Below are 115,343 nucleotides of genomic sequence, written 5' to 3'. Positions count from 1 at the left end.
CTGGGCGAGGTCGAGAGCGTGCGCCGCTCGATCGACCAGGGGCTCATCGACCGCGCGGAGACGCTGGGCAGGTACACGGCGTTCATCGACCGGGCCGCCGAGATCTACGAGGAGCCCCGCTCCGCCGACGAGCGCATCGTCCGCGACACGCGGCTGCTCATCGGCCTGGAACGCGCTCGCGAGAATCTCTCCCGGGAGGACGCGCTGGTCACCGGCGCACTCGCGGCCCGCAAGATCAGCGATGCCGAACATCTGCGGCTGGTGCAGTTCGCCGGGGCGCGCACCTTCCTGTACGACGACTCGATCCGCTCCCTGTCGGGAGCCGACCGTGTCCAGTACGACGCGATCGTCGCCAGTCCCGAGTTCACCCTGTTCCGGAGGCTGGAGGAACGCCTTATGCAGGCGGGCGCCACCGAGGGGCGTCCCCTGGTGGACATCGGCGCCTGGCACACCTCCACCGAGAGTGTGAACGCGCAGTTCGCGAGCCTCTCCTCCACTATCCGCTCGGCCACCGCCGAGCGCGGCGCGCAGCAGGCGGACTCGGTCCTGCTGCGGCTCTTCCTCGCGGGCGGTGTCGGGCTGCTCGCCGTCGTGGCCGCCGTCGTCGTCGCCGTCCAGATGGGGCGGCGGCTGATCAGCGAGAGCCGCGACATGGCCGAGACCGTCACCGTGTTCACCCGCGACCGGCTGCCGCTGATCAGCGAGCTGGTGCGACGAGGGCAGCCTCTCCCCGCGGGCGAGGCCCCGCCTGCCATCGCTCCCGCGCCGGCGGACGGGCTGATGGACGACGCCACGCCCCCGGACGGGACCGCGATCAGCGGCGCGCGCAGGGACGCGCGAGAGGGGCCGGTGTTCACCGTCACCGAGATCAGGCGGATCGACGAGGCGTTCGCCGAGGCCCGGCGCGCCGTCATCCGCGCGTCAGCCGGGGAGGCGGCCGCGCACCAGCGCCTCAACGACGTGTTCGTCACCCTCGCCCGCCGCAACCAGTCCCTGTTGCAGCGGCTGCTCGGGCGGCTGGAGGCGATGGAGCGCGGCACCGAGGACCCCGACGCGCTGGCCGCGCTGTTCGAACTCGACCACCTGGCGACGCGGATGCGACGGCACGCGGAGGGCCTGGTCATCCTGTCCGGCCGCCCGTCCGGGCGGACCTGGCGGCATCCCGTCCGGCTGATGGACGTGGCGCGCGCCGCGGCGTCGGAGATCGAGGACTACACGCGGGTGGAGGTCGTCCCGATGGGCCGGGCCGCGTTGCTCGGCCGCGCCGTGGCCGACACCATCCACCTGATCGCCGAGCTCGTCGAGAACGCGGCCGCGTTCTCCCCGCCGAACACGCGGATCCGGGTGACCGGCGGGGAGGTCGCGCACGGCTTCGCGATCGAGATCGAGGACCGCGGGCTTGGACTTGAGCGTGATGAGCTCGCGCGGCTGAACGAGTTGCTGTCCGGCGATCCCGAGCTGAAGCTCGACGATTCGGTCCAGCTCGGACTCTTCGTCGTCGCCCGGCTCGCGGCCCGGCACGGGATGAGGGTCTCCCTGCGCTCCTCGGCGTACGGGGGCGTCGTCGCGATCGTGCTGATCCCGCATGCGCTGGTGGTCGAAGCGGGCCCGGAGGGGGCGGGCGGGTCAGGCGAGTACCGACCGCTGGTCGCGGTGTCCCGCACCCCCGTGGAGCCGGCGGTGGAGCAGGCGCAGCTGACACCGCGGTATGCCTCCACGTCGCCGCTTGCCGTCCCGCCACAGCTCGCGGTCCCGCCACCGCGCCGGGAGGAGGACCGGGCAGGGGACGGCGGGCCGGAGCGGCAGCCCCGAAGCGCACCTGAGATCGGAGCGGACGGGTTGCCCAGGCGCCGGCGGCAGGCGAGCCTGGCACCGCAGCTCAGGGAGGCCCCGCCCGACCCGTCCGGTGAGCAGGAACCGGCCGAGCGGTCGCCGGAGGCCGCGCGCAGCATGCTGTCGAGGATGCAGAGCGGCTGGCAGCGCGGCCGCGAGGACGCCGCCGGCCCTGCCCGGATCGGTCCGGCCGACCCGGGTGCCGAACCGGAGACGCCGCCCGCCGGGCCGGGCGGTGAGTGATGCCCGACGAACCCGGAGAGCCGGAGGAGTTGTGGGTCGACGAGATGGCCGGGCCCGTGCTGCGTCCGTTCGCCGTCGCCCGGGGGCGGACCAGGCAGGCGGACGCCGACCTCGACCTCATCGCGATCGTCCGGACCGCCGAGGTGCCGATACCCGACCCGAGCACGCTGGGCACCGAGGACGAGCTGATCCTCGACCTGTGCCTGCGGCCCCGGTCGGTCGCCGACCTGGCCGTCGACATGGCACTGCCGGTCGGCGTGATCCGCGTGCTGCTGGGCGACCTGTTGCGCCGCGGGCTGGTGACCGTGCGACGGCCCGCCGGAGCCGGCGGCGGGCGGCCCGACCCGCGCCTCCTCAAGGAAGTGATCGATGGGCTCCGTGCGCTGTGAGCTGCCGAGGCTGAGGTCCCTGCTCGCCGGCGCCGTGCTGCTGGCGGCGGTCTCGGCGGCGGGTTGCGGCGGTTCGGACGGTGGAGGCGCCGAGTCGGGCGTGAGCCGCGAGCCCTGCCCGCGCCCGGTGAACAAGGAGCACGGCTGCATCTACCTGGGCATCATCTCGGACCTGTCCACCGGCCCCTTCAAGAGCCTCGGAACGGCGGTGACCAGGGCGCAGCACGCTTTCTGGGACCGCGTCAACCGGCAGGGCGGCATCGGCGGCTACGACATCGACGCGGTGACCTACGTCCGTGACAACCATTACGAGGCGCGCGTGCACGTCGGCGCCTACAACGAGATCAAGGACAAGGTGCTGGCGCTGGCGCAGACGCTCGGGTCGCCCGAGACCGACGCGATCCTGGCCGACCTGCGCGCGCGGAAGATGATCGCGCTGCCCGTCTCCTGGACGTCCCGGTGGGAGTTCGAGGACACCATCGTCGAGTCGGGTTCGTCGTACTGCTTCGAGGCGATGAACGCCGTGGACTACGGCGCGGACGAGTACCAGGCCAGGAGCGTGATGGCGATCCACTACTCGGGCGACTACGGCGAGGACGCGGCGGCCGGTGCGCGCATCGCGGCGGAGGCGCGCGGGCTGTCGTTCACGGACGTGCCGACCGGGCAGGGGACGGCGGCGCAGGAGAACGCGGTCCGTGCCGTCCTGTCCCGCAAACCGGACCTGGTCGTGCTCAGCACGGGTCCCGCGGACGCCGCGGCCATCATGGGCAAGGCGGACGAGGGCGGCTTCGGTGGCCGCTTCATCGGCAACAACCCGACCTGGGCCAGGAACCTGCTGTGGCACCCGGCGGCGAACGCGATCAAGAAGCGTTACCTTCAGGTCGGCCCCTGGAAGCCGTTCGCGACCGACTCGCCCGGCCACACCGCGATGCGGCAGGCGCTCGGGCAGACGCAGGCGGACGACGCACTCGTCTCGGGGTGGGCGCTCTCTTACCCGCTGAAGGCGGCCCTCCAGCAGGCGGTCAAGGACAAGAACCTGTCCCGCGAGGGGCTCCTCCGGGCGGTCCGCGAGATCAGGTTCGTGGACTATGAGGGCATGCTCCCCGCCGAGGCGGGGAACTCCGCGGGGTCCCCGAACACCTCGGCGTTCCGCAAGACGGTGTTCGCCCGGCCGGACCAGCACGAGTTCACCGGAATCAAGGTGATCACCGATTTCACGGCCGGACCGACCGCGGAGAGGTACCGGCTGACCGCGCCCTGCGCGGGATGAGCCGTCACGTCCCGGAGCGGATACGGTTCACCGCGATCTGCGCGACGCGGACGGCGCCGCCGGGACTGAGCCGGACACCTCGCCAGGCGGCCCGGCCGTGCGCGGGCGCGACGATGAGCGCCTGGTTGCGTGCGACGCCGCGCATGACGTCGCGCGCGAGCTTGTCGGCCGTGTAGAGGCGCGGTGACGCCTTGGCGATGTCGCCGGTGGCGTCGCCGCTCATCGGCGTCTCGGGCAGGTCGGGGTTGACGTTGTGCAACAGCGGCGTGTCGACGAAGCTGGGGCAGACCACGCTGACCCGGACGCCGCGTCCGGCGGCTTCGGCGCGCAGCCCGAGGGACAGGCCGACCACCGCGTGCTTGGTGGCGGTGTAGGGGATACCGACCGGCATCGGGACGAGCCCGGCGAGCGAGGCGGTGTTGACGATGTGCCCCCCGCGCTGCTCCAGCATGATCGGGTAGGCGGCGTGGACGCCGTGCACGACGCCCTTGAGGTTGATGTCGATGGCACGGTTCCAGTGGTCGAGGGTGAGTTCCTCGGCCAGACCGCCGATCGCGATGCCGGCGTTGTTGAAGACGAGGTCGAGCCGTCCGTGCTCGTCCCGCACGCCCGCGTACAGTTCGGCGACGGCCTCGGCGTCGGTGACGTCCAGGCGGGCGGCGGCCGCCTTGCCGCGGCCGAGGGAGTTCAGCCGGTCGGCGACCGTGCCGGCGCCCTCGTCGTTGATGTCGGCGACCACGACGGTGTCGCCGCGTGCCACCAGGGACGTGGCGATGGCCCGGCCGATGCCGGAGGCGCCTCCGGTCACGATCGCGATGCTCATCTGCGCGCTCCGCTCGGTGCTCGATGCTGGGTGTCTGCGCCGGCCATGCTCAGGCGGCCCGGCCGTTGGACGACGACGTCTCGACCGAGCGACGCGTCCTCGGCTCGTCCCAGATCCCGAACGCCTTCCAGACCTGCCGGCCGACCGGGCTGATCACGCCGAGCTCGGCCATCAGGTCGCGGATCTTGCCGACCGAGTTGGAGATCTCCGCCTGGGACGCCTCGCTCTTGTACGCCGCGCGGACGACGTCCTTCGGGATGCCGAAGTGCCGGACCATCGGCCCGGGCGGGGACAGCATGATCCGCGCCATCACGCCGAGTACCACCGGGGTCGCGACGCCGAGGATCCGGCGGCGCAGCGGGTTCATGCCCGGCACCCGGTGTTTGAGGTAGTGCCGGGCGAAGGAGATGTGCCGGGCCTCCTCCGCGATGTGAATCTTCATGATGGTCTCTTCGAGCGGGTGCTTGATGTGCCCGCCCTTGAGTGACTTGCGCTGGACGTAGTCGATCGGGTCCTCGCCGCCGAGCACGAACACGAAGAACATCTCCGTGTTGATCAGCGGGATCCACGGGGCCGCCTGCGCGATCAGGCTGAGCGAGCGCGGCATCCCGCGGATCGGCATCTTCGTCCGGTTCACGAACTCCTGGAACATCATCCCGTGATGACATTCCTCGGTCGTCTCGTGGTAGACGTAGCGGAACTCCGGCCGGCCGTTCGGCAGCCGGTAGGCGTAGTTGAGCAGCCCCCGCTTCAGCAGGTTCTCGAACTGCAGTCCGATCTTCATCGCGGTGGCCACCCGCCACAGCCCGATCTGCGACTGGACCTCCGGCGGCTGCGACTGGTACCAGGCCGTCTCGCCGAGACGATCGAACGGCGGCAGCACCCAGCGCGGGTCGTTCTTGTCGACCGTGAACTCGGGGTCGTCCCAGGGGATGTCGGCGTAGGCCTCCCAGTGCTTGTCCACCGACGCCTTGTTCAGGCGGTCGATGACGGCGAGGTAGGACTTCTCGTCCTTGACCTGCTCGCGGACCTCGTCGGCGAGTTCGGTGGGGGCTTTCGGCATGTCGGACTCCCTCGGGGGTGGTGCCGGCGGCGTCGCCGCCCGTCTTCTCGATGTAGGGGATGGGGGCAGGGATCTCGTCGCGTCGTCGGTGTCAGGCCGTGGCCCGGGCTTCAGCGTCCTCGCTCGCCCGGGCCGCGGGAGGTGTCTCCTCCGCGGGCTGGCCGGGCTCGGGGACGACCAGCCGTGCGATGTCCTTGATCTGGCGGAGCACGGCCGTCTGGTGACCGCTTGCGTCATCGTCCAGCGCGTTCTGCACCGACAGCCCGACGAACATCGCGAACACGCCGCGCAGCATGGTGTCGGTGAAGTCGGGTGTCAGTGTGTTCGCGGGGAACAGCCGCTCGAACGTTTCCAGGATCACCTGAAGGATCCGCTCGTTCAGGTCGCGGCAGAGCGGACGTAGTTCCTCGTCGGTGCGCGCTGCCACGGCCAGTTCCACCAGCGCCTTGGCCGGAGGCTCGCGGAACACCTCCCAGAGCAGGTCGAGTGCTCCCGCCACGTTGCGCCGCTCCTCCGGCAGCACTGCGAAGGCCGTCTCGTACGCCAGCCGCTGCGCCTCCAGGAGGTGTTCCAGGGCCGCGGCGACCAGGACCATCTTGGTCGGGTAGTGGTGTTGCTGCGCGCCACGCGAGACGCCCGCGCGGCGGGCCACCTCGGTGGTGGACGTCCCGGACCAGCCGAGGTCCACCAGGCACTCCATGGTGGCCTCCAGGAGCCTGGCCTGCGTGCGGGACCGGCGTTCCTCCTGCGTACGACGGCCGCCGTCGTGGCGGCGACGTCGGCGGCTGCTGACTGACACCCCTCGACGGTACGAGCGACACATACAAGCAAGCAAGCCTGCATGTATGTTGGCCACATCACAATTGGACAACGCGTCTGACTGCTGGTCTATGCGGATCCATGCCGGTCCATGCGGGTTCGTTTCGGCCACTCAACGCCATGCTCCGTTCATGCGGTCTATACGGGTCCACCGCCGTCTGGTCGGACCCGGTCGCATCGCCCTACGCCCCGATGGATGCGGGCCCGACACCTCGCCCGCCTGGAAGCCTGGCGTGCCGCCGGCGGCAACCGCGCCCGCTACTGGGAGCTGGTGACGGACTGGCTCCGCGAGAAGCGGTGCACCCGATCGCCGCGCCGTGACAACACGGGAGGCGGGCGGCGCAGGACCCCGTCCGCCTCACCGTTCAGTTCCCTATCAACGCACTAGGGATATGGTCGTCCAAGTCCGCGACAAACGACTCACCATGCCAAGGCCGCAGCTCCATCCAGGCCTGCGCAAACGCTGAGCCGGAACCCGCCCCCGAGTCACCGCAGTGAGATCCACACACTCGTGGTGTTGCTCGGCCGCTGCTTCAGGAGCACCTGGCTGATCCGTGCGCAGACGCGCCACGGCGCGATCGGTCAAAACGATGCCCCGTTGCACGCTCTCGCGTGAACTCCCCAACGCTCGGGCCGCTCTAGCCAATTGCCGCTCGGCCTCCTCGGCCTCCCCTAGATTGATCCCGCAGACCCCCTCAAAGCCACGCAGCCGATCCCTGCTGAAAGCCTCACCCATCGGATCCCCGGTGGTGTCGGCGTCCAAGTCCCGCCACGCCAGATGCAACGCCGCCTGAGCATGCTTTTTCAGGCGAGTCTCCGCGTGCGGCCATCTTCGCCTCAAGAGCGCGCGCCCGTGCCCGCATCAGGACGCTCTCGCCACGCCGCGCATCCTGCACAGCAGCGCGTCCGCGAGCCGCCGTGCCCGCTCGATATCGCCGGTGGAGTAGAACGCCACCATCGTCTGGCTCGAACGGATCAGCGCACGCTGAGAAAGCCCGTTCTCGCCCCACCGCCGCGACCGCCTCGTCATACAGCGCGAGCGCAGCGGCGTCGTCACGGGTCTCAAACACCAACCGCGCGGCCAACGCGAACGCCCGACCGGCGACCAACTGCAGACGAGCCCGCACCAGAGCAGCCTGCTCGCCCAGCAACAGCTGCCGACAGGCATCCACGACCGCAGCCTGAACCAGGTGCAGCCGGACGAACGACACGCTCCCGATCTGCTCGTTCACCGAATCGGTGCTGGCCTGTAGCCCCTCGACCACAGCAAAGTCCAGGTCACCGGGGCGCGCGAGCGCTCCGGCCAGATCGGCGCGCCGAGGCGCGCCGAGAAGCGCCAGCAGGCTCGTGCCGGAATCCATGACTGCCCTGGCGACGGTAGTGCTCAGTTCACGAATCCGATCCTGATCCACGCCGAAACACGCCGACGCTTCCAGGAGCTGGCGAAAGTCCGAGCCGGGCCCTAGCTAGTGGGCAGCGTGTGCGCGTACCGCGGTGACGAGACCTTGGACGGCACGTGGATGCCTGCGGACTGCCAGGGGCCGCAGGAGGAGATCGACGCGCTGTACAGGAAGGAGCTGACCGGGCGGCTGCACCGGATGGAGCAGCGGCGCATGGCCGAGCTGCTGTTGGTCGTGGGCACGGACGAGCACGACTGGGCTCAGGCGCAGGTGTACGCCACCTTGGCCGGGCACCCGCTGGTGGAGGAGCGGAGGCTCCGGCGGTCGGCCGGTTGTTGAAGGAGCGACTGCTGCAGGCGTTCCGGCGGGCGGCCGACGACTGCACCGGCTTCCACGCGGACGACCTGGCGGACATCGCGATACGTGCGCTCACCGCGAACGGCGCGAACGGGGGCAGGCGTGATCGTCGAGGACGAGTACGGCAACCAGTGGGACCTACATGAGGTGCCCGGCCTCGACCGGAGGACTACCTCATCCAGCAGGCCAAGGACGAGGCGGAAGAGCACCGCCAGGAGCAGCACGGCGGCGGTCAGTGCGACTGCCCGGGGCCGGTGAGCCTGGCCAAGGCCGACGGGTGGTGTGACGAGCCGCCGTTCTAGGAGATGACGAGGCGCCCGCACCTCCGGTGGGGTTCGGGCCCTCTCGGGTGCCTTGGCTGGCTCGGCGGCAAAGGCGAGGCCCTGATCCATTATTGGGAGGCACTGGGCGTGTGGTGGACAGCCTTGACGTCAGCAGGGTGGCCGGATGCGGCCTGTGGATAACTGGTCTAGTTCTGGAACTGGGCTGATTCGCTGAACCTGGCTGCCCCTAGTTGGGAAATGACGTGATTCTCCTGCGGTAAGTGAACTATTGCTGTTTGACTGCATAGTCGCCCTACGTGACTTAGTGTCCATAAGGGCTTTGCTTACTCTGCGTGATTCTTTTACTCTCTAGTCAACTAAATTAGTATTGCGATTTTCGCAACTCCTGCATATACTCACTGCATGAGTACCCTGGAAGAGATCGTGCGCAACAGGGTGCGGCAGGTACTCGCCAAGTCGAGGATGTCCCACGCTGAGTTCGCGCAGAAGATGGACCTCGATCCAACCAAGCTCTCCAAGTCGCTGGCCGGCGCAAGGCGCTTCACCTCCTTCGAGTTGGTCTCCATAGCGGACCTGGGTAACACCACCATCGACTGGCTACTAGGCGGAAAAGAAGACACGGAGGCTGTGGCGGCCCGCCACGTCGACGGCGCAGTCGACGTCGAGCCTGCGATCGAAAACGCCCTGCTCCGGGCCAGGACGTACGCCGAGGTGGACAGCACACTCAGGCGCCTTGTCGAGATGCCGCCCCTGCCGCCTCTGCCGGATCCGCCGCTCGACAGCGAACCCGCCATCGCTGCCGGACCCCTCCTGGCTGGACGGGCCTTCAAGATGCTGTTCGAAGCAGACTTGGAACCTGAGGAAGTGCGCAAAGACCCGGCCACCGCAGTTGAGAAGGTCTTCGGAATTCACGTCGCCTTCGAGCCGTTCGATGATGCACTCGACGGTCTCGCGTTTGTTGCTGACGACTTCCGACTCGTACTGGTCAACAGCAAGCGATCGTGGAGTCGGCAGCGCTTCACCCTCGCCCATGAGTGCGGGCACATCTTCAGCAGGGACGGCGTCGATGCTGAAGGCGCCAGAATCGACCGTGATGTCATGCAGACGTGGGAAGGCCCTCGCCACAGGATCGAGGTACGGGCCAACGCCTTCGCTGCTGCTGTGCTGATGCCTGAGCAGAGCGTCCGGGAGCGCTTCGCCAACCACGACGTCGACGAGGAGAGCTTTGCTCGCGCGGTCGGGGCCTACCTGGTTTCCCCATCAGCGCTGGCCTGGAGGTTGGTCAAACTCGGGCTCCTGAACAAGGGTGACGCGCGTCGATACCTGAGGATGACCACAGTTCGCGCGGCAGACCTCGGAGGTTGGATCGACGAGTACTATGCGATGACTGTGCTACACAGCAGTGCCCGTAGACCCAGCGCCCTGACTCTGCACGCTGTGCAGGCATTCAACGCGGGGACGATCAGCGGGAGACCCCTGGCTGCTTTGTTCAACGTCCCAGTCGAGACCATCCTGACGCCGCCTTGTGCTGACCTGGCTGGAGAGGAGCCGGTGTTCGCACCGTGACCCCCTACGTCCTGGACACTTCTACCCTCGTCAATTTCGCGGTCGTCGGCCGATCCTCGCTGCTCATGCAGGCGCTGAAGTTTCGTGGCTGCTGGACGGCCGGAGTTGCGTGGGAAACGAGGGCGCTGTCGGACGATCTGCCGTGTGGTCAGCTTCGAATTTTGGAGGAGGGCCTGGGTGAGCCGTACTCCTTTGATATGGCTGACGCCAAGGGGATTGAGGACACTAGGCGAGCCTTGGGGGGGACGAAGCGGCTCGGAAGGCAGCACTACGGCGAAGCAGAAACGATCTACGGTGTCCGTAATCACCAGCATCTTTGCAGGGCGACGATCGTCATCGATGACATCAGCGCCGGGCATTACGCGCGTGCCCAGGGACTCAGTGTCGTCAATACCCCCTGGATCTTGAAAGCGGCCTTTTACCGACAGCTACTCGTATGCCCTGAGCCGTTTGAATTACTGCAAAAGATGCGAGCTTGCGGCAGGGGCGTATGGGCGCCAACTGATCACACTGACATCTGCCCTCCTTGACTGCCAGGACCACCGGCTCGGCTGGCTGGTCTCTCGTGCGCCGTGAGGGGCCAGGGCGTGTCGGGGTGTCCTTGCGGCTATTCGCCCCCGTCGATCACCCAGGTGTCATCCATCGGCCGGCGCCTTCGCGGTGGCCTGCCGGTTGATCGCATTCGTCCACGGCTATCACGCAGGACCTGTCCACCCATGTGCGGAAGGTGGTGCACAGGGAGGCCGCGGCGAGGGTGGTGCGGATTCTGCCGGAGCGGGCGGCTGAGCAGGTGTCAGGAACATGATCGCTACCGGGTGGTCACAGTCTGGTCGCATCCGGCGGCCCAAGAGCCCTTGTGAGGCGGATTGGAGATCGCGGTCGTGAATGAGGTATCGCCAGGTGAAGCGGGCAGTGACGATGAGGAAAAGGCTGTCGATCCTGCGGATCCTGAGCGGACAACGCGTCTGATTGATCGTCGGGACGGCAGGACGGCACTGTTCGTGTTCCGGGGCGTACCGCCCGGGCCTTAGCGGCGTACCGCACCGGGTGTAGGCGGGAGGCCCGCCGTGCCGCGCGGGGAGCAGCGCGGGTGCATCTCCTGGCCCGACGACGGACGGCACGTCCCGGCGCAACGATCCCGAACATGGGAAACGCAGCAGAGGCAAGACGGTCGATCAATGACGAGGCAGGCCCGGCCACGGCCGGTGCTTCCGCGCGGGTGAGGATGCCCAGCGGCGCCCGGACGGTGCACCTCAGCAAGGTGTACGGCTCGGGGAACATGGCGGTGCGCGCGCTCGACGAGGTGAGTGTCGAGTTCCCGGCCGGGCGGTTCACGGCCATCATGGGCCCGTCCGGCGCCGGGAAGTCCACGCTGATGCATTGCGTCGCGGGGCTGGAGGGCGCCACGTCCGGCAAGGTCTACGTGGGCGACCAAGAGCTCGGCGTGTTGTCGGACCGGCGGCTCACCAGGTTGCGGCGCGAGCGGATCGGGTTCGTGTTCCAGGCGTTCAACCTGCTGCCGACGCTCACCGCGCGCGACAACATCACGCTACCGATGACCCTGGCGGGGACGGCCCCCGACCAGGAATGGTTCACCACGGTCGTCCGCGTGCTGCACCTGGGCGAGCGGCTCTCGCACAGGCCGTCCGAACTGTCGGGCGGGCAGCAGCAGAGAGTGGCACTGGCGCGCGCGCTGGTCACCCGTCCGCAGATCGTGTTCGCGGACGAGCCGACCGGCAACCTGGACTCCCGTACCGGTGCCGAAGTACTGGACCTCCTGCGCGGAGCGGTGGACGACCTGGGGCAGACGGTCGCGATGGTCACCCACGACCCGGTCGCCGCGGGGCACGCCGACGCGGTGGTCTTCCTCGCCGACGGGCGGATCGTCGACATCATGCAGGCGCCCACGCCCGACCGGGTGCTGGACCGGATGCGCGGGCTGGGAGACCAGTCATGATCGGCCTCGTCTTCAAGGAACTCTGGGGACGCAAGCGGCGCCTGGCCGGCTCGCTGATCGCGGTCTTTCTCGGCGTCACGTTCCTGACGGGAACGCTCGTCCTCGGCGACACGCTCGCGGCCAGCATCGGCGGATACTTCTCGCGCGCCTATGGCGACACCGACGTCAGCATCCGCAACTCCACCACCGTCAGCGACGAGCCGTGGGGCGCGCGGGGGCAGATTGACGCGTCCGTCTTGGAGCGGGTGCAGAAGGTGAACGGCGTCGCCAATGCGGAGCCGTTCATCCAGGGTTCGGGTCAGCTGCTGGCGAAGGACGGGACGACGATCCAGTCGCGCGGCCCCCGGACGGCCGGCAACTGGCTCAACGACCCCAAGCTCAACCCGTACCGGCTTGCCGAGGGACGCGCCCCCCGCGCACCCGACGAGGTCGTCATCAACAAGATGTTCGCCGACGAGGGCAAGCTGAAAGTCGGCGACCGGACGGCGGTCCTCACCCCCGACCGGGTCCCCGTCACCGTCGTCGGGATCAGCAGGTTCGGCGACGAGGACGCGTTCGGCGAGACGTCCTTCACGGCGTTCAACCTCGAAGGCGCCCAGAAGTACGTCGCGCGGACTTCGGACCGCGTCACCGGTGTGTGGATCCGCGCCGCCGACGGCGTGAGCCAGGACGCGCTGGCCGCCCGGATCACACCCGTCCTCGCGCCCGGGACCGAGGCCGTCACCGGCGAGGCGCAGGTCGAGGAGGGCATAGACCTCGTCGAGAGCGGCTTCCTGCGCGTTTTCCGGATCGTGCTCGGCGCGTTCGGCGGCGTGGCGCTGCTCGTCGCGGCGTTCAGCATCCACAACACGTTCGCGATCACGATGGCGCAGCGCACCCGCGAGTCGGCGCTGCTGCGCGCGCTCGGCGCCGGCCGCCGGCAGGTCGTCACGATCGTCGGCTTCGAGGCGCTGGTGGTCGGCGCCGCCGCCACCCTCGCCGGGCTCGCGGGCGGCTACGGCTTCGCGGCGCTGCTGCGGCGACTGTTCACCCAATTCAAGATCGGGATCGCGATGGAGGGGCTCACGGTCGCGACCTCCTCGATCCTGATCGCCGTGCCGGTCGGGATGGTGGTGACGCTCGTCGCCGCGCTCGGCCCGGCGCTGCGGGCCTCGCGGGTGCCGCCGCTGGCCGCGCTGCGCGAGGTCGCGGCCGAGTCGTCCCGCCCGACCGACACGCGTGTCATCGTGGGTGGGGTGCTCGCCGCCGTGGCGGTCGGGACGGTCGTGCTGGGCGCAGTCAACGAGCAGATGGCGATGGCCGCCGCGGGCGCGGTGCTGACCGTCGTCGCGATGGTCGTGCTCGGCCCGGTCGTGGCGCGCCCGGTCGCCGCGCTCACCGGCGGCCCCGCCGCGCGGCTGCGCGGCGTCTCCGGCAGACTCGCCCGCGACAACGCGGGCCGCAGTCCCGCCCGTACCGCCGGGGCGGCCACCGCGCTGATGATCGGCGTCGGCGTGGTCACCCTGCTGACGGTGTTCATCGGCTCGCTGCGCGCGTCCCTCGAAGACGGCGTCGCCGGGTCCTTCACGGGTCCGATCGTGGTGGACAGCGGCAGCAACGAGACCGCGGGGTTCAGCACCGCCCTCGCCGGCGAGGCGGCGAAGCTGCCACAGATCGGCGGCGTCGCCGGAATCGGCGACGGCAACATGCGAGTGGACGGGCGCACCGCCAGCGTCCGCGTCGCCGACCCGTCCGCGCTGGGACGCGTCCTCGCCCTGGACGTGACGCAGGGCAGCCTGTCCGACCCGGGCACCTTCGCCGTCTCGAAGAAGGTCGCGGACGACCGTGGCTGGCGCGCGGGCTCCAGCGTCGGCGTCCAGTTCGCCGACGGCGCCCGGCAGACCCTCACCGTCGGCGCCGTCTACGAGAACGCCGACCTGACCGGCGACTACCTGGTGCCCCGCACCGTCTGGGACGCCCATACCCGGCAGCCGCTCGACGTCATGGCGTTCGTGACCCTGAAACCGGGTGCCTCGGCCGCCGACGCACGGCAGGCCCTGACCGCCCTGGCCGTACGGTACGGCGCCCCGGAGGTGGAATCGCGGGACGAGTTCGTCTCCCGCCAGACCGAGGACATGAACGGCTTCATCGCCGTCGTGTACGGGATGCTGGTCCTCGCGATCGTCATCGCGCTGCTCGGCATCGCCAACACCCTCTCGCTGTCGGTCCACGAACGGACCCGCGAACTCGGCCTGCTCCGCGCGGTCGGCGCGACCCGTCCGCAGATCAGATCGATGATCCGCTGGGAGTCGGTGATCGTCGCGCTGTTCGGCACGGCCGGCGGCCTCGGCCTCGGCCTGTTCCTCGGCTGGGGCCTCGGCACCGCCATCGGCAACCCGTTCGCGCCCCAGCCCGTCCAGGTGACGGTGATCGCGCTGGTCGGGGCGGTGGCGGGCGCGCTCGCCGCGATCCGCCCGGCCCGCCGTGCCGCGCGCCTGCCGATCCTGTCCGCCATCGCCGTGTAGCCCCCGGCCCGCGCAATCCACCCGAAGGCCGCACTTGTCACGCGAGCGCGCTACCAGTCCGCGTGAGGCGAAGCCGGAGACGAGCCTCACGCGGACTGGTCGCGATGCGATGTCGCGCTCGCCCAGCACGGTGACGGGGTGAGCAGCCAGGGGAGCACCTCGGGCCGGGATTGCGATAAATACCGCAGGGCCGTGGATATGGTATGTCCATGCAGGTCAACCAGTCGGGCAAGCTGACCAACGTCTGTTACGACATCCGCGGGCCGGTGCTCAAGCGCGCCAAGCAGTTGGAGGCCGAGGGGAACAAGATCCTCAAGCTGCACATCGGCAACCCGGCCCCGTTCGGTTTCGAGGCTCCGCCCGAACTCCTCCAGGACATGATCCGCAACCTGCCGGACGCGCACGGCTACAGTGACTCCAAGGGGATCCTGCCCGCCCGCCGGGCGGTCGTGCAGCGCTTCGAAGAGCACGGCGTGTCCGGCGTGGACGTCGAGGACGTCTACCTCGGCAACGGCGTGTCCGAGCTGATCGTCATGACGCTTCAGGCGCTGCTCAACGACGGCGACGAGGTCCTCATCCCCGCTCCCGACTACCCGCTCTGGACGGCGGCGGTCTCCCTCTGCGGCGGCACGCCCGTCCACTACCTGTGCGACGAGGACGCCGGATGGGAGCCGAGCCTGGACGACATCGAGTCCAAGATCGGCGATCGCACCCGCGCCATCGTGATCATCAACCCGAACAACCCGACCGGCGCCGTCTACTCCCGCGAGGTCCTCACCCGCGTCGTCGAGGTCGCCCGCCGCCGCAACCTCATCGTCTTCGCCGACGAGATCTACGACCGCATCCTTTACGGCGACGCCGAGCACGTCCCGATCGCGTCCCTCGCGCCGGATCTGCTGTGTCTCACCTTCGGAGGTCTCTCCAAGAACTATCGCGTGGCCGGGTTCCGCTCGGGCTGGGTGGTGCTGTCCGGCCCGAAGGAACACGCCGAGTCCTACATCGAGGGTCTGGACATACTGGCAAACATGCGGCTGTGCCCGAACGTCCCGGGCCAGCACGCGATCCAGGCCGCCCTGGGCGGCTACCAGAGCATCGAGGACCTCGTCCTGCCGACGGGCCGACTCGGCGAGCAGCGCGACCGCGCCTGGAAACTGCTGAACGACCTGCCCGGCGTCAGCTGCGTCAAGCCCGATGGCGCCCTGTACGTCTTCCCCCGTCTGGACCCCGAGATGTACCCGATCGAGGACGACATGCGCTTCGCCCTCGACCTCCTGGAGCAGCAGAAGCTCCTCATCGTCCAGGGCACCGGCTTCAACTGGCCCGCCACCGACCACTTCCGCGTCGTGACCCTCCAGTACGCCGACGACCTGGAGGACGCGGTCAGCCGCATAGGCGAATTCCTCGCGACCCGACGTGCCTGAACGTGCCGGCCATCTAGTCGCTGGTGGCGGCCTGGTCGAGGCGGCGGAGGGCGCCGCGCACGATGTCCGGGTCCGTGGTGGCCCAGAACGGCGGTAGGGAGCCTTTGAGGAAGCTCCCGTAGCGGGCGGTGGCCAGTCGCGGGTCGAGGACGGCGACGACGCCGCGGTCTTCCATCGACCGCAGGAGGCGGCCGGCGCCCTGCGCGAGGAGCAGCGCGGCGTGCGTTGCCGCGACCGCCATGAAGCCGTTGCCGCCGCGGGCGGCGACCGCGCGGGAGCGGGCCGAGGAGACCGGGTCGTCCGGGCGGGGGAACGGGATGCGGTCCATGATGACGAGCTGGAGCGACGGACCGGGCACGTCCACGCCCTGCCAGAGCGACAGGGTGCCGAACAGGCAGGTTCGCTCGTCCTCGGCGAACTGCTTGACCAACTGGGACGTGGAGTCCTCGCCCTGGCACAGCAGCGGATGGGACAGATGGTCCTTCAGTTCGTCGGCGGCCTGCCGGGCCGCCCGCATCGAGGAGAACAGCCCGAGCGTGCGGCCGCCCGCCGCCTCGATCAGCTCCGTGATCTCGGTGAGGTAGGCGTCGGCGAGCCCGTCGCGTCCTGGCTGGGGTAGGTGGCGGGCGACATACAGGATGCCGGACTTCGGGTGATCGAACGGAGAGCCGACATCGAGTCCGGACCAGACGATCTCCGTGGCGTCCTTATCGTCCTTTGTCGCGGTGTGGGCGAGGCCCTCGGCGGCCGTTCGGGCGTCCTTGGAGGTGTTCTCGGCGAGTGGCGGCAGCCCCCACTGGCGGGCCAGCGGCTCGAACGACCCGCCGAGTGTGAGCGTGGCCGAGGTGAGGACGGCGGTGCGACGCTCGAACAGGGTGGTCCGCAGCAGGCCCCCGACACCGATCGGCGCGACGTGCAACGCCGGTGGGCGCCTGGGCCGCCCGTCCTGGACGAACGGCTTCTCCAGCCACACGACGTCGAAGCGTTCGGCGATCTCGGGCTGGAACGCCTCCAGTAGCCGGACAGCGGTCTCATGCAGGTCTTCCAGGGACGAACGCGCGGCCTTGCGAGCGGCCATGTCGCCCGGGTCGTTGTCCTTCTTGTCCGGTCCGAAGGCTGAGACGCAGGCGTGTGCCGCGTCCCGCACGACGGTGAGGGTGTGGCCCAGGGCGGGCGACAGGACGTCCATACGACCGGCTGGCAGATCCTCCAGGAGGATCCCGAGGCCCTCCGCGGACTCCTTGAGCCGGTCCGCGGTGGCTTCCTCGATGAGCCGCCCGCACCGGCGGGCAGCCGTCTCGACCGCGGCGGCGCTCAGATCGCCCGTCGCGACGGACGTGACCCGGTCGACCAGTTCGTGCGCCTCGTCCACGATCACCACGTCGTGCTCGGGCAGGACCTGGAACTCCTCCAGCGCGTCGATCGCCAGCAACGCGTGGTTGGTGACGACGATGTGCGCCTCGCCCGCCTCGGCGCGGGCCAGCTCGGCGAAGCACTCGGTGCCCTGCGGGCAGCGCTGCGCGCCCAGGCACTCCTTGGCGGTCACGGCCACCTGCCGCCACGCCTGCTCGCCCACCCCGGGGACGAGCTCGTCACGGTCGCCCGTTCTGGTCTCCTCGGCCCACTCGTTCAGCCGCTTGACCTGACGTCCCAGTAGGGAGATCTGCTGAGGGTCGAACAGGCTCTGACCGGGCTCGTCCTCCTCCGGCACGCCGGTCTGCACCCGGTGCAAGCACAGGTAGTTGCGCCGGCCCTTGAGGATCGCGAACTTCAACTCGGTGCCGAGCATCGCGCCGAGCGCGTCGGCCAGCCGCGGCAGATCACGGTCGACGAGCTGGCGCTGCAACGCGATCGTCGCCGTGGACACCACCACCGTGGTCTCCTTCTCGACCGCGTACCGGATCGCTGGGACGAGGTAGGCCAGCGACTTGCCGGTGCCGGTCCCCGCCTGCGCGGCGACATGCTCACCCGACCCGATCGCCTTCTCCACCGCCCGGGCCATATCCACCTGGCCGGGGCGCTCCGCGCCTCCGATGGCCTCGACTGCGGCGGACAGCAGGGTCGCCATGTCCGGAATCTGGGTCTCGCTGCCGGTCAGCAGATCAGGGGCGGGCACGTCGGCCAACGCTACCGTCCTGCGCGGACATCCGTGCCGGCCCCTCGCGAAAGCGATGCCTGCTCGGGGCGGACAAGATGGGAGCGTGTCTGCCGAAAGAGAAGTCCTGACCTGGGAGTTGTTCGGCGCCGCGGGCCGGGCCCCGGCACAGGAGATCGCTGACAGCGGCCACCGTCCTGACCTGATCTGTCGATCGCCAGCGGCGGGCTGTTCTGCGGACCAGCTTCCCCTGGTCCACCGAACCCCCGTGGTCGCCTGCCCCAGCAGGTCCTCGACGGCTGAGTTATCCACAGGATGAGCTTTCGGTGTCGTCCGCCTCCGTGCACTGCCAGGGTGAAAGGCATGAAGCCACTGGTCATCCGCTCGGCCCTGGACGCCATCGCTACCGTCCCCTACCTGCTGGGGTTCCACCCGTCCCGCAGCCTCGTCGTGATCGGTTTCGACGGCCCGGACGGCACGTGCGCGGTTCGCGTCGACTTACCGTCGTCCCACAGCGCACGCGTGTCGGCCCTGCTCGCGGGCAACGGTTTCCGCCGCGCGCTCCTTCTGGCCTACGGCACACCGGACGAGGTCACGGAATCCACCGACGCCATGCGCGCGGCCCTGGCAGTCGCGGGCATCGAGGTCGCCGAGGCGATCCGAGTCGCGGACCACCGCTGGTGGTCGCTCACCTGCGCAGACGCCTGCTGCCCACCCGAGGGCACCCCGTACGACATCAGCGGCAGCGTCCTTGCGGCCGAAGCCATCTTCGCCGGTCACGTCGCCCTCGCCGACCGCTCCGAACTCACCGACTCCATCCGTCCGCTGGAGGGCCTCGCCCGCCGGTCGATGCGCGAGGCCACGCGTCGTGCAGAGAGACGTTTCCTCGCCTGGGCACGCGATGGCACGACCTCGTTCCAGTACCGGTCTCGCACGGTGGAGGAGGGCCTGACCGTCCTTCCCCGCCTGCTGTCCGCGGCCCGTACGGGAAGCCACCCGACCGACGACGAAGTCGCCTGGCTGGGCTTCCTCCTCACCGAACTCCGTGTCCGCGACGAGGCATGGGTTCGCATCGACGAAGAGTCCCCCACAGCCGATATCGCGTTCTGGCGCGACATCCTCCGCCGCATCGAGGAACCCTATGCAGCCGCCCCCGCGTCCCTTCTGGCCTTCGCTGCCTACGCCGCCGGAGACGGTGGCCTCGCCAACATCGCCTTGGAACGGGCTTTGGAGGTTGATCCTGCCTATTCCATGGCCGTCATTCTCCGCGAGGTCATGGCCGCCGGCATCCCACCCACCAAGGCCCGCATGCGCATGACGCCTGACCAATTAGCCGATGCCTACCAGGAGAGACAACACCGCCAAGCGAGCTAGTCCAGGTCCTGTCCGGGCGGATCGTGACATCGGTCCCGGCGGTACTCACGAACGGTCGTGCCAAGGTCGTGCGCTCCACGACCCTCGTCGCGCTCTGCGAGGTGCTCAAGTGCTAACCGGGCGACCTACTGCGCTGGGAAGCCGAGGACACCGCGGACGGATGACGTGCGGCCGATGCCGGACGTCCGGTGGACGGGTCTGTGCCTCGGCTCGCGAGGGGGCCCCAGGTCAGGGTGCTACCGCCTGGCCGGGGGTGCCGGGGTCGATCCGGCGGTCGCGGTTGCGGTCGTTCCAAGCGCGCATCCGCGGGGGGTAGCCGACGATCTGGACGTCGTAGACGGGCAGGCCGAGGTCGCGGGCCACCTTGCCGATGACCTTGGGGGAGCCGACGCGGCGGCGGGTCCACTCACCGTCATGGGCCACCGCCACCGCGGTGGTGTCGGTGGCGAAGGTCTCGGGTTCGACGTAGAACTCCACGCCGCGGCGGGCACGGGCGAAGGCGATCAGCGCCTCGATGTCGGAGTCGGTCGCCTCCCGGTCGAGCTTCGTCACCGTCGACCCGCGGTTCTTGCGGATCCCGAATCGGTCCCGGAACCTCATCGCTTGTCCCCGTCGTCTGGTGGTGCCCGGAGCCGTTCCGGGCCTGCTTCGGTGTACGACGATAACGATCGTTCGCCGTCGGCGGGTTCCCGACACAGCGGGGGGATCCCCTGTGGGAAAGGGCCTGAGCCCTAGACTTGCCGGTCGGGGGATCAGCAGCGGGGGTGTTGATGGACGGGCCGGGCCTTGTTCGGCGGGTGGTCGGCGGCGTGCTCGCGGTGACGGTGTGCGGGGCGCTGAGCGGCTTCTCCGGCGGGGCCGGGCGGGTGCGGCCGGCCCAGGTGACGGGCCGGCCCGCGGTCCCGGTGGTGACGAAGATCGTGAAGGGCGCCACCGCTCCGGCGGACGGGAGGGTGTCGTGGGGGCAGCGGGTTCTTCAGGGGGTCGGTGCTCCCGGGGTGGTCGGGCCCGCAGGGGTGAGTCCGGCCCGCAAGGCGGTGGTCACCAGGCAAAGGGATCTTTGCGCGCGGGCGAGGTGTGTGGCCCTGACGTTCGACGACGGGCCGATGGGGAGTACGGGCCGGTTGCTGGAGATCCTGGCCGAACACCGGGTGAGGGCGACGTTCTTCCTCGTCGGGCAGAACGTGGTCAAAGATCCGGAGATGGTGCGGCGGGAGTACGCGGCGGGGCACGAGATCGCCAACCACAGCTACACGCACGCCGATCTGGGACGCGCTCCGGAGGCGAAGGCCGTGGAGGAGGTGACCCGGACGCAGGACGCCATCCAGCAGGCGTCGGGCATGACACCGGTGCTGTTGCGGCCGCCGTACGGGTCGACGGGCAAGCGCCTGACAGCGCTCGCGCGGCGGATGGGCATGGCACAGGTGCTGTGGGCGGTCGATCCGCTCGACTGGGAGGACCGCGACACCAAGGCGGTCGAGCGGCGGGTGATGGCATCCGTCCGGCCGGGGGACGTGGTGCTGATGCACGACATCCACGCGACGACGGTGGCGGCCGTACCGCGGATCATCGATCGGCTGGCGGCCAAGGGGTACACCTTCGTCACGGTCACCGAGCTGTTCGGCGGGAAGCTGACGCCCGGCGGGAAGTACGTCCAGCGCGAACCCTGAGGCGGACCCGGCATCTCGGGGGAAGGCCAGGGTCATCCCCGATGGCCCGGAACGGGGGCGGCGCGCACCATGAGGGGCATGGACAGCAGCTACGCGGTGGGGGATCTGCGGGTCTCGGACGCCGAGCGAGAGCCGGTCATCCAGCGGCTTCAGGACGCGTACGCCGAGGGACGGATCGACCACGACGAGTTCGACATGCGTGTGCAACTGGCGATGACGGCCAAGACACGGCACGATCTGGAAACGGTGACGCGGGACCTCGTGCCCGTGCAGGACCAGGCCATGCTGGCGCAGGCCTCGGCGGAGCAGCCGACGGGGGAGGACCGGATGCTCGCGGCGGCCGCGCATGCCGTCGCGGTGCCGACGTTGTTCGTCGGGCCGCTGGTGCTGATGCTGGTCAGTGGGAAGCGGTCGGAGTATGTGCGGCGGCAGGCGAAGGAGGCGGTGAACTTCCAGGTCACGCTGCTGATGATCACCATCGTGACGTTCGGTGTCGGAGGCATCCTGTACGGTCTGGCGTGGATTCTGTCGGCGATCGCCGCGGTGTTCGCACTGACGGGCCAAACGTTCCGCTACCCCTGGATTCTCCGGCTGGTGAAGTAACGATTCGCCCCTGACCGCCGGCGCGGCGAACGGGTTTGTCGCCGTATGCCTTCGGGGAAAGGTTGACGTGGCCGCCCTCTCGCGGCACCGTCCGCCACCGAAGGGGCTGCCCGGAGATGAACCAGTCAGTTAAGGCTTTATTCCCCTCTCGACCTGTGATGACCCTAACGTCCGAGTTACATGGACCGTACATGGGATGATCGATTAACTGTGTCCGGGAGGGGTAGATGACGGAGCTTGCGGTCAAGGGCGATCACCAGCGGGCGGTGGAGGCGCTCAGGAGGTCCTACGACGCGATCCCGACGGGGACGCCCGTACGGCTGGCGAAACGGACCTCGAACCTGTTCCGGTGGCGCGACCCCTCGGAAGCGCCCGGGCTGGACGTGTCCGGCTTCGACAGGGTGCTGAGCGTCGCCGCCGAGGAGCGGACCGCGCAGGTCCAGGGCATGACGACGTACGAGGCGCTGGTGGACGCCACGTTGCCGCACGGACTGATGCCGACGGTCGTCCCGCAGTTGAAGACGATCACGCTGGGCGGCGCGGTGACCGGGCTCGGCATCGAGTCGACGTCCTTCCGGGACGGGCTGCCTCACGAGTCGGTGCTGGAGATGGAGGTGCTGACCGGTGACGGCCAGATCGTCACCGCGACGCGCGACAACGAGCACGCCGACCTGTTCTACGGCTTCCCCAACTCCTACGGGACGCTGGGGTACAGCCTGCGGCTGAAGATCGAGCTCAGGCAGGTGCGTCCGTACGTGCGGTTGCGGCACCTTCGGTTCCAGGACGCGGTCGAGCTGGCACGGGTGATGGGGGAGATCACCGAATCCGGGCGATACGACGGCGAGGACGTCGACTTCCTGGACGGGACGGTCTTTGGCAAGGACGAGCAGTACATCACGCTCGGCTTCTTCGCCGACGAGGCGCCGTACACCTCCGACTACACCGGCCAGAAGATCTACTACAAGTCGATCAAAGAGCGGTCGGTCGACTTCCTGACGATCCGCGACTACATCTGGCGCTGGGACACCGACTGGTTCTGGTGCTCTGGCGCGTTCGGCGTGCAGAACCCGACCGTCCGGCGGCTGTGGCCCGACAAGTACAAGCGTTCGGACGTGTACCGCAAGCTCGTGGCCTACGACCGGCGGTACCACGTCGTCGCGCGCGCGGAGCGCTGGCGCGGCCTACGCCCACGCGAGGACGTCATCCAGGACATCGAGGTGCCGGTCGAGCGGCTGGCGGAGTTCCTGGAGTTCTTCCACGACAAGGTCGGCATGAGCCCCATCTGGCTGTGCCCGCTGCGGGCGAAGGAGCGGTGGCCGCTGTACCCGCTCGAGGTGGGCCGTCCGTACGTGAACGCCGGTTTCTGGGGGACGGTCCGGTTGCCTCCGGGGCAGATCCCCGAGTACCACAACCGGCTCATCGAACGTAAGGTCGCGGCCCTTGACGGGCACAAATCCCTCTACTCGACTGCTTTTTACAGCCGAGACGAGTTCTGGCGGTATTACGACGGGGAGACCTACCGGCGGCTCAAGGGGGCCTACGATCCCGGGGGGCGGCTGCTGGACCTCTACGACAAGTGCGTGCGCGGACGCTGACCAGGCGTCCGCCGATCGGGGGAGGCCCGGAAGGGGTTGGTGGCCAACCGTCACCGTCCGCCCGGGGCGGAGAGACAGGAGGGATCAAGATGACGCTGGCCAGGGTCTTCGAGCAGCTCGCCGGGGCTGAGGCGCCAGTGGAGTTCACGGCGTACGACGGATCCCGGGCGGGAGTGCCCGGCGCCGACATCCGGTTCGACGTCCGCTCGCCGTACGCGGTGTCGTACCTGGTGCACTCACCGGGGGCGCTGGGGCTGGCCCGCGCCTACGTCAGCGGCATGATCGACGTCAGTGGGGACATGGTCACCGCGCTGACGACGATGCAGCAGGTGCTGGGGGACGTGACGCCCCGCGACAAGGCGGGGATCATCCGCGCGGTCATGGGCGACCCGATGCTGCGTGCCGCGATGTCCCGCCGGTTGGCCCCGCCGCCGCAGGAGGCTCCCTTCAGCCGCATCCCGGCGTGGCTCCGGCACTCGAAACGGCGCGACGCGAAGGCGATCTCGCACCACTACGACGTGTCCAACACCTTCTACGAGTGGGTGCTCGGCCCGTCCATGGCCTACACCTGCGCCTGTTACCCGTCCGAGGACGCGACACTGGAGCAGGCGCAGTTCCACAAGCACGACCTGGTGGCCAAGAAGATCGGCCTGAAGCCGGGGATGCGGCTGCTGGACGTGGGCTGCGGCTGGGGCGGCATGGTGATGCACGCCGCCAAGGAGTACGGCGTGCGGGCGCTCGGGGTGACGCTGTCCAAGCAGCAGGCGGAGTGGGCGCAGAAGGCCATCGCAGACCGCGGCCTGTCCGACATGGCGGAGGTCCGGCACCTGGACTACCGGGACGTGACCGAGACGGGGTTCGACGCGGTGAGCTCGATCGGTCTGACCGAGCACATCGGCAAGAAGAACCTGCCGTCGTATTTCGCGTTCCTGCACGGCAGGCTGAAGGAAGGCGGGCGGATGCTGAACCACACCATCACCCGCCCGGACAACCTGGCCCCGGCCATGAAGCAGAGCGGGTTCATCAACCGGTACGTGTTCCCGGACGGTGAACTGGAGGGCCCCGGCTACGTCCAGATGCAGATGAACGACGCGGGCTTCGAGATCCGTCACCAGGAGAACCTGCGCGAGCACTACGCGCGGACGCTTACCGGCTGGTGCGACAACCTCGACGACCACTGGGAGGAGGCGGTCGCCGAGGTGGGCGAGGGCACCGCCCGCGTATGGCGCGTCTACATGGCGGGCTGCGTGCTCGGCTTCAACCAGAACTGGATCCAGCTGCACCAGACGCTGGGCGTCAAGCTGGATGACAAGGGCGGCAGCCACATGCCGCTGCGTCCTGACTGGGGCGTGTGACCCGGGCATCGTTCCCGCACCGACAGGCATTCCTCGCCCCAGGGCAGGGTGCCGCTCCGCGAGGACAGAGCTTTTCTCCCTTACGGACAGACGACGAGCCGGCCGGCATCCTGGCCGGCTCGCCGTCTGTCATCCCCGCCTCAGAGCAGTTCGAGGGTGTTCGTGATCTGGTCGGCCTCGCCGGGCATCTCACCGTCCTTGGCGGTGACGGTCAGCGAGCAGGCGCGGCCGCCGTCCACGACCTGGACCTGCCGCCCGGTGAGGACGCCGGCGCCGGAGCGGAGCGAGTACGTGGTGCGGATTCCGGGCCGTCCGGCGATGGTGGCCCGGGTGATCTGCACATCCTGGGCGCCGAGCTGGCTCATGCCCTGCCGGGTCCCCATCTCCAGGGCCTCGACGGACGAGGCGGGCGACGGGGTGCAGAGGGCGTTGACGTTGGTGGCGTAGCCGCGCTGCGCCGACCCGGTCTCGACGGCGTACACGGCCTTCTGCTGCTCCAGCATGGCGAAGCTCTGCCGGAGGAGATCCTCGTTCGCGCCCTGGAGGCCCAGGCGCTTCAGGCCCTGCTCGGCTTCGCCGCTGGTCAGGTCGATCTCCATCCAGCCGGCCGGGACGGACATGCGGACACCGTTCTCGGGGCCGCCGATCGTCGTCCAGCCGGCGGGCGCGTTCCCGCCGGTCGTCGGTGGCGTCGTCTGGTCGGGTGTGGTGCCGGCCGGTGCCGTGCCGGCGGGTGCGGCGCTGGCCGGAGGGGTCGGGGCCGGGGGCGTCGCCTCCTTCTTGTCGCCCAGGCAACCGGTGAGGGACAGGGCGGCGGCCGTGCCCGCCATACTGCAGACGATCACCCGGCGGAGCATGTTGGCTTCCTTTCGCAACACAGTGTGTGAAAAGGGATGCTCTGCCAGTTGTCACGGTTCGCATCCCTGAATATGACCTACGTCACATTCAGGGTGATCCGTCATAGACGCAATGCCGCGGCGGTGATATTTCCGAAATGGCGGGTCCGCGCCGGCGGCCCTCAGGCGTCAGGAGCCTCCATGGAGTACGACTACGTGATCGTCGGGGCCGGGTCCGCAGGGTGCGCGCTGGCCGCTCGGCTGTCGGAGGACGCATCGGTCCGGGTCGCCCTGCTGGAGGCGGGCGGCCCGGACGACAAGAGCGAGATCCGTGTCCCGGCGGCGTTCTCCAAGCTCTTCAAGACCGAATGCGACTGGGACTACACCACCGTCAAGCAGCCGGAACTGGGCGGGCGCGAGCTCTACTGGCCGCGCGGCAAGGTCCTCGGCGGCTCGTCCTCGCTGAACGCCATGATGTGGACGCGCGGGCACCGCGACGACTACGACGGCTGGGACGTGCCCGGCTGGGCCTACGACGACGTGGAGCCGTATTTCAGGCGCCTCGAAGGGCGCGTGGGCCGCAACGAGGGCGGCGTGTACGGGACGTCCGGCCCGGTCACGATCTCCGAGCAGCGCAGCCCGAACCAGACGACCCGCGCGTTCCTGGCCGCCTGCGCGGCACGCGGTCTGACGCGGCTGCCCGAGCTGAACGGCCCGTCCAACGAGGGCTATGCGCAGTCGCCGGTGAGTCAGAAGCGGGGCCGGCGGTGGAGCAGCGCGGACGCCTACCTGCATCCCGCGGGCAGGCGGCCGAACCTGGCCGTCGTGACCGGAGCGCACGTGTCCCGCGTCCTGGTCGAGGACGGGCGGGCGGTGGGGGTGGACTACGGCGGCGAGCGTGTCACGGCCCGCCGCGAGGTGGTGCTGTCGGCGGGTGCGGTGGGGTCGCCGCACCTGCTGATGCTCTCCGGCATCGGTGATCCGGACCACCTGCGGGAGGCGGGCGTCGAGCCCGTCCTGGACCTTCCCGAGGTGGGCCGCCACTTACAGGACCACCTGTCGGTCGCCGTCATCCGGCGCTGCCCGAGAAAGGTCACGCTCACCGGCGCGGAGTCGCTGCCGAACATCATCCGCTACCTGGTCCTGCGACGCGGCCCGTTCACCTCGAACCTGGGCGAGGCGGTCATCTTCACCAGGACGGATCCGGCGCTGACCGCCCCCGACATTGAGTTGATCTTCGCGCCTGCGCCGTTCGTCGCGCACGGGCTCACCCCGCCGACCGAGCACGGCGTGACGGTCGGTGTCGTCCTGCTGCGGCCGGGGTCCGCCGGACGGATCACGCTCGCCTCCGCCGATCCCGCCGACCCGCCGGCGATCGACCCCGGCTACCTCACGCACGAGGACGATCTGAACCGCCTGATGTTCGGGGTTCGGTACGCGGAGGAACTCCTCGCCACCGAACCTCTCAAGGCGTACGTGGGTGACTGCATGGAGCCCTACGAGAGCGCCGAGGACGACGAGGCGCTGGCCCGCTACATCCGCGGACACTCCGAGACCCTCTACCATCCGACCGGCACCTGCCGGATGGGCGCCGACGCCGGATCGGTCGTGGATCCGTCCCTGAGGGTGCGCGGGATCGACGGCCTGCGCGTCGCGGACGTCTCGGTCCTGCCGCAGATCACGCGGGGGCACACCAACGCTCCCGCCATCATGATCGGCGAACGGGCCGCCGACCTGATCAGGACCTGAGCGCCCGCGCGGCGGCCGACTTTATCGGATACTTCGGATATCGGGATAGAGGCGCGCAATTGAAGCTGATTCCGTGGTCGCATAGCATGATGACGACGGAATCAATGACGGACATGCGCCGTCCTGAAGGTCTCCCGCGCCTCCCGGATCCGGCAGCGCGTCGGGGCCGCGCGTCCCTTCCGCGTTCGGTTTTACTTTGAGAGGGTGCTTGTAAACCGAATTGAGTTCGGACGGCGAGGTGGGGGCACGTGCTCAAGGTCGAGGACATCAACCTGACGGACTGGGAGTTCTGGCGGCGCACACACGAGTACCGGCACGAGGCGTTCAAGGCGCTGCGGTGGCACGCCGACCTCGTCCACTTCGAGGAGCCGGACGTCGTCATCGTCCCGCAGGGCCCGGGGTACTACGCGCTGACCCGGCACGCGGACGTCGTCGAGGCGTCCCGCAGGCCGCAGGACTTCTGCTCGGGGAAGGGCGCCATCAGCATCCCCGACATGCCGGGCGACCTGCACGAGTACTTCGGCTCGATGATCAGTATGGACGATCCCCGGCACGCCAAGATACGGCGGATCGTGTCGCGCGCGTTCTCGCCCCGCATGATCCGCCGGTTCGAGGACCGGGTCGAGGCGGTCGCCGCCGAGATCGCCCGGGACGTGGCGGCGGGCCGGGGCTCGGGCGACTTCGTCCGGGACGTCGCCGCCCGGCTGCCCCTGAAGATCATCTGCGATCTGATGGGCATCACCGAGGACCGGTACACGACCGTCTTCGAGGCCACGAACGTCATCCTCGCCGGCAACGACGCCGAGTTCCTGCCGTCCGGCGACCCGGAGCAGATCGCGCTGTCGCTGCTGTCGGCCGGCGAGACGCTCAAGGGCCTGGTGGAGGAACTCGGCCGCAAGCGCCGCGCCGAGCCCGTGGACGACCTGACGTCCGCGCTGGTGAACGCCAACATCGACGGCGAGTCGCTCACCGACCAGGAGCTGGGCTCGTTCTTCATCCTGCTGGTGGTGGCCGGAAACGAGACCACGCGCAACGCCATCGCGCACGGCCTGGACCTGTTCACCCGCCACCCCGACCAGCGGGAACTGCTCACCGCCGACTTCGAGGCCCGCGTCCCGGGAGCGGTGGAGGAGATCGTTCGGTACGTGTCGCCGGTGACCTGGATGCGCCGCACCGCGACCCGCGAGACCACCCTGAACGGGCATGAGTTCAAGGAGGGCGACAAACTCGTCCTCTACTACTGGTCGGCGAACCGGGACGAGTCGGTCTTCGTCGCCCCGGAGCGATTCGACATCCTGCGCGACCCGAACCCGCACGTGGGGTTCGGCGGGCCCGGACCGCACTTCTGCCTTGGCGCTCACCTGGCCAGGCGCGAGATCACCGTGATGTTCCGCGAACTGCTGGACCGGCTCCCCGGCATCCGCGCCTCCGGCGAAGCCGACCGGCTGGAGTCCAGCTTCATCAACGGGATCAAGCGTCTGCCCTACACGTTCTGAACACCTTCTGAGGGCAGGAGCGGACGGCCGGCCCTCAGAAGATGGAGGGCCGGTGAACGTTGCGTGGCGACCCGCGCGGATTCCGGAGACCGTGCGGCGGGCACCCCTAGCGTGAACGCAAGGACAGTTGCCGCCGATCCACGCCCGGAGTGCCCGTGCCCGACAACGACCCGACGACCGCCGAGATCACCGGTCTGCGGGAACGGGGCGACCGGCTCGCCGCCGACAACGCGGCCGTCCGGCTGCGGCTCGCCGAACTGGAGCGCGAACGCGACGACCGCGACGACCAGATCAGGCGGCTGATCGGCTCGCTGAACGAGGCCGCGCGCCGCATCGGTGAGCTTGAGCGGGGCCGTGCCGACGAGGCGCACCGGGCGGAGCGGGCGGAGTGGCGCTACGAGGTGCTGCGGCTGCGGCGCTGGTCGCGGCTCGGGCCGGCGCTGTCGGCGTTCCGGCGGCGGCCGTTCACACCCGCCTCCCTGCACGGTGTCGGGGACGCGCTGCGCGATCGCCCGCCGCCGCCCGAGCCGGCCGCGGAGCCCCGCAAGACCCGCCGCCCGGACGTCCGCGTCGCCGACACCGACCCTGTCGACGCGCCCGCGCCCCGGCCGCCGGACGGGCCGGTGAACCGGCCGGACCTCGTCGCGGCCGTCGTGCTCGGCCCCGTCCTGGACGCGGCGCTGCGCTATGAGTGGACCCGGCTGGGCGGTCTCCGGCCGGGCGACTGGTGGGAGATCCTGGAGTCCCGCCGGCCCGACCTGCTGCTCGTCGAGTCCGTCCCGACCGATCTGCCGGTGCGGGAGCTCGCCGCCTGGTGCCGCGAGCGCGGCGTCCCGACCGCGTACTGGGACACCGGCGCGGGCCTCGGCGACGCCGCCGGGTCCTTCGACCGGGTGTTCACCGTCGCCGCGGCCGCCGTGCCCGAGTACCGTCGCAAGCTCGGGCACGACCGCGTCACGCACCTTCCGTTCGCCGCGCAGCCCCGCCTGCACAATCCCGTCCGGGTACAGGATCAGGGCCGGTACTCGCTGCTGTACGAGGGCGAGTACGACCAGGACGCGGAGGCGCTGATCGCCCCCGCGCCCCGGCTCGGCGGCCACTTCGCCGCGACCGGTTTCCCGCACCTGTACCGGCAGCGGGTCGTCCCGCCATGGCCGTACGAGCAGGCGGCCGCCGCGCGCAAGCGCTACAAGGTGATGATCGCCCCGGATGAGCGGCGGGCCTACGAGGCGGCGGCCGCGGGAGTGCCCATCGTCCATCACCGGGCGGATCCCGAGCCCGCGTTCGGGCCCGCCGTGGTGGGCGAAGAGAACGCGCCACGGATTCTGCGGGCCCTTCTGGGCGGACCCGAGCTGCGCGATCGACAGGCCCATCTCGCCTTGCGTCACGTCCATGCCGAACACACGTACAGGCATCGGGTCGACACCGTCCTAGAACAACTTGGGATGGATGCCGCGCGCGCTTCGCGAAACGACCGGCCGGCCGTGTCACTCGTCATGTCCACCTGCCGAGCTGAGCAGATCGCCCCGGCGGTCGAGATGGTGGCCCGGCAGCGCTGGCGGCCATTGCAGCTCGTGATGGTCCTGCACGGCCTCGACCTCGATCCGGTGGACGTGCAGAAGCGGGCCATGACCGCGGGGATCGACGACGTGGTGGTCCTCGCCGCCGACTCCTCGCGCACGCTCGGCGGCTGCCTGAACATGGCGATCGACGCGGCCGACGGCGAGTACATCGGCAAGGTGGACGACGACGAACTGTACGGGCCGCACTACCTGTCCGACCTGCTCCCGGCGTTCTCCTACACCGAGGCGGGCGTCGTCGGGAAGCTCGCCCACTACGCGCACCTGGCGTCCATCGACGCGACCCTGCTGCGCTACCCCGACCTCGAACATCGGTACGTGGACGTGCTGCGCGGTGGCGCGCTCCTCGGCGAGGGCGACCTGATGCGCTCCTACCGGTTCGCCGACGTGGGCCGGGGCGAGGACACCGATCTGTTCCGGCGCCTGCGCTCCGATGGCGTCCGCGTCTACGCCGCCGACCGGTACTCCTTCGTCACGATCCGGCACGCGGACGCCAAGCGCCACACCTGGCGGCCCAGCGACCTGGAGCTTCTGGCCGACAGCCGCGTCGCGTTCTACGGGCTCGCCAAGGAGCACATCCTCTTCTGACCCTTCTGTTTCGGCGGCCGGACCTGCGGCGTCACCACGGCTCGGGACCGGCGTCGGTGATGAACACCCCGGTCGGACCGTCCGCGCCGAGGGTGGCCGCCTCCGCGATCACGGCGGCCCCCTCCGCCGCCGTGCGCGAGCCGGTGTGCCCGTTCAGGTCCGTCGCGCAGTGCCCGGGCGTCGCCGCGTTCACCTTGATCGGGCCGTCCGCGAGTTCCTTCGCGTAGGCGAGGGTCACCGCGTTCAGCGCCGACTTGGAGGTGTTGTAGGGCAGCAGGTTCACGCCGTGGCCGGGTGAGGACGGGTCGCTCTGCCGTCCCAGCGAGCCCAGCTCGCTGGAGACGTTGACGATCCGCGCCGCGGGGGAGCGGCGCAGCAGCGGCAGCATCGCGTTCGTGACCGCGACGACGCCGAGCACGTTGGTCTCGAAGGCGGCCCGGACGAAGGCGACCGTCGTGCGGCTCGGGGGCGCCGCGTCCGCCGGGTCGGAGGCGCCGGTCGCGGCGACGGCGGCGTTGTTGACCAGGATGTCGAGCCGCCCGTGCTCCTCCTCGATCCTCGCGGCGGCGGCGTCGATGGTGGCCGGGTCGGTGACGTCGAGGCGGACGAACCGGGCGTCGATCCCGCCGTCGGCGAGGGCGGTGGTGACCCGCTCGCCCAGCGTCTCCGAACGGGCGCCGACGAGCACGGTCGTGCCGTCCGCCAGGCTCACCGATGACGAGCGCGGCCACCTCCATTACCTGGCCGGTGAGACGCCGGAGCCGCCTGCCGGCCCCTCACGGGACGTGCCACAGGGAATCCTGCACCTGCTCGATCGGCTCGACGACACGCCCGCCTACGTGCTGGACGCCCGCCACGACATCCTCGCCTGGAACGCCCTCGCGGCGGCGCTGATGTGCGACTTCTCTGCCATGCGGCCCGGGGACCGCAACGTGATCCGCTGGCTGTTCACCGGCTCCGCCGCCGAACGGTACGGCACCGAGGAGTACGTGACGGCTCTGGCCCGCGAGTCCGTCGCCGACCTGCGCGCGGCGGCCGGCCGTTACCCCGGCGACCCCGGCATCGCGGCGCTGGTCGCCGAGGTCTCCGAGCGGAGCGCCCTGTTCGCCGGCCTCTGGGCCGAGGGCGAGGTGGGCATCAGGCGCAGCGGCCGCAAGCACATGACGCACAAGGTCGTCGGCCCGCTCGACCTGCACTGTGACGTCCTGTACGTCCCAGAACGCGATCAGCGGGTCGTGCTCTACACCGCCGTGCCCGGCACCCCGTCCCACGAGGCCATGAAGCTGCTCCGCGTCGTCGGAACGCAGGACCTCAGCTCGCGCTGACGTCCGGAGGACGCGCCGCGGTGCCGGTGCCCCGCGCCCGCGCTAGCCGCGCAGCTCGCGTTTGAGGATCTTGCCGGTGGCGGTCATGGGCAACTCGTCCCGGAACTCGACGATCCGGGGGTACTTGTAGTTCGCGAACTGCTCCTTGCCCCAGGCCACCAGCTCGTCCTCGGTGACGGTCGCGTCCGGCGTGCGGATCACGTAGGCCTTGACCTCCTCGCCATGGGACGGGTGCGCGACGCCCACGACCGCGGCCAGCGACACCTGCGGGTGGGTCATGAGGACCTCTTCCAGCTCCCGCGGATACACGTTGTACCCACCCCGGATGATCATGTCCTTGGAGCGGTCGATGATGTAGTAGTAGCCCTCCTCATCGCGGCGGGCCACGTCGCCGGTGCGGAACCAGCCGTCCTTGATCGCCTCGTCGGTCGCCTCGGGCCGGCCGTGGTAGCCCTTCATGATGTTGTGCCCGCGGACGGCGATCTCCCCGGGTCCCTCGCCCTCGATCTCCTTCCAGTCGTCGTCGATGAGCTTCATCTCGACGCCCCAGACGGGCAGGCCGATCGAGCCCGCCTTGGTCGGGCGGTCGGGACGGTTGAAGGAGGCCACCGGGGACGTCTCGGACAGGCCGTAGCCTTCCAGGACGTTCACTCCGAACTTCTCCTGAACGCCCTTGATGACCTCCATCGGCAGCGCCGCGCCGCCCGACACCGCGACCCGCAGGTTGGCGCGGATCGTCTCGACCTCCTCAGGCGCGGTGTCGTCGTTCAGCAGTGCCCAGTACATGGTGGGGACGCCCGCGAAGATGTTCACCTTCTCCCTGACCATCAGCTCGACGGCCTGCCGCGCGTCGAACCGCGGCTGCAGGACGAGGGTCGCGCGCCGGTAGAGGCCGACGTTCATCACGCACGTCTGCCCGAAGATGTGGAACAGCGGCAGCGTCACCAGGGAGGTGTCGTGCAGTGTCCGGTAGAAGAGCGTGTCGTCCACCATCGCGTTCATGAGCAGGTTGCCGTGGCTGAGCTCGGCGCCCTTCGGCTGCCCGGTCGTCCCGCTGGTGTAGATGATCACCGCGGTGTCGGTGGCCTCCGTCCGCGCCGTCTCGAAGGTGCCCGGCTGGCCGGACAACGCCGCCCAGAACAGCTCGGCGCCCTCGATCGGGGACTCGGTGGTCGCGAGGCTCGCCGGCAGCAGGAAGAAGTGCTCGCAGCCCGCGGTCTGCTCGAACCCCGCGTGGCCCATCTCGCCGAGCGGTAGCTCCGGCGTCCCCTCGAAGCAGAACAACGCCTTGGCGTCCGAGTCCGCGAGGTGGTAGGCGATCTCGCGCGGCTTGAGCAGGACGTTCAGCGGGACGATCACCGCGCCCGCCTTCAGCGCCCCGAAGTAGACCATTGGGAAGTAGGGCAGGTTGGGGCTCGACAGCGCCACCTTGTCGCCCGGTCCGATGCCGCGCGACCGCAGCAGGTTCGCCACCTGGTTGGCGATCGAGTCGATGAAGGAGTAGGAGAGCCGGATGTCGCCGAACACGAAGGCGTCCCGGTCCGGCGTCTCCCGGGCCGCGTCCTCCAGCAGCACGGACAGGTTGAGCATGGCACTCCTCGCGCGGGGTGGTCACGAGCCGGTTGTTACCGACGAGTGTATGAACCGTTCCGCACATCCTGCTGCATGGAGTTCCGCGCGCGCCAGCCCCGCCGGGGGGCTGTGACGTGCTGTTCCGCGAGATCGCCGCGCCCTGGGCGCCAGGTGTGACCAGCCGGTCGCTCAACCGGGGTCGGGTGGGGGCGCGGATGCCGGGTGACCGGGAGGGCCGGTGACCGGGCGGAGGCGCGGCCCCGCCCGGTCACCGGCCGCGGGCGGAGAGCGGTGCCCGCGGGGGAGGAGGCTCTAGCCGAAATCGACGTCCGAGCACTGGTAGAAGGCGTTACCGGTGTCGGCGATGTCCCATACGGCGACGATCAGGTGCCGGCCGTGCCGGGTGGGCAGCGTGCCGGGGTGGGAGACCGAGTTGGGCGGCTGCTTGTTCCCGCCGTCGACGCGCAGGAACGGCGTCAGGTCCAGGGCCGCGCGGGTCACCGGCCGCTTGGAGTCCCAGCCGTCCTTGGTGATGAAGTACCGGAAGGACGAGGTGGAGTGCGGCGCGGTCAGCTTCCACGAGAAGGTGAAGGTCTGGCCGCTGGTCAGGGACGTGGCGGGCCATTTCCCGTCGCGCTGGTCGTCCAGCGGGGCCCAGCGCGAGTCGCCGGCGGCGCAGATCTTGCCGTCCGCGGGGCCGGACTTCGGGAACCCCTTCGGTCCCTCGACGCTCTGCGGCTCGAACTTGACCTCGCCGCAGTCCTGCACCGTGCCGTCCTTACAGTGCAGGGCGCGGCTGACGGGGGTGGTGGCATAGCCGTGCGAGAGGGCCGGGGTGGCGACCACCACCGTGAGCCCGGCCGAGGCGACGGTGGCGAGGGCCAGCGACCTCTTGCGCGGTAGGCGGAACTTACTGGGCATACGCGATCCTCCTGGGGGCGGGGGCCTGGCGGGATGACCGGTCGGAGTCGGCAGCCGCTTGCGGGGCGGGACGAGGCGTCGTGGTCGGAACGACCTCCAGTACTAATAGGAAACCTTCCTATTTACTAAGAGCTTCGAGCATGTTCGCCCATTCGTCAAGCCTTCAAACACCTGACCGGATCCGGCCGCGCGAACCCGGCCCGCCGCCCGCGCGCCGGGAGCGCACGCGTCCCCGTTACGATGTGCCGCCTTACCGAGAAAGGGTGCGCGATCTTGATTATCTTCGGCTGGCGGGTGGTCTTCTTCACCCTGACCAGGGGAATCTTCCACTGCCCCGACTGTGGCGGCGACCGCGACTACCGCCGCCGGCAGGGGCGCAACTTCTTCACCCTGTTCTTCATCCCGGTCATCCCGCTGACGAAGGCGGGGGGCGAGTTCGTCGAGTGCGACACCTGCCACGGCCGCTGGAACCCCGGCATCCTGGAGATACCGACCACCGCGCAGCTCGCCCGGATGCCCGCGATGCTGCTGCGCATGGCCATCGCCCAGGTGCTGCGCTCCGGCGACTACACCCACCTGGGCGCCCGTGCCCGTGCCGTCACCGTCGTCCATGAGGCCGGCGAGCCCGGCTACGACGAGGGCGCGCTCAACGCCGATCTCGGCCGCCCCTTCGACGAGGTCCGTGTCGAGATGGGACGGGCGTCCTCCGCACTCGCCCCCGAGGCCAGAGAGAGCATCCTGCGCGCCGCCGCCGAGGTCGCCCTCATCGACGGGCCGCTCAGCGTCTCGGAGGAGGAGACCCTGTCCGCCGTCGGCGCCGACCTCGGCCTCACCCACGTCCAGGTGACCGGCGTCGTCTCCCTCGCCCGCCAGTTCTCCGGTCACTGACGGTCAAACCCCCGACGGGAGGGCTTGCGATTGCGCTACGCTTGATGTATGCCAGCCAGGCTGCTCCTTGAACGACCACGGTGACGAACTGACGTCAGCGTGGTGGCCCCTCCTGTGCGAGGGGCCGTTTCATGTCGGCGGGCGGTCTGGGGACCCTGTTGAGGAGAATGCGGAGTCTGGAAGCGTGAGCAGCGACGAGCACTACGACCCACGGGCGGTTCAGGACAAGTGGCAGGCCCGCTGGGCGGAGCTCGATCCGTTCAAGGCCGCCGAAGAGGACGAGGGCCGGGAGCGGCGCTACGCGCTGGACATGTTCCCCTACCCCAGCGGCGACCTGCACATGGGGCACGCCGAGGCGTTCGCGATCGGCGACGTCGTCGCGCGCTACTGGTTCCAGCGCGGCTACAACGTGCTGCACCCCATCGGCTGGGACTCCTTCGGCCTGCCCGCCGAGAACGCGGCGATCAAGCGCGACTCCCACCCCGCCGAGTGGACGTACGCCAACATCGAGACTCAGGCGGCCTCATTTCACCGGTACGCGCCGTCCTTCGACTGGTCGCGGCGGCTGCACACGTCCGATCCCGAGTACTACAAGTGGACGCAATGGCTGTTCCTGCGCTTCTACGAGCGCGGCCTGGCCTACCGCAAGGGCGGCCACGTCAACTGGTGCCCGAAGGACCAGACCGTCCTGGCCAACGAGCAGGTCGTCGGCGGGCACTGCGAGCGCTGCGGCACGCTGGTCGAAAAGCGCGTGCTGACCCAGTGGTACTTCAAGATCACTGAATACGCCGACCGGCTGCTGGACGACATGGAGCAGCTGGAGGGCAAATGGCCCGAGCGCGTCCTGCTGATGCAGCGCAACTGGATCGGCCGCTCCACCGGCGCCGACGTCGACTTCGTCATCGAGGGCCGGGACGAGCCGGTCACCGTCTACACCACCCGCCCCGACACCCTGTACGGCGCGACCTTCATGGTCGTCGCCGCCGACGCCGCGCTGGCCGAGGAGGTCTGCGCCCCCGCCCAGCGGGCCGCGTTCGAGGCCTACCGCGAGGAGGTCTCCCGGGAGAGCGAGATCGAGCGGCTGTCCGCCGAACGCGAGAAGACCGGCGTGTTCCTGGGCCGCTACGCGGTCAACCCGGTGAACGGTGAGCGGCTGCCGATCTGGGCGTCCGACTACGTGCTGGCCGAGTACGGGCATGGCGCGATCATGGCGGTGCCCGCACACGACCAGCGCGACCTGGACTTCGCGCTGAAGTTCGGGCTGCCCGTGCGGGTCGTCGTCGAGACCGGCCAGGCCGACCCGGCCGAGACCGGCGTCGCCACCCCCGGCGACGGCGCGATCGTCAACTCGGGCCCGATCGACGGGCTGACCAAGACCGACGGCATCACCCGGATCATCGAGATCCTGGAGGAACGCGGCGCCGGTCGAGCCTCGGTCAACTTCCGCCTGCGCGACTGGCTGGTGTCCCGCCAGCGCTTCTGGGGCTGCCCGATCCCGATCGTCCACTGCGAGGCGTGCGGGGAGGTGCCCGTCCCGGACGAGCAGCTGCCGGTGACACTGCCCGAGGGCCTGCGCGGCGCCGACCTGTCGCCCAAGGGCACCTCGCCGCTGGCCGCCGCGACCGACTGGGTGAACACCGAGTGCCCCAAGTGCGGCGGTGCCGCCAAGCGCGACACCGACACCATGGACACCTTCGTCGACTCGTCCTGGTACTACTACCGGTACTGCTCGCCCGGCTACGACGGAGGCCCGTTCGACGTCGAGCAGGTCCGCAGGTGGATGCCGGTCGACCAGTACACCGGCGGCGTCGAGCACGCCATCCTGCACCTGCTGTACAGCCGGTTCTTCACCAAGGTCCTGTACGACATGGGCATGGTGGGCTTCACCGAGCCGTTCAACCGGCTGCTGAACCAGGGACAGGTGATCCTGAACGGCAGCGGCATGTCCAAGTCCACGGGCAACCTGGTCGACCTGAGCGAGCAGATCGGCGAGTTCGGGGTGGACGTCGTCCGGCTGGCGATGCTGTTCTCCGGCCCGCCCGAGGACGACATCGACTGGGCGGACGTGTCCCCGCACGGCATGTCGAAGTTCCTGGCCCGCGTCCACCGGATCGCCGCCGAGGTCGCCTCGCCGCCCGGCACCGACCCCACGTCCGGCTTCACCGCGCTGCGGCGCGCCACCGCCCGTGCCGTCGACGAGGCCACGAAGCTGGTCGAGGCGCAGCGGTTCAACGTCGCCATCGCGCGGATCATGGAGCTGGTCACCGCGACGCGCAAGGCCATCGACTCCGGTCCCGGCGCCGCCGACCCCGCCGTCCGCGAGGCCGCCGAGGCGATGGCGGTGCTGCTGTCGCTGTTCGCCCCCTACACCGCCGACGAGACATGGGAACTGCTGGGACGCACCGCGCCGGTGGTCCGCGGGGGCTGGCCGTCCGTCGACCCGGCCCTGCTGGTGGAGGAGTCGGTCACCTGCGTCGTCCAGGTCGCGGGCAAGGTCCGCGACCGGCTGGACGTCGCGCCCGGCATCGCCGGCGAGGAACTGGAACGGCTGGCCCTGGCCTCCGCCAAGGTCCAGGAGGCCCTGGGCGGCGCCGAGATCGCCAAGATCATCGTGCGTGCGCCCAAGATCGTCAACATCGTGCCCAAGCGCTAGACGCGCGGCGGCGGCCTCCGGGACACCGGCGGCCGCCGTTCCGGCACCAGAGGTCACATCTTGCGGAGGACCGCCACGACCCGTCCGAGCACCGACGCCTCGTCACCGGGGATCGGCTCGTAGGCGGAGTTCTGCGGCATGAGCCAGATATGGCCTTCCTTGCGCTTGAACGTCTTCACCGTCGCCTCGCCATCGATCATGGCGGCGACGATGTCGCCCTGCTCGGCCACCGGCTGCTGCCGGACGACCACCCAGTCACCGTCGGCGATGGCGGCCTCGATCATCGAGTCCCCGGTGACCTTCAGCAGGAAGTGCGTGCCCTCGCCCACGAGTTGCTTGGGCAGGGTGAACACGTCCTCGACGGCCTCCTCGGCCAGAATCGGCCCACCGGCCGCGATCCGGCCGACGAGCGGCACGTAGGCGGGCGCGGGCTGCGTCGCGGACGGCTGGCCACCGACCGCCTCGTAGGAGTCGGTCTCCGTGCGCACCGGGGTCGCGCCCGGCACCCGCACCTCGACGGCACGCGGCCGGTTGGGGTCGCGCCGCAGGAAACCCTTGCGCTGCAGCGCCCGGAGCTGGTGCGACACGCTGGAGGTGCTGGTCAGGCCGACCGCCTCGCCGATCTCGCGCATCGAGGGCGGGTACCCCCGGCGCTGGACCGAATCGCGGATCACCTCCAGCACCATGCGCTGCCGTTGGGTCAGGCCCGTCTCGTCCATGGGCCCGTCGGGCAGCTCCCGGACCTTGCTCATCGCTCGTCGCCTCCCGGGCGCCTCGATCCGTCACTCCTTGTCATGTGACGTTATCGCGTCCGGACGGGATGATCAAACAATTGTTCGAAGATGTCCTCGCGTTTCGTCGGTGGTCTGCGGTAGAACTTCGTACAGGCGTTCGATCGAAAATGCATTCGACGTCGGGAGGCGAGAGATGTCCGGTTCGGCCCATGAACACGCTCCGATACGCCTGACGCGGCGTGGTCGCGCCGTCGTGGTCTCCTTCGTCGCCACCGTCACGCTGTTCGGCCTCTGGCTCACCGTGGGCTCCGGCGCTCTCGCCGGCGGACGGGAAGTCCACCGCGGTCCGTCCGGCCAGGGTGAGATGGTCGTCGTCGAGCCCGGGGAGACCCTCTGGGAGATCGCCGCCGGCTTTGACCCGGGCGCCGACCCCCGCATCATCGTCCAGCGCCTCATCGACCTTAACGGTCTCGGTGGCGACCCCACGGTCCAGCCTGGCCAGCATCTGCGCCTGCCCGCCGGCTGACCTTTCCCGGCCGAATCGACCGGCATCGCCCTCGGTGCGCCCGCTCCGCGCCCCTTCGATGGAGCGATCTGGGGGGTGGACGTCCTGCTGGGCGACGGGTTGCCGGCGGGGCCGCGACACGCCCGACGCAAGATCGTTAAGGCTCCGCGTGACCAGCGCGGACGTGGGCGATGTGACGCGGGTCAACGTTCGAGGTCCCCGATCAGGTTGCGTACGCCTGCGTGTCCCCGTACGGTTGACCACAACATCTAGTAGTCACACCGATGTACTTCACCTATATATGGCACTGTTCATCGGTCAGATGCGATTCTCGTCAGGGAGGGATTACGCGTGCACTGCCCGTTCTGCCGCAACCCTGACACCAAAGTGATCGACAGTCGTTCGACCGATGACGGAGGCGCGATTCGGCGCCGCCGGTCGTGCTCGGAATGCGGCAAGCGATTCACGACGCAGGAGAATGTGCTCGTGATGGTGGCCAAGCGAAGCGGGGTCACCGAGCCGTTCTCCCGGGAAAAGATCATCGCCGGGGTGCGCAGAGCCTGTCAGGGCCGCCCGGTCGACGAGGATGCGCTCGCGAAGTTGGGACAGCGGGTCGAAGAGGCGATCAGATCGTCCGGATCCGCGGAGATCCCCTCGCATGAGATCGGCCTCGCGATCCTGGGGCCGCTCGGCGAACTCGATGAGGTCGCCTATCTGCGATTCGCCTCGGTTTACCGAAGCTTCGAGTCGCTGGACGACTTCGCCAAGGAGATCGAAGCTCTACGCAGGTCCAGTTCTTCGGGGGAGCCCGGCCCGCCCGGTTAGGGCGATTCCGGCAACACACAGCAGCACATGTGCAAGCGCCACCGCGTCGGGCATGCCCCGCGCGGCGGCGGAGTTGTTCCTGAACAGGGCCCGGCGGGAGGGCCCGAGAGGGGGAAGGTCATGACGGAGACGGTGAGCGGCTCGGCGGCGCGGCGCGGCAAGGGGGGCCGCAAAGGGCTGAAGGTAGAGCGCATCTTCACCACACCCGGCGTGCATCCGTACGACGAACTGCGCTGGGAACGTCGTGACGTCGTCATGACCAACTGGCGCGACGGCTCGGTGAACTTCGAACAGCGCGGGGTGGAGTTCCCCGACTTCTGGTCCCTGAACGCGGTCAACATCGTCACGTCCAAGTACTTTCGCGGCGCGGTGGGCACCCCGCAGCGCGAGTGGAGCCTCAAGCAACTCGTCGACCGCGTAGTCCGGATGTACACCGAGACCGGACTGCGGCAGGGCTATTTCGCCTCCGCGGAGGACGCGGAGATCTTCGACCACGAGCTGAAGTACGCGCTGGTCCACCAGCTGTTCAGCTTCAACTCGCCGGTCTGGTTCAACGTCGGCACCAAGTCCCCGCAGCAGGTCTCGGCGTGTTTCATCCTGTCGGTCGACGACACGATGGAGTCGATCCTGGAGTGGTACAAGGAAGAGGGCGTCATCTTCAAGGGCGGCTCCGGTGCCGGCCTCAACCTCTCCCGTATCCGCTCCAGCAAGGAACTGCTGTCCTCCGGCGGCACGGCGAGCGGTCCCGTCTCCTTCATGCGCGGCGCCGATGCGTCCGCCGGGACGATCAAGTCGGGCGGCGCGACGCGGCGGGCCGCGAAGATGGTCGTCCTGGACGTGGACCACCCCGACGTGGCCGAGTTCATCGAGACCAAGGCGCGCGAGGAGAACAAGATCCGCGCGCTGCGGGACGCCGGGTTCGACATGGACCTCGGCGGTAAGGACATCGGCAGCGTCCAGTACCAGAACGCCAACAACTCGGTCCGGGTGTCGGACGAGTTCATGCACGCCGTCGAGGCGGACGGCGACTTCGGGCTGCGCGCCCGGATGACCGGCGAGGTCGTCGAGACCGTCAAGGCCAAGGAGTTGTTCCGGCTGATGGCCAAGGCGGCGTGGGAGTGCGCCGACCCGGGCATCCAGTACGACGACACGATCAACATCTGGCACACCAACCCCGAGACGGGGCGGATCACCGCGTCGAACCCCTGCTCGGAGTACATGTCGCTGGACAACTCGTCCTGCAACCTCGCCAGCATCAACCTGCTGAAGTTCCTCACCGCCGCCGGAACGTTCGATGTCGCCAAGTTCATCAAGCTCACCGAGCTGATCATCACGGCGATGGACGTCTCCATCACCTTCGCCGACTTCCCCACGGAGAAGATCGCCGAGACGACCCGCGACTACCGGCAGCTGGGCATCGGCTACGCGAACCTGGGCGCGCTGCTCATGGCGACCGGGCACGCCTACGACTCCGACGGCGGCCGGTCGCTCGCCGCTGCGATCACCTCGCTGATGACGGGCGTCGCCTACCGCCGCTCCGCCGAGCTCGCCGGGGTCGTCGGCCCGTACGCCGGGTACGCCCGCAACGCCGACGGGCACAAGCGGGTCATGCGCAAGCACGCCGCCGCCAACGACGAGGTGCGCACCCTCGACGAGATGGACAAGGCCCTGCACGTCGCAGCGACCAAGCAGTGGCAGGAGTGCCTGAAGCTCGGCGAGAAGCACGGCTACCGCAACGCCCAGGCGTCCCTGCTCGCGCCGACCGGCACCATCGGCCTGATGATGGACTGCGACACGACCGGCATCGAGCCCGACCTCGCGCTGGTGAAGTTCAAGAAGCTCGTCGGTGGCGGCTCCATGCAGATCGTCAACCAGACGGTGCCGCGTGCCCTGGAGAAGCTCGGCTACCAGCAGGAGCAGATCGAGGCCATCGTCGAGTTCATCGGCGAGCACGGCCACGTCGTCGACGCCCCCGGCCTGCGCCACGAGCACTACGAGGTGTTCGACTGCGCGATGGGCGAGCGGGCGATCAGCCCGATGGGCCACGTCCGGATGATGGCGGCCACCCAGCCGTTCCTGTCCGGGGCGATCTCCAAGACCGTCAACATGCCCGAGCAGGCCACCATCGAGGACATCGAGAAGGTGTACTACGAGGGCTGGCGGCTGGGCCTGAAGGCCCTGGCGATCTACCGCGACAACTGCAAGGTCGGGCAGCCGCTGTCCGCCGCGGGCAAGAAGGAGGAGCCGAAGGCCGAGACGGCGCCGGCGGAGATCCGTCCCGTCCGCAGGCGGCTGCCGAAGCAGCGTCCGGCCACCGTGACCCGCTTCTCCGTCGCGGGCGCCGAGGGCTACATGACCGCCTCGTCCTACCCGGACGACGGCCTCGGCGAGGTCTTCCTCAAGCTCGGCAAGCAGGGCTCCACCCTCGCCGGCGTCATGGACGCCTTCTCCATGGCGATCTCCATCAGCCTGCAGTACGGCGTTCCGCTGGAGACCTGGGTCGAGAAGTTCACCAACATGCGGTTCGAGCCCGCCGGTATGACCGACGACCCCGACATCCGCATGGCCACCTCGGTGATGGACTACATCTTCCGCCGCCTCGCCCTGGACCACCTGCCCTACGACGAGCGCTCCGCCCTCGGGATCTTCACCGCCGACGAGCGTGCCATGCAGGCCAACGGCGAGGACCCGGCCACTCTCCACGTCGAGGACGAGGTCGACCACGAGACCCTCGCCCAGTCCGCCGAGATCACCAGGCCCGCCGCCGCCCCGTCCCGCGAGGCGCACTCCTCCATGGAGGTCATCGAGAGCCGCCAGGGCCGCACCGCGGACGCCCCGCTGTGCCTGACCTGCGGCACCAAGATGCGCCCGGCGGGGAGCTGCTACGTCTGCGAGGGCTGCGGCTCCACCAGCGGCTGCAGCTGACACCGGGCGACGCGGACGTCGCAGAAGTGACGGCGCGCCCGGGGGCAAGGCACCCAGGCGCATCGCAGGCAGTGCCCGGCTTGATCGGCACCGTCATCATGCCTGGTGACGAGGGGGATCCGGAGGCCTTCCGGATCCCCCTCGACCTGTTCTCCATGCCGGAGCGATCGCTGGCGCGCCCGCCGGTATCGATCTACGAGTCTTGCTCGTCGCCCACGGGGTGCCCGGGCGGCCTCAGGCGGTCGCCCAGGAACGTGATGATCTCGTCCCTGGCCCTCAGGGTGGGATGCCCGTCCTCGTCGACGAGATGGGCCGTGACGACGCTGTGCGGAGTCCCGACCACGTCGCGGAAGAACGGGGGAGGATCGGCGTTGGCGGAGTCGTCCGGCAGGACGCGGCCGTCGAAGGCGTCGCCGAGGAGTGCCCGGTAGGCGGCGAAGCGCTGGCCGGTGCACCACCGATCACCCTCGAAGCGGTAGGCGAGGACCTTCAGGCCGTCGCGGGCGAAGCGGTCTCGGATCGCGCGCGCGTCCTCGTCGCTGAGCTCGAGCCCGGCGGCGTCGTCCAGCGGCAGCGACGGATGGTTGACCACGGGCGCGATGACGGCCGGTTCGAGCGTCATGGTGAGGGCGAAGTTGCCGGTGAAACACAGTCCGATCGCGCCGACCCCCGGACCGCCGCACTCGGCGTGGGCCTGGCGCGCGAGACCGCGGAGCCACGCTGTGACCGGGCTGGTGCCGCCGCCGGCGAACGCACGGAACTCGGCGCTCGCACACGCGCGACGGACGACCTCCTCGCCGCCCTCGGCGGTGGGATAGGCGCCGTCGACCCCGAAGAGCGAGGGGACATGGACGGTGAAGCCCGCGTCCCGCGCCCATCGCGCCAGCCGGAGCACATCAGGGCTGATGCCCGGCATCTCCGGCATCAGCACGACGGCAGGCCCCGAACCTCCCGCGTACACCGTCTTCACCACCCCGTCCACGTCGACGGATCGGCGGGAGAAGTCGGTGATCGCGTCGTCAAGGTGCCCGTCGGTGGCGCTCATGACGACAGGGTGGACTGACGCACCCGTCCAGGGCGACAGGCCATATCGCCATGTATGGCGGTAATCTCGCCATCGATCTGGTGGGGGGAGACGAGTGTGAGCGCACTGCGGGTCGGTGTCCTGGCCTATCCGGGCTGCTTCGCTTCCGAGGTATTCGGTGTGCCCGATCTCTTGACGATGGCCGCGCACATCGCCGGCCCACACCAGGCGGGATACGCGGTTTCGGTCGTCTCACCCCGCCGGCGCGTCGCCGCGTCGGGCGGCGCGGCGCTGGCCGTGTCCCCACCGCGCGAGGTCGATGTCCTCGTCGTGCCGGGTTTCGAGTTCGCCGCGGGCCTCGACCTGGACGCGGCGCTCGCGTCCCTCGCCCCCGAGATCGCCGTGATCCGCTCGCACGCCGCCACGGGCAACGTCGTCGTCTCGATCTGCGTCGGCGCGTTCCTGCTCGCCGACGCCGGACTGCTCGATCATCGCCGCGCGACAACGGCATGGCTCCTCGCGGACGAGTTGGCCCGGCGCTGTCCGGACACCGATGTCCGGCCCGAACGTCTGGTCGTCACCGACCGGGGGGTGACGACGACCGCAGCCTTCAGCGCCATGTACGACTTCGCGTTGGATCTGATCCGCGAACACAGCGGCGCCGACGTGGCACGGACGACCGCGCGGGTGGCGCTCGTCGATGATGCCCGCACGTCCCAGACCCCCTACGTCGACCCGCGGCTGCTCCCGCGGCCCGGGAACGACTTCTCCCGCAGGGTCATGCGGAGGCTCGACCAGAACCTCACCGCCCGATACGACCTGGCCGCACTGGCCGGTGCGTTCAACGTCAGCACCCGGACGCTGTTGCGGCGCTTCGCGGACGAGACCGGCCAGAGCCCGCTCGCCTACCTGCAGGCGTCGCGTGTCCGGCGCGCCCGCCATCTCCTGGAGACCACGGACCGGACCGTCGCCGGCATCTCCGCCGCGGTCGGGTACAGCGACGCCGGAACCTTCGCCGCCCTCTTCGCCAAACACACCGGGCGGCGTCCGAGGGACTACCGCGCGACCTTCCGGCGTGGGGCCGGCTGATCGCGGGCGGTCACCCTCCGGCGATGGAGGGTCATGCGTCGGGGTTGGACGGAGAGGGGGTGAGGGCCCTGGCGATCGTCCTGGTGGCGTGTTCCAGCGTGGCGATCCCGTCCGGCAAGGTGGGATGGCGTTCGGAGATGGCGGCGATCAGGCAGGTGCGACCGGCGGCGTGGACGAGGCCGATGCTGTTGACCGTCCAGAGACCGTCGTGGACGCGGCGGGGCAGCCAGCCGTTCTTGACGGCGACGCCGGTACCGGGGTCGGCGGCCGCGCTCACACCCCAGGCCTGTTCGGGCACCACGTCCTCCATCAGGCCGCGAACGTAACGGCGGTTCGCCGGCGAGATCCGGCTGTGCCCGGACGTGAGGGCCGTGAGCAGGCGTATCTGGTCGACGGATGTGGTGGTCGTGGAGCCCCAGGCGTCCCCTGGGCCGGGGACCGTCGCGCGGAGCCCGAGTCGCCGGTTCGCGGTGGCCAGCCCCTCCGAGCCGCCGATCCGGTGCCAGAGCGCGGTGGCCGCGTGGTTGTCGCTGACCGTGATCGCCTCTTCTGCCAAGGTCTTCTCCGTCGCGGTGAGGCGCCGCTTCGCATGCTGCGCCTTGAGCAGCAGCGCGAGGACGATGTCGAGCTTGACGATGCTCGCCGTAGCCGTCCGCACCCCCCGGCCATAGGTGTAGTCGTCCAGCCCGGCGGCGCGGACCGAGATCGACACGGCCCCTGGACGACGCTTCAGGTAGCGATCGAGGGCGCGGGTCAGCGCGGCGCGCTCGGACCGCGTGAATGAGGCCGGTGGATCCGCTGGTTCCATGGTCGGTGGTGCCGTTGTGAGACGCGCGGGGGCCGGAAGTGCGTCCTCCGGGAACCGCGATGGGCCGGTCAGGGACAGAACGATGATCGCAGTTGCGGCCGTCAGCGCGGCGCGGGTCCCTCGCGTCATGCACGCGAGTGTCGTGATCGTGGTGTTGCCCCTGCGTTAACCGTATTGCATGCAATGTATGCTTTGTATGCAATGGAGGTGCCCATGCAGGTCGACACCGTCTACCGGCGGCTACGAGAACTGATCGTCGCGGGCGAGTACCCACCCGGTGAGCGGCTCACGGAGGCGGCGGTGAGCGAGGCGCTCACCGCCGGCCGGACGCCCGTCCGCGAGGCGCTGCGCAGGCTTGAGGGCGATGGCCTGGTGCTGTGCGCGGGGCGGGGCGTCGTCGTGCATGCCCTGCCTCCGGAGCATCTCGACCATGCCTACGAGGTGCGGGCGGCGCTGGAGGCGCTCACCGCGGGGCTCGCCGCCGAACGGCAGCGCATCGGACGCCTCGCGCCGGCCGCGCTGGCCGACCTGGAGCGCGACACGTTGCTCCTGGAAGAGGTGACCGCCTCGGGCGATCTGGACAACGCGATCGTGCTGAACCGGCGATTCCACCGGAGTGTGGCCGAACTGGGCGGCAATCCGATCGCGCTGGAGACCCTCGACCGGCTGTGGGACCAGATCATCGTCTCGACGCGGGAGTCACTCACCCATCCGGCACGCCCGGAACGCGGAGAGGCGGTCGCGGCCGAGCACCGCGACCTCGTACGGGCGATCGTCCAGGGCGACCGGCCGCGGGCGGAGCGGGTCGCCGGTGATCATGTGCGTGCCACCAGGGCGACCTTGACCTGATCGGAGGGATGGAATGTCGAGGACCCATCGCTATGAAGTGTCCGTCACCTGGACCGGCAATCTCGGCACGGGGACGAGTTCCTACCGCGCCTACGAGCGGTCCCACGAGGTGGCGGCACAGGCCAAACCGCCGATCGCAGGCAGCTCCGACCCCGGTTTCCGTGGTGACCCGGAACGGTGGAACCCTGAGGAACTGCTGGTCGCCTCGTTGTCGCAGTGCCACATGCTGTGGTTCCTGCATTTGTGCGCCGTGGAGAAACTGGTCGTCACCTCCTATACCGACCATCCCTACGGAACCATGATCGAGACCCCCGACGGCGGCGGGCGATTCGACGAGGTCATGCTGCGCCCCCACGTCGAACTGGCGGACCCGGAGCAGGCCGACCAGGTCGCCAACCTGCACGAACGTGCCCACAAGCTCTGCTTCATCGCGAACTCGGTGAACTTTCCCGTCCGACACCAGCCAGTGATCGACGGGTGACCCGTCCTTCCAGCCTGCGGTACAACGCAGCCGGTGACGCGCAGGCCGTTCGCGAGGGTCGCCGCGCCCGGCCCATCAGAGTCCGCCGCAAGGCGGCCGTTTACGTGCCTGTGCGTTATGACCTTCTCGATCGCTGGGTGTCGGAATGGGCGACGGTTCAGGAGCGGCGGGCCCGCCGCCGCCTCCGCCATGAGATCCGGGTCGTGCTCCAGCGAGCTGTCCCGTCCGACTTCGCCATGACCCCGGCACGCCCTCGCCGCAGCGGAATCTGGCTGGCGTAGGTGATTCGCGGTGGGCACCCTTCGGCGATGGTCCGACATGTCCGGCGGTTCAGAGGGTGCGATGCGCGCCAGGGGAGACTTTTCTGGTGCTTCGATTCCAGAAGCGACACCGCTTCTGGAATCGAAGCACCAGGAGTTCACATGGTCGGTCGCATGGTCGCCGCCCAGCGACTGGACCACGCGGACAGTGGGTCAAGGGCCTCGCGCGCGTCCTGGCCGAGTTCCGTCAGGGTGTAACGGCCGTCCGGCGTCTGTTGCGCGAGCCCTGCCTCGATCAGTTCGAGAAGCCGCTGGCGCAAAACGCTGGACGACATGCCGTCACAGCGCTGCTGGAGCGGGCGGAACCCCAGCGGCTCCTCGTGCAGTTCCCAGATGATGTGCAGTGTCCAACGTCGGGCGAGGAGATCGAGTGCCGCCATGAGAGGCCGGCCGGTGGACAAGCCGCGGGCGGGTCTTCCAGGGATCACCATGCCTCTCATCTTCGGGCTCTGATTCGTTTTCCGGAAACCGCCGTGAGACAGAGCCCGGGTCCACCGGTATGGCCGACGGGTCGCCAGGACCGACTCGTCAGTTCGGCGTTTGCCGGCGTGCTCAGCGGACGACCGCTTGCCGTGGCTCTGCCAGCCTCTGCCGTGGATGGACCGATTCCGGTTTTGCAGGCTTCGACGAACCCCCGGGCGGATGGCGGAATCCGGGAAGGGCGGGTGGGGTTTGGTAATACGTGATGCACGGTGAGTACAAGGTGCCCGGCGGCAAGCTGGTGGTCGCCGATGTGGACGTCGTGGACGGGGTGCTGCGCGGTCCGAGGATCAGCGGTGACTTCTTCCTCGAGCCGGACGAGGCGCTGGATGTCATCAACGCGGTGCTGGACGGCTTGCCCGCCGGTCTTGAGGCCAGGGAGATCGGGGCCCGCGTTCAGGCAGGTCTGCCGCGCGAGACGGTGATGCTGGGAGTCACGGCGGAAGCCGTGGGGATCGCGGTGCGGCGAGCGATCGCGCGGGCGTCGGACTGGCGGGACCATGGTTGGCGGCTCGTGCACGAGGAGCCCCAGGGGCCGGCTCTGCACATGGCGCTCGACCAGGTACTCGCGGAGGAGGTGGGGGCGGGGCGGCGGCCTCCGACCTTGCGGGTGTGGGAGTGGGCGTCGCCGGCGGTGGTCATCGGCAGCTTCCAGTCTTTGCGCAACGAGGTGGATGCCGAAGCCGCGGTGCGGTACGGGGTGGAGGTGGTCCGGCGGATCAGTGGCGGCGGTGCGATGTTCATCGAGCCGGGCAATACGATCACCTATTCGTTGTACGCGCCGGAGACGCTGGTGGCGGGCATGTCGTTCGCCGAGAGCTATGCCTTCTTCGATGACTGGGTGCTGGGGGCGCTCGGCGAGCTGGGCATCAGAGCCTGGTACCAGCCTCTGAACGACATCACCTCGGAACAAGGGAAGATCGCGGGGGCGGCGCAGAAGCGGCTGGCAGCGGGAACCGTCCTGCACCACGTGACCATGGCGTACGACATCGACGCCGGGAAGATGCTGCAGGTGCTGCGGATCGGTAGGGAGAAGCTGTCGGACAAGGGCATCGCCAGCGCGAACAAGCGCGTCGATCCGTTGCGCCGTCAGACCGGGCTGCCTCGGGAGAAGATCATCGAGCGGATGATCGGGCACTTCCGGGGGCGGTACGGGTTGGTCGGCGACGGTCTGAGCGAGGATGAACTGCGCCTCGCCGACAAGTACGTCACGGACAAGTTCGGTACCCCGGAATGGACGGCTCGCGTGCCGTGAATCAGGGATGCACGGATTGTCGCCTTCCTGTCTCCGCCGAAAGCCGGACGGCGTCGAGGAGCCGGTGGACGCGCAGGCCGTCGTGAAAATCCGGCACGTGGTGGGAGCCGGTATGGATGTCGTCCGCGAGCTTGGCGTAGAAGCGAGCCACGTTGATGACCTCCGTGTTGGCAGGCGGCCCCAGGTAGTGCCGGGGAATGGGAAGCTCTTCGAGCGGGGAGCCAGGGCCTGGGGAACCGTGGACGGCCAAGGCGCCGATCTGGACGCCTTCCTCCGCGGCGGGGCCGCTGGAAAGGATCGCCAGGTCGCCCTCGGTGCCGGCGATCTCGATGCGGGTGCGGGGGCCGGAGAGCTTGGCGTCGTGGATGTGGACGGCGGCCGTGGCGCCGCCATCCAGGGTGGCGTTGATCACGATCTGGTCGGGGGTGGTGACCTTGATCGCCTCGTGGCCGGTGTCGACTGTGTACTCGGTGCGCTGGATGGCCAGCGACGAGGAGAGTTCGGTGACGTTTCCGGCCACGAAGGCCATGGCGTCGAGGGTGTGGCCGGCGCCCACTTCGAGTGTTCCCGCGGCGTTGACGCGGTCGAACGTGTAGGCCATCCAGCCGGGGATCTCCGCGGCGGCGCCCTTGCCTCGTGCCGAGTAGACGTTGACTGAGGTCACCCGTCCCACACGGCCATCGGCCACCAGATCGCGTGCGTACTGGACGGCGGGGGAGAAGCGGGCTTGCAGGCCCACCGCGTGACGGACGCCGGCGCGTTGGGCCAGGTGGAGGAGTTGTTCGGCTTCGGTGGTGGTCTGGGTGAGCGGCCACTCGCAGTACACGTGCTTGCCCGCGTCCAGTGCGGCCTGTACGAGGTCGAAGTGCGTGGGCACCTTCACGGTGATGACCACCAGGTCGACCTCGGGATGGGAGGCGAGTTCCCGGGCGTCGGTGAACGCGTGTGGAACGCCGAACCGGCGGGCGGCCTCCTCGGCGGAGGCGCGTTTGCTGGTGCCGACGGCGGTGACGTCGTAGCCGGGCAGGATGCGGAGTGCGGGGACGTGCGCCCGCAGGCCCCAGCCCCGGTGGGGGCTGGCGCCGACGATGCCTACCCGGATCTTTTCGCTGGTCATGGGAGCCCTCCATCGCTAAGCGGACTTGATCTGTCCGCTTCGATCGAGGTTAGCCTAAGCGGACGCGACCTGTCCACTTGAAGCGGAGGGTAAGCGTCCGCTTATCGCTAGGATGGGATCATGACCACCACCCCGAGCGCCGTCGACCGGCTGCTGGACGACGGCTCGGGCCGCCGGCCGCGTGCCGATGCCAGGCGCAACGTGGAACGCCTGGTCCGCGCGGCGCGTGAAGCGGCCGGTGAGATCGGCGGGGAGATCACCGCGCACGAGATCGCTCGCCGCGCGGGGGTCGGGGTCGGGACGTTCTACCGGCGCGTCAGCACTCTCGAACTGTTGCTGGAGGCCGTCCTGGCCGAGGTGCTCGGCGAGATCGTCGCCAAGGGCGATGAAGGGCTCGCCGATCCCGACCCGTGGGAGGGCTTCACCGCCTTCGCATCGGCCTACATCCGCCTGCGCAACGAGTTGTGCGACATCAACGAGGCGCTCGGCGGACCGCTGGACCATGCGCGCGCCGACCTGCGTGATCGCATCCGCCAACTCGTCGGGCGGGCCCAGGACGCCGGGATCATGCGTACCGACATCACCTGGCAGGACGTCGCCTTCCTGCTGGTGTCGGTCTCCACGAGCGACCACACCCTGGGTCTGCGGGCGGGCCAGGCGCAGTGGGACCGGAACCTTCAGGTCGTCCTGGACGGTCTGCGCACGCCTGAGCCGGGAGGACTTCCCGGGACGCCGCCTGTCGACACGACCGCTTCCGGCTGACGCGCGCCGACCGGCGGGTCGCCCTGGCGTGGTGGGTTGTGCAGGGGCATCATCAGGCCGGTCTGTTCATGCCCCTTGGCCGCGCCACTCGCGATGATGGAGCGGGACACCGGAACTCCGTGGCCGCGCTGTCCGTCCTCCCCTCGTGGCAGGTCGCGGGGCCGCGCGACTGCCCGTAGGTTGGTGACGTCGGCTGATGATGAGGAGCGTTCATGTCCATGCAGAAGGGCGCCAACACCGCGGTGCCGGTTCCCTCGGTCCGGGTCGAGCTCGGCTGGCAGGGGGGTCCGGGCGTACCGGACGCGGATGCGTCCGCCCTGTTGCTCGCCGGAACGGGCCGCGTGCGCTCGGACGATGACTTCGTCTTCTACAACCAGCCCGCGCATGGCTCCGGCGCTGTCCGGCACGAAGGCAAGCAGCAGGGGCCGACCATTTTGGACGTTCTGGCGGTCGAGCTGAGTCGCGTGGAGCCCGACATCGAGAAGATTGTGATCGCGGCTTCCTCGGACGGTGGGACGTTCGGCCAGCTCCAGGGTTTGTACGTGCGTGTGGTGGACGCCTCGGGTGGGGCTGAGGTCGCCCGTTTCGACAGCCAGGGGGCCACTACGGAGACCGCCTTCGTGTTGGGTGAGCTATACCGGCGCCAAGGCGCGTGGAAGTTCCGTGCTGTCGGCCAGGGATACGATTCCGGACTCGCAGGGTTGGCCACCGATTTCGGCATCTCGGTCGACGAGCCTGGTCAGGCGGCTGCCCCGCCGCCTCCGGCCCCCCAAGCCGAGGCCACGCCTCCAGCGGCTCCGGTCCCCCCGGCGCCCCCACAGTCGCAAGCTCCGCCGCCTCCGCCTGGCGGCCAGTACATGCCACCACCGCCCGGCCAGTACGCGCCTCCTCCTCCGCCCGCGCCGGGCCAGTACGCGCCTCCTCAGCCTCCGCCCGGCCAGTACGCACCTCCGCCCGGCGGTCAGTACAGCCCGCCGCCTCCGCCTGGTGGTCAGTACCCGCCTCCGCCCGCTGATCAGTACGCGCCCGCGCCGGGCCAGTACGCTCCACCTCCGCCTGCCCCGGCGTACGGTCAGCCGCCGCAGAGCCCGCCCCCACAGCAGCAGCCTCAGGCGCAGGGCGGAAAGATCTCCCTGACGAAGAACTCGCCGTCGGTGTCGCTCACCAAGCAGGGCGCGACGTCCGGCCACATGCGCGTCAACCTCAACTGGAGCGCGCGGGAGGGTGTCGCCAAGGGGCGGCTCGGCAAGCGCCGCCGTGGCGTCGACCTCGACCTGGACCTGTGCTGCCTGTGGGAGCTCAAGGACGGCCGTAAGGGCATCATCCATGCACTCGGGGACATGGGCGCCCTCGACCGTCCACCGTTTATCAAGCTCGACAAGGACGACCGCACCGGCGCGGTGGAGGCGGGAGAGAACCTCACGATCAACCTCGACCACACCGCCGACTTCAAGCGGATCCTGGTGTTCGCGGAGATCTACGACGGCGCCGACGACTTCCGTGGCCTGGACGCGGTCGCCACGCTGTACCCGCTTGGTTCGCCGCCCATCGAGATGCAGATGAACGACTGCATGGACGCCTCCCGGGACGCGGTTCTCGCGCTCATCGAGAACGTGGGAGGGGAACTGGTCGTGCGGCGGGAGGGCCGGTACGTGCTGCCGCCGCCGGGACGTCCGCGCTGGGGCAAGATGACCGTGGACCAGGCGTACGGATGGAACCTGGACTGGGTGGCCTCACGCGGTAAGGACTGAACGCCTGCCCGTGTGCTGGAACGGCCCCGGAATCTTGGCTGGTCTTGCCGATTGTCCGGGGCCGGAGGCGCACGGTAGGAACGGTTCCATGAGCACTCAGCGGCAGTATCCCGTCGTCCCCGCCCCCCATTTCGATGTACCGGGCGAGGCGGCGATAGATCGTGTCCAGGCGTTCGCGGACTCGATGACGTTGCGCCGCACCGTGCGTGATTTCTCCAGCCGTCCAGTGCCGCAGGAGATCCTCGAACATGCGATCCGGGCCGCGGCGACCGCGCCCAGTGGCGCGAACCTGCAGCCGTGGAGGTTCGTGGTGGTCACCGATCCCGAACGGAAGAGGCGGCTGCGCGAGGCAGCCGAGGAGGAGGAACGCGAGTTCTACGAGCGGCGCGCCTCGCAGGAGTGGCTGGACGCGCTGGCGCCGCTGGGAACCGACTGGCGCAAACCGTTCCTGGAGGACGCCCCGGCCGTCATCATCGTCTTCGAGGTCCACAAGGGGCCCGAGACTCCCCGTCCGTACTACGTGAAAGAGTCTGTGGGCATCGCTGTGGGATTCCTCCTGGCGGGGTTGCACCAGGCGGGTTTGGCCACGCTCACGCACACTCCGAGTCCCATGCGCTTCTTGAACGAGGTGTGCGACCGGCCTCAGGAGGAGCGGGCGTACGTGGTGGTTCCCGTCGGCTATCCGGCGGACGACGCGATGGTGCCCGACATCACCCGCAAGCCGATCGATGAGGTCATCGTCAGGTTGTGACGGATCGTCAGCTGCCTCAGGCGCACAATGTCAGGCCGCCTTCACCGTGTCGGCCAGCTTCTTGTCGCGGGCCACCCTGACCAGGGCGGCGGTCAAGCGGGCCAGGTCCTTGTCCGGTACCTGTGCGGCCAGCTTCCTGGGGTCGCCGGGCAGGCCGAGCCGTTCGGCGCCCTTCTTGACCTGGGGGTCGACGTAGGGGCGCAGCCATGGCCATACCGCCTGCGCCTCCCGGCAGAAGATATCCACGCCCGTCGGCCCGATTCCGGGAAACTCCCGGAGCAACTCGGCGGCCTTCTTCGGGTTGTCATTCGCCTCGGTGGCCAGCCTGCGCAGATCGCCCTTGTACTTGTCCTGCACTATCTCCGCGGTCTCGCCGAGCCGTGTCGCGGTACCCTCGTCGTAGCGGACGTAGTGGCCCCTGCCTAGCGCGTCGACCCGCTCCTGCCACGTCAAATCGCTCATGCCGCGCGGTGTGCCGCCACCGGCCTCGAACAGCTCCCGAGCAGCGGCCAGGGCGATATCCGCGGTGATGCGAGCGCTGAGCAGGTTGGCCAGGACAAGCAGTTTGAAAAGTGCAGCGGGCTGGTCCTTCAGCGGCACCCCGGCTTCTTCGGAGAGCGTCTGACCGGACTCCCGCAGCAACCTCTTCACGACAGCGTCCATGACATGTACCTCCCGTTGCACGCCGCCCTACCCCTGCGTGGAGGGATGACTCCTACGGGACGGACGGGCGCGCCTCACAGGAAACTGAGCTGACCTTCCCCGACGAGCGGGTCACGGTGCTTCTTCAGATGGCGCCAGCGCGGCAGGTCGTCCAAGTAGGACCAGGACAGTCTGTGATGCGGTGTGGGACCGAACTCCTCAAGGGCCCGCTGGTGGACCGGTGACGGGTAGCCGGCGCTTTCGGCGAATCCGTACCCGGGGAACTCTTCGCCCAGATCGGTCATGAGCCGGTCACGGTGGACCTTCGCCAAGACGGAGGCGGCGGCGACGGTGACCGACCGTTGGTCGGCTTTGATCTCGCAGCGCACCCGCCAGGGGTTGCGCAAGAAGTCGTGCTTACCGTCCAGGATCACGATGTCGGGCGGGGCGGGCAACGCCTCCAGTGCGCGCACCGCGGCCCGGCGGAGGGCTTCCGTCATCCCCAGTTCATCGATCTCCTCGGGCGTGGACGCGCCGACGGCGTACGCATCCAGCCATCCGGGCAGCACGTCGGCGAACGACTCGCGATGTGCCTCGGTGAGCAGTTTGGAGTCGGTCAGCCCGATCGCCTTCTTGCCGCGGCCCTCCAGGACGGGCGGTGGGCTCAGATCGGTGACCGCCGCGCACACCACGACGGGACCTGCCCAGGCGCCCCTACCGACCTCGTCGACCCCGGCGATCCGTATGGGACTCTCCACGGCCAGCGCGGCGCGCAACTCGTCCTCGATCTCGTAGCCGGCAACGCGCGAGGACGTGGCGGTGGCGGTCGTGGCGAGTTCCACGCCGGGCAGGGCGCCGGTCGGATTGGTCAAGGAGTCCCCCTCATTAGGTGTGCGGCGACAGCGCAGTCCACGTCCACCGTGCAGTGCGTACTCCTGGACGTGCCGAGTGTTGGGCGCCTTCGATCGTAGGGGGCTCGACACGCGTGCGCCCGGATCCGCCACCCGCAGATTCGTGCGTCGGTTCCATAAGAGGGGCACCTACTTCTGGACACTACAAAAGTCCTGGTGTGGGGGTGCTTAGCAGGCGTGCGCAGCCGCATGGGACGACTGGCAGGAGTCAACGAACCGCGTGTGAGGAGTCCCGTTCTGGCACGTCCTGCGCTTTACTCGGTATGGAGATGGCTTTGTTTGGCTGGTTCCGCTCCCGCCGGGCGAATGGCGCCGCGGCACGGGATCTATTCGAGCGCCTGCGGTGGCGCTACTTCCAGATCACTCCTGGGCTGCGCTTCCTGGGGGGCCTGTTGCTCGTCGCCTTGGTGATCTCAACCATGGTCGTGCTGAACGGTCCCATCCTCGGCAGCGCGACCTTCGCGGTCATCCTGCTCATCGTCGTCCACCTGACACTGCGCTCGCCCAGCGGCATGGCGGTCATCGCGGTGATGACGACCTGGCTGGCACTGTCGATTCCGCTGGGCAGGCTCTACCCGGACGAAGGGCGCCCCTCCTACCTGAGCCCCGCGCTGCTCCTCGCGTTGCTCGCCCTCCCCGTCGCGTTCATCGCGTTTCGCCTACGTGGGTACGTGCCATGGCGCACCGCGGTGCTCTCCTTGGGCGTGGCGGGTGTCGTGACGGCCGCCGTCGTGCATCCCCTGCCGGAGGCGAGCGTCGCGCCGGGGTGGATCGCGGCATTGGCCGCTCTGGCCTACCGGTGGGATCAGGCCCGGCGTTCAGTGCCCGCCGAGGCGTACGAGACGGGCTGGGTTCAAGAGCAGTCCAGCCCCAACGGTGATGGCACACCTGCACCACGTAAGACCCCGCCTGTAGCTGACAAGAGCGACCGTTCTGACCGGCGCACTGGGGGAACTGGCTTCAACGACAGATCGGGCAACACTGCATACAGTGACGCACCTGTTCCTGCGGTCGTCCCAGAGCAACGTACAGCCGCGCAGGTGGCCGACATGTCTCCCGTGCCCGAGCAGGCGGCTTCCCCCGAGGAAGTCCCGTCCCTCTCGGTGGCCGAGGCCCTGGACGAGTTGGAGAGCATGATCGGCCTTGAGCCCGTCAAACGCCAGGTCCGTTCCATCGCCGCGTCGATCGAGGCCGCGCACATGCGTGCCGCCGCGGGAGTGCCGACCGAGAAGCCCATGCGGCATTTCGTGTTCGTCGGGCCGCCCGGGACGGGCAAGACCACCGTCGCGCGCGTCCTGGCGAAGATCTTCTACGCGTTCGGCCTGCTGCCGGAGCCGAGCGTGGTGGAGGCCCAGCGCGCAGACCTGGTCGGCGAGTTCCTCGGCGCCACCGCCATCAAGACCAACCGGCTCATCGATTCCGCGCTCGGTGGGGTCCTGTTCGTCGACGAGGCGTACGGTCTGGTGAACTCCGCGGAAGGCCAACCCGACCGGTTCGGTGACGAGGCGGTGCAGACGCTGCTCAAGCGCGCCGAAGACGACCGAGACAACCTCGTCGTCATCCTCGCCGGGTACGACGCGCAGATGGAGGAATTCCTCGACTCCAACCCTGGGCTGGCCTCACGCTTCGGTACTCGCGTGCACTTCCCGTCCTACAGCCCCGCAGAACTCCTGCAAATCGCCGATTACCACACCGGGCTTCGTGAGGATCGGCTGGACGCTGAGGCCCGCCAACGGCTCGCGGTCCGTTTCGAAGAGGTCGAACGGCGGGGCATCGTCGACGAACTGGGCAACGGCCGGTTCGTCCGGGCACTGACGGAGGCCGCGGCGCGCGCGCGGGACGTGCGCGTAGTCGAGGCCGTCTCGTCGTCCGGCGAACCCGCCAGGCCCACCGCCGATGATCTGGTCACCCTACGCGCCGAGGATGTGGAGACCGCCTTCGCCGAGGTCACCGAGCGGTACCGCGGCTACACGGAGACCCCCACCCTGGACGAGGCGCTCAGCTCACTCGATGCGATGATCGGCCTCGAACCGGTGAAGCGACAGGTCCGTGAGATCGCCGCGCAGATCCAGGTCGCCCAGATGCGTCATGAGCAGGGGCTGGTCACGCGTCCGCCCACCCGGCATCTCGTCTTCGCGGGACCGCCGGGCACCGGCAAGACCACTGTCGCGCGCGTGCTCGGCCGCATCTTCGCCGCGTTCGGGCTCCTCGCCCGCCCGGAGGTGGTCGAGGCCCAGCGCGCCGATCTCGTGGGTGAGCACCTCGGCGCGACCGCGCTGAAGACGAACAAGGTGATCGACTCGGCGCTCGGGGGCGTCCTTTTCGTTGACGAGGCGTATGCGCTGAGCAACCCGGGATATTCGGGAGGCGACCCGTTCGGTGCCGAGGCGGTGCAGACGCTGCTCAAACGCGCCGAGGATGACCGTGACCGCCTCGTCGTGGTGCTGGCAGGCTATGAGGCCGACATGGACCGTTTCTTGTCGTCCAACCCGGGGCTGGCTTCCCGCTTCGACGTCCGCGTTGACTTTCCCTCGTACGGACCCGACGAACTCCTCCGGATCGCGCAACTCATCGCCGAGCAAGACGGCGACCAATGGGAGGAACGTGCCCTCGACGATCTCGCCCTGGTGTTCCAGCGCGCCTGCGGAACGGGCCGGATAGACGAACTCGGCAACGGACGTTTCGCCCGCTCCATGTACGAGAAGGCATGTGCGTGCCGCGCGCTGCGCGCCGCCGAACTCGGCTCAGCCGCGACCGCCGCCGACCTCACCCTGCTCACCACCGACGACGTCCGGGACGCGTTCGCCGAGCTGGCACACCGTCTCACCTAGGGCTCTGTCGGTGGCGTGCGATGTAATCGGTGCATGTCTTCGGTGACGTGGGCGCAAGTGCTGGCCTGGCGGATGCGGCGGCAGTACGTGGCGCCGTTGGGGGACGCCTCGGCGCTGGACATCGCGCGGCGGCTGGCCGGTGTTCAGGCACAGGTGGCGTCGGCGGCGGAACTCGCCGTCGCGGTGCGGCAGGCCACACCCGCCCGGGGGGAGGTGTCACGGGCGTTGCTCGATGAACGGACGCTCGTCAAGACCTGGGTGATGCGGGGCACCCTGCACCTGATCCCCGCGGACGAGCTCCCTGCCTACCTCGTCCTCTGCGCGGCGGTACGCAACTGGGAGAAGGGCAGCTGGCAGAAGAACTTCGGCGCCACACCGGCCGATCTGGAGGCCATCGCCGAAGCGGCTACGGGCGCGCTTGCGGAGGGCACCGCGCTCACACGCGAGGAGCTCACCACCGCCGTCGTGGAGGAGACGGGTTCGGGGCACCTGGCCGATGTGCTCGGCTCCGGTTGGGGCATGCTTCTCAAGCCGCTGGCCTGGTGGGGTGTGCTCTGCTACGGGCCGCCCCGGGGCGCCAACGTCACCTTCACCGCCCCAGAACAGTGGCTCCCAGGATGGAAGGGGCTTCCCCCGGTGGACGAGGCGGCTCGGACGGTCGTCCACGCCTACCTCGGTGCGCATGGGCCCGCGACACCCGACATGTTCGACAACTGGCTGATGCGCAAGGGCAACCGGAAAAGAGATGTCAAGGCATGGTTCGCCGCCGCATCCGAGGGGTCGGCCACGATCGACGTCGAGGGTGAATCCATGTACGTGCTGGAGGGCCACAGGGAGGAACTGCTCGACACCCAGCCTGCCTCGTCCGTGCAGTTGCTCGGGGCTTTCGACCAGTACGTTCTGGGGGCGGGCACGAGTGCGACCTACCTGATCCCCGCTGAACGCCGGGGTGAGGTGAGCCGCGCGGCCGGCTGGATCTCCCCGGTCGTTCTGTACGGAGGCAGAGTCGCCGGTGTGTGGGATGCCAAGGACGGAGATGTCGCCGTGACGGCGTTCGAGGACATTCCAGCCGGCTCTCTGGAGGAGGCGAAGGCTCGTCTTCGGTTGCTCCTGCCCTGACCGCACAGCCGCCTCGTAGTCCGGATGAACCGGGTTCTCGCATGTGAAAGGCGCTATTCAGAACGTTCTTGCGCCGCGATCGGCGGAACCACGGGGGGCCAGGCGGAGAGGGCGAGGGCGGCCACCCGGTTCAGGTCGTCGCGGGAGACCCCGCCGGCGGCTTGGACCGACAGCCCGTAGGAGATCGACCAGACGTAGCGGGCCAGGCCGGGGCAGTCGGCGTCCGATGGAAGGTCTCCTTCGGCGCGGGCACGTTCGAAGCGAGCGGCCAGGTCGGCTTCGCCCGCGCGACGACGGGCCGCGATCTCCCGCTGCACACCGGCGTTCTGCTCGGCGGTCGCGAGGGCGCCCTGCACCATGAGGCAACCGTCAGGACCGCCGGTGATGACCCTTATCGCGCCGTACAGCAGACCTTCGACGACCGCCCGGGCGGTGGGTTCGGCGAGGGCTGTGGGCACGTACGAGGCGGGACCTTCCAGATAGCGGTCCAGGGCCTTGCGGAAGAGCGACTCCTTGTTGCCGTAGGCGGCGTAGAGGCTGGGGCGGTTGATGCCCATCGCCTCAGTCAAGTCCGACAGAGCGGTGCCCTCGTAGCCCTGCCGCCAGAACACGTCGAGGGCTCGGTCGAGGCGCTCGTCCACGTCGAACTGGCGGGGCCGTCCAGTGGTCATCCGTCCTCCTCACTTATGTATCGATCGGTATAGTACGCTACCGACTTCAATACCGATCGGTACAAAATGGAGGCGATGGTGGACCTCACGGGCATGGTGGATCTCAAGGGCAGGGTCGCGCTGGTGACCGGCGGTTCACGGGGGATCGGGGCGGCGACGGCGCGCGCACTGGCAGGGCAGGGCGCGGACGTGGCGATCGGGTACACCGCGGCCGCCGACAAGGCGAAGGAGGTCGTCCGAGACATCGAGGAGGCCGGTCGCCGCGGGGCCGCGTACCAGGCAGACCAGGCCGATCCCGTGCAGGTGACGGCACTCGTGGCCAAGGTCGTGGAGGATTTCGGGCGACTTGACGTGCTGGTCAACAATGCGGGTGTCATCACGCACGGCGTTCTCGGCGAGAGGGGGGCGGACCCAGGCGAGTTGGAGCACATGTACGACGTGAACCTGGGCGGCGTGGTCGCGGCGGTCCGTTCGGCGGCGCCGGTCCTGGAAGAGGGCGGACGGATCATTACGATCGGGTCGAACCTCTCGGCGCGGACGGGCTTTCCTGGCATGGCGGACTACGCGGCGACCAAGGCGGCCGTCATCGGGTACAGCAAGGGCGCCGCGCGTGACCTCGCTCCGCGCGGCATCACCGTGAACGTCATCAGGTCGGGCTCGGTGGGGACGGACATGAACCCCGAGGACGGGCCGTCCGCCGACGCGCAGCGGGCGGCGAACGCGATGGGGCGCTTCGGGCGTCCCGAAGAGATCGCAGCCGGAGTGGTCTTCCTGGCGGGACCCGGCGCCTCCTTCGTGACCGGCGCCGTCCTCGATATTGATGGCGGGTATCTGGCCTGAACTGGCCATCCCCTCGCGCGCCGTCCGTGGCCGTCTCATCCATGGCGGTGTGACTTATGGCGGTCGGATCGCACAGGCCCTGGCGTCCGCGACGGTCGCCAGGGCTCCGCTCCGATTCCGTCGGCTCAGGGGAACGGAAGATCAGGTGGACGAACCGCCCCTGTCCCTACAGGCGGAAGCGGATTTCTTGGCCGGGGCGCAGTTGAGCGGCGTCGGACAGCGAGGCGGAGACGAGCACCGCGATGACGGGATAGCCGCCAGTCGTCGGATGGTCGGGCAAGAAGATGATGGGTAGCCCGCTGGGCGGCACCTGCAATGAGCCGATCACCATGCCCTCGCTGCTCAGTTCACCTTCGCGTGTGCGGGGAAGAGGCGGGCCGTCCAGCCGGACGCCCACGCGGTTGCTGTCCTGGGTCACCGTGTAGGGGTTGGACGTGAGCATGGTCAGTGCCTCGGGGCGAAACCAGTCGTCGCGTGGGCCGGGCAGGATGCGCAGAATGGGCGTGTCCGGCAGTGCCGGTGCGGGGGCGATGTCCACGGTGATGTCGTCCAGGTTCTCGGCGGCGCCGATGGGCAGCTGGTCACCGGGCGAGAGGGGCGGTGGTCCCAGGCCCGACAGCAGGTCGCTGGAGCGGCTGCCGAGAACCTCCTCGACCATGAGGCCGCCGCGGATGGCGAGGTAGCTGCGCAGCCCGACCGGAGGTGTGCCCAGTTCGACCACCGCACCGGCCGGAACATGGCACGGAGCGTTCGTTCCGAAGGCGCGGCCATCGATGTGGAGCGGCGCCGGTGCACCCGTTACAGCGACCCAAGCGCGCGCGCAAAAGCGCAACACGCCCCCACCGAGCGTGAACTCCACCCCCGCCGCGCCTTCGGGATTGGCGACGAGCCGGTTCGCCAGCCGGAGGGCCTCTCCGTCCGCGGCCCCGGAACGCGGAACGCCCAGGTGGGCGTGCCCGGGCCTGCCGAGGTCCTGCACGGTCGCCAGCGGCCCGGTCCGCACGACCTCGATCAAAGGGACTCCCGGCGAACGAAACAGACCCGCGTCCCGGGACGCAGCAGGGACGGCGGGTCGCGGGTCACGTCCCACAGCGCGAGGCCGCTGCGGCCGAGAAGGCGCCAACCGCCCGGCGAACGCGAGGGGTAGACCGCGGCGTACGGGCCCGCGATCGCCACCGACCCCGCCGGGACCGCCGTGCGCGGCGACTCGCGACGGGGCACGTGCAGGGCGGGGTCGAGGCCGGTGAGGTAACCGAAGCCGGGAGAGAAGCCCAAGTAGGCGACCGTGTACGTCGCTCCGCAATGCCGCTGGACGACCTCGTCACGGGACAGACCGGTGAGCCGTGCGACCTCGTCCAGGTCCTCGCCGTCGTACACCACGGGGACCTCAACCGGATCCGCGTCCCCTCCGGCGTCCTCGGGGAGCGGGAGGCCGGGCAGCCGGGCGGCGAGCCGGTCGAGGTCGGCGGAGGGGGCTGCGACCACCAGGACGGTCCGCTCGCCCGGCACGACGTCCACGATGCCGGGCAGGGCCGCGTGCCGCAGCGCCGCGTTCAGCCGGTGGGCGGTGGACAGGTCACCTGTCTCCACGAGCAGTGCCGCGTCCCCGGCACGTCGGATCCTCACGCGAACGGGCCCAGCGTGACCCCCGCGCCGGACAGTGCCGACCGGACGGACCGGGCCAGCGCCACCGCGCCCGGTGTGTCGCCGTGTACGCACACCGACCGCGCTCGCAAGGCCACCTCACTTCCGTCCACGGCTACGACCGTGCCGTCCAAAGCCATCCGCACGGCTCTGCGCGTCACAGCCTCCGGCTCGTGGATCACGGCCCCGGGCTCACGCCGGGGTACGAGCGCGCCGGACGGTGTGTAGGCGCGGTCTGCGAAACATTCGGCGACAACGGTCAGCCCGTCGGCGACGTCGTGTACGACTGAGCCCGGCAGTGTCAGCAAGGGCAGGGAGGGGTCGTAGGCACGTACTGCCTCGGTGACAGCCCTCGCCTGGCCGGGGTCGCGCGTTATCCGGTTGTAGAGCGCGCCATGCGGCTTCACGTATGCCACCCGTCCGCCCTCCGCGCGGGCTATGCCGTCCAGTGCCGCGAGCTGGTAGAGGACTTCGGCGGTCAGCTCGGGCGCGGCGACGTCCATCTCCCGCCGCCCGAAACCGGCCAGGTCGCGATAGGACACCTGCGCGCCGATCGTCACCCCGCGTTCGGCGGCCGCCGCGCACACCCGCCGCATGATGAGCGGATCGCCCGCGTGGAATCCGCAGGCCACGTTCGCGCTGGTGATCACATCGAGCAGCGCGAGGTCGTCGCCCAACTCCCAGATGCCGAAACCTTCACCCAGGTCTGCGTTGATGTCGATGACCGCCATGTCCAAGAACTACCATCGCCCCCCGCGCGGGCCGCGCTCGGGCCAGGCGTCTCAGACGGACTTCTCGCGCAGGTCTTCGACCTCGCTCCGCGGTGCCCACGCCTGGTACACGCCCCGGTCGAACAGTTCGAGACCCAGTTGCTCGGCAACGGGCGCCTTACCGCCGGAGTACTCCACGCGCAGCCACTCCTTGTGCTCGCCTAGCACGACGAACGGCTCACCACGCCAGGTGCAGTAGGTGCTGACGTACGACAGCCCGTCCACCTCCGACACCGGCACCACCTGGACGAACCGACCCGGGCCGATCTGGCGGAACCCGTCCGCGAGTTGCGTCACGTACAGCCGCACGTGGTCGCCGTCCGGGCTCGCCTCGTACTCGGCGCCGTGCCAGCCCGCGTAAAAGCCGTGCCTGATGCTCATCCTTGACCTCCCGGCAGCCGGACCAGCCACCTGCGCAGATCGGCGTCGTACCCGGCCACCGGCGTGGCGGCGCCGGACGCGTCGATTCGGACCAGTTCGGCGCCGTGGGGCAGCCGCTGGCTCTCGATCTTGAACTCCGGGACGGCCGGACCCTCGCCTGGCGCGTCCCCCGCTCCCGGGAACGGCGCCTTCTCGATCACCCAGCCGCCCGGGACGATGCCCATGCTCGTCTCATCGGTCCCGCCGAACGGTCGCCGGAAGAGCGGCGGCTTGACCGCCGGCCACCGGACCGCGAAGACGCGCTCGTCCGCGAGTGAGAACGGCGACCCCTCGTACACCAGGCCGAGCCCCCGGATGACGGCCGCCGGGGTGTCGAGGCCCTGCACGTCCGGGAGCCGGTGGACATAACCGGCAACCAGGTCGTAACCACCCTCAAGGTAGTGCTGCACGTGTTCGGGGCGCACCACCTTCTGCATGATCACCACTTCGGTGGCCGACTCGACCGTGAGCCGTTCAGGGGGCGGTGGCGGCGCTGGGACGTCTCGCGGGGCCACCTCTCCGCCGTGCGCGTCACGCGGCGCTCTGAGGTCATCTGACGGCCGCTGGGGCGTGCTGGCCGCCCGCGCAGGCGGTTGCGGCCTGGTCGAGGAGCCGCGCCCGGCCGTCCAAACCGCCTCAGATGGCTGCGGCATGGACGATTCGCCTCCCTGTTCGGGCAGCGTCGAGCGGGTGCTCGGTCGCGGCGAGCGCGGAGGCGGGGGAGCGCGCCGGGGGGCAGGGGAGGGAGCCGCCACACGGACGTCAGGACGGCCCGGGGGTGCCGGAGGCGCGGGGGAATGATCTTCGACGGGGTCGAAGAGAGCGTTGGCGTCCAGGTAGGACGCGCTGGGGAGGCCCGGGTTGACCGCAAGCTGCCACTCCGGGTGCGGCCAGTGCCGCGACAGTTCGGGCAGGGACGCCTGCCGGTGGTGGACGGCCTGCCCCTGCAAAGAGCGGTCCATGGCCTCCGGCGAGGTGAACGCCAGGACGAACGTGCCGTCGCCGAACTGTGCCGTAGCGAACTGGTGGGTGCCCGAGGGTTCGCCTGAGGCGGGCAGGTAGAGCACGGCGCGGGCGAGGAGTTCCAGGTATGCCTGCTGGTCGCCGTGTTCGCGCGCCTCGGCGAGCGCCGCTTCGAGCGTGGAGCCGGCCGGACGCGCCGCACTGTCCGTGGGGACGGCGCGTTCACTCTCATCCTCGGGGATCGCCAAGGCGATGCCCAGACCGGGCAACGCGAGAGGGCCGCCACGGGGGCCGGACCGGCTGGCCTCATAGACCATCTCTATCGGTGAAACGACCTCGTAGACGTCGCGGCACGCCCCGACCATCAGACCGGCGAGAAGGGCGCATGCCTCCAGGTGCTCGGCCGGGGCCTGGGCTCCGCGGCCGCGGAGGGCGAAGTGCTGCCACCAGTTCCACCGCTGATCCTCGTCGGGCTCTTCCCAGCCCAGAGCCTTCAGGCGGCGTTCCTGGTGCGGTGCCAGAGGACGGGGCAGGAAGGCGCTTCCGACGGCCTCCGCATCCAGGGCGTTCTCGGAACGCATCGCCTGAACGTAGGGCAGCCCGCTGGGCCGCTGGACGATGAGAAACGACTTGACGGGCAGCCGCGAGAGTTCGAGCGTCAGCCGTTGGGCGAAATCGTTCCAGTCCACTCGGGATCCACTCTCGCGTGCGTGGTGCAGTACAGCTAGCCGTGCTCGACGGTAGTCGAACGTCGTGTCACTCGGCGTGGGGAGCGGGGACGGGGTCGGTCCGTACCGGCGTCCAGGCTCCGCCGATGGCGTCGTAGACCGCAAGGGGAATCTGGTCCTCTTCGCCACCTGACTCCCAGAGGCGGGCGCCGTGCGGTGGGCGGAGGGGGATGCCGGAAGGCCGTTCCCGAGCGGGTCCATCCTCCGTCGGGGCGCTGAGGGGTGCGACGACCAGCGGTTCGGGTTCTGGCTCCACCATCCGCGGCTCTACCGTCTGAGTCTCTACCGCCCGGGTCTCCAGCGTTCGCGCCTCTAGCGGCTGCGGACCGATCGGCTGCGGCCCAGTCTGCTGCGCCCCGGATGGCTGCGACCCAGTTTTCTGTGGCCCTGTTGGCTGCGGCTCAGTCAGCGATCCGGTCGTCTCCGGCTCGGTGGCCTGCTGGTCCATCGCCTGTGGCTGGACGGCCCGTGGCTCCAGCGCGGGCGGTTCGTCCGATGGGCGGTCGCCTTCGACGTCCGCGCTCTCCGCACCGGCCCTGTCGGCTGGACTGCTCTCCGCGTTCGGCGTTTTCTGGACGCCGCCGGATTCGATCACAGCCTTCAGTTCGGCCAGCGTGTAGGAGTCCACCGCCGTGTGGTCATCGGTGTACGGCGCCCCGTTGGTAGCGGGGACGGACCCGTTCGAGACGGGGATCGGCCCGCCTACAACCGGGTTCGGACCTGACATTGCGTGAGGGTCGACGCTGCCGTACGGGTTGGAGACGTCCGCCTTGGTACGCGGAGTGTTGCTCAGACGGATGAGCGTCGAGGTGTCCAAGAGGACCTCACTCGGCAACCCGGGGTTCACTGCAAGCTGCCAGGAGGGGTCGGGCCATCCGGCGGCGAGCATGGCGAACGTGGTGCGTCGGTAAAGCCCGGCATTCGCGGTGCGTGCCAGCGCACCGGCTGAGGTGAACACGGCCACATACGTGACGGACCCGAGGGTGATGGTCGGCAGTTCGGCGTGGTCAGGGTCCTCCACGGCCGGGCCGGTCGCCGGCAGGACGAGGTCGGCACTCGCCAAGAGGTCGAAGTAGGTGGTGTGGTCGCCGTGCTGCTTCGCTTCAGCGAGGCGGGGTTCGAGCAGGTCGGCCTCTGTGGCGGGCATGCCCTCCGGCGGCAGCGGCATGGGCGTGCCGGCGGGCGGCGTCCCCGCGGGGAGCGGACCGGTGCCGAGAGCCTCGGCGGACGATCGGCTCCTGGCGACGCGGGACGGGTCGGCGGTGTCGATGCCGAAGTCGAGCAGCTCGATCAGCCCCGTGCCGTGCCGGTGGAACGACTCGTACACGAGATCGGAGGGGCGCCGGACGCCTTGGACGTCGCGGAGCGCGGTGACCATGACGTCGGCCAGCCGGAAGTAGGCGCCGGTGGCGACCGTCGGCAGCCCGCCCGCCGATCCGGACTCCGGCAGTTCGGTCCACCAGTTGCGGGGAGAGGGTTCGGCGGGCGGGCGCCAGCCCGCGTCGCTCATGACCTCCTCGTCGGCCAGGGTGAGCAACAGCGGCCCGTCGAGGAAGTTGTTGCTCACTGCCTCCGCATAGAGCCGGTCGGGCTCGCGCATGGCCTGGACGTAGTGGCGGCTCTCCTCGCGTTCACGAACGATGAGGATGGTGTCCCGTTCGAGACCCGCCAGCTCGCGACCCAGCCGCCGGGCGAACTCGGACCACTCCAACAAGATCACTCCCTACGACCGGGGGCCGCCCCCGGGCCCCCGCGAGATCTGCCCGGCACCCGATGATTGTCGCCGCGGACGCCGCGCGCAAACCGGGAGTTCACTCGGGCGGGGGTTCGTGACGCAGCACACGCAGGGCCTCCCGGAGTGCCTCCGGGTCGGCGTGATGGCGGTCGAGGACGTCGATGAGACGGTGCAGGATCTCGTGGCGTTCGTAGCCCACGTCCAGCAGCGCCTGGGCGGTCTCCCACAGTTGGGGCGGATCTCCGTTCCACAACCTTTCTGCGAGGCGTTCGTGAGCGTCCAGGTGCTTCGCGTCCGCGCCAGGGTGCTCGAACTCCAGGATGATGCGGCGGTCGTCGGGATCGGCGGGATCGAGGGTGGACAGGTCGATGGCACCATGCCGTCCGGTCTGGCGGTGGGTGCCGGACAGGAACGGAAGCGCGAAGGCCCGGCGGGGCAGCGCGTCGAGTTCGCCGTCGGGCAGGAGCCGGTCGACGAGGTCACGATCGAGGCCGAAGGCGGACGGGTCGCGGTAGGCCTCGGCGAACTTCGCGGTGGCGTCCCACACGGCGTCCAGTGTCGCCCTGATGCCCTCCTCGGGCAGCCCAATGCGCTTGCCTGCCCAGCGCACCCAGGAGGCCAGCACGTGGGGTACGGCCTCCTGTTCGGTGGGGGAGAGCAGCACCTTGCGGGGCAGCCAGTCGAGCAGGAACATCTCACACTTGATCGGGCTGACCCGGAGCGGACGCCCGAAGTCGTGGGTGCAGCCGTAGTCGATGATGCGGTCGACGCAGCGGCTCGCGGCCGACCGGTCGGACAGGTCCTCCGCCTCGTCCGAGGCCAGGAAGCGGGCCGCGATCGTGGCCCGCCGGTCACGCCCGTACACCGGCGGCTGGGGAAGGCGCCCACCTGGCGGAAGGATGCTCACGCGCGCCCGGACAAAGGCGTGGTAAGAGCCGAAGTTCTCGTTCACCGGCGGGTCGTCGGTGTCGTCGGTGAGGCCCAAGGCGCTTTGCAGGAGCGCCTTGGTGTCGCGCGGGTCGAGCTGCTCGAACCGCATCAGCGGGTTGTCACGCCCCTCCCGGCGGCAGTGGTCGAGGAGCTTGCCGACCTGGGACGAGACCCACGCGTCGCGGACCATCCCGCTCGTCGGTGGCCGGCCGCTACGCGCGGCCGGCACGAACGGGACGCCGGCCTGCTGGACGGCCCCGGCCCGGTTGCGGTCGACCAGGACGACGAGGGCGTGCCTTTCTGCACCGCCGTAGGTGTAGGTACAGACGATGGAGTCCTGGTCGCCGTAGACGTCCCTGGAGACGAAGCACTCCTCGGGCGCGACCATCCCGACGCGATCGGCCCATCCCGGCCTGGCAACGCCGTGCTCCATGAGCTGCAGCGCGGCGCGTTCCGCCTTGGCGGCCTGCCGAGAGGTGCCCAGATAGGCCATACCGGTGAGCAGCGCGAGCGCGGCGGGCGTTCCGGCCCGTCCGGCGTAGCCGACCAGGGCCTCGCCGATGACCTGCTCCACGTCGCCGCCCGGCACATGGTGCCCCCACCAGGACCCGAGGATCTCGCTGACGATGAGCTCGGCGTCCAGCGGGCTGCGCACGGCCAGCAGTTCGCGGGCGTGCTGCAGCATTCCGTCGAATATCGCGGAGACTTCGTCCGGGGGAGGTGGGCCGTCACCTGCCGGATCCCCGGAGGAGCGGTGGCGGCTACGGGGACTCACTCCTCCAGTTTCTCAGATCCTATGCGGGGCGTTGCCCGCGACACCGGCGAAGGCCGCAATGGGACGCGCCCGAGGAGGGCGCGCCGCTCAGCCGTCCCCATCGCCGCCGGAGCCGTTCGCCCGCCCGGAGGGCGGCTCCGATTTGAGCATTCCCAGGAGATGCTCGCGCGCCATTCGCTCGACGCTGTCCGGTGTGGCGTCGAGCCCAAGATGCGTTATGCGCGCGTGGACGTCGCTGACGCAGCGATACACCGCGTCTGCGGAGAAGGTGTCGAACTCGTCGATGAGGCGGCGCGTGAGCGCGTCGCGGGTCTGGCTTCGATGATCGGTGAGTGTAGGCGTCTGTGCAGGCATCTGCGCACACCTCCGCGCACGGGGTACCGGCGGACGGGGGCCGAACCGTCGGGTCGAGACAGAGCACGCGCGAACCGACCCTGGCTGGGAGCTTCCGCCCAAACCCCGCCTCGATGTCTCATTCCAGCGCTTTTGCGGGGAGAGTCAAGACATACCGGGGCGACGTTTCGCAAATTCTGCTCCGTCCTCGCCGGACGACCCGTCCGATTCCGCCTCCGGTGCGCTGACCTGCGTCTTGGCTCGCGCCTCCGGTGCGATGTCGACCCAACCCGCGTGATGCCGCTGCGCCCACTCCCTGTCAACGCGTCCGGTGAGCATGCCGGTGAGCGCGCCGCGATCCCGCAACGCCTCCCACAGGTGCCCGGCTGTCACCACCAGGATCAGCAGGAAGAGCCAGTCGTGGACGAACGTGGCGCCCGTCCGCCACCGGTCTGGCCAGGGGCCGGGAAAGGTGAGCACCTCGCCCGTCCCGAGCATCAGGAGGATGGCTCCGGCGGTAAACGCCGCATTCAGCTTCTGCCCGGCGTTGAACTTGCCTACCGGCAACACTCCGCGGCCGCCTCGCACGGCCCTGCGATCGCTGCGCCTGAGCCACTCCCAGTCGTGTGGCGCGAACCTGTTCAGCCGGCGAAGGTCGGTCCTGAAGGCCCGCGACACAAGGCCGAGGACGATCGGCACGGGCAAGGCGAACCCGCACCACACGTGCACCGTCTTGAGCAGTTCACGGCGCCCCACCACCGTGGACAAGGCAGGGAAGTACAGGAACGCCGCCGTCACAAGACATACCAGCATCAGCAGGGCGGTCACATGGTGGATAGACCTTTCGGCCCGGGTGAACCGCACCAGCCAGAGCGGCGTGCGCGCCTCCTCAACGGGCGAATCATGTGGGGGCATCGTCACGCCCGTTCGACCGTCCGACCCAGGCGTCCACGTCGTATCCGCGGTGTTCCCAGTAGCCGGGCCGGACCTTGTCGGTCAGCTCGATGCCTCCAAGCCACTTGAGGGACTTGTAGCCGTACATGGGCGCCACGTACAGCCGTACCGGCCCTCCGTGATCGTGGGTGACCGGCCCGCCCTCCATCTGTGTTGCGACCAGGACGTCCCTGCGTTGCGCCTGATCCAGCGTGAGTGATTCGGTGTAGGTGCCGTCGAAGGACGTGAATCGCACGGCCTTGGCCCCAGGCGCGACGCCAACCGCCTGGAGTAGGTCGGGCAGCGCCACCCCCACCCAGCGCACGTCTGGCACGCGCCAGCCCGTCACGCACTGGAAGTCCTTGTCGAGCACTGTCTGCGGCAACCGTGCCAGGTCCGCCATCGTGAACGCACGTGGGGCGTTCACCAGCCCGTTCACGTCCATGCGCCAGGTGGCCGGGGTGTACTTTCTCACGCTGCCGGTCACCGTGTAGTAGCGAAACCCCCCTGCCGCCGGTAGGACGTCCCCGATGGGTCCTACCGGCGCCAAGGCGCGGCTCACCTTCTGCTGCACGGACGCTCCCACGGCGACCCCCGCCACGCCGAGGCCGAGCATCCCGAGCACCACCCGTCGGCCGACGGGACTGCCCTCCGCCCGTTCCTCCTCGTTCACCGTTCCATTCGACCACCGCGGCACCCGTGCCGCCACGTTCTGGACAGACCCGTAAGACTTCCGACAGATCTCGGCCCGGCCACCGATTCCGGCGGTTCTAAGCTGGGCGCATGGCCACGAAGGTTCAACTAGCGCAGCGGCCGGAGGCCGACGAACTGCTCGGGCGCAGCCCGCTCGCCGCACTGGTGGGGATGCTCCTCGACCAGCAGGTGTCGATGGAGTGGGCGTTCTCCGGCCCCTACACCATCACCCAGAGGCTCGGGACGGACGACCTGGACGCCCACGAGATCGCGGCGTTCGACCCTGAACGGTTCGCGGCGGTCCTATCGGAGAAGCCGGCCGTGCATCGCTATCCCGGGTCGATGGCAAAGCGGGTGCAGCAGCTGTGCCAGTACCTCGTGGAGAACTATGAGGGTGACGCCCAGAGAGTGTGGATGGGCGTCGACAGCGGCAAGGAGTTGTTCAAGCGTCTGAACGGCCTGCCCGGGTTCGGCAAGCAGAAGGCGCAGATCTTCCTCGCGCTTCTCGGCAAGCAGTACGGCGTGCGCCCCGAAGGCTGGCGTGAGGCGGCGGGCGCGTACGGCGAAGAGGGCTCGCACCGGTCCGTCGCCGACATCACCGGTCCGGAGTCGCTCGCGAAGGTTCGGGCGTTCAAGGCGGAGATGAAGGCGGCGGCCAAGGCCGCAAAGTGACCTTGCCGCACGAACGGGAGGGGGCGGCAGGGGACGGCGACGGGCGACGACGGACGTGAGCCGCTCTCGATCTCGCATTCCGGCAAGGCGAGCTTTGCCATCTTTTTGCCGGATGAAGCGGGCACGGGACGAGGCGTTTCGTCCGTGGCCGGAACTCGCCGAAGGGGCCGAGTTCACTGCCCGTGGCTCTCCGGCGCCGTAACATCTCCTACTCGCCGTCCGATCGAGCCGCCGCTGGCGTCCCGCGGGGACGGCGTCCGAATCCGAGGTCGTCGCAGGGGGCCGCATGGACAAGGTTGTCCATCAGGGGTTCCGTAGGGGGCGAACCATCGGGATGATGAAAACCTGACTCCGACCGGTGTTGTGATGGAGGCGGGAGCGCTAGCCTGCTCCCATTCACTCATAGTGATGAAAAATTGCCGCGCGGTACGGGACCTTCTGGGGCGGAGGTGTTGTCCATGAGCACCGAGACGTCCGTTCCGCATCCCCGCGTCTCAGGGGTGGAGGGCCAGCCCATGGATGCGTCCGACGCCGCGCTGTACGCGACCCTGCTCAGGGAGGCCCCCGGCGGGCTCGCCTTCTTCGACGGTGAGCTCCGCTGCCGCAGGGCCAACGACGCGCTGGCGGCATTGCTGCGCGTCCCCGTTCGCGATCTACAGCAGCGCCGTCCCGCCGAGGTCCTGCCCGGTGACGTGGCGACGGCGTTCGAGACCGCGCTCCGCAAGGTCCTCGACGAGGACCGGTCTCTCAGCGATCTGGATCTCGTCATCCCGGCCGTTGAGCCGCCCGGTCCGCCGGACGACGCCGCCTCGATCGCCACCGCGGTCGACGAGCGGATCCTGGCCTGCACCTGGCTGCCGGCCAGGGGTGCCGAGGGAGAGGCCCTGGGAGTCGTCCTGACCGCCCTGGACGTGACCGAACGGCGCCGTGCAGAAGAGGTCATCCGCCGCAAGGAGCAGCGCTACCGTTCGCTCGTCGAGGCCAGCGCCCAGGTGGTGTGGGTCGCGGCGCCAGGCGGCGGTGTGATCGACGACGCGCCCGAATGGCGCGCGATCACCGGTCAGACACCCGACGACTACGCGGTCGGCGGGTGGCTCTCGGTCGTGCACCCGGAGGACCGCCCCCGCATCGAGGCCACCTGGCGCGAGTGCGTGGAGGAGAACCGGGTCTTCGAGACCAACTACCGGGTGCGCACCAAGAGCGGTACCTACCGGCACTTCGACGTACGGGCCGTTCCTATCTGGCAGGGCGGCGCGGTCATCGAGTGGGTCGGCGCCAACACCGATGTCACCGGGCAGCGCGAGGCCGAGGAGATGCGCGGTCGGCTGACCGAGCAGTTGTCGGCGGCGGCGCTGCGCACGGCTCGGCTCCAGCAGGCCACGTCGATGCTGGCCGAGGCCCTGACCGTCTCCCAGGTCGTCCAGGTGATCACAGAGGTGGGGCGGTCGGCGATCGGCGCCGACTACTCCGCGGTGGCGCTGTTGGACGATGACAAGCTGCGGCTCAGCATCGTGGCGCCGTCCCAGCCGGGTGCCGAGGGCGAGGTCCGGCCGATCTCCCCGGACGCGATCAAGGTCAGTGACCAGACCGTGATGTCGGTGGCGGTGCGCGAGAGCCGGCCGTTCCTGGCCGAGCATCCCGCCAGCCTGCGCCTGCAACTCGGTCGGGACGAGAAGGGTTTGTTCGTTCAGCACACCGAGGAACGCGCCTGGGTGGGGTTGCCGCTACTGGCTGCCGGTGCGCCGATCGGTGCGCTGCGATTCTCCTTCACCCGTCCCCGGGAGATCACCGAGGAGGAGCGGGTCTTCCTGGAGGCCCTGGCCGGGCAGTGCGCGCTGGCCGTGGAGCGGGCCCTGCTGTTCGAGCGCGAGCACAAGACCGCCGAGGAACTCCAGCGCAGCCTGCTGCCCAGCGATCTTCCGCAGCTGCCCGGCATGGTGCTGGCCGCCCGGTACAACCCGGCGACCCGCCACGTCCAGGTCGGCGGCGACTGGTACGACGTGTTCCGCCTTCCGGACGATCGGCTCGCCGTAGCGGTCGGTGACCGTCATGGGCAAGGGCGTTCTCGCCGCGGCCGGAATGGGACGCGTCCGCAACGCCCTGCGGGCCCTCGCGCTGAATGATCCGCGACCCGCCGCGGTCCTGGCCGGGCTCGACCGCCTGTTCAGCGCGACCGAGGACGAGGAGCAGTTCACCACGGTCGCGTACGCGGTCATCGACCCTGAGACCGGCCACGGGGCCTTCAGCAACGCCGGCCACCCGCCACCCCTCCTGATCTCTCCCGACACCCCCGCGCGCGTCAGCACGCGGGAGCCGGGGACCCCCCTCGGCTGGCCCAGCCAGAGACAGCAGACAAGTTTTTCCATCGAGACCGGCAACACTGTGGTGTTCTATTCCGATGGACTTGTGGAGAACCGTAGACGCGGGGTGGACGCCGGGCTGGAGGAGCTCGTCGCCGTGGCGGCGGACGCCCCGCCTGAGGTGGTAGGAGATCCAGAAAGACTCGTCGACTTCCTGGTCGATCGGATGCTTGCGGGGTATGAGCAGGTAGACGATGTGACCGTGCTTGCCCTGCACGTCCCGCCCAAGCCCGCGTGATGCCCGCCGAAGTCGGCGCGAAGAAGGTCTAGTACGTACGAAGGACCGTCTCGCGCCCTCTAAGGTGGAGAGTTACCGGGCAGGACTTCAGAGCGGAATGCGCAGCAGTGCCAGAATGCTTGACCCTAGTAAGAGCGGGTACGCTGCGGTCCCGCACGGGGAGGTCCCGCCCAGTGTGTGGTCCCACCCAGTGTGAGGCCGGGCCCGTCAGGGCACTTGGGTCAACCCAGCCACACGTTCGTTCGAGAGGTATTTGTGTCGCCTGCTAGCTCGACCTCGAAAGCGTCAGATCTGCACGATCACGTCATCGCGCAACTGATCGAGCGTGGACGGTCCCAGGGTTACCTCGAAGCCGACGACGTACGACGTACGTTCGAGGAGGCCGACATCCCCGTGTCGAAGGCCTCCAGCATTTTGCGGAGCCTTAGCAAGGAGGGTGTGACCGTCATGGTGAGCGCTGCCGACTCAGCGGCGCCCAAGCGTCCGCGCAAGCGCGCGGCGCCGCCGGCGCGCAGGCCCAAGACCGCCGCCGCGGCCAAGGAGCAGCCCGACACGGTGACCGCCGTCGTCAGTGACGACGAGGTCGCCGAGGAGACCGTCGCCGAGTCCCGTCCGACGGCGGCCAAGCCCGCCGCCCGGAAGGCCACCCCCGCGAAGGGGGCCAAGCCGAAGAAGGCGGCCCCCGCCAAGAAGGGCGCGGTGCAGGCCGCCGCCCCGAAGGCGGCGGCACCGGCCAAGAAGGCGGGCGAGGACCCCGAGATCGACGACGAGGTCGATGTCGACCTCGACGAGGACCTGACCGACCTTGAGGTCGACCTCGAGGTCGAGGCCGCCGCCGACGAGGCGGAGGAGCCGGCCGAGGCCGAGGAGGACGAGGCCCCCGTGGCCGCGCCCGTCGCCAAGGCACCGCCCGGCAAGCCGGGGGCCGACGGCGCCGCCCCCGCCAGCGAGGAGGAGTCGTTCACCCTCGGTGACGACGACGAGGACGCGCCCGCCCAGCAGATCGCGGCCGCCGGTGCCACCGCCGACCCGGTCAAGGACTACCTCAAGCAGATCGGCAAGGTTCCGCTGCTCAACGCCGAGCAGGAGGTGGAGCTCGCCAAGCGCATCGAGGCCGGGCTGTTCGCCGAGGAGCGCCTCGCCGCCGACGGTCCCGCGATGTCCGAGGAGGACACCGAGGACTTCGAGTGGATCGCCGAGGACGGGCGCCGCGCCAAGAACCACCTGCTGGAGGCCAACCTTCGGCTCGTGGTGTCCCTGGCCAAGCGCTACACCGGACGCGGCATGCTGTTCCTGGACCTGATCCAGGAGGGCAACCTCGGCCTCATCCGCGCGGTCGAGAAGTTCGACTACACCAAGGGCTACAAGTTCTCCACGTACGCCACCTGGTGGATCCGGCAGGCGATCACCCGCGCGATGGCCGACCAGGCCCGCACCATCCGCATCCCGGTGCACATGGTCGAGGTCATCAACAAGCTCGCGCGCGTGCAGCGGCAGATGCTCCAGGACCTGGGCCGCGAGCCCACCCCGGAGGAGCTGGCCAAGGAACTCGACATGACCCCGGAGAAGGTCGTCGAGGTCCAGAAGTACGGTCGCGAGCCGATCTCCCTGCACACCCCGCTCGGCGAGGACGGCGACAGCGAGTTCGGTGACCTCATCGAGGACTCCGAGGCCATCGTCCCGGCCGACGCGGTCAGCTTCACGCTGCTGCAGGAGCAGCTCCACTCCGTGCTGGACACGCTCAGCGAGCGCGAGGCGGGCGTGGTGTCGATGAGGTTCGGCCTCACCGACGGCCAGCCGAAGACCCTCGACGAGATCGGCAAGGTGTACGGGGTGACCCGGGAGCGCATCCGGCAGATCGAGTCCAAGACCATGTCGAAGCTCCGTCACCCGTCGCGCTCGCAGGTGTTGCGCGACTACCTCGACTGAGCCACCGCCCGACTGGTAGCTGTGGTCAGGGCCCTCGTCCGGTCTAGGACGAGGGCCCTGGTTCGTTCGCGCTGAACGCGAGCCCTCAGGTGTTGAGGATGACGTCCAGGTTCGGGCCGTTCAGCTCGACCGTGTGGCCGAGATTGGCGACGGCCTTGAGCAGCTGGTCAGGGGTGCGGGGGTTGACGCCTGCCTTGAGCAGGTCGTGCGCGATCTGCCCGCGCGTCGCCTTGGCCATGTGGCTGACCACCGTCCGTTTGGCCACCCCGCCGAGGATCCGCTCCCGGAACACCCGCACCGCCACGGCGGGCTCCGAAGCCCTCCAGGCGGACGCGTACGGCCCTGAGCGCATGTCGACGACCAGGCCGTCCAATCGCAAGGCGTCCCGCATCGCCGGGCGCCAGAGAGCGCTCAGGCGTCCCTCAGGCGGGAGGGACACCGCCATGGCGAGCCGATAGGGCGGGATGCGGTCGGTGAGCCTCAGCGCCCCCCACAGGCCCGAGAAGACGATGATCTGCTGGGCGGCGGCCCGCGGGTCCAGATTCGGCAGGTCCAGATTGTCGTACAGCACGCCTGTGTACAGCCGGGCAACGGGCAGGGTCGGCGCCGTGTACAGGGCCCTGTTACGGGTCAGAGCCTCGTCCGCTTGACCGGCGGGGAACCCGAGCACCTCTGGCGCGTCTCCGCGCGTGCACGCCTCGCCCAGAGCCGCCAGGACGCGTTCCCGGATGGGATTGAGCTCGGGGAAGCTCAGCGAGGCCAGGTCGAGGGGAGGCCCGTCTCCGGTGGCGGCCTTCTTCTCCGACGGTGGAAGCAGGATGTGCACTATCCCCCCAAAGGCGGAACAGGTCGGTGAGCAGCAGGTGAAGACCGTCACCTTGTCGCCGGCACGTCGGGAGTCTCGTGATCCGGGTCACGGTGGCGGCCATTTCCGCTACATTATGTGATCAATTCATTACGGTGTGTAGTCGTATCCATTTTGGCTTCCCGAGAGGGCGGAACGGGCGGAATGCGAACGGCGGTCACCTTGGTCGGTGACCGCCGTGCGGGGGTGCTTCTATTTCGACGCCTACCGCTCGTCGCTCGAAGCGGTTGCCGGGGTTTCGGTGAGCCTGTCGGTCTCGTCCTGAATGTCGGCCCCGTTGGCGCGCAGGGCCTCTGCGTACCTGCGTCCGTGGTGGGCGCAGAACAGAAGGTCGCCGCCGCCTACAAGGACTGCACGGACGTAGGCCTGGGCGCCGCAGCGGTCGCAACGGTCGGCGACGGTCAACGGCTTGGTTGGGGCAAGGGCTCCAGTCACGGCACCTTCCTCATGCTCGGGGTCGGTACTTAGGAGAACATCTAACCCGACGTGGACGTTCCCAACCTGTTTCTTCGTACGCCCACAGCAGAATGGTCCAATTAGTGACCGAGGTCACATCAGGTGGTGTCCCACCGGAACAGACGCGTGGCGATCAGCGCGCCGACGACCGCAACACCGAGCAGGACGCCGATCTGCGGCAACGCCGATGTGGGACCGAGACCGCGTCCCATCACGTTCAGCATCCCCTCGTTCAGGTAGCGCAGAGGGAAGATGTACGACAGGGCCTTGAGCCACGTGGGCGCGGCGTCGAGAGGGAAGAACGAGCCGCCCAGGAACGCCATCGGCAGGACCACGAGCTGCGTCACCGCCTGGGCGGTCTCCTGCGTCTTCGCCCACGCGCCGATCAGCATCCCGATCGACAGGAACGCAAGGCATCCCGCCATCACCATCGGGATGGCCATCCACCACGCGTGCCCGAGCTTCAGCCCGAACACCGGAAGCTGAGCGACCGTGACGAACAAGGCGAACTGGATGAGCGCGACGGCCAGGCTGACGGCCACGCGAGCACCGAACACGGTGGGGATCGGCGCAGGGGAGAGCTGGAGGCGCCGCAGGATGCCCTTGGTCCGCCACGTGACGAGCGTCTGCGAGGCGCCGAACACGCCCGCGGACGCCAGCGCCCAGCCGAGCAGGCTCGGAGTGAAGAACTGGATCGCGTTGAGGGAGTCGTCCTCCACCTGCTGCGAGCTCATCTTGTACGCCGGGGGCTTCCCGGACGCGGCGAGGTTCGCCGACTGGACCATCGAGTCCATCAGGCCCCGCACCGTCCCCGACTTGACCTGGTCGGCCGCTGAGTAGTGAACGACCAACTCGCCGCCCCGCTGCTCCACGGCCGCGTCCGCGTCGCCCTTCTCCACCTTGCGCAGCGCCGCGGCCCGGTCGGACGACCTGGTGACCTTCATGATCTTGCCCAGCGAGGCGGAGTCGTGCGCCACGGCCTGGTCCAGGACGGCCACCGGGCCGATCTCCAGCACCTTCACCTTGGGCGTCGTCTGGTGCCCGAACACCCCACCGAAGATCACGAGGAACATCAGCGGGAACAGGATCGTGAAGAACAGTGCACCGCGATCACGGCGGAACCCGAGGAACATGGCCCGCGACAGGCTCTTGAAGCTCTCGAAGGTGCTCATGCCCGGTACTCCCGTCCGGTCAGGTCGAGGAAGACGTCCTCCAGGGTCGCGCCGCGGATCTGGACGCCGTCCAGGGCGTCCTCGGCGGCCATCGCCGCGACCACGGCCGACGGGTCGCGGGTGGAGATCGTCAGCGACACGCCGTCGTCGGCCGCCTCGTCGGCGCCGGGCAGCGCTCGCGCCGCATCCAGCGCGAGGACGCCGCTGGCCACGCTGATCCGGGACGGCGCGTCCAGGCCGCGTACCAGCGTCGCCGGGGGACCGAGCCGCAGCACCCGTCCCGCGTCCATGATCGCGACACGGTCACAGAGGATCTCCGCCTCGTCCATGTAGTGCGTGGTGAGCACGATCGTGCGGCCCTCGGTGTTGATCTTCTTGAGGACGTCCCACAGGTTGCGGCGGGCCTGCGGGTCCAGGGCGGCGGTCGGCTCGTCCAGGAACACGAGCTCCGGATCGTGGACGAGCGCGCACGCGATCGACAGCCGCTGCGCCTGCCCGCCCGACAGCTGCTCGACCCGGACGTCGGCCTTGTCGGTCAGCCCGACCGTCTCCAGCATCGTGTCGGCCCGCCTGGCGGGGACACCGTAGAGCGACCCGAAGGTCCGCAACTGCTCCCGCGCGGTCAGCCGCTCGAAGAACGACGACGCCTGCAACTGGACGCCGATCCGGGGCAGCAGCTTCGGATTGCGCGGCCACGGCCGCATCCCGAGCACCGAGACCTCCCCGCCGTCGGCCTCCCGGAGCCCCTCGATGATCTCCAGTGTCGTGGTCTTGCCGGCACCGTTGGGCCCGAGGATCCCGAAGAACTCGCCCTCGTCGACCCCGAAGGTCACCCCGTCCACCGCCCGGACGTCCCCGTATCGCTTGCGCAGTTCGCCGACCTCGATCGTTTGTGCCATGCGGAGGAGGTTAGGGAACGAACGAACCGCCCGGCACCCACCCGGAGGTGGACGTTCGGGACTCCACCCGCAGGCCCCGGGAGGGCCCTGGCGGCGAGCCTGCCGGTGGTTTGTCGGCGGCCGGGGGTACCCTGCTGGCGAATGTCCTACCCCCGAGGAGCACAAGCAGTTGACCGCCGCGACCGCCGAAGCGACCACCGACGACCCGCACGGCTACTCCGCCCGGCACCTATCGGTGCTGGAAGGGCTGGAGGCCGTCCGGAAGCGACCCGGCATGTACATCGGGTCGACCGACAGCCGGGGCCTCGCACACTGCCTGTGGGAGATCGTTGACAACTGCGTCGACGAGGCCCTCGCCGGCTACTGCACCCATATCAGCGTGACGATGCACGCCGACGGGTCGTTCGAGGTGGGCGACAACGGTCGCGGCATCCCGGTCGACCTGGAGCCCAAGACGGGCCTGCCCGGCGTGGAGCTGGTCATGACCCGGCTGCACGCGGGCGGCAAGTTCGGCGGCGTGTCCTACACGGCGTCCGGCGGCCTGCACGGCGTCGGCGCGTCCGTGGTCAACGCCCTGTCCGCCCGGCTGGACGTCGAGGTCGACCGCGAAGGCCACACCCACGCCATCAGCTTCCGGCGCGGCCTGCCCGGCGAGTTCGCCGACGAGGGCCGCCCGAACGCCCGGTTCAAGAAGAGGTCCGGCCTCCGGCAGATCCGCAAGGTCGCCAGGAAGGTCACCGGCACCCGCGTCCGCTTCTGGCCGGATATGCAGATCTTCATCAAGGACGCCACGGTCGAGCAGGCCCTCGTCATGGACCGCATGCGCCAGACCGCGTTCCTGATCCCGGGCCTCACGATCGACGTCCGTGACGAGCGCGGCGAGGAGGCCGTCGAGGCGACGTTCCGCTTCGACGGCGGTATCGGCGAGTTCTGCACCTACCTCGCCAAGGACGCCCCGATCGTCGACGTGCTGCGGCTACAGGGGCGCGGCCACTTCACCGAGACCGTCCCCGTGCTGGACGACCAGGGCCATCTCACGCCCACCGACGTGGAACGCGACCTCGAGGTCGACATCGCGCTGCGCTGGGGCACCGGATACGACACGATCACCAAGTCGTTCGTGAACGTGATCGCCACCCCGAAGGGCGGCACCCACGTGCGGGGCTTCGACCGCGCCGTGCTCAAGGTCCTCAACGAGCAGCTGCGGGCGGTGAAGCTGCTGAAGAACGGCGACGAGGACGTCCTCAAGGAAGACGTCCTGGAAGGCCTCACCAGCGTGGTGACGGTCCGGCTGCCCGAGCCGCAGTTCGAGGGGCAGACCAAGGAGGTCCTCGGCACGTCCGCGGCCACCCGGATCGTCTCCCAGGTCGTGATGCGCGAGCTGCGAGCCGTGTTCGAGAACCCGCCGCGCGGTCAGAAGCAGCCGCTGCGCGCCGTCCTGGAGAAGGTGGTGGGCGCGGCCAGGACCCGCATCGCCGCCCGCACCCAGCGCGACAACCAGCGCCGTAAGAACGCACTGGAGAATTCGGCGCTGCCGGCCAAGCTCGTCGACTGCCGCACCGCCGACGACCGCAGCGAGCTGTTCATCGTCGAGGGCGACTCCGCGCTCGGCACGGCCAAGCTCGCCCGCAACTCCGAGTTCCAGGCACTGCTGCCGATCCGCGGCAAGATCCTCAACGTGCAGAAGGCGTCCGTCGCCGACATGCTCAAGAACACCGAGTGCGCCGCGATCATCCAGGTGCTCGGGGCCGGGTCGGGCCGCACGTTCGACCTCGACTCCGCCCGTTACGGCCGGCTCATCCTGATGGCGGACGCCGACGTCGACGGCTCGCACATCCGCTGCCTGCTGCTCACGCTGCTCTACCGCTACATGCGCCCGATGCTGGAGGCGGGCCGGGTCTTCACGGCCGTCCCGCCGCTGCACCGGATCGAACTGATCAAGCCGAAGAAGGGGCTCGACAAGTACGTCTACTGCTACAGCGACGGCGAGCTGACCCGCAAGCTGGTGGAGTTCGAACGCAAGGGCCAGCGCTGGAAGGAGCCCGTCCAGCGTTACAAGGGCCTCGGTGAGATGGACGCCGACCAGCTGGCCGAGACCACCATGGACCCGCGCCACCGCATCCTGCGGCGTATCCGCATCGAGGACGCCGAGGACGCAGCCAAGATCTTCGAGCTGCTCATGGGCAGCGAGGTGGCCCCCCGCCGCGAGTTCATCACCGCGGGCGCCTCCGAACTGGACGCCGAGCGCATCGACGTGTGAGGTGAGGGAGGGCCCCGTTCGCGGGGCCTCCCTCCGGCTTCCTCGGGCGAGAGGCGCCCATGGGTAGGAGAGCTCCACCCGACGGTGGAGACGTCGATTCCAGCCCTGCTCCGATACCGGGTGCCCGGGATGTCCCGTAGCGTCGACGGCATGACCATGCTCGACGACCTGCGCCTGGACCAGGTCACCGGCCCCGGACGGCGGACACCGGGGGCCTCCGCCGGTACCGGACAGTCCGGTCTCGTGCCGTGAATCCGTGCAAGCGGGCCGTGACCACCCGCAGGGGGCTCATCGGGGAGTGGATCACCAAGATCCTTGTCTTCGGCGCGCTGCCCCTCTGGGGTTTGAGCGCCTACGTGCGCAGCCTGTTCCAGGACACGCCCGCCCCGGCCCTGCACGGGGCGGGGCTGGCCGTCGTCCTCCTCACGGTGAGCATGTTCGCCCTGGTCGGAAGCGGACTGTGGGTGGGGCGCAAGAAGGACTCACCCTGGCGCAGTCAGGGGATCGCCCTGCTGCTGGCAGGGGTGGCGATGTCACTCGCGCTGTACGCGGTCGCGCCTCATTCCGGGGTGTTCTTCGCCATGGTCCCGCTCTGGGCGCTCATGGTGCGCCTGCCCCTGCCCTGGGCCATCGGCACGAGCCTGCTCATCATCGGTGCCGTGGGTGTGCTGGGCGAGCTGTTCCGGGCGGGCGGCGCCGATCTCGGACTGATGGCCGCGTTCGGCGGACTCTCCCTCGGTGCCCTCGCGAGCCGGCAGGCCGTGGCCGCGCAGGAGGCCGCGCGGAGGGCGGAGGCCGCGAACGCCGTGCTGGCCGAGCGGTCCCACATCGCACGGGAGATCCACGACATTCTGGCGCACTCGCTGTCGGCGCAGATCGTCCATCTGGAGGGCGCGCGGTTGCTCCTGTCCCGGGACGGCGACCGGGTTCAAGCCCTGGACCGGGTGGAGCGGGCCAGGGATCTGGCCAAATCCGGCCTGGAGGAGACGCGGCGGTCCCTCGCCACGCTGCGCGGTGAGATCCCGGAGCCGAAAGAGGTCATCGCCGAGCTCGCCGAGGAGTTCCACGCCAGTACCGGCCGCCCCTGTGACGTGCAGGTGGCGGGTACGCCCCGGGAGCTTTCCCCGCAGGCAGGGCTCGCGGTGGTACGTACCGCGCAGGAGGCGCTCACCAACATCCGCAAGCACGCGCCCGGCGCGCGCGCATACGTCGCGTTGCGCTATCTGGCCGGCACGGTGGAACTCGAAGTGACCGACACCGGCGGGACCGAGCCGACGCTGGAGCTGGGCGGCGGCGGGTACGGCCTGGTGGGCATGCGTGAGCGCGCCGAATTGATCGATGGGACCCTGGAGACCGGGCCGGATGGAAAGGGCTTCCGCGTGTCGCTCCAAGTGCCGGCCTGACCAGCGTCGGCCCGGACGTTCGAGACGGGGCACCAGGAGTCGGGGCACCGAGAGACGGGGCGCCGGGAGACAGGACAGCAGGAGACAGGACGCTGTGAGCGACAAGACGAGGATCCTGGTCGTCGACGACCAGACGGTGGTGCGCGAGGGCCTGGTCCTCCTGCTGGAACTGCTGCCCGGCATCGAGGTGGCCGGGTCGGCGGGAGACGGCGAGCAGGCCCTCGCCCTGGTGAACGAGGTGCGGCCCGACGTCGTCCTGATGGATCTGCGGATGCCGAGGGTGGACGGGGTGGAGGCGACCCGGCGGATCAAGCAGGAGCATCCGGGCGTCGAGGTCGTCGTGCTCACCACCTACGCCGACGATGAGTCGATCTTCGCCGCACTGCGGGCGGGGGCGCGCGGCTACCTGACCAAGGACGCCGGCGCGGAGGAGATCGCACGCGCCGTCGCGGCGGTCCGCGGGGGAGCGGCGCAGCTCGACCCCGCCGTCCAGCGCCGCCTGGTCGAGGCGGTGGCGGCCGGTGAGCGGCCCGCCCGCCGCCGGGACGGCGGGGAACTGCCCGACGGGCTGACCCGCCGCGAGGCCGAGGTGCTGGCGCTGATCGCCCAGGGCCGTTCCAACGCCGAGATCGCCGGTGACCTGTTCATCAGCGAGGCGACGGTCAAGACGCACATCAACAACCTGTTCGCCAAGGCGAACCTGCGCGACCGGGCCCAGGCCGTCACCTACGCCTTCAACCACGGCCTCACTTCCTGACCGCGGTCTGTGGTCAACATGCGGTAGCCGGGGGCAAGAGCTCGGTCAAAGCGGGGGCCGACGTGCCGCGACGTTTCCACTATGGGGGGAGGCGACCCCGAGAGGACTGCGGCGTGCTCAAGACGTGGATGATCGCGGAATACCTGCGGCCCTACGCGCAATGGCGGATCAACCGGGCCGACGAGCGCGACGACGGCCGCAACGCCCGCGCCGCGATCGGCCTCATCGACGCGGCGGTCTATGTGACGCAACTGGACGACGACGATCGAGTGATCGCCCGGATGGCCGTCGCCGGCTGCTTCACGCTGGGGCACTTCGACCCGGGTGCCGAAGGCGAGACCCTCGTCCGCCACTGGCACTACGACCGGGCGGAAGGCGGCCCGGCCGAACTGTTCGAGGCCCTCGCCGCGTCCGCCGAACGCGGGCGGTGCGCCCCGGCCCTCCCCCGGGCGAGGGAGGGCGAGGCCGCCTCCGCGTGATCACACCGGGTCGTTTCCCGGCTTCCACTTGATGCCGCAGCCGAGGCTGGGCGTGTGGGGTTCGGGGACGGGTTCGCCCGCGAGTACCAGGTCCAGGGCGGCGCGGAGGGAGGAGCCGTCCACGGGGACGTCGTTCTTCGGGCGGGAGCCGTCGAACTGCCCGCGGTAGGCCAGCCTCCGGTCGCCGCCGTACAGGAAGAAGTCGGGGGTGCACGCCGCCCGGTAGGCGTGCGCGGTCTCCTGCGTCTCGTCAAGGAGGTAGGGGAAGGTGAATCCGGCACGGGCGGCCTGCTCGCGCAGGTGGTCGGCGTCGTCGTCGGGGTAACGCACGGTGTCGTTGCTGCCGATCGCGACGGTGACCACCCCCTTGGCGGCGTACTCGGCGGTGACCGCGCCGATGCCCGCCTCGATGCGGCGCACGTACGGGCAGTGATTGGACAGGAAGGCCACCAGCAGGGCCGGGGCCTCGCGAAAGTCCTCGTCCGAGACGGTACCGCCCGCCACGGACGGGAGACGGAACGCGGGGATCGAGGAGCCGAGCGGAACCATGAACGATGCGATCGCCATGCGCCCATTGTCACCCGGGCGATAGGGCCCGCGGCGCCGGCGTCAGGGCCCTAGGGCCCTGACGCGGAGCCATCCCCGGTCCTACCTTCGGATACCAGGGGCCACTCCGCAGCCCGGTGACCACGCCGCACGTGAACGAAGGGGAACCGCGTCATGCCCGGCAACGAGATCGACGCCTACATCGCCGACAAGCTCGACCCCAGGTACGCCGGGATCGTCGACGTCCTGCGCACGCTGATGGTCGCGCATGCGCCCGGTGCCGAGGAGTGCCTCACCTACGGCTCGCCGGCGTGGCGTGGCGCGAAGCTCCTCGCCGTGATCAGCCAGAGCAAGACCCACCTCACCTTCGCCTTCGAGCGCGGTGCGGCGTTCCAGGACGCGCACGGGCTCCTTGAGGGGGTCGGCAAGAACACCCGGCACGTCAAGATCAAGAGCATCGACGACATCGACGAGGTCGCCCTGCGCGACTACATCGAGCAGGCCGTCGCGCTCGACAAGGGCTGACCGGAGGCGGTGCCCCGGGCCCTTGCCGAGCGCGACCGGCCCGGGACACCGGCGTCTCAGTCCAGTTCCGGTGGGTCGTCCTCGGGGGCCGGCCCGATCGGACCGCCGATCGAGGCGATGGGCTTGTCGAGGCTCTCGCCCGACCCGTCGCGGCGGCCGAGGGCGGCGTTCAGGGTGACCGGCCTGCCGTTCGCCCCCGACGCGCGCAGCGGGGTGGCCGCCGCCCACGCCTGGAGCAGGACGTCCTCGCCCTTGAGGAAGCGGTGCGAGCGGACCCCGCCGGTCGCGCGGCCCTTGGCCGGGAAGTCGGCGAAGTCGGCCAGCTTGATCGCGCCGTTCTGGGTGCCGGGCAGCGCCGAGGACGATCCGGAGATCGTGATGACCCGCGCCTCGCGCGTGGGGTCGAGCGCCCCGAACCACAGCACCCTGGCACCGGCGCCCAGCTTGATGCCCGCCATCCCGCCCGCGGCGCGACCCTGCGGCCGGACGTTGGCGGCGGCGAAGTGCAGGAGCTGGGCGTCGGTCGTGATGAACACGACGTGCTGGTCTTCGTCGAGGAGTTGCACGGCACCGACGACGCGGTCGCCCTCCTTGAGCCCGATCACCTCGAACTCGTCGCGGTTCGCGGGGAAGTCGGGCACGACCCGCTTGACCACACCCTGCTCGGTGCCGAGCGCGAGGCCGCCGCCGGTGTCGTCCAGCGAGGCGATGCCGACGACCGTCTCGTCCGGTTCCAGGTCGACGTACTCGGTGACCGGCGCTCCGCCCGCCAGGGACGGCGGGGTCGCGGACGCCGGCAGCGTCGGCAGGTCGAGGACGTCCACGCGGATCATCCGTCCCTGGGAGGTGACGGCGCCCACCTGCGCCCGCGCCGTCGCCGGCACCACCGAGACCAGCACGTCGTGCGGGGCGCGGGGGCCGCTGTCGGGCAGCGGCCCGGAGCCGTGCGTGCGCGCCATCAGCCCGGTGGCCGACAGCAGGACGGTACAGGGGTCGTCCGCGACCTCCAGCGGCACCGCGGTCGCCGCGGTGTGGCCGGACGACTCCAGCAGGATGGTGCGGCGCGGCGTGGCGAACTCGGCCGCGACCTCGCCGAGCTCCTTGGACACCAGCCCGCGCAGCTTGCGCTCCGACTCCAGGATCGCGGTCAGCTTGGCGATCTCCTTGGCGAGCTGCTCCTTCTCCTTCTCCAGCTCCAGCCGGTCGTAGCGGGTGAGCCGGCGCAGCGGCGTGTCGAGGATGTACTGGGCCTGGATCTCCGACAGCTCGAAGATCTGCATGAGCCGCTGCTTGGCCTGCGCGGCGTCATCGCTCTGCCGGATGACCTGGATGACCTCGTCGATGTTGAGCAGCGCGACCAGCAGTCCGTCGACGAGGTGCAGGCGGTCTTCGCGCTTCTTGCGGCGGTGCAGCGAGCGACGCCGTACGACCTCGATGCGGTGGTCGACGTACACCTGGAGCATGTCGCGCAGCCCGAGGGTGCGGGGCTGGCCGTCGACGAGCGCGACGTTGTTGATGCCGAACGTCTCCTCCATCGGCGTGAGCCGGTAGAGGTCGTTCAGCACGGCCTCGGGATTGAAGCCGTTCTTGATCTCGATGACGAGCCGCAGGCCGACGTTGCGGTCGGTGAGGTCCTTCAGGTCGGCGATGCCCTGGATCTTCTTGGCGTTGACCAGTTCCTTGATCTTGGCCTTGACGCGCTCCGGGCCGACCGCGTACGGCAGCTCGCTGACGACGATGCCCTTGCGGCGGGGCGTGACGTTCTCGATGGACGTGGTGGCCCGGGTGCGGAACGTCCCCCGGCCGCGCTCGTAGGCGTCGCGGACGCCGTCCAGCCCGACGATCTTGCCACCGGTGGGCAGGTCGGGCCCGGGGACGTGGCGCATCAGGTCGTCCAGCGACGCGTCGGGGTGGTCGATCAGGTGCCGTGCGGCGGCGATCACCTCGCCGAGGTTGTGCGGCGCCATGTTGGTGGCCATGCCGACCGCGATGCCGGACGCGCCGTTCACCAGCAGGTTCGGGAACCCCGCGGGCAGGACCTCGGGTTCGGTCTCCTGACCGTCGTAGTTGGGCCGGAAGTCGACGGTGTCCTCGTCGATGGAGGCGACCATGAGCATCGCCTCGCGCGACATCCGCGCCTCGGTGTAGCGCATGGCGGCGGGCAGGTCGTCGCCGCCGAGCGAGCCGAAGTTGCCGTGCCCGTCGACCAGCGGCATCCGCATCGCCCAGGGCTGCGCCATCCGCACCATCGCGTCGTAGATCGCGCTGTCGCCGTGCGGATGCAGCTTGCCCATGACCTCGCCGACGACGCGGGCGCACTTGACGTGCCCCCGGTCGGGGCGCAGGCCCATCTCGTTCATCGAGTACAGGATCCGGCGTTGGACGGGCTTCAGCCCGTCGCGCGCGTCGGGAAGCGCGCGCTGGTAGATCACTGAGTAGGCGTACTCGAGGTAACTGCCGCGCATCTCCTCGGAGACATCGACGTCGACGATGTTCTCTTCGAAGTCCGGCGGCGGGGGAGGGGCTTGGGATCCGCGTCGTGCCATGCCTGACATTGTGGCCGGTCCCGGGGACATCTTTCGCCCGCCCCACCGGGCGCGCCGCTTGATCGACCGGATTGGTGCCGTTCCGTCACCTGCCGCGGACCTGGCAGATTGATGCCGGACACAACGTCACGGCGGCCCCGCGGGGTCGCGTCCCCCGCCGGAGGTACCCGCATGAGCGCGCTCGCCGACTTCCAGAACTCCATCTACCTGCAAGGGCTCGGGGACGTACTCCCGGCGCTGCCCACGGATCTGACGAAGCTGGAGGGGCTCGCCGAGGGCGTCCTGTCGCAGCAGGCGTTCGGCTACGTGGCCGGGGCGGCGGGCAGCGAGGCGACGGCCCGCGCCAACCGCGCCGCGTTCGACCGGTGGCGGATCGTCCCGCGCATGCTGCGCGACGTCGCCGAGCGGGACCTGTCGGTGGAGGTGCTGGGCACGGCGATGCCCGCGCCGGTCGTGCTCGCGCCGATCGGCGTCCAGTCGATCTTTCATCCGGAGGGGGAACGGGCGGTCGCGCGGGCGGCCGCGGCCGAGGGGCTGACGATGGTGCTGAGCACGGCGGCGTCCCACTCGATCGAGGAGGTCGCGGAGGCCGGCGGTGACGGTGCGCCCCGCTGGTACCAGCTGTACTGGCCGAAGGACCGCGACCTCGCGGTCAGCTTCCTGGAGCGTGCGAAGGGCGCGGGCTACACCGCCCTCGTCGTCACCCTCGACACGTTCACGCTGGCCTGGCGTCCACGCGACCTCGACCGCGGCTACCTGCCGTTCCTGCGCGGCGTCGGTGTCGCGAACTACTTCAGCGACCCGGTCTTCCAGAAGGCGGTGGGCGGGCCGGTCACCGACGCCAACCGCGGCGCCGCGCTGCTGCACTGGGCCGCCAACTTCGGCGACCCGAGCCTCACCTGGGACGACCTGATATTCCTGCGGGATCACTGGGAGGGGCCGATCGCCCTCAAGGGCATCCAGCATCCCGACGACGCCCGGCAGGCGGCCGACGCGGGAATGGACGGCGTCATCGTGTCCAACCACGGCGGGCGGCAGGTGGACGGCGCCGTCGCGTCCCTGGACGCGCTGCCGGGGGTGGTGAAGGCGGTCGGCGACCAGGTGACCGTCCTTTTCGACAGCGGTATCCGGACCGGCGCGGACGTCGCCAAGGCGCTCGCGCTCGGCGCCGAGGCGGTCCTGGTCGGGCGCCCGTACACCTACGGGCTGGCGTTGGGCGGTCAGGCGGGCGTCCAGCACGTCCTGCGCTGTCTTCAGGCCGAGCTGGAGCTGACCCTGGCACTGGCCGGGCTCACCCGTCCGGGAAAGCTCTCCCCGGAGATCCTGTCCTGCGCGCCGATGGCGAGGTAGCGCCGGGGAACGACGCCGGCGGCCGGGCAGCGGCGTACCGGTCGGTCAGCGGCGTGCCAGGATGAGGGCGCCCCGCTTGGTGACCGGCAGCGGGGTGCGCAGCCGCCCCGCCGCCTCGGCGGCCTCCGCCCGGGGCACCTGGCGGGCGATGAGGTAGTCCCGGACGGCCGTGCGGTCGGGGAGGGTCATCAGCGGCGCATCCCAGCGTTCCACCTCGACGTCGCCGAACACCTCGCACACCTGCGCGGGCGCGTCCTCGGCGTCGAACGACGTCGGTTCGGGGTGCCACACCGGGGCCAGTTCGGGGCTGTCGGTCCGGCAGATCGCCGTGACGATCAGCAGCCCGCCCGGGACGAGCACCCGTCGCGCCTCGCGGAGGGCGAGCCGCGGTTCCTCCAGGTGCCAGAGCATGTTCACCGCGACGGCGGCGTCGAACGCCTCGTCCCGGAAGGGCAGCCGCGCGGCGTCGGCCAGGACCCGGGGGCCCGGATGTGCGCGGAGCATGGTCGCGGACGCGTCCACTCCGGCCAGGCGGAACGGGGGATTGCCGGGGAGTGCCTCGTTGAGGGCGCCTTCGCCGCAGCCGATGTCCAGGACGTGCGAGAGCCCGGCGTGCAGAAGTTTCGAGGCGATGTGGCCGTGCAGACACCGTGCCCCGATCAGGTATTTCCGTGTCACCCGCGTCGCGAGTCGGAAGCGCTCGGGATCGGCGTCGTAGTCGCGCGTAACGGCCATGGGGGGAGTCTGCCCGACGAGCCGCGGCCGAAAGCGGCGGCGTGCCGTGCGACATGGCGCGAATGGCTTAGAACGGTCCAGCGAAAGGGCGAGCGTGCCCTGCGGATCAGCCCTGTGGTCGGGCCGCGACCGGCGGACGGTCGAGGTCGAGCGCGTCCAGTATCGCCCCGTCCGAGGCGAGGGCCTCCACGACCGGGGCTCGGCGCGCCGACCACACCACCACGACGTGGCCGTGGACGGGGACCTCCAGCAGTCGCTTGCCCACCCGCAGCCGGGCGACCTCCGCCGAGACGCGCAGCCGCGCCTCGTTCACCCATTTCGCGCCCCACGGCAGCAGCCGGTTGGCGTTGCGGACCGTCCGTCCTGACCCGTATTTCTGGAGGTAGCGCCCCATCTCGCCGGACGAGCGGCGCGTCAGCGGCTCCTCGGGGGCCGCTCCGCCCGCGCCGCCGAGCTCCATCCACTCACCGTCGCGGCGATGGAACGTCCAGCCCTCGATGAACGGTGCCGCCCCGGACGCCCCGTCCCACTGCCGCAGGAACGTGACAACCGCGACGTCTCCATCCTTGTCAATACAGAGTGGAAGGAACTCCCGTGCCGCGCCGAGGGCGTCGGGCGCGGGGGCCGGCAGGCCGTCCCGCAGGAGTCGCAGACACTCCTCGTACACCTCGTGGTCGTTCATGTTCGGGGACCTCTGATCGTGCAGGCAGGGCAAGGGGCCCTCCCGGAAGAGGGCCCCGTCGTGGGACTCAACTCTAGAGGTCCGGCTCGTCTGGTTTCACCCGTCTGGCGTACTCCCGTCGATGCTTTGCCATCCGTGCTTCACCTGGGCGTCGACGGTCAGTTCAGGCGTGCCGTCCACTGTCCTGCGCCCGGTGCGGGCGCGGCGCCGCCGCGGCCGCGTTCACGGATCTGACGGCCCGCGCGGCGAGGATGCCGCAGAGGACGGCGGCGGGCACTTCGGCCCCGGCGGCCAGGATCAGCGCCGCCCTTCGGTCGGCGCCGGCCGCGGCGGTCATCACGTCGAACCACGCGTCCGCCAGCAGCAGGGCGCCGGTGGCCGCGGCCACCGGCCCGTACCGCGCGTCCCGCCTGGTGAACAGCGCGCCGGTGCCGAGCATCCCGGTGGCCACCATGAAGTCGAGACCGACCCACGCCGCCGACCAGTTCGACACCTGCGCGGTGGACGGAAGCCGGGTGGCGAGCGCCCACATCCACGGCACCATCGCGACTCCGCCCCCGATCAGTCCCCATCCGAGCCACCGTTCGTGGACGGCCCGCGCTCGCAGCGGCACCCGCGGCGGCGGGGCTGACGGTGAGGTTGGCCTTGACCGGCCAGACGGAGGAACGGGTTGCGATCGAGTGTCCGGCGTGTGGCGTGAGCGGACGCCGCGCCTGCGGACGGGACTGGGACTGAAGGGTGTCGTGCTGGCGACCATGGGGTGAGCTCCTGTGCTGGCGGACGCGGCGCCCGTTCCATCGGGTGCTGTCTCCAGCCTCGCCGCTCCACGGCCCAGTTTCAGTAGCACCGATATCCGATTCGAGGTGGTACCAGGTACACCCTCCAAGCGGAAGTGCACGTCATGGTGGTGCCTCAGTGGGGCCAATACGGTTGCTTCATGGCATCCGTCTCTCCGGCCCGGCGTGCCCTCGCGCACGCTCCGTGGTCGCGGGCGGCCTGGCGCGACACCGCGTTCACTGCCTCGGGGGTGCCCCTCCAGTTCGCAGGTTGGGCAATTCTGGGCGTGTTCTGGATGATCTGGACGCCGTCCAACATCACGTTCATCCTGCTCCTCATATGCGTGTCGCTCGTCCTGGTCCTGCTGGCGCTGCGCTGGCTGACGGCCTGGCAGCGGGAGCGCTGCTGGGCGATGCTCGGCCTGGACATCCCGCGCATGCCCGACTTCGACGACGGCCGACCGTGGGACGCGCTGCGCGACCTCCGCTCGCCCGAGCTGTGGCGGGTCGTGCAGTACCACCTGGTGGTGGGTCCGCTGCTGGCCATCGGTGCGCTCACCGTCATCGCGGCGTGGGCGGCGGGGCTGTCCTTCGCCGTCTACGACGCGTTCGCGTGGGCGTCCAGCCCGCTCGGCTCACCGCCCCGCCCCACCGGAGTGCTGGGGCTGGCCGGCGTCCTGCTGCTCGCGGTGGCACCCTGGATGGCGGTGGCCGTCCGCCGCGCGGATGCCCGCGCCGCCGCGGCGCTGCTCGGCCCGGACCGGGCGCGCGAGCTGGAACGCCGCGTCGAAGACCTGGCGGAGCAGCGCGCCAGCGTCGTCGACGCCGCCGACATCGAGCGCCGCCGCATCGAGCGCGACCTGCACGACGGCGCGCAGCAGCGGCTCGTCTCGCTCGCCCTCAATCTCGGGCTGGCCCGCGAGACCCTCACCGGCGTCCCGCAGGAGGCCATGCAGGTGATCGTGGAGGCGCACGAGGAGGCCAAGGAGGCCCTGGCCGAGCTCCGCGACCTGGTCCGCGGGCTGCACCCGGCCGTCCTGGAGGACCGCGGGCTGGATGCCGCGCTGTCCGGTGTCGCCGCGCGGGTGCCGCTGCCCGTCCGGCTGCGGGTCGAGGTGGAGCCGCGCGCGTCGTCCACCGTCGAGGCCGTGGCCTACTTTGTCGTCTCCGAGGCGCTCACCAACGTGGTCAGGCACGCCCGCGCGTCATCGGTGGAGATCGTGGCGCTGCGCCGGGGCGAGGTGCTGCGCGTGTCCGTGGCCGACGACGGCGTGGGCGGCGCCGACCCGTCCCGCGGGACGGGGCTGACGGGGCTCGCCCGCCGCGTCCGGTCCGTGGACGGTACGTTCCGGATCATCAGCCCCGCCGGGGGACCGACGACCGTCACCGTGGAGTTGCCGTGCGCATTGTGATCGCCGAGGACTCGGTCCTGCTGCGGGCCGGGCTGATCAAGCTGCTGGAGACCTCCGGGTTCGAGGTGGCGGCGGCGGTCGGGGAGGCCGAGGGGCTGCTGGCGGCCGTCCGCCGGCACCGCCCGGACGCGGCGATCGTGGACGTGCGGATGCCGCCGGGCTTCACCGACGAGGGGGTCCGGGCCGCGCTGGTGATGCGGCGGGAGGCACCGGAGGTCGCGGTGCTGCTGCTGTCGCAGTACGTCGAGGAGCGGTACGCCGCCGACCTGCTGTCCTCCAGCACCAGCGGCATCGGCTACCTGCTCAAGGACCGCGTCGCGGACGTCTCGGTGTTCCTGGACGCGCTGCGCCGGGTCGCCGCCGGCGGCACCGCCCTGGACCCCGAGGTCGTCGCCCAGTTGCTGCTGCGCCGGCACCGCGACCCCCTCGACCGGCTCACGCCGCGTGAGAAGGAGGTCCTGTCGCTGATGGCGGAGGGCCGCTCCAACGCGGGCATCGCCGCGGCGATGGTGGTGAGCGAGAGCGCCGTCGCCAAGCACATCAACAGCATCTTCGCCAAGCTCGACCTCCCGCACGCCGAGGGCGACCACCGCCGTGTCCTGGCCGTCCTCCGCTTCCTGCAGGGCGACACATGACCTCCGAACCGTCCGGGGTCGACCCCGAGGGCGTCCGGGGGCGGCCCCGGCGACGTGGTGTGTGGGTCTTCCTGGCCATCGCTACGGCGTTCGTCGCGGTCGCGCCGGCCGGCCTGTGGGTGCTGGGACGCGCCATCCGGCAGACCTCCACGTCCGTGACTCCGTACCGGTACGCGATCAAGGACGTCCGGCTCGACATGGGCGACGCGCAGGTCTCGGTCGGGCCCGGCCCCGAGGGCGAGGCCCGGGTCTTCAAGGATCTGAAGTGGGCGTTGCACAAGCCCACCGTGAGCGAGTCGCTGGTCGACGACGTGCTCTACGTCACCTTCCGGTGCGACGACTCACCGTCTCTCTACACGGGTCTGGAATGCGGCGGGGACATCGACGTCCAGGTGCCCCCGGGAGCGCGCGTCTCGGCCGTCTCGGGCTCGGGGGAGATCAGCGTTCGGGGGCTGACCGGCGACCTGGACCTGCGGACGGGAACGGGTGAGATCACCGTCGCCGACACCCGTGGCCGGCTGCGGCTCCAAGCCGGGTCCGGGACGCTCAAAGGGTCGGGGCTCGCGGCGCCCAAGACCCTGGCCCGCGTGGACTCCGGCGAACTGGACCTGCGCTACGCCGAGCCGCCGGCCTACGTGGAGGCGACCGCCGGTGGCGGGACGGTGAAGCTCATCGTCCCGCCTGGCTCCCACTACCGCGTGCCCGGCTGGAGCGGCGCGGGTTCGTCCCACCTCAACCCCGCGCTGGTGGACGACCGGTCGGCCAACCTGATCGTCGCTCACAGCCGCGAGGGCGCCACCTATGTGGATTACAGGGACGGCTGACGGCGGGCGGGCCGCGGGCCGCGCGCACTCCGGGCGCGAGTTGCGTCATTTGTCACGACCCGGTTAACTGATGACATGACCGCCGTACGCCCGTGCCCCGCGCGCAGCCCGCTGACCCGGCGGGTGGGCGGTATGTGCTGCCGTCGAATGTGTGACCGCTGAGGGCCCCCGCCTGAGCCTCGCGCCCCGAAGCGAGCCGTTCCGAGACCCGAGTCGCGCATGAACCTCCAACGCCACCTGCTGAGCCACACCCCGTACCCGCCCGGCCTGTCCTAGGCCGCCGCGGGCCTTCGGCCACCGCGAAGCCGGTCGGCACCGCGAAAGCCGGTCGGCACCGCGAAAGCCGGTCGGCACCCCCGTCCTGATCCGACGCACCGCCGCTAGTTCCCGGCGGCGCCCGCACGCACGGATGATTCCCTGTGATTCAGATCGAAAAACTTCGAAAGGTCTATCGCGCCCGCGGGCGTGAGGTGACCGCCGTCGACGGTGTCGACCTGACCGTCGCCGAAGGCGAGATCTTCGGCGTGCTCGGACGCAGCGGCGCCGGAAAGAGCACCCTGCTGCGCTGCGTCAACCTGCTCGAACGGCCCGACGCCGGCCGCGTCCGCATCGACGGTCGCGACCTGCTCGCGCTGCGGGGCGCCGACCTGCGCCGCGCCCGCCAGGGCATCGGCATGATCCACCAGCACTTCGGCCTGCTCGGCAGCCGCACCGTCGCCGGCAACGTCGCGTTCCCGCTGGAGGTCATGGGCGTGCCGCGGGCCGAGCGCGCGGCTCGCGTCGCCGAGCTGCTGGAGCTGGTCGGGCTCGCCGAGCACGCGCGCGCCCATCCCGCGCGGATCTCCGGCGGGCAGAAGCAGCGCGTCGGCATCGCCCGCGCGCTCGCCGGGCGCCCGAAGGTGCTGCTGTCGGACGAGGCGACCTCCGCGCTCGACCCCGAGACCACCGCCTCGATCCTGGAGCTGCTGCGCGACCTGAACCGGCGGCTCGGCCTGACCGTCCTGCTGATCACCCACGAGATGGAGGTGGTCAAGCGGATCTGCGACTCGGCCGCGGTGATGCACGACGGCCGGTTCACCGAGTCGGGGCCGGTGACCGAGCTGCTCGCCCGCCCGGGATCGGAGCTGGCGCGGGGGCTGTTCCCGCTCCCGCCCGCCGTGCCCCGCGACGGCACGACGGTCGTCGAGGTGACCTTCGTGGGCGGCACCGCCGACCAGCCGTTCGTGTCGGCGCTGGCCCGCAAGTTCTCGCTGGACGTCAACATCCTCGGCGGTGCCGTCGAGACCGTCGGCGGCGAGCGGGTCGGGCGGCTCCAGCTGGAGCTGCCCGGCGAGCCGTCCGTCAACGCGGCGCAGCTGGCCTTCCTGCGCGACTCCGGCCTGGCCGTGGAGGTCAAGACCTCCGGCGGGGCCCCGACCGGTGAGGAGGACCGGCGATGACCTGGGACGAGGTCACTCCGCTGCTGTGGCCCGCCACGCGCGAGACCCTGTACATGACCGCTGTCTCGACGGTCTTCACCGCCGTGCTCGGGCTGCTGCTCGGTGTGCTGCTGGTGATCACCGAGCGGCGCGGGCTGCTGCCGGCGCCGCCGGCCAACCGGGTGCTGGGCGTCGTGGTGAACATCGGGCGCTCACTGCCGTTCCTGATCCTGATGGTGGCGATCATCCCCTTCACCCGGGTCGTGGTCGGCACCAGCATCGGCAACGCGGCGGCGATCGTCCCGCTGACGGTCGGCGCGATCCCGTTCTACGCGCGGCTCGTGGAGATCGCGCTCCGCGAGGTCGACCCCGGCGTGATCGCCGCAGCGCAGGCGATGGGCGCGAACCGCCGGGAGATCGTCGGGAAGGTCCTGCTGCGCGAGGCGCGACCGGGTCTGGTGTCCGGCCTGACCGTCACCGTCATCGCGCTGATCGGCTACACCGCCATGGCCGGGACGGTCGGTGGCGGAGGCCTCGGCAACCTCGCCATCACCTACGGCTACGAGCGCTTCGAGACCAAGGTCATGGTCGCCACCGTGCTGCTGCTCATCGTGCTCGTCCTGATCATCCAGGCCGTGGGGGACCTCGTCGCCCGCCGCCTGACGCACAAGTAACGCACAGAAAGGGACCTCTCGTGCTCCGCAAGATCACCATCGCGCTGGCCTCGGTGAGCCTTCTCGCCGGACTGACCGCCTGCGGGTCGTCCGAGGCGTCCAACGACGCGGACGCCCCGCTGAAGGTCGCGGTCAACCCCGTCCCGCACGGGGACATCCTGAAGTACGTCAAGGACAACCTGGCGTCCAAGGCCGGCCTCAAACTCGACATCGTCACCTTCGACGACTACCAGCAGCCCAACACCGTGCTCAAGGAGAAGCAGGTCACGGCCAACTACTTCCAGCACGTGCCGTTCATGCAGGAATTCGAGAAGAAGTCCGGCACCAAGCTGGCGTTCGTCGCCCCCGTCCACCTGGAGCCGCTCGGCGTCTACTCCAAGAAGGTCAAGAGCCTGCAGGCCGTCCCGCAGGGCGCGACCGTCGCGGTGCCGAACGACCCGGCGAACGAAGGCCGCTCGCTGAAGCTGCTCGCCGACAACGGCCTGCTCACCCTCAAGCCGGGCGCACCCACCAGCGCCACGGAGCGCGACATCGCGAGCAACCCCAAGGGTCTGAAGTTCAAGCCCCTGAAGGCCGCGCAGTTGCCCCGCTCGCTGGACGACGTGGACCTGTCGGTCATCAACGGCAACTACGCCATCGAGGCGAATCTGGCGCCGAACAAGGACGCGCTCGTCGCTGAGAAGGCCGAGGGAAACCCGTACGCCAACGGCGTCGCCACCCTGCCGGAGAACAAGGACGACCCGCGTGTGAAGAAGCTGGTGGACCTGCTCCGCGGCCCCGAGGTGAAGAGGTTCGTCGAGGACAAGTACAAGGGTTCCGTGCTCATTTCCTCGTGATGCTGCGTCCTGCGTCCAGGACGAACCCTGCGCAGAGCCCCGGACGGACGGTTGCACCCTCCGCCCGGGGCTTTCGCACGTTGTCTAAACCGGTCGCGACCGCGCGCGGGCGCTGCCTAAGCTGGCCCGTGGGCGGCCGGACGAACGGGGGAAACCTGTGACCGATGCCGTGAGGGGCCAGGGAGACGGGGAACTCGACCTGGACACCGCACGTACCCTGGCCAGCGGGCTCCAGCGCCTTCTGCGCACCGCGGGTGAGCGGCTCACCGAGGACAACGCGGCGTCGCCGCTCGTGGCACGGATCAGCGATCACATCGGGATCGCGTTCCATGACCTGGTGACGGTCGGCCACGACTTCAAGAGCTGGGAGCACGCCGGCCTGCAGCGCGGGATCGACGCCTACCTGGCGGACCGCTCGCCCGGCGCCGAGTGGTTCGGCATCGCCGGCGCCGAGCGGCACTTCGACAACATCAGCTCCATGATCAACGCGGCGATCACGATGGGGACGTACCTGCTGGGCCGCCCCGACTACGGCACCGCCGCCGTCGGCCCCGCCGAGTCGATGGAGGTCGTCGAGCTGGGCCTGGTGCCGACGGTGGCCCCCGACGGGTCGCCGGTCGTCGTCGGCGTCGTCACCCGCGAGTCATACGAGGCGCTGTGCGTCCTCACCGTCTTCGCGCGGGACCGGGCGACCGCGGCCGCCGTCCGCGACGAACTGGACCGGCTCCGCCGCGAGCACGATGTGATGCGCGGCCAGGTGCTCGGCTTCAACGCCAGCGAGCACCGCGACAACGCGCTGGTCACCTTCTTGCCCCGGCCGCACCTCGCCGCGTCCGACGTCGTCCTGCCGGACGGCCGGCTGGAGGCGATCGAGGCGCACGTGGTCGGGATCGCCGAGCACGCCGAGCAACTCCTCGCCGCCGGGCAGCACCTCAAACGCGGGCTGCTGCTGCACGGCCCGCCTGGCACGGGCAAGACCCACACGGTCCGCTACCTGATGGGGCGGCTTCTGGACTACACGGTCGTCCAGCTCACCGGCCCCGCCATGCGGTTCCTGGACGATGCCGTGGCGCTGGCGCGCAGTCTCCAGCCCTCCATCGTCATCGTGGAGGACGTGGACCTCGTCGCCGAGGACCGCGACCTCGTCGAGGGTGGCTCCAGCCCCCTGCTGTTCTCCCTGCTGGACGCGATGGACGGGGTCGCGGGCGACGCCGATGTCGTCTTCGTCCTCACCACCAACCGGGTCGGCTCCCTGGAGAGCGCCCTGGCCGAACGCCCCGGACGGGTCGACCTGGCCGTCGAGATACCCCGTCCCGACCTCCAGGGGCGGGTGGCACTGCTGCGGTTGTACGGGCGCGAGCTGCGCCTCGCCGCGGACCTGGAGGAGATCGCCGCCCGCACCGAGGGCGTGACCGCGTCGTTCATCAAGGAGCTCGTCCGCCGCGCCGTGCTGGTCGCACTCCGTGAGGGCGGGGAACCGGACGCTCTGACCGGCGCCCATTTCGGCGCCGCGCTGGCGGAGATGTTCGACCCGGCCCAGTCGCTCACCCGCGGCCTGCTCGGCGCCGCCCCGGAAACCGGTTCAGGGACTGGTGAGGACGCAGAGCCCGGATTCGAGGGATTTGAGAACGAGGACGATTGAAGCGCCCCGGTTTGTCCGCCCGTGCTGATAGGACATGGACCCGACGAACTCGTGAAGGGGACCCATGGGCGTTTATCAGCATCTGGAGGAGTACGCCGGGCTGCCGGTGTGCAGGTTCTTCGGAAAGGAGTCGGGCGCGGAGGCCGGCCCCGACGGCAAGGGATACCCGCCTCCGGCGGAAGCGGCGTGGTACGTCGGGACGATGTTCGAGTCGGAGCCGTTCAACGAGACCTTCGCGCGCTTCCTGGAAGCGGTCGACACCACCCAGATCACGGCTCTTGTCATCGGCTACTGGGGCGCGTCCTACGACGAGAACGTCTCCGACCCTGTCAGCCTGCTCACCGGGGCCGCCTCGTCCTTCCCCAAACTGACGTCGCTGTTTCTCGGCGACATCGTCGGCGAGGAGTCGGAGATCTCCTGGATCGAGCACTCCGACATCTCGCCGCTGTTCACGGCGTTCCCGGCGCTGGAGCGGTTCGACATCCGCGGAGCCGAGAACCTCACCCTCGCCCCGATCAAGAGCACGACGCTGAAGGTGCTGCGGTTCGAGTCGGGCGGGCTGCCCGCGCGGATCGTCCAGGCCGTGGGCGCGAGCGAGCTGCCGAACCTGGAGCACCTCGACCTGTGGCTCGGCGAGGACAACTACGGTGGCGACGCGACCGTCGCCGACCTCGCGCCGCTCCTCGGTGGTGAACGGCTGCCCGCGCTGCGCCACCTCGGCCTGGAGGACAGCGAGATCCAGGACGAGGTGGCCGCCGCCGTCGCCGGAGCGCCGATCGTGGCGCGGCTGGAGTCGCTGAGCCTGGCGATGGGCGTCCTGACCGACCAGGGCGCCGAGGTGCTGCTGTCCGGCCAGCCGCTCACCCACCTGCGCAGGCTCGACCTGCACCACCATTTCCTGTCCGACACCATGATCGAGCGGGTCCGGGCCGCGCTGCCCGGCGTCGAGGTCGATCTGAGCGAGCAGGAGAAGCCGGACGACGACTGGCGCTTCATCGCGGTGTCGGAATGATCGCGGTGTGGGAATGATCGAGGAACACCTTTCCTCATTCGCCGGCCTGCCGGTGGTCACCGTGGACGGCGAACCGGAGCCGGACGGTGATCCGCTGCCGGCGGCCGGGGACGTGGCCTGGGCCGTCCGTCACCGTGAGCGTGACGGACGGTGGGTCGCGAGCTTCTCCGACAGCTTCGACTGGTTCCTGGAGAACGTCGACACCGCGCAGGTCACCCACCTGGTCGTCGGCTGGTGGGACTTCGACTTCGACGTGCGGGACCTGCTCGTCGGGGTGGCCGGCCGGTTCCCGCGCCTGCGCGCCCTGTTCCTGGGCGACGTCCTCGACTGGGAGCAGCACATCTCCTGGATCAAGTACGGCGACATCACGCCGTTGCTCGCGGCCTATCCGGGGCTGGAGCACTTCGAGATCCGTGGCGCGTCGGACCTGCGTTTCGAGCCGCCGCGCAGCGAACGGCTGAGGGTGCTGAGGATCGAGTCCGGCGGGCTGCCCGCCGAGGTGACGCGTGCGGTGGCGGCCGCCGACCTGCCCGCGCTGGAGCACCTCGACCTGTGGATCGGGTCCGAGTGGTACGACGGGACGTCCGCGCTTGAGGACTTCGCGCCCCTCATGACCGGGGAGCGGCTGCCGGCCCTGAAGCATCTCGGCCTGGAGAACGGTGCCTTTCAGGACGAGCTGGCGCAGGCCATCGCGACCGCCCCCATCGCGGCGCGGCTGGAGTCATTGAGCCTGGCCATGGGGATGCTGACCGACCGGGGTGTGGAGGCGCTGCTGGGCGGGCAGCCTCTCACGCACCTGCGCAGGCTCGACCTGCACCATGCCTTCCTGTCCGAGGCAATGGCGAACCGACTCCGCGCTGCTCTGCCCGGTGTCGAGGTTGATCTCGACGGATCGGTCGCAGAGCCGGAGTGGGTGAACGACCAGTCGCCTTCCAGCGCGCTCTACATCGCGGTGTCGGAATGACCACCGTCGTCATCGGCACGCCCGGCGACCGGCGTTCCGTTCTGTTCGCCGCCGCGTGCCGTTCGTCCGGGCTGCCCGAGCCCCGGCTCGTCCCCTGGACGGACGTGCTGCGCGGTTCCCCGCTCGTCCTCGACCCGGGCGACCTGCTCCGCATCGACTCGCCGGGGGAGGACCCGGCGGCCGACGCGCTCCTGCGTGGCCCCGGCCACCCGGCGCGTGTGGGCGGCGGCGCCGTCTGGTACTGGACGTTTACCGCCGCGCTCGCCAGGATCGACGCGTCGGCGGCGCGCGCGGGCGCGCGGCTGTTGGGGGACGTCGAGGACATCGCGGTGATGTTCGACAAGCGACGATCGCACGCCCGGCTGCTGGCCGCCGGGGTCCCGGTCCCCGCCGCGCTCCCACCGGCCCGCAACTACGCGGAACTACGCTCGCTGATGGACGGGGCTGGCGAGCGGAGGGTGTTCGCCAAGCCGGCGCACGGATCGTCCGCGTCGGGGGTGGTGGCGCTGCGGACGGCGCCCGGTGGACGAGTCAGAGCCGTCACGTCCGCGGCCACGACACCGTCCGGTCTGTTCAACTCGCTGCGTCTCCAGACGTACGAGAGCGAGCGGGACGTGGCCGCGCTGATCGACGCTCTGGCACCGGACGGTCTGCATGTGGAGCGATGGCTGCCGAAGGCCACGGTCGACGGGCGCGTGTTCGACCTGCGGGTGGTCGTCATCGGTGGCGAACCCACCCACGCGGTCGTCCGGACGAGCCGCAGCCCGATGACCAACCTGCATCTCGGCGGTGCCAGAGGAGACCTCGGGGCGGTGCAGCGCGCGCTCGGCGAGAACGGTTGGCGCCGAGCGCTCGACGTGTGTGCGCGCGCCGCCGCCTGCTTCCCCGGCAGCCCGATGGTCGGCGTCGATCTGCTCGTCCTCATGGGGTTGAAGCGGTTCGCGGTGTGCGAGGTCAACGCGTTCGGGGATCTGCTCCCGGGCTTGCTCGGCCTCCCCGGCACCTCAGCGGACGGGCTCGACACCTACACTGCCCAGGTCAGAGCCACTCTGCCGGAGTCCGCCCCCGCATGTACGACATGAACGAGGTCATCGGCAGCCACGATGTGCTGCTGGTGACCCTCGACACGCTGCGCTATGACGTGGCCGCCGAACTGGCGGCGTCCGGGGCGACGCCCACGCTCACGGGGCTTCTCCCCAATGGCCGCTGGGAGCGCCGCCACACGCCCGGCAGCTTCACCTATGCGGCGCACGCCGCGATGCTGGCCGGGTTCCTGCCCACCCCAGCGTCTCCCGGCCCGCACCCGCGGCTGTTCGCCGGGGCTTTCCCCGGCAGCGAGACGACCACCCCCGCCACCTGGACGTTCGACGCCGCGGACCTGCCGTCCGGCCTTGCCGCGGCCGGCTACCACACCGTCTGCGTGGGCGGCGTGGGCTTCTTCAACAAGCTCACGCCGCTCGGGTCCGCCCTGCCGTCGCTGTTCGCCGAGAGCCACTGGGAACCGGGATTCGGCGTCACCGACCCGGCGTCGCTGCCGCACCAGATCGACCGCGTCGCCGAGGTGACGGCCCGGCTGCCCGCCCGGCGGCGGCTGTTCCTCCTGCTGAACGTGGCGTCACTGCACCAGCCCAACTGGTTCTACCTGGATGGGGGGACCCGCTCGCACGGCGACACGCGTGCGAGCCACGCCGCCGCCCTGCGGCATGTCGACGCCCATCTGGGCCGGCTTTTCGCCCTGATGCGCCGTCCCTGCTTCGTGATCGTCTGCTCCGACCATGGGACGGCGTACGGGGAGGACGGGCACACCGGGCACCGCATCGGCCACGAGGTCGTGTGGACCGTTCCGTACGGGGAGTTCGTTCTGCCGTGACTTCAACAGACCGGTACCAGCACTACGTCTACGCGTACCCGCACAAGACCGCCTACCGTCCGTTCGAGCCGCCGCCCGCGCTGAGGGAGGTGTGGGCCGGGGAGGCCCTTGACGCGCTGTTCCTCTACCTGCACATCCCCTTCTGCGAGATGCGCTGCGGCTTCTGCAACCTCTTCACTCGGACGGGCGCGCCCGAAGAGCTGACCGGTGCCTACCTCGACGCGCTCGACCGGCAGGCCACCGCCGTCCTGGATGCCCTGGAAGGGGCCGGTTCGTTCGCCACGGCGGCGTTCGGCGGCGGCACCCCGACCTACCTGACCGCGCCCGAACTGGAACGCCTCTGCGATATCGCCGGACGATTCTCCGGATTCGGATCGGCTCCGCTGGGCGTGGAGACGTCCCCGGCGACCGCCACCACCGACCGGCTCACCGTCCTCGCCGAGCGCGGTACCACGCGCGTCTCCATCGGCGTGCAGAGCTTTATCGACGAGGAGGCGCGCGCTGCCGTCCGGCCGCAGAAACGTGCCGAGGTGGAGGCCGCGCTCGACCGCATCCGTGCCGTGGGGTTCCCGACCCTCAACATCGACCTGATCTACGGAATCGACGGTCAGACACCGACGACATGGCTGCACTCCCTGAACGCCGCCCTGGCGTGGCGTCCTGAAGAGATCTACCTCTACCCGCTGTACGTCCGGCCGGGGACGGGCCTCCATCGGCTCGACAAGGAGTCCCGCAGGGAATGGGACGACCTGCGCCTCGCGCTCTACCGGATCGGCCGTGACCACCTTCTGGCCGAAGGGTACGAGCAAGTGTCGATGCGGATGTTCCGACTGCCGGTCGAGAACGCGGGCGGCACCGAGTACTGCTGCCAGACGGACGGCATGGTCGGGTTGGGATGCGGAGCCCGCTCCTACACGACGGGCCTGCACTACTCGTTCGAGTACGCGGTCGAGGCAAGGCACGTTCGCGCCATCATCGACGACTACGTTCGCGAGGACGACTTCAGCACCGCCCGCGTGGGCTTCGTCCTGGACGAGGACGAACGCCGGCGTCGTCACCTCGTCCAGTCTCTTCTGCAAACTACCGGTCTGGACCGGAGCGCCTATCGTGCGCGGTTTGGCACAGACCCTTCCGACGACTTCGCCACCGATCTGGCATCCTTCGACAAGCGAGGATGGCTTGAGACTGCGCCCGCCTCCATCTCCCTGACCTCCGACGGGCTCGCGCACTCGGACGCCATCGGTCCAGCTCTGTTCTCGCCGCACGTGCGGGAACGGATGGCCGCCTACGAGACGCGCTGATGGAAGACCTCACGATCCTCTACCGGGGCCCGCTCGCCAGTTGCGACTACGACTGCCCCTACTGTCCGTTCGCCAAGCGCCGCGATACGCCGGAGCAGCTTCGTGCCGACCGTGCGGCGCTCGAACGCTTCACGGGCTGGGTCGCCGGCCGCGACCATCGCGTCTCGGTCTTGTTCACGCCGTGGGGTGAAGGGCTCGTGCGGTCGTGGTACCGGCGTGCCCTGGTGGACCTCAGCCGTCTTCCGCACGTCGAACGCGTGGCCATCCAGACGAACCTGAGCCACCGGACGTCGTGGACGTCGGAGGCGGATCCGTCCAAGCTGGCGCTGTGGGCCACCTACCATCCCGGCCAGGTGCCGTACGAACGCTTCCTTGGCAAATGCCGCGACCTGACGCGGCGCGGGATCCGGTACAGCGTCGGGATCGTCGGGCAGCCCGAACATCTCGACGCCGCCCGCCGGCTCCGCGCCGACCTGCCCGCCGCGACGTACCTGTGGGTCAACGCGGCCGAGGGGCGCCGCTACGGCGACGCCGAGGCCGACGCCTGGACCGAGATCGACCCGCTGTTCCCCGTCAGCCGCCATCCCCACCCGAGCCGTGGCCTTGCCTGCCGCACCGGCGAGAGCGTCGTCTCGGTGGACGGTGACGGGACGGTGCGCCGCTGCCACTTCGTCCCGACCGTCTTGGGCAACCTGTACGACGGCTCGTATCTCGGCGCCCTCGCGCCGCGTCCCTGCCCGCTGGACACCTGCGACTGCCATATCGGCTACGTGCATCTGGAACCGCTCGGCCTCTACGACACCTTCGCGGGAGGCGTCCTCGAACGCATCCCCGCGTTGCTCGGCCGAACGTAGCCGTCCCGCTTCGCGCTCCCGTCACGCACGGGAGCGCGGCGGGTGTCCCTTGGGGACAGGGGAAGTGCTACCAAGGGACACCCGCCGTGACCGGCGTCGTACCGGCCGTCCGAGGCTCAGGTCTGCTTCTCCGGGTGGTAGTCCGCCTCGTCCACACCGAAAGTCCAGGCGACGCCCGCGCGCGCCGTGCGTGTGCTGGGCGGGACCCGCAGATAGTAGGTGCGGCGCGTGCCGTCGGGTTCGGGCGTGGAGTTGACCACCTCCACCATGACGACGGGCTCGTCACCGGGCAGATCGATGGACCACAGCACCCCCGTCTCGTCGCGGTGCAGCGGGCGGGCACCCGTCTCGGCCAGGTACCGGTCGTAACCGAAGATCTCCAGCATCACCCGGCGTAGCTCGGCGTTCTGCTCGGCGGAGATCCGGCCGGGGGTGAGCCCCGTCAGCGAGTCGACGAAGTCGGGCGGGATCGGCATGCCGCGCCAGGCGTGCAACGAGAAGCCGTCCGGGTAGCCCAGAGCCGGGCCGTCGCCGCGATGCAGCCGGCCGGGTTCGTCGCGATACAGGTCCGAGGGACGCTCGGAGAGGATCACCAGGTTCTCGTACGGCCACCACCAGCCCGCGGACCGGGCGGCCTCCGCCAGCCCGTCCAGCGGGCCGGTGAGCCGCCCGAGCGACTCGAAGAGCGCGAGCCATGGCGCGTCGTGCTGGCCCAGGACCGCGTCGAGGGTGGCGGCGCGCAGGACGACCTCCGCCGCGTCCCGCGCCGGCGAGTCGGCACCGCCTGGGCCCTGGTCGGCGAGTGCGCCGATGGCTGCGCGCACCCGCGTGACCAGCGACTGCACCTGGTTCCAAAGGAGGCCGCCGGTCTCGGCCCATACCCGTGGCCACTGCTCCGGCCCCTGTTCGGAGCAGGCCGCGGTACGTTCCGCCTCCCATGGACGCGTCCTGACCGTATTCAGGACGCTCGCCCCGGCGGGCTCCTCGCCGAGGTCGCCCTGAGCGAGATCGACCAGGTCGCCCAACCCGGCCTTGCGCAGGTCGTCGCCTTGCCCGGCCAAGACGGCCGCCGCGACGGCTCCACGCGCGGGGGAGGGCACCCACACATACCGCGTGGGGACGTCCAGACCGGCGGACGTGTAGGCGGCGGCTACACCGGCCTCGGCTCGCCGACGGTCGGCGGGCCCTGTGCCGAAGGCGACGGACTGCCAGTCGCTTACCACGAAGTGCGCCGCGCGAGGGGTACCAGTAAGTGATGTTCCGGTGACCATGCCGTGCCTCAGTCCGCCACGACCCGGACGGTGCCGGGCACGTACTCGCGCTGGCGGATCACCCGGTACCAGCCCCTGGGCAGCGTGATCGCCGCGTGCTCCTCGTGCATCAGCCGGCCGCCCGACGGCAGGTGCAGGTGGTCGGGCGCGAGCGGGTCGGGCACCCGCAGCAGCGATCCGGGCGCGGTCAGCGCGTGCGCGTGCCCGGTCGCCTCGCCGAGCGCCAGGACCATGCGCCCGCGGCCGTCGCGCGGGGCCGGCGGCAGTTCCCGGACGGACTGCGGGATCGCCTCCTCCGGCACTGGCATGATCAGGATGTCTCCCTGTCGGTACATGCGGCGAACATAACGTCCGCCACCGACAGTTCTCAGAAGCCGCGCGTCCGTCGCGCGGCGGGACGGGCCCAGCGTCCGGAAGCGCTCAAGCCGACGTGCTGGAACGCGCGGACGAGTTCCCCGCCGAGGTTCACTCCGGCGCCCAGTGCCAACGCCACCGAAAGCGCCCCGATGAGGCTCAGCACGCCTGACTGCGGGGCGCCGGCGTTCAGCTCGACCATGCCCCGGTACAGCGCGGTCCCCGGCAGGAGCGGGCCGATGGCCGGGACCAGGAAGGGCATCACCGGCGCCTGGTGCCGTCTGGCGAGCCAGTTCGACATGACGCCCACGATGGTCGCCGCCACGGCCGAGGCCAGGACTGGTGGTACGTCCCAACCCACCTGGAGGACGTACAGCACCCAGATCAGCCCGCCGCCCAGCGCCGAGGCGAGCAGGACGTCCCGCGGTGCCGCCAGCGACACCGCGAAAGTCACCGAGACGGCCGCCGCCGCGATCACCGCGACGGGCTTGAGCGTCGCCGGCGCGCTCGGCAGGTGACTGACGTCGATCGACACGTTCAGCTTGACCGCGATGTAGACGATCGCCCCCAGCCCCGCGACGATCGCCGCGATCATGAAGAAGACCTCCAGCATCCGCGCCCCGGCGCTCACCAGGTCACCGGTGATGCCGTCCTGGATGCTCGCCACCAGCGGACGCCCGGGCAGCAGCGCCAGGATCGCGCCCGTGACGATCGCGGACCCCTGCGCGGGGTTGCCCATGGCCACCACCAGCACCGCACCGCTCGCGCCTATCGCCGCGGCCACCGTCAGCTGGAAGAACTCGGCCACACCACGGCGCGCCAAGGCCGCGGCGGTGCGGTCGCCGAGCAGTGTGGCCACGAACGCCGTCCCCGCCACGAGCGGCCCGCCGCCCGCCAGCACACTGCCGGACGCGGCGATCAGCGCGAGCGAGACCACGATCAGCCACGGCGGATACGGAGCACGGCCCCTCTTCATCTCCGCAAGCTGCCGATGCGCTTCGTCCAGATCCAGCATGCCGATAGACGCCTCTTGGACGAGATTGTGCAGCGCGGTGAGGCGCCAGTACGCGGGCGTACGGCGCCTAATGGACCGCGAGCCCGTCACCGGTTGCGCGTCCTTGCCCGGGTGGGCGCTGACCAAGAGGCTCGTCAGCGTGACCTGCACCTCGCACTGCGGTAGCTCGTAGGCCACCGCGAGGCCGAGCATCGCCTCGTTGACACGCTCGGTGGTCTCGCCACTGGCCAGCAACAGCTCGCCCACACGCAGCACAAGGTCGATCGCCCGCGGGTCGACGATCTCACCAGGCTCGTCCTCGGGGTGCTCCGGCGGCGACGCGTCCATGAGGACGTGCCAAGTCCGCCGCAAGCGTTCCGCCGCGCCCATCCGCCCCCCGGGTCCCTTCCACCAAGAAACTGATCTTGCTGGGCAGGCTACCCAGAGCGCGCACCTCCACCATCACCCGGGGGTTGTCCACAGAACACGATTCTGGTGCGGCCACCGCTCGCCCGCTGATACCAAGGGTGCATGAGCGATTTCGAGGGACTCCGTGACGAGGCCGAGCGGTGCCTGCGCGCCCTCGCCGGCGACCAGGCGCGCCTCCGCGACGACCAGTGGACCGCGATCCACGCGCTCGTCGTCGAGCGCCGCCGCGCCCTGGTCGTCCAGCGCACCGGCTGGGGCAAGTCCGCCGTCTACTTCGTGGCGACGCGGCTGCTGCGCGGGCGCGGCGCCGGCCCGACCGTGATCGTCTCGCCGCTCCTGGCGCTCATGCGCAACCAGATCGACGCCGCCGACCGGGCCGGCATCCACGCCCGCACCATCAACTCCGCCAACACCGACGACTGGGACCAGATCTTCACCGAGGTCGAGGCCGGACGCGTCGACGTCCTCCTGGTCAGTCCCGAACGCCTGAACAATCCCGACTTCCGCGACCTCGTCCTGCCCAAGCTCGCCGCCGGCGCGGGCCTGGTCGTCGTCGACGAGGCGCACTGCATCTCCGACTGGGGCCACGACTTCCGTCCCGACTACCGCCGCCTGCGCACCCTCCTCGCCGACCTGCCGCCCGGCATCCCGGTGCTCGCCACCACCGCCACCGCCAACGCCCGTGTCACCCAGGACGTCGCCGAACAGCTCGCCGGCGACGACGCCCTCGTGCTGCGAGGCCCGCTCGAGCGCGAGTCCCTGCGCCTCGCCGTGGTGCAGGTCCCCACGGCCGAGCAGCGCATCGCCTGGCTCGGCGAGCACCTGGAGAAGCTGCCGGGGTCCGGCATCGTCTACACCCTCACCGTCGCCGCCGCCCACGAGATCGCCGGTTATCTCCGCGAACGCGGCCACGAGGTCACCGCCTACTCCGGCCAGACCGAACAGGCCGAGCGCCTCCAGGCCGAGCAGGACCTCCAGGACAACAAGCTCAAGGCCCTGGTCGCCACCAGCGCCCTCGGCATGGGCTTCGACAAGCCCGACCTCGGCTTCATCGTCCATGTCGGCGCCCCGCAGTCCCCGGTCGCCTACTACCAGCAGATCGGGCGTGCCGGCCGCGGCGTCGACCGCGCGGAGGTCATCCTCCTGCCCGGCTCGGAGGATCGCGACATCTGGGCCTACTTCGCCAGCCTCGCCTTTCCGCCCGAACCGATCGTCCGCGCGACGCTCGACATCCTGGAGTACGCCGACCGTCCGCTGTCCACCAGCGCGCTGGAACCGCAGGTCGACCTCAACCGCGCGCGCCTGGAGATGATGCTCAAGGTCCTCGACGTCGACGGCGCCGCCCGTCGCGTCAAGGGCGGCTGGACCGCCACCGGCCGCCCCTGGACCTACGACCGCGAACGCTATGAACGCGTCACCTCCGAACGCCGCCGCGAGCAGCAGGCGATGCTCGACTACATCGCGGCGACCACCTGCCGGGAGAAGTTCCTGCGCGACCAGCTCGACGACCCGTCCGCCGCGCCCTGCGGGCGCTGCGACAACTGCACCGGAGACCACTGGCCCGCCGACGTCACCCAAGAAGGCGCCACCCGGGCGCGCGACCGTCTTCACCGCCCCGGCGTCGACCTCGCCCCCCGCCGCATGTGGCCCACCGGCGTCAAGGACGACCTGGGCGTCTCCGGCCGCATCAAGCCCGACCAACTGGCCGAGACGGGCCGGGCCCTAGGTCGCCTCACCGACATCGGCTGGGGCAACCGCCTGCGCGATTTGTTCGCCTCCGGCGACACCGACGTCCCTCCCGACATGGTCGACGCCGTCGTCAAGGTGCTGGCCGCTTGGGACTGGCCCGCCCGCCCCACCGGGGTCGTCACGATCGGCTCTCACTCCCGTCCCCGCCTGGTCACGAGCCTCGGCCACCGGATAGCCGACATCGGCCGCCTCCCGTACCTCGGCGAACTGACCCCGACGGGCGCGCCGATCGCTCGCCGCCACAACAGCGCCCAACGTCTCCGTTCCGTCTGGCAGTCCCTGACCGTTCCCGCCGACCTGGCCACGGCGCTCGCCAACACCCCTGGCCCGGTTCTCCTGGTAGACGACCGCGTGGAAACCGGCTGGACCATGACCGTGGCCACCCGTCTCCTCAGAGAATCCGGTGCCCCCGCCGTCCTGCCCCTGACCCTGGCGACCCCCAACTGATCACAACGCACCGGTCACAACGCACCGGTCACAACGCACCGGCCCCGATGGCGTCTGCGGCCCCAGCCCAATGAGAAACGCCCCCGCCTGTCGGCGGGGGCGTGTGCCGGTCGGTGCCGCTCGGCGGCGTCACCGCTTGAGTGCCTTGGCGAGCCGGACCCGCCGAGCCTGACGCGCCTCGGCGCGGAGGGCGGCGACGCGGTCGTTGACGAGGTCCCTGGAGAACTCCGGACGAATCATGTTCTGCTCCTTGGTCCTGCCAGGCCCTTCTCGGCCCGACAAGTACAAGGTTCGCTCTAAGGCCCCGCACCCCACATCGGGACGAAGCCTTACTCCACGGCCTCAGACTGCCTTAGTTCCGTACCGCGGCCTTAGCCAGGTCTTTCAACCTCCGAGCCGACCCTTTGTGGAGTCCGGCCGGTTGGGCGGTAGTTGATTGAGCGTGAGCACCCGAGCATCGAGGCGGCATGGCTGGTCGTATCGTTCACGGAGGGCAGCGTCATCTCGCCCAGTGGTGTCAGCGTGTGCCAGACCGTAGGCGGAGCCGCACGCCGGTGATGGTGCATCGGATCACACGGGGAACTTGAGTAGCTGGTGTGTGGCCCGGCGGTAACAATGAATTCGGGACGGGCGTCCCAGGTCAGCGCGATAATCGCGCTGGAAAGCAGGGGCAGCCCGTTGCTTCTGCCCTCATCTGGCCGAGGTGTATCGCAACATGTCCGCTGAAAGCGCCCGTAGCGGCGCGCGGTTGCGTGCCGAGCGTAAGAAGCGTGGACTGGTCGTCGCTGACCTTGCCCGACTGTTCCGTGAGGTCGCGCCTGAGCGTGTCGCCGCGGGGCTGCCCTCGCGCAGGAACATCGAGCGGCTGATTCGGGGTCATGAGGCAGGCGAGCATGCGGCAGGTCCGCGTTACCGGCTTCTGTACTCCGCTGCGCTGGAGATTCCCGAAGAGGAACTGTTCCCCGATCCTCCACAGGTGCCTGCCGCCGTCCCCAAGAGTACGGTGGAAAGGCCGGTCACCACCCCCAAAGATTGGGACGACATGGAGCGTCGGGCACTGCTGCAACTACTCGCCGTCCTGGGCTCCGGAGCCTCGGTCTCCGCCGCGCACTTGGAGACACTGCGGTCGGGCTTGGATCGCGCTCTGAACCTTCGTGACGACGTCACGGGCGAGGATTGGGAACAGGCCGTAGCCGATCACGCCTACTCCATCCGTGTCATGTCCCCGGCAGCCCTCGTCGGAGTGTTATCGGCCGACATCGCTGACCTCCGCCATATGATCGACCGCCGGCCTGACCTCGACCGGACGAGCATGCAACGGACGTCCGCTCAGCTCGCCGCGCTGATGGCTATGGCCCTTGAGGAACTCGGCGATCCTCTGGGTTCCCGCTGGTGGCGGACCGCCCATAGCGCCGCCGCAAGCGCGGGAGACCGGCACCTTGAGGTCTACACACGCGGTCGGCAAGCCCGTGTCAGCTCTACCCGCCCCGGGGCCTTGCGGCTTGCCAATCAAGCGGTCGAGCTTGCCGGGAAGCGCCCCAGCGCTGGACTCGCCGAAGCGCACGCGACGCGCGCCGTCATCCTCGCCCGGACGGGGGACCGCTCTGGCGCCGAACAGGCACTTCGAGATCTCGATGATCTCTACGCCCAGCTTCCGGTGGAGGTGACCGGCGACGACGCCGCCGTCTGGGGATGGCCCCGGCAACGCTACGTCAGTGAGCGCACCAACGCCCGTCTGCTTCTCGGAGACTCCAGTCTGTACGACGAGCTGCCGAAGAGGCCAAAGAGCGCGATCGGGGCACGGGGGCAGGCGCTCGGCGAGCTCAAGACCGCATGGGCGCGCATCAACGCGGGCAGCGTCAGCGAAGGGGCGAACGATGCCGCTCAGGCTGTGGCGGTTCTTCCCCCAGAACACCGCACGGTCACCGTGAAGATTCTCGCTGGCGCTGTGTGCAGGTCTCTGCCGGACGAGCAGGCTCGGACGCTTCCGGCCGCGCGAGAGCTGCGGGCGTTGGCCACAGCGACCTGATCCCAGGCAACACAGAGGCCCCGCCGATCATCGCGACCGGCGGGGCGTCGCCCGTCCAGGGGTTGTGAGTGAATCGGGAGTCGACAAAGAGACAGCTCCCGAACCTGCGTGCTCGCGTCGGGGCCGGATGCGGTGCCAGGATCGCGGCGGATGTCGTGTACGTCGGGAGACAGATCGCTCGACGCTCTGACCAGCCCGGGCACGAACAGGCCAGAGCGTCGCGGCCGAGTCTGATGCTGCGGTAGGCCGCGCCCCAAGCCGTCTCGTCATCCGTTGGGAGCGTGGACGGATGTGCGCGTTAGGCGCCGGACTTCCTGAGTGAGCACGACCCGGGCAACGACTTCGCAGAGGACGGGGCGATCGTCGGAGTCTGCATTCGGGCCGCGCAGGACGGGCAAGACGCGGCGTTGAGCCCTGCACGCTGGAGTAGGTCGCGCAACGCGGGTTGCGCCTGCACTTGCCGGCAAGGACTGTCTCGTGGGCGCGGCCTTTCAGTATGCCGCTGACCATCTAAAAGCCATTTGCGTCAGGCGTGTGAACGGTCGTAGCGGGTTTGTTGTCCTCCTCTGGTGAATCAATCTCCGTCTTACCGTACGTTTCGCCCGCAAAAGATAGGCTTCCGATCGGTATCTGGAAGGGGTGTGATGACGGGTTCGCCGGACGGAGGACTGGATTCCGGCGCCGTCGGTGAATGGTGCGCGCGTGCCTTCGCCGGGGCGCCGGTGGTGACGGGACGATTGCCTTTCAGCGCGACCGGCGTGCACGGAATGCATACCGAGCGGGCGCTCGCACTGCGGATGTGTGCCCTTGTGCAGCAGGTGCCTCCTTATCGCGCGCTCCGGGCCCTCCAAACGATGGCTCCGGATGGGTGGGCGGACGGCGTGGCGCGGCGGTACCCGTCGCACGCGGCGTTGGTGCCCCCGTTCCGGGACAGGGCCGCCGACCTGCGACCCACCGCTCATGGCTGGGTCGACATCGCCCCGGATCGTGGCACGGGGGGTCTGTCTGTCTCGAACGCCGACGAGTCCGGGCCGGGGGAGGGCGTGCTGTCCGGACTGCTCGGCCGTGTCCGGCGCTATTTCACCGCGCACTCGACCCCCGGCGTGATCGGTGATGCAGAGACCGGGCTGGCTCGAATCTGCCTGATGCTGGCCCGGTTCGAGGCGGGTGTGCTGCCGGAGCCGGGCGTGACCGTCGAGCAGATCCACCGGAGCGTGCCTGAGGACGAGGTGCGCGAGTTGGTCGGCCTCGTCAAGACGCTGCACGGTGCCCTACCGGGGCGGGCGGGCATTCCGCCCGGCGTCGCCGAACCCGTCTTCGTGCGTGGGTGGGCAGAGGGCGACCTGATGGTCGGTGGCACGCTGATCGCGGTGAGCCTCGGTGACCGGGCCGAGGTGGCCAGGCGCTTGAGGCATCTTGTCGCGCATGCGTGGCTCGATGTCGATGAGCTCTATCGCATCCGCCAGCTCGGGGTGTACCTGGCGGTTTCCGGAACCCTCGTCACCTGGCCCGTCGCCGACCTTGCGGCTCGGCTGTTGTCCGGCGCCGACCCGGACGCCGCCCGCGCCGAGTTCCGCGCGCTGGCCGAGCGGGAGATCACCGTGCCCCGGCCGGTGGCGTCGCCAGAGACAACCGTACGACGCAGAGATCCGGCTCAGGCCCAGGCGTCCAGACCGGCGAAGAAGCTCAACCGGGCGACCCCGGAGTGGACCGTGTACGGGCCGGAGGAATGGGACACGGTCGCCGGCGTCGAGTGGTCGTACTGGGATCTGTGGTTCAGCGTCGTGTGCGTGGTGGATTGCGGCGGCGACTGGGACGCCCTCGACGTGAAGGTCAACTCGCGGTCCTACCTTGGCGAGTCCGACGAGCGGATGTGGTCGCATCTGGTCGACCTCAGGGACCGTCTCACCGCCGCCGGGATCACGGGCGGGGACCTTGTCGGTGATCTGGCCGGCCACCGCAAGACGCTCACCAAGGCTCGGTCGAAGGTACTGGAACGGACGGGTGTCCGAGACAAGGACTATTCACCCGCGATGCGCGACGTTCCGAGCGGCCGCTATGCCGTCCGCGCGCATTTCGGGAGCTGGGACCTGTACCCGGTCTCGCCGCGTTCGTTCTACCAGCGATTGGCGGGAGCGACCCCGTTCGATCTGGAGGCGCCGGGCTGGGGCCTGCCGACCTTCGAGAACGTCGACCCCCTGTTCGAGGAGTTGGAGGAGCTGGAGGCGGAACACGCCGATGATCCGCCCACTCTGCTGGCCGTGCGGCGCGCCGGGCTCACCGCCTGTTCGCTGGCCCAGCACCGCTGCAACGATTCCTACGGTGACCTCGGCGAGCACACCCTGGCGGTGGTGCAGCGCTTCAGCCGTACCGACTGGCGTGTCACGGGCATCGATCCCGCCGTGTTCTGGCGCGACGTCCTCGAAGTGTTCGCCATGCTCGGGAACTTCGGCGCGACGTACGAGCACGAGAGCGAGTTGATGACGAACCTGGACGCGGAGCGGGACCGGGACCTGCTCGAACGGATCGTCGACGACCTGCGCGCTTCGTACGCCGCCGAGCGGCTGGACTGGCAGGCGCGTGAGGTCAAGAGCCTTCTGGAATCTGTCTAGCGTGTGTCGGATGGTCGGCGTTGGGCGCCAGTCCAGGTGGGGTCTGGGCTGGTGCCCGGAGCCGCCCCGCCCGCGCGCCCCTGTCGGCGCGGGCGGACGATCTGGCCGACCCGTGCGCGCGGCCCCGCGCACGGGTCGACGAACGGCCCGGGCGCCGCGGCGGAGAAGAACCGCGGCGAACCGGGAGTCTCAGGGGGCGGCCTTTCCGGAGTACACGAGCTTGTCCGCGGGCTCGACCCTGACCTTGGTGGGGACGGACGCGACGATCTTCGCGGGTGCGTCCGGCGGTGGGACGGGGCGGTCGGGGGCGAACGGGCTCACGGGTGCACTTCCTCGGTCGGGGACGGGATGAAAGTGTTCTAGAGGTTAGAAAACTCTGTCCAGTTGTTTCACAGAACATCTTGAGATAAGTTCAGCGGGAAATGTCATCATTTCCCGCCCCAGTGAACGCTCGGCCATTTCGGGAGCTGGTAGTAATGTCCCTCCCCGTGTCCCCTTCTCTCGACGAGTTGCTGGCATGCCC

101 protein-coding genes and 1 pseudogene (2 of these 102 only partly in view) are annotated in these 115,343 nt (G+C 69.9%); 61 read left to right on the top strand and 41 right to left on the bottom strand.

The window, feature by feature from the left end; all coding sequences use genetic code 11:
* The 3 genes in view from AMA02S_RS16630 to AMA02S_RS16620 are tightly spaced (each overlapping or abutting the next) and all read left to right on the top strand, a layout consistent with a single transcriptional unit that may run on beyond the window.
* Positions 1-2,076, top strand: the 3' portion of a protein-coding gene (locus tag AMA02S_RS16630) for a nitrate- and nitrite sensing domain-containing protein (RefSeq protein ID WP_067458852.1). 375 nt of this gene lie to the left of the window's left edge; the window shows 2,076 of its 2,451 coding nt (coding positions 376-2,451); its start codon lies beyond the left edge, outside the window; it ends in the stop codon at positions 2,074-2,076.
* On the top strand, positions 2,076-2,465 hold the full coding sequence (locus AMA02S_RS16625) for a DUF742 domain-containing protein (protein WP_067458849.1): 390 nt from the start codon (positions 2,076-2,078) through the stop codon (positions 2,463-2,465). Before AMA02S_RS16630 ends, AMA02S_RS16625 begins: the two co-directional genes overlap by 1 nt.
* A complete protein-coding gene (locus tag AMA02S_RS16620) occupies positions 2,446-3,735 on the top strand; it encodes an ABC transporter substrate-binding protein (protein ID WP_067458846.1) in 1,290 nt (429 codons plus the stop codon). The genes AMA02S_RS16625 and AMA02S_RS16620 overlap by 20 nt, the downstream gene beginning before the upstream one ends.
* Before the next feature lie 4 nt (positions 3,736-3,739).
* Here AMA02S_RS16620 and AMA02S_RS16615 read toward each other — a convergent pair whose 3' ends face one another.
* The 3 genes from AMA02S_RS16615 to AMA02S_RS16605 form a co-directional block, all read right to left on the bottom strand.
* On the bottom strand, positions 3,740-4,558 hold the full coding sequence (locus AMA02S_RS16615; protein WP_067458843.1) for an SDR family oxidoreductase: 819 nt from the start codon (positions 4,556-4,558) through the stop codon (positions 3,740-3,742).
* A 49-nt stretch (positions 4,559-4,607) separates the two neighbouring features.
* Entirely contained in the window at positions 4,608-5,621 is a 1,014-nt protein-coding gene (locus tag AMA02S_RS16610; RefSeq protein ID WP_067458840.1) for an AurF N-oxygenase family protein, read from the bottom strand.
* A gap of 91 nt (positions 5,622-5,712) precedes the next feature.
* Positions 5,713-6,420, bottom strand: coding sequence for a TetR/AcrR family transcriptional regulator (locus tag AMA02S_RS16605; RefSeq protein ID WP_245667578.1), 708 nt, complete (start codon positions 6,418-6,420; stop codon positions 5,713-5,715).
* A gap of 216 nt (positions 6,421-6,636) precedes the next feature.
* Between AMA02S_RS16605 and AMA02S_RS41800 the strand changes: the two genes are divergently transcribed.
* The gene (locus tag AMA02S_RS41800) at positions 6,637-6,828 is read left to right on the top strand and encodes a hypothetical protein (protein WP_157430618.1); all 192 of its coding nucleotides are present in this window, start codon (positions 6,637-6,639) and stop codon (positions 6,826-6,828) included.
* A gap of 340 nt (positions 6,829-7,168) precedes the next feature.
* On the opposite strand, the gene AMA02S_RS41795 is transcribed toward AMA02S_RS41800, so the two are convergent.
* Positions 7,169-7,852 carry a hypothetical protein gene (locus AMA02S_RS41795; protein WP_157430617.1) on the bottom strand — a complete coding sequence of 228 codons (684 nt, stop codon included), beginning with the start codon at positions 7,850-7,852 and terminating at the stop codon, positions 7,169-7,171.
* A 66-nt stretch (positions 7,853-7,918) separates the two neighbouring features.
* On the opposite strand from AMA02S_RS41795, the gene AMA02S_RS16600 reads away from it, so the two are divergent.
* From AMA02S_RS16600 to AMA02S_RS16575, 6 genes are all read left to right on the top strand, one after another.
* On the top strand, positions 7,919-8,179 hold the full coding sequence (locus AMA02S_RS16600; RefSeq protein WP_157430616.1) for a hypothetical protein: 261 nt from the start codon (positions 7,919-7,921) through the stop codon (positions 8,177-8,179).
* A gap of 704 nt (positions 8,180-8,883) precedes the next feature.
* Complete coding sequence (locus AMA02S_RS16595) at positions 8,884-10,047, top strand: helix-turn-helix domain-containing protein (protein WP_067458831.1); 1,164 nt, start codon at positions 8,884-8,886, stop codon at positions 10,045-10,047.
* Positions 10,044-10,577: a hypothetical protein gene (locus tag AMA02S_RS16590; protein WP_067458828.1), complete on the top strand. Its 534-nt coding sequence runs from the start codon at positions 10,044-10,046 to the stop codon at positions 10,575-10,577. The genes AMA02S_RS16595 and AMA02S_RS16590 overlap by 4 nt, the downstream gene beginning before the upstream one ends.
* 614 nt (positions 10,578-11,191) lie before the next feature.
* Positions 11,192-12,004: an ABC transporter ATP-binding protein gene (locus AMA02S_RS16585; RefSeq protein WP_084265201.1), complete on the top strand. Its 813-nt coding sequence runs from the start codon at positions 11,192-11,194 to the stop codon at positions 12,002-12,004.
* On the top strand, positions 12,001-14,508 hold the full coding sequence (locus tag AMA02S_RS16580; RefSeq protein WP_067458822.1) for an ABC transporter permease: 2,508 nt from the start codon (positions 12,001-12,003) through the stop codon (positions 14,506-14,508). The genes AMA02S_RS16585 and AMA02S_RS16580 overlap by 4 nt, the downstream gene beginning before the upstream one ends.
* Before the next feature lie 209 nt (positions 14,509-14,717).
* Positions 14,718-15,929, top strand: coding sequence for a pyridoxal phosphate-dependent aminotransferase (locus AMA02S_RS16575; protein ID WP_067459172.1), 1,212 nt, complete (start codon positions 14,718-14,720; stop codon positions 15,927-15,929).
* A 13-nt stretch (positions 15,930-15,942) separates the two neighbouring features.
* Here the strand turns inward: AMA02S_RS16575 and AMA02S_RS16570 are convergent, their stop codons facing one another.
* Positions 15,943-17,997: an ATP-dependent DNA helicase gene (locus tag AMA02S_RS16570; RefSeq protein WP_174550969.1), complete on the bottom strand. Its 2,055-nt coding sequence runs from the start codon at positions 17,995-17,997 to the stop codon at positions 15,943-15,945.
* A gap of 390 nt (positions 17,998-18,387) precedes the next feature.
* Here AMA02S_RS16570 and AMA02S_RS16565 point away from each other — a divergent pair, with 390 nt between their 5' ends.
* Positions 18,388-19,398: a DUF4192 domain-containing protein gene (locus tag AMA02S_RS16565; RefSeq protein WP_067458819.1), complete on the top strand. Its 1,011-nt coding sequence runs from the start codon at positions 18,388-18,390 to the stop codon at positions 19,396-19,398.
* A gap of 228 nt (positions 19,399-19,626) precedes the next feature.
* Here AMA02S_RS16565 and AMA02S_RS16560 read toward each other — a convergent pair whose 3' ends face one another.
* Positions 19,627-19,998: a hypothetical protein gene (locus tag AMA02S_RS16560; protein ID WP_067458816.1), complete on the bottom strand. Its 372-nt coding sequence runs from the start codon at positions 19,996-19,998 to the stop codon at positions 19,627-19,629.
* Between the two features lie 170 nt (positions 19,999-20,168).
* Between AMA02S_RS16560 and AMA02S_RS16555 the strand changes: the two genes are divergently transcribed.
* From AMA02S_RS16555 to AMA02S_RS16540, 4 genes are all read left to right on the top strand, one after another.
* A complete protein-coding gene (locus AMA02S_RS16555) occupies positions 20,169-21,068 on the top strand; it encodes a polysaccharide deacetylase family protein (protein ID WP_084265200.1) in 900 nt (299 codons plus the stop codon).
* Between the two features lie 78 nt (positions 21,069-21,146).
* Positions 21,147-21,671: a DUF1707 and DUF4870 domain-containing protein gene (locus AMA02S_RS16550; protein WP_067458814.1), complete on the top strand. Its 525-nt coding sequence runs from the start codon at positions 21,147-21,149 to the stop codon at positions 21,669-21,671.
* A 227-nt stretch (positions 21,672-21,898) separates the two neighbouring features.
* Complete coding sequence (locus AMA02S_RS16545; RefSeq protein WP_067458811.1) at positions 21,899-23,266, top strand: FAD-binding oxidoreductase; 1,368 nt, start codon at positions 21,899-21,901, stop codon at positions 23,264-23,266.
* An 89-nt stretch (positions 23,267-23,355) separates the two neighbouring features.
* Complete coding sequence (locus AMA02S_RS16540; RefSeq protein ID WP_067458808.1) at positions 23,356-24,621, top strand: class I SAM-dependent methyltransferase; 1,266 nt, start codon at positions 23,356-23,358, stop codon at positions 24,619-24,621.
* A 140-nt stretch (positions 24,622-24,761) separates the two neighbouring features.
* Here the strand turns inward: AMA02S_RS16540 and AMA02S_RS16535 are convergent, their stop codons facing one another.
* Positions 24,762-25,478, bottom strand: a complete 717-nt coding sequence (locus AMA02S_RS16535) for a hypothetical protein (protein ID WP_067458805.1) — start codon at positions 25,476-25,478, stop codon at positions 24,762-24,764.
* A gap of 180 nt (positions 25,479-25,658) precedes the next feature.
* On the opposite strand from AMA02S_RS16535, the gene AMA02S_RS16530 reads away from it, so the two are divergent.
* The 3 genes from AMA02S_RS16530 (at position 25,659) to AMA02S_RS16520 (ending at position 30,870) form a co-directional block, all read left to right on the top strand.
* Positions 25,659-27,206: a GMC family oxidoreductase gene (locus AMA02S_RS16530; RefSeq protein WP_067458802.1), complete on the top strand. Its 1,548-nt coding sequence runs from the start codon at positions 25,659-25,661 to the stop codon at positions 27,204-27,206.
* 248 nt (positions 27,207-27,454) lie between these two features.
* Positions 27,455-28,702 (top strand): cytochrome P450, encoded by a 1,248-nt coding sequence (locus AMA02S_RS16525; protein WP_067458799.1) that lies wholly within the window; start codon positions 27,455-27,457, stop codon positions 28,700-28,702.
* A gap of 155 nt (positions 28,703-28,857) precedes the next feature.
* Entirely contained in the window at positions 28,858-30,870 is a 2,013-nt protein-coding gene (locus AMA02S_RS16520) for a glycosyltransferase family protein (protein ID WP_157430615.1), read from the top strand.
* 31 nt (positions 30,871-30,901) lie between these two features.
* On the opposite strand, the gene AMA02S_RS16515 is transcribed toward AMA02S_RS16520, so the two are convergent.
* Positions 30,902-31,582, bottom strand: a complete 681-nt coding sequence (locus AMA02S_RS16515; RefSeq protein WP_067458796.1) for an SDR family NAD(P)-dependent oxidoreductase — start codon at positions 31,580-31,582, stop codon at positions 30,902-30,904.
* On the opposite strand from AMA02S_RS16515, the gene AMA02S_RS16510 reads away from it, so the two are divergent.
* Entirely contained in the window at positions 31,563-32,195 is a 633-nt protein-coding gene (locus AMA02S_RS16510) for an MmyB family transcriptional regulator (protein WP_067458793.1), read from the top strand. The two genes, AMA02S_RS16515 and AMA02S_RS16510, sit on opposite strands and share 20 nt — an antisense overlap.
* A 42-nt stretch (positions 32,196-32,237) precedes the next feature.
* On the opposite strand, the gene AMA02S_RS16505 is transcribed toward AMA02S_RS16510, so the two are convergent.
* Together AMA02S_RS16505 and AMA02S_RS16500 are read right to left on the bottom strand one after the other, a co-directional pair.
* Complete coding sequence (locus AMA02S_RS16505) at positions 32,238-33,785, bottom strand: long-chain-fatty-acid--CoA ligase (protein ID WP_067458790.1); 1,548 nt, start codon at positions 33,783-33,785, stop codon at positions 32,238-32,240.
* A gap of 294 nt (positions 33,786-34,079) precedes the next feature.
* The gene (locus tag AMA02S_RS16500; protein ID WP_067458787.1) at positions 34,080-34,688 is read right to left on the bottom strand and encodes a lytic polysaccharide monooxygenase auxiliary activity family 9 protein; all 609 of its coding nucleotides are present in this window, start codon (positions 34,686-34,688) and stop codon (positions 34,080-34,082) included.
* Positions 34,689-34,961: 273 nt separating this feature from the next.
* On the opposite strand from AMA02S_RS16500, the gene AMA02S_RS16495 reads away from it, so the two are divergent.
* Complete coding sequence (locus AMA02S_RS16495; protein WP_157430614.1) at positions 34,962-35,576, top strand: hypothetical protein; 615 nt, start codon at positions 34,962-34,964, stop codon at positions 35,574-35,576.
* A 184-nt stretch (positions 35,577-35,760) separates the two neighbouring features.
* Positions 35,761-38,229 (top strand): leucine--tRNA ligase, encoded by a 2,469-nt coding sequence (gene leuS, locus AMA02S_RS16490; RefSeq protein WP_067458781.1) that lies wholly within the window; start codon positions 35,761-35,763, stop codon positions 38,227-38,229.
* Between the two features lie 53 nt (positions 38,230-38,282).
* On the opposite strand, the gene lexA is transcribed toward leuS, so the two are convergent.
* Complete coding sequence (gene lexA, locus AMA02S_RS16485; RefSeq protein ID WP_067458778.1) at positions 38,283-38,981, bottom strand: transcriptional repressor LexA; 699 nt, start codon at positions 38,979-38,981, stop codon at positions 38,283-38,285.
* A gap of 175 nt (positions 38,982-39,156) precedes the next feature.
* Between lexA and AMA02S_RS42900 the strand changes: the two genes are divergently transcribed.
* From AMA02S_RS42900 to AMA02S_RS16470, 3 genes are all read left to right on the top strand, one after another.
* The gene (locus AMA02S_RS42900; RefSeq protein ID WP_067458775.1) at positions 39,157-39,489 is read left to right on the top strand and encodes a LysM peptidoglycan-binding domain-containing protein; all 333 of its coding nucleotides are present in this window, start codon (positions 39,157-39,159) and stop codon (positions 39,487-39,489) included.
* A gap of 330 nt (positions 39,490-39,819) precedes the next feature.
* A complete protein-coding gene (gene nrdR, locus AMA02S_RS16475; protein WP_067458772.1) occupies positions 39,820-40,293 on the top strand; it encodes a transcriptional regulator NrdR in 474 nt (157 codons plus the stop codon).
* Positions 40,294-40,413: 120 nt separating this feature from the next.
* The gene (locus AMA02S_RS16470; RefSeq protein WP_067458769.1) at positions 40,414-43,218 is read left to right on the top strand and encodes a vitamin B12-dependent ribonucleotide reductase; all 2,805 of its coding nucleotides are present in this window, start codon (positions 40,414-40,416) and stop codon (positions 43,216-43,218) included.
* 193 nt (positions 43,219-43,411) lie between these two features.
* On the opposite strand, the gene AMA02S_RS16465 is transcribed toward AMA02S_RS16470, so the two are convergent.
* Positions 43,412-44,263, bottom strand: coding sequence for a dienelactone hydrolase family protein (locus AMA02S_RS16465; RefSeq protein WP_067458766.1), 852 nt, complete (start codon positions 44,261-44,263; stop codon positions 43,412-43,414).
* A 96-nt stretch (positions 44,264-44,359) separates the two neighbouring features.
* On the opposite strand from AMA02S_RS16465, the gene AMA02S_RS16460 reads away from it, so the two are divergent.
* On the top strand, positions 44,360-45,331 hold the full coding sequence (locus tag AMA02S_RS16460) for a GlxA family transcriptional regulator (RefSeq protein ID WP_245667577.1): 972 nt from the start codon (positions 44,360-44,362) through the stop codon (positions 45,329-45,331).
* Positions 45,332-45,362: 31 nt separating this feature from the next.
* On the opposite strand, the gene AMA02S_RS16455 is transcribed toward AMA02S_RS16460, so the two are convergent.
* A complete protein-coding gene (locus tag AMA02S_RS16455) occupies positions 45,363-46,043 on the bottom strand; it encodes a serine hydrolase (RefSeq protein ID WP_169806835.1) in 681 nt (226 codons plus the stop codon).
* Between the two features lie 309 nt (positions 46,044-46,352).
* Between AMA02S_RS16455 and AMA02S_RS16450 the strand changes: the two genes are divergently transcribed.
* From AMA02S_RS16450 to AMA02S_RS41785, 3 genes are all read left to right on the top strand, one after another.
* A complete protein-coding gene (locus tag AMA02S_RS16450) occupies positions 46,353-46,988 on the top strand; it encodes a GntR family transcriptional regulator (protein WP_067459160.1) in 636 nt (211 codons plus the stop codon).
* A gap of 13 nt (positions 46,989-47,001) precedes the next feature.
* Positions 47,002-47,469, top strand: coding sequence for an OsmC family protein (locus AMA02S_RS16445; RefSeq protein ID WP_067458757.1), 468 nt, complete (start codon positions 47,002-47,004; stop codon positions 47,467-47,469).
* Between the two features lie 104 nt (positions 47,470-47,573).
* Entirely contained in the window at positions 47,574-47,750 is a 177-nt protein-coding gene (locus AMA02S_RS41785; protein WP_157430612.1) for a hypothetical protein, read from the top strand.
* Between the two features lie 137 nt (positions 47,751-47,887).
* Here AMA02S_RS41785 and AMA02S_RS16440 read toward each other — a convergent pair whose 3' ends face one another.
* Positions 47,888-48,169: a winged helix-turn-helix transcriptional regulator gene (locus tag AMA02S_RS16440; protein ID WP_084265233.1), complete on the bottom strand. Its 282-nt coding sequence runs from the start codon at positions 48,167-48,169 to the stop codon at positions 47,888-47,890.
* 305 nt (positions 48,170-48,474) lie between these two features.
* Between AMA02S_RS16440 and lplAB the strand changes: the two genes are divergently transcribed.
* Positions 48,475-49,524: a lipoate-protein ligase LplAB gene (lplAB, locus tag AMA02S_RS16435; protein WP_067458751.1), complete on the top strand. Its 1,050-nt coding sequence runs from the start codon at positions 48,475-48,477 to the stop codon at positions 49,522-49,524.
* Position 49,525: 1 nt separating this feature from the next.
* On the opposite strand, the gene AMA02S_RS16430 is transcribed toward lplAB, so the two are convergent.
* Entirely contained in the window at positions 49,526-50,641 is a 1,116-nt protein-coding gene (locus tag AMA02S_RS16430) for a Gfo/Idh/MocA family protein (RefSeq protein WP_067458748.1), read from the bottom strand.
* Between the two features lie 120 nt (positions 50,642-50,761).
* Between AMA02S_RS16430 and AMA02S_RS16425 the strand changes: the two genes are divergently transcribed.
* From AMA02S_RS16425 to AMA02S_RS16415, 3 genes are all read left to right on the top strand, one after another.
* Entirely contained in the window at positions 50,762-51,403 is a 642-nt protein-coding gene (locus AMA02S_RS16425) for a TetR/AcrR family transcriptional regulator (protein ID WP_067458745.1), read from the top strand.
* A 212-nt stretch (positions 51,404-51,615) separates the two neighbouring features.
* Positions 51,616-53,154 carry a TerD family protein gene (locus AMA02S_RS16420; RefSeq protein ID WP_067458742.1) on the top strand — a complete coding sequence of 513 codons (1,539 nt, stop codon included), beginning with the start codon at positions 51,616-51,618 and terminating at the stop codon, positions 53,152-53,154.
* Between the two features lie 88 nt (positions 53,155-53,242).
* On the top strand, positions 53,243-53,905 hold the full coding sequence (locus AMA02S_RS16415; protein WP_067458739.1) for a nitroreductase family protein: 663 nt from the start codon (positions 53,243-53,245) through the stop codon (positions 53,903-53,905).
* Between the two features lie 30 nt (positions 53,906-53,935).
* Here the strand turns inward: AMA02S_RS16415 and AMA02S_RS16410 are convergent, their stop codons facing one another.
* Positions 53,936-54,568, bottom strand: a complete 633-nt coding sequence (locus AMA02S_RS16410; protein WP_067458736.1) for an HhH-GDP family DNA glycosylase — start codon at positions 54,566-54,568, stop codon at positions 53,936-53,938.
* Positions 54,569-54,642: 74 nt separating this feature from the next.
* On the bottom strand, positions 54,643-55,389 hold the full coding sequence (gene rnhB, locus AMA02S_RS16405; protein ID WP_067459157.1) for a ribonuclease HII: 747 nt from the start codon (positions 55,387-55,389) through the stop codon (positions 54,643-54,645).
* Between the two features lie 338 nt (positions 55,390-55,727).
* On the opposite strand from rnhB, the gene AMA02S_RS16400 reads away from it, so the two are divergent.
* On the top strand, positions 55,728-58,289 hold the full coding sequence (locus AMA02S_RS16400) for an AAA family ATPase (RefSeq protein ID WP_067459154.1): 2,562 nt from the start codon (positions 55,728-55,730) through the stop codon (positions 58,287-58,289).
* A gap of 33 nt (positions 58,290-58,322) precedes the next feature.
* Entirely contained in the window at positions 58,323-59,408 is a 1,086-nt protein-coding gene (locus AMA02S_RS16395) for a winged helix DNA-binding domain-containing protein (protein ID WP_067458734.1), read from the top strand.
* Between the two features lie 53 nt (positions 59,409-59,461).
* Here AMA02S_RS16395 and AMA02S_RS16390 read toward each other — a convergent pair whose 3' ends face one another.
* Entirely contained in the window at positions 59,462-60,079 is a 618-nt protein-coding gene (locus AMA02S_RS16390) for a TetR/AcrR family transcriptional regulator (protein WP_067458731.1), read from the bottom strand.
* A 75-nt stretch (positions 60,080-60,154) separates the two neighbouring features.
* Here AMA02S_RS16390 and AMA02S_RS16385 point away from each other — a divergent pair, with 75 nt between their 5' ends.
* A complete protein-coding gene (locus AMA02S_RS16385; RefSeq protein ID WP_245667575.1) occupies positions 60,155-60,919 on the top strand; it encodes an SDR family NAD(P)-dependent oxidoreductase in 765 nt (254 codons plus the stop codon).
* Positions 60,920-61,085: 166 nt separating this feature from the next.
* Here AMA02S_RS16385 and AMA02S_RS16380 read toward each other — a convergent pair whose 3' ends face one another.
* The 10 genes from AMA02S_RS16380 to AMA02S_RS16335 all read right to left on the bottom strand — a co-directional run bounded on the left by AMA02S_RS16380 (position 61,086) and on the right by AMA02S_RS16335 (position 70,823).
* The gene (locus AMA02S_RS16380; RefSeq protein WP_067458728.1) at positions 61,086-61,934 is read right to left on the bottom strand and encodes a 5-oxoprolinase subunit C family protein; all 849 of its coding nucleotides are present in this window, start codon (positions 61,932-61,934) and stop codon (positions 61,086-61,088) included.
* A complete protein-coding gene (gene pxpB, locus AMA02S_RS16375; RefSeq protein WP_067458727.1) occupies positions 61,931-62,545 on the bottom strand; it encodes a 5-oxoprolinase subunit PxpB in 615 nt (204 codons plus the stop codon). The genes AMA02S_RS16380 and pxpB overlap by 4 nt, the downstream gene beginning before the upstream one ends.
* On the bottom strand, positions 62,542-63,294 hold the full coding sequence (locus AMA02S_RS16370) for a LamB/YcsF family protein (protein ID WP_067458724.1): 753 nt from the start codon (positions 63,292-63,294) through the stop codon (positions 62,542-62,544). Before AMA02S_RS16370 ends, pxpB begins: the two co-directional genes overlap by 4 nt.
* Before the next feature lie 51 nt (positions 63,295-63,345).
* Positions 63,346-63,714, bottom strand: a complete 369-nt coding sequence (locus tag AMA02S_RS16365) for a UCP033725 family protein (protein WP_067458721.1) — start codon at positions 63,712-63,714, stop codon at positions 63,346-63,348.
* Complete coding sequence (locus tag AMA02S_RS16360; RefSeq protein WP_067458718.1) at positions 63,711-65,405, bottom strand: SseB family protein; 1,695 nt, start codon at positions 65,403-65,405, stop codon at positions 63,711-63,713. Before AMA02S_RS16360 ends, AMA02S_RS16365 begins: the two co-directional genes overlap by 4 nt.
* Before the next feature lie 67 nt (positions 65,406-65,472).
* Positions 65,473-67,158, bottom strand: coding sequence for a TY-Chap domain-containing protein (locus AMA02S_RS16355; RefSeq protein ID WP_245667574.1), 1,686 nt, complete (start codon positions 67,156-67,158; stop codon positions 65,473-65,475).
* Between the two features lie 97 nt (positions 67,159-67,255).
* Positions 67,256-68,794: a hypothetical protein gene (locus AMA02S_RS16350; protein WP_067458712.1), complete on the bottom strand. Its 1,539-nt coding sequence runs from the start codon at positions 68,792-68,794 to the stop codon at positions 67,256-67,258.
* A gap of 177 nt (positions 68,795-68,971) precedes the next feature.
* Positions 68,972-69,238 (bottom strand): hypothetical protein, encoded by a 267-nt coding sequence (locus tag AMA02S_RS16345; protein WP_067458709.1) that lies wholly within the window; start codon positions 69,236-69,238, stop codon positions 68,972-68,974.
* 144 nt (positions 69,239-69,382) lie between these two features.
* On the bottom strand, positions 69,383-70,132 hold the full coding sequence (locus AMA02S_RS16340) for a cytochrome b/b6 domain-containing protein (RefSeq protein WP_084265232.1): 750 nt from the start codon (positions 70,130-70,132) through the stop codon (positions 69,383-69,385).
* Entirely contained in the window at positions 70,119-70,823 is a 705-nt protein-coding gene (locus AMA02S_RS16335; protein WP_218004987.1) for a molybdopterin-dependent oxidoreductase, read from the bottom strand. Before AMA02S_RS16335 ends, AMA02S_RS16340 begins: the two co-directional genes overlap by 14 nt.
* A gap of 110 nt (positions 70,824-70,933) precedes the next feature.
* Between AMA02S_RS16335 and AMA02S_RS16330 the strand changes: the two genes are divergently transcribed.
* The 3 genes and pseudogenes from AMA02S_RS16330 (at position 70,934) to AMA02S_RS16320 (ending at position 76,042) form a co-directional block, all read left to right on the top strand.
* Entirely contained in the window at positions 70,934-71,515 is a 582-nt protein-coding gene (locus tag AMA02S_RS16330; RefSeq protein ID WP_067458704.1) for an HhH-GPD-type base excision DNA repair protein, read from the top strand.
* 458 nt (positions 71,516-71,973) lie between these two features.
* Positions 71,974-74,113, top strand: a pseudogene (locus tag AMA02S_RS16325) (SpoIIE family protein phosphatase).
* Between the two features lie 255 nt (positions 74,114-74,368).
* Positions 74,369-76,042, top strand: a complete 1,674-nt coding sequence (locus tag AMA02S_RS16320) for an RNA polymerase sigma factor (protein ID WP_067458700.1) — start codon at positions 74,369-74,371, stop codon at positions 76,040-76,042.
* A gap of 85 nt (positions 76,043-76,127) precedes the next feature.
* On the opposite strand, the gene AMA02S_RS16315 is transcribed toward AMA02S_RS16320, so the two are convergent.
* From AMA02S_RS16315 to AMA02S_RS16300, 4 genes are all read right to left on the bottom strand, one after another.
* Positions 76,128-76,868 carry a YaaA family protein gene (locus AMA02S_RS16315; RefSeq protein WP_067458697.1) on the bottom strand — a complete coding sequence of 247 codons (741 nt, stop codon included), beginning with the start codon at positions 76,866-76,868 and terminating at the stop codon, positions 76,128-76,130.
* A 243-nt stretch (positions 76,869-77,111) separates the two neighbouring features.
* Positions 77,112-77,342, bottom strand: coding sequence for a DUF7455 domain-containing protein (locus AMA02S_RS16310; RefSeq protein ID WP_067458694.1), 231 nt, complete (start codon positions 77,340-77,342; stop codon positions 77,112-77,114).
* Between the two features lie 119 nt (positions 77,343-77,461).
* Entirely contained in the window at positions 77,462-78,535 is a 1,074-nt protein-coding gene (locus tag AMA02S_RS16305) for an ABC transporter permease (protein ID WP_067458691.1), read from the bottom strand.
* Positions 78,532-79,434, bottom strand: a complete 903-nt coding sequence (locus AMA02S_RS16300; protein WP_067458688.1) for an ABC transporter ATP-binding protein — start codon at positions 79,432-79,434, stop codon at positions 78,532-78,534. Before AMA02S_RS16300 ends, AMA02S_RS16305 begins: the two co-directional genes overlap by 4 nt.
* Before the next feature lie 169 nt (positions 79,435-79,603).
* Here AMA02S_RS16300 and AMA02S_RS16295 point away from each other — a divergent pair, with 169 nt between their 5' ends.
* From AMA02S_RS16295 to AMA02S_RS16280, 4 genes are all read left to right on the top strand, one after another.
* Positions 79,604-81,694, top strand: coding sequence for a DNA gyrase/topoisomerase IV subunit B (locus AMA02S_RS16295; protein WP_067458685.1), 2,091 nt, complete (start codon positions 79,604-79,606; stop codon positions 81,692-81,694).
* Between the two features lie 269 nt (positions 81,695-81,963).
* Entirely contained in the window at positions 81,964-83,097 is a 1,134-nt protein-coding gene (locus AMA02S_RS16290) for a sensor histidine kinase (RefSeq protein ID WP_157430611.1), read from the top strand.
* A 94-nt stretch (positions 83,098-83,191) separates the two neighbouring features.
* A complete protein-coding gene (locus AMA02S_RS16285) occupies positions 83,192-83,854 on the top strand; it encodes a response regulator (RefSeq protein WP_067458682.1) in 663 nt (220 codons plus the stop codon).
* Positions 83,855-83,967: 113 nt separating this feature from the next.
* Complete coding sequence (locus AMA02S_RS16280; RefSeq protein ID WP_067458679.1) at positions 83,968-84,333, top strand: hypothetical protein; 366 nt, start codon at positions 83,968-83,970, stop codon at positions 84,331-84,333.
* Here AMA02S_RS16280 and AMA02S_RS16275 read toward each other — a convergent pair whose 3' ends face one another.
* Positions 84,334-84,900 (bottom strand): thioredoxin family protein, encoded by a 567-nt coding sequence (locus tag AMA02S_RS16275; protein WP_067458676.1) that lies wholly within the window; start codon positions 84,898-84,900, stop codon positions 84,334-84,336. It abuts the gene before it with no gap.
* A 153-nt stretch (positions 84,901-85,053) separates the two neighbouring features.
* On the opposite strand from AMA02S_RS16275, the gene AMA02S_RS16270 reads away from it, so the two are divergent.
* Positions 85,054-85,404, top strand: coding sequence for a DUF1801 domain-containing protein (locus tag AMA02S_RS16270; protein WP_067458673.1), 351 nt, complete (start codon positions 85,054-85,056; stop codon positions 85,402-85,404).
* 56 nt (positions 85,405-85,460) lie between these two features.
* Here AMA02S_RS16270 and AMA02S_RS16265 read toward each other — a convergent pair whose 3' ends face one another.
* Positions 85,461-87,950, bottom strand: a complete 2,490-nt coding sequence (locus AMA02S_RS16265) for a DNA gyrase/topoisomerase IV subunit A (protein ID WP_067458670.1) — start codon at positions 87,948-87,950, stop codon at positions 85,461-85,463.
* Positions 87,951-88,121: 171 nt separating this feature from the next.
* On the opposite strand from AMA02S_RS16265, the gene AMA02S_RS16260 reads away from it, so the two are divergent.
* On the top strand, positions 88,122-89,300 hold the full coding sequence (locus tag AMA02S_RS16260) for a lactate 2-monooxygenase (RefSeq protein WP_067458667.1): 1,179 nt from the start codon (positions 88,122-88,124) through the stop codon (positions 89,298-89,300).
* A gap of 45 nt (positions 89,301-89,345) precedes the next feature.
* Here the strand turns inward: AMA02S_RS16260 and AMA02S_RS43505 are convergent, their stop codons facing one another.
* The 3 genes from AMA02S_RS43505 to AMA02S_RS16245 all read right to left on the bottom strand — a co-directional run bounded on the left by AMA02S_RS43505 (position 89,346) and on the right by AMA02S_RS16245 (position 91,261).
* Complete coding sequence (locus AMA02S_RS43505; protein WP_067458664.1) at positions 89,346-90,035, bottom strand: class I SAM-dependent methyltransferase; 690 nt, start codon at positions 90,033-90,035, stop codon at positions 89,346-89,348.
* A 106-nt stretch (positions 90,036-90,141) separates the two neighbouring features.
* On the bottom strand, positions 90,142-90,717 hold the full coding sequence (locus AMA02S_RS16250; protein WP_157430610.1) for a hypothetical protein: 576 nt from the start codon (positions 90,715-90,717) through the stop codon (positions 90,142-90,144).
* 163 nt (positions 90,718-90,880) lie between these two features.
* Entirely contained in the window at positions 90,881-91,261 is a 381-nt protein-coding gene (locus tag AMA02S_RS16245; RefSeq protein WP_157430609.1) for a hypothetical protein, read from the bottom strand.
* A gap of 393 nt (positions 91,262-91,654) precedes the next feature.
* On the opposite strand from AMA02S_RS16245, the gene AMA02S_RS16240 reads away from it, so the two are divergent.
* The 13 genes from AMA02S_RS16240 (at position 91,655) to AMA02S_RS16180 (ending at position 104,935) form a co-directional block, all read left to right on the top strand.
* Complete coding sequence (locus tag AMA02S_RS16240) at positions 91,655-92,905, top strand: sensor histidine kinase (RefSeq protein ID WP_067458661.1); 1,251 nt, start codon at positions 91,655-91,657, stop codon at positions 92,903-92,905.
* Complete coding sequence (locus tag AMA02S_RS16235) at positions 92,893-93,540, top strand: response regulator (protein WP_067458658.1); 648 nt, start codon at positions 92,893-92,895, stop codon at positions 93,538-93,540. Before AMA02S_RS16240 ends, AMA02S_RS16235 begins: the two co-directional genes overlap by 13 nt.
* Positions 93,537-94,364: a DUF4097 family beta strand repeat-containing protein gene (locus AMA02S_RS16230; RefSeq protein ID WP_067458655.1), complete on the top strand. Its 828-nt coding sequence runs from the start codon at positions 93,537-93,539 to the stop codon at positions 94,362-94,364. The genes AMA02S_RS16235 and AMA02S_RS16230 overlap by 4 nt, the downstream gene beginning before the upstream one ends.
* Positions 94,365-94,783: 419 nt before the next feature.
* Positions 94,784-95,803: a methionine ABC transporter ATP-binding protein gene (locus tag AMA02S_RS16225; protein ID WP_067458652.1), complete on the top strand. Its 1,020-nt coding sequence runs from the start codon at positions 94,784-94,786 to the stop codon at positions 95,801-95,803.
* The gene (locus AMA02S_RS16220; RefSeq protein ID WP_067458649.1) at positions 95,800-96,456 is read left to right on the top strand and encodes a methionine ABC transporter permease; all 657 of its coding nucleotides are present in this window, start codon (positions 95,800-95,802) and stop codon (positions 96,454-96,456) included. Before AMA02S_RS16225 ends, AMA02S_RS16220 begins: the two co-directional genes overlap by 4 nt.
* 20 nt (positions 96,457-96,476) lie before the next feature.
* Positions 96,477-97,292 (top strand): MetQ/NlpA family ABC transporter substrate-binding protein, encoded by an 816-nt coding sequence (locus AMA02S_RS16215; protein WP_067458646.1) that lies wholly within the window; start codon positions 96,477-96,479, stop codon positions 97,290-97,292.
* Positions 97,293-97,449: 157 nt separating this feature from the next.
* Complete coding sequence (locus AMA02S_RS16210; RefSeq protein WP_218004986.1) at positions 97,450-98,934, top strand: AAA family ATPase; 1,485 nt, start codon at positions 97,450-97,452, stop codon at positions 98,932-98,934.
* 64 nt (positions 98,935-98,998) lie between these two features.
* On the top strand, positions 98,999-99,946 hold the full coding sequence (locus AMA02S_RS16205; protein WP_067458643.1) for an STM4015 family protein: 948 nt from the start codon (positions 98,999-99,001) through the stop codon (positions 99,944-99,946).
* A gap of 13 nt (positions 99,947-99,959) precedes the next feature.
* On the top strand, positions 99,960-100,910 hold the full coding sequence (locus AMA02S_RS16200) for an STM4015 family protein (protein WP_067458640.1): 951 nt from the start codon (positions 99,960-99,962) through the stop codon (positions 100,908-100,910).
* Entirely contained in the window at positions 100,907-101,992 is a 1,086-nt protein-coding gene (locus AMA02S_RS16195) for an STM4014 family protein (protein WP_067458637.1), read from the top strand. The genes AMA02S_RS16200 and AMA02S_RS16195 overlap by 4 nt, the downstream gene beginning before the upstream one ends.
* Positions 101,980-102,780, top strand: coding sequence for an STM4013/SEN3800 family hydrolase (locus AMA02S_RS16190; RefSeq protein ID WP_174550964.1), 801 nt, complete (start codon positions 101,980-101,982; stop codon positions 102,778-102,780). The genes AMA02S_RS16195 and AMA02S_RS16190 overlap by 13 nt, the downstream gene beginning before the upstream one ends.
* Positions 102,777-104,081, top strand: a complete 1,305-nt coding sequence (locus AMA02S_RS16185) for an STM4012 family radical SAM protein (protein WP_067458634.1) — start codon at positions 102,777-102,779, stop codon at positions 104,079-104,081. The genes AMA02S_RS16190 and AMA02S_RS16185 overlap by 4 nt, the downstream gene beginning before the upstream one ends.
* Positions 104,081-104,935, top strand: coding sequence for an STM4011 family radical SAM protein (locus AMA02S_RS16180; protein WP_067458631.1), 855 nt, complete (start codon positions 104,081-104,083; stop codon positions 104,933-104,935). Before AMA02S_RS16185 ends, AMA02S_RS16180 begins: the two co-directional genes overlap by 1 nt.
* Positions 104,936-105,051: 116 nt before the next feature.
* Here the strand turns inward: AMA02S_RS16180 and AMA02S_RS16175 are convergent, their stop codons facing one another.
* From AMA02S_RS16175 to AMA02S_RS16165, 3 genes are read right to left on the bottom strand one after another with little or no spacing between them, the layout of a single operon-like run.
* Positions 105,052-106,158 carry a DUF6745 domain-containing protein gene (locus tag AMA02S_RS16175; RefSeq protein WP_245667573.1) on the bottom strand — a complete coding sequence of 369 codons (1,107 nt, stop codon included), beginning with the start codon at positions 106,156-106,158 and terminating at the stop codon, positions 105,052-105,054.
* 56 nt (positions 106,159-106,214) lie between these two features.
* A complete protein-coding gene (locus tag AMA02S_RS16170; protein WP_067458625.1) occupies positions 106,215-106,541 on the bottom strand; it encodes a DUF8820 family protein in 327 nt (108 codons plus the stop codon).
* Positions 106,542-106,573: 32 nt separating this feature from the next.
* The gene (locus AMA02S_RS16165) at positions 106,574-107,902 is read right to left on the bottom strand and encodes a threonine/serine exporter family protein (RefSeq protein ID WP_084265230.1); all 1,329 of its coding nucleotides are present in this window, start codon (positions 107,900-107,902) and stop codon (positions 106,574-106,576) included.
* Positions 107,903-108,085: 183 nt separating this feature from the next.
* Here AMA02S_RS16165 and AMA02S_RS16160 point away from each other — a divergent pair, with 183 nt between their 5' ends.
* The 3 genes from AMA02S_RS16160 (at position 108,086) to AMA02S_RS16150 (ending at position 114,820) form a co-directional block, all read left to right on the top strand.
* The gene (locus AMA02S_RS16160) at positions 108,086-110,179 is read left to right on the top strand and encodes a RecQ family ATP-dependent DNA helicase (RefSeq protein WP_067458620.1); all 2,094 of its coding nucleotides are present in this window, start codon (positions 108,086-108,088) and stop codon (positions 110,177-110,179) included.
* 715 nt (positions 110,180-110,894) lie between these two features.
* Positions 110,895-112,208 carry a hypothetical protein gene (locus tag AMA02S_RS16155; RefSeq protein ID WP_157430608.1) on the top strand — a complete coding sequence of 438 codons (1,314 nt, stop codon included), beginning with the start codon at positions 110,895-110,897 and terminating at the stop codon, positions 112,206-112,208.
* A gap of 854 nt (positions 112,209-113,062) precedes the next feature.
* Positions 113,063-114,820 (top strand): hypothetical protein, encoded by a 1,758-nt coding sequence (locus tag AMA02S_RS16150; protein WP_157430607.1) that lies wholly within the window; start codon positions 113,063-113,065, stop codon positions 114,818-114,820.
* Positions 114,821-115,009: 189 nt separating this feature from the next.
* Here AMA02S_RS16150 and AMA02S_RS44705 read toward each other — a convergent pair whose 3' ends face one another.
* Positions 115,010-115,141 (bottom strand): hypothetical protein, encoded by a 132-nt coding sequence (locus AMA02S_RS44705; RefSeq protein WP_281181885.1) that lies wholly within the window; start codon positions 115,139-115,141, stop codon positions 115,010-115,012.
* Between the two features lie 167 nt (positions 115,142-115,308).
* On the opposite strand from AMA02S_RS44705, the gene AMA02S_RS16145 reads away from it, so the two are divergent.
* Positions 115,309-115,343, top strand: the start of a protein-coding gene (locus AMA02S_RS16145) for a LysR family transcriptional regulator (RefSeq protein ID WP_218004984.1). Its footprint extends 991 nt past the window's final position; 35 of the gene's 1,026 nt are visible here — the first part of the coding sequence; its start codon is at positions 115,309-115,311; its stop codon lies beyond the right edge, outside the window.

It is taken from the genome of Actinomadura macra NBRC 14102, from assembly GCF_001552215.1.
Classification (GTDB): Bacteria; Actinomycetota; Actinomycetes; order Streptosporangiales; family Streptosporangiaceae; genus Spirillospora; species Spirillospora macra.
The sequence above is the reverse complement of the archived record's forward strand: the minus strand, read 5'-3'. Positions and strand labels throughout refer to the sequence as shown.

Bases quoted from the DNA above. Each gene is read 5' to 3' on its own strand.
- AMA02S_RS16440 (WP_084265233.1), bottom strand. From the start codon at position 48,169: ATGGCGGCACTCGATCTCCTCGCCCGACGTTGGACACTGCACATCATC.
- lplAB (WP_067458751.1), top strand. From the start codon at position 48,475: ATGCACGGTGAGTACAAGGTGCCCGGCGGCAAGCTGGTGGTCGCCGAT.
- AMA02S_RS16535 (WP_067458805.1), bottom strand. From the start codon at position 25,478: ATGCTCCGCCGGGTGATCGTCTGCAGTATGGCGGGCACGGCCGCCGCC.
- AMA02S_RS16240 (WP_067458661.1), top strand. From the start codon at position 91,655: ATGGCATCCGTCTCTCCGGCCCGGCGTGCCCTCGCGCACGCTCCGTGG.
- AMA02S_RS16155 (WP_157430608.1), top strand. From the start codon at position 110,895: ATGTCCGCTGAAAGCGCCCGTAGCGGCGCGCGGTTGCGTGCCGAGCGT.
- AMA02S_RS16260 (WP_067458667.1), top strand. From the start codon at position 88,122: ATGAGCGCGCTCGCCGACTTCCAGAACTCCATCTACCTGCAAGGGCTC.
- AMA02S_RS16220 (WP_067458649.1), top strand. From the start codon at position 95,800: ATGACCTGGGACGAGGTCACTCCGCTGCTGTGGCCCGCCACGCGCGAG.
- AMA02S_RS16350 (WP_067458712.1), bottom strand. From the start codon at position 68,794: ATGCTGCAGCACGCCCGCGAACTGCTGGCCGTGCGCAGCCCGCTGGAC.
- AMA02S_RS16165 (WP_084265230.1), bottom strand. From the start codon at position 107,902: ATGGACGCGTCGCCGCCGGAGCACCCCGAGGACGAGCCTGGTGAGATC.
- AMA02S_RS16420 (WP_067458742.1), top strand. From the start codon at position 51,616: ATGTCCATGCAGAAGGGCGCCAACACCGCGGTGCCGGTTCCCTCGGTC.
- AMA02S_RS41800 (WP_157430618.1), top strand. From the start codon at position 6,637: ATGCGGGCCCGACACCTCGCCCGCCTGGAAGCCTGGCGTGCCGCCGGC.
- AMA02S_RS16425 (WP_067458745.1), top strand. From the start codon at position 50,762: ATGACCACCACCCCGAGCGCCGTCGACCGGCTGCTGGACGACGGCTCG.
- AMA02S_RS43505 (WP_067458664.1), bottom strand. From the start codon at position 90,035: ATGGCCGTTACGCGCGACTACGACGCCGATCCCGAGCGCTTCCGACTC.
- AMA02S_RS16610 (WP_067458840.1), bottom strand. From the start codon at position 5,621: ATGCCGAAAGCCCCCACCGAACTCGCCGACGAGGTCCGCGAGCAGGTC.
- AMA02S_RS16230 (WP_067458655.1), top strand. From the start codon at position 93,537: ATGACCTCCGAACCGTCCGGGGTCGACCCCGAGGGCGTCCGGGGGCGG.
- AMA02S_RS16395 (WP_067458734.1), top strand. From the start codon at position 58,323: ATGTCTTCGGTGACGTGGGCGCAAGTGCTGGCCTGGCGGATGCGGCGG.
- AMA02S_RS16340 (WP_084265232.1), bottom strand. From the start codon at position 70,132: ATGCCCCCACATGATTCGCCCGTTGAGGAGGCGCGCACGCCGCTCTGG.
- AMA02S_RS16150 (WP_157430607.1), top strand. From the start codon at position 113,063: ATGGCTCCGGATGGGTGGGCGGACGGCGTGGCGCGGCGGTACCCGTCG.
- AMA02S_RS16585 (WP_084265201.1), top strand. From the start codon at position 11,192: ATGGGAAACGCAGCAGAGGCAAGACGGTCGATCAATGACGAGGCAGGC.
- AMA02S_RS16180 (WP_067458631.1), top strand. From the start codon at position 104,081: ATGGAAGACCTCACGATCCTCTACCGGGGCCCGCTCGCCAGTTGCGAC.
- AMA02S_RS16265 (WP_067458670.1), bottom strand. From the start codon at position 87,950: ATGGCACGACGCGGATCCCAAGCCCCTCCCCCGCCGCCGGACTTCGAA.
- AMA02S_RS16560 (WP_067458816.1), bottom strand. From the start codon at position 19,998: ATGAGGTTCCGGGACCGATTCGGGATCCGCAAGAACCGCGGGTCGACG.
- AMA02S_RS16195 (WP_067458637.1), top strand. From the start codon at position 100,907: ATGACCACCGTCGTCATCGGCACGCCCGGCGACCGGCGTTCCGTTCTG.
- AMA02S_RS16565 (WP_067458819.1), top strand. From the start codon at position 18,388: ATGAAGCCACTGGTCATCCGCTCGGCCCTGGACGCCATCGCTACCGTC.
- AMA02S_RS16305 (WP_067458691.1), bottom strand. From the start codon at position 78,535: ATGAGCACCTTCGAGAGCTTCAAGAGCCTGTCGCGGGCCATGTTCCTC.
- AMA02S_RS42900 (WP_067458775.1), top strand. From the start codon at position 39,157: ATGTCCGGTTCGGCCCATGAACACGCTCCGATACGCCTGACGCGGCGT.
- lexA (WP_067458778.1), bottom strand. From the start codon at position 38,981: ATGAGCAAGGTCCGGGAGCTGCCCGACGGGCCCATGGACGAGACGGGC.
- AMA02S_RS16400 (WP_067459154.1), top strand. From the start codon at position 55,728: ATGGCTTTGTTTGGCTGGTTCCGCTCCCGCCGGGCGAATGGCGCCGCG.
- AMA02S_RS16450 (WP_067459160.1), top strand. From the start codon at position 46,353: ATGCAGGTCGACACCGTCTACCGGCGGCTACGAGAACTGATCGTCGCG.
- AMA02S_RS16330 (WP_067458704.1), top strand. From the start codon at position 70,934: ATGGCCACGAAGGTTCAACTAGCGCAGCGGCCGGAGGCCGACGAACTG.
- AMA02S_RS16470 (WP_067458769.1), top strand. From the start codon at position 40,414: ATGACGGAGACGGTGAGCGGCTCGGCGGCGCGGCGCGGCAAGGGGGGC.
- AMA02S_RS16445 (WP_067458757.1), top strand. From the start codon at position 47,002: ATGTCGAGGACCCATCGCTATGAAGTGTCCGTCACCTGGACCGGCAAT.
- AMA02S_RS16545 (WP_067458811.1), top strand. From the start codon at position 21,899: ATGACGGAGCTTGCGGTCAAGGGCGATCACCAGCGGGCGGTGGAGGCG.
- AMA02S_RS16615 (WP_067458843.1), bottom strand. From the start codon at position 4,558: ATGAGCATCGCGATCGTGACCGGAGGCGCCTCCGGCATCGGCCGGGCC.
- AMA02S_RS16580 (WP_067458822.1), top strand. From the start codon at position 12,001: ATGATCGGCCTCGTCTTCAAGGAACTCTGGGGACGCAAGCGGCGCCTG.
- AMA02S_RS16250 (WP_157430610.1), bottom strand. From the start codon at position 90,717: ATGAACGACCACGAGGTGTACGAGGAGTGTCTGCGACTCCTGCGGGAC.
- AMA02S_RS16595 (WP_067458831.1), top strand. From the start codon at position 8,884: ATGAGTACCCTGGAAGAGATCGTGCGCAACAGGGTGCGGCAGGTACTC.
- AMA02S_RS16275 (WP_067458676.1), bottom strand. From the start codon at position 84,900: ATGGCGATCGCATCGTTCATGGTTCCGCTCGGCTCCTCGATCCCCGCG.
- AMA02S_RS16620 (WP_067458846.1), top strand. From the start codon at position 2,446: ATGGGCTCCGTGCGCTGTGAGCTGCCGAGGCTGAGGTCCCTGCTCGCC.
- AMA02S_RS16205 (WP_067458643.1), top strand. From the start codon at position 98,999: ATGGGCGTTTATCAGCATCTGGAGGAGTACGCCGGGCTGCCGGTGTGC.
- AMA02S_RS16170 (WP_067458625.1), bottom strand. From the start codon at position 106,541: ATGTACCGACAGGGAGACATCCTGATCATGCCAGTGCCGGAGGAGGCG.
- AMA02S_RS16415 (WP_067458739.1), top strand. From the start codon at position 53,243: ATGAGCACTCAGCGGCAGTATCCCGTCGTCCCCGCCCCCCATTTCGAT.
- AMA02S_RS16365 (WP_067458721.1), bottom strand. From the start codon at position 63,714: ATGAGCATCAGGCACGGCTTTTACGCGGGCTGGCACGGCGCCGAGTAC.
- AMA02S_RS16570 (WP_174550969.1), bottom strand. From the start codon at position 17,997: ATGGCGACCCTGCTGTCCGCCGCAGTCGAGGCCATCGGAGGCGCGGAG.
- AMA02S_RS16410 (WP_067458736.1), bottom strand. From the start codon at position 54,568: ATGGACGCTGTCGTGAAGAGGTTGCTGCGGGAGTCCGGTCAGACGCTC.
- AMA02S_RS16625 (WP_067458849.1), top strand. From the start codon at position 2,076: ATGCCCGACGAACCCGGAGAGCCGGAGGAGTTGTGGGTCGACGAGATG.
- AMA02S_RS16370 (WP_067458724.1), bottom strand. From the start codon at position 63,294: ATGGCGGTCATCGACATCAACGCAGACCTGGGTGAAGGTTTCGGCATC.
- AMA02S_RS16300 (WP_067458688.1), bottom strand. From the start codon at position 79,434: ATGGCACAAACGATCGAGGTCGGCGAACTGCGCAAGCGATACGGGGAC.
- AMA02S_RS16465 (WP_067458766.1), bottom strand. From the start codon at position 44,263: ATGAGCGCCACCGACGGGCACCTTGACGACGCGATCACCGACTTCTCC.
- AMA02S_RS16430 (WP_067458748.1), bottom strand. From the start codon at position 50,641: ATGACCAGCGAAAAGATCCGGGTAGGCATCGTCGGCGCCAGCCCCCAC.
- AMA02S_RS16390 (WP_067458731.1), bottom strand. From the start codon at position 60,079: ATGACCACTGGACGGCCCCGCCAGTTCGACGTGGACGAGCGCCTCGAC.
- AMA02S_RS16575 (WP_067459172.1), top strand. From the start codon at position 14,718: ATGCAGGTCAACCAGTCGGGCAAGCTGACCAACGTCTGTTACGACATC.
- AMA02S_RS16500 (WP_067458787.1), bottom strand. From the start codon at position 34,688: ATGCCCAGTAAGTTCCGCCTACCGCGCAAGAGGTCGCTGGCCCTCGCC.
- AMA02S_RS16190 (WP_174550964.1), top strand. From the start codon at position 101,980: ATGTACGACATGAACGAGGTCATCGGCAGCCACGATGTGCTGCTGGTG.
- AMA02S_RS16505 (WP_067458790.1), bottom strand. From the start codon at position 33,785: ATGCTCAACCTGTCCGTGCTGCTGGAGGACGCGGCCCGGGAGACGCCG.
- AMA02S_RS16550 (WP_067458814.1), top strand. From the start codon at position 21,147: ATGGACAGCAGCTACGCGGTGGGGGATCTGCGGGTCTCGGACGCCGAG.
- AMA02S_RS16530 (WP_067458802.1), top strand. From the start codon at position 25,659: ATGGAGTACGACTACGTGATCGTCGGGGCCGGGTCCGCAGGGTGCGCG.
- AMA02S_RS16345 (WP_067458709.1), bottom strand. From the start codon at position 69,238: ATGCCTGCACAGACGCCTACACTCACCGATCATCGAAGCCAGACCCGC.
- AMA02S_RS16160 (WP_067458620.1), top strand. From the start codon at position 108,086: ATGAGCGATTTCGAGGGACTCCGTGACGAGGCCGAGCGGTGCCTGCGC.
- AMA02S_RS16245 (WP_157430609.1), bottom strand. From the start codon at position 91,261: ATGGTGCCGTGGATGTGGGCGCTCGCCACCCGGCTTCCGTCCACCGCG.
- AMA02S_RS16555 (WP_084265200.1), top strand. From the start codon at position 20,169: ATGGACGGGCCGGGCCTTGTTCGGCGGGTGGTCGGCGGCGTGCTCGCG.
- AMA02S_RS16540 (WP_067458808.1), top strand. From the start codon at position 23,356: ATGACGCTGGCCAGGGTCTTCGAGCAGCTCGCCGGGGCTGAGGCGCCA.
- AMA02S_RS16200 (WP_067458640.1), top strand. From the start codon at position 99,960: ATGATCGAGGAACACCTTTCCTCATTCGCCGGCCTGCCGGTGGTCACC.
- AMA02S_RS16385 (WP_245667575.1), top strand. From the start codon at position 60,155: ATGGTGGACCTCACGGGCATGGTGGATCTCAAGGGCAGGGTCGCGCTG.
- AMA02S_RS16270 (WP_067458673.1), top strand. From the start codon at position 85,054: ATGCCCGGCAACGAGATCGACGCCTACATCGCCGACAAGCTCGACCCC.